The following is a 115,343-nucleotide window of genomic DNA, read 5'->3' as shown; positions in this document are numbered from 1 at the left end:
TGTGGACTGGCTGGACCTCCGGGGCGGGTTGTATGGTCATGATTGCGGTGGTGACCTCACTGGCAATGCGTACCCCCAATCCACGGATGGTGGCGATCGACTTCCTGCTGGGGGTGATTATGGCGCTGCCCATTGGGGCGCTCTATTTCATGTTTATTATCCCTGCGACCCAGCAAAGTATGCTGTTGCTGTGCATCAGTCTGGGGTTACTGGCATTTATTATTGGTATTGAAGTGCAAAAGCGCCGTCTTGGCTCGCTGGGAACATTGGCCAGTACCATCAATATTATGGTGCTGAGCAACCCGATGCAGTTTAATGTCAGTATGTTCCTCGACAGTGCGTTGGGGCAGATTGTCGGCTGTTTTGTTTCCCTGATTGTGCTGATGTTGATCCGCGATAATGCCAAGGACAGAACCGGCAGAACCTTGCTAAACCGCTTTGTTTACAGTGCGGTATCGGCTCTGACGACCAATAAAGCCCGCCGCAGCGAAAATCATCTACCGGCGTTGTATCAACAACTGAATCAATTATTGATGATGTTCCCCGGTGATATTGATAAGTATCGGCTGGCATTGACGCTGATCATCGCCCATCAGCGGCTCAATAACACCGAGATCCCAGTTAACGCCGAGTTGAGTGCCTTTCACAAACAGATCCGCTATACCGCCGATCGAGTCATTAATGCCAAAAATGACCAGAAGCGGCGCTATTACTTTGCTCGCTTACTACAAGAGTTGGATCAATATCAGCAGAAATTAGTTGATTTTCAATCACCTGACTCCGTGACTCGTCCAGTCAAACGGCTAGCGGATGTGTTGCATCGTTATCAGAGCGCGCTTACTCTTCGTCCTTGAAACCACAGGGTTGTTCGCGGCGCTCACTGGCTGCCTACCTGCAACTCCAAGTTCTTTGGGTATATACTTCATAGTGAAGCAACCTTCCTCGCCCTCCATTGATGGGGGGCATCCTTCCCTCAGGAGGTCGACAAGATGTCAGCACAAAACCCATTACATGATCCATTACGCAACCCCTTACAAAAGCAACGACACAGCGACGGTGTGTACCACATCGGCTATTTTGTTGGTGGTAAATGGCATCAGGCGCAGGACACTTTCGCCGTACATAACCCTGCTACCGGCGAGTTAGTGGCGAAAGTGGCTAAATCCGGCACCCAAGAAACTGAAGCCGCGATTAAGGCCGCCAGCGCCGCGTTTCCCGCCTGGCGAAAAACACCCGCTAAGCAGCGGGCGGAAATTCTTCAGCGTTGGTATTTGTTGATTATGGAACATCAGCAATCATTGGCTGAGATAATGGTTTCTGAGCAAGGTAAACCATTGAAAGAAGCCTTAGGCGAGGTCGCCTATGCCGCCAGCTTTATTCAATGGTTTAGTGAGCAGGCCAAACGTGCCAATGGTGAAATTATTCCGCCAGCCAAAGAGGGGGCGCGCATTCTGGCCACTCGTGAACCGGTTGGTGTGGTGGCGGCCATCACGCCGTGGAATTTCCCGCTGGCAATGTTAACCCGCAAACTGGGGCCAGCATTGGCTGCCGGTTGTACCGGATTGATTAAACCGGCCAATAACACACCGTTATCCGCTTTTGCTTTACTGGCATTGGCAGAGCAAGCCGGTGTGCCTGCTGGCGTGCTCAATGGTGTTGCGGGCGATACGCATGCCATTAGTGATGCCATCATGGCCAGCCCGGAAGTGCGTAAAATCTCCTTTACCGGCTCAACCGAAGTTGGCAAAACCTTAATGCGCAATGCCGCAGCCACCATGAAGAAAATTTCCATGGAACTGGGCGGTAACGCGCCGTATATCGTGTTTGATGATGCTGATTTGGATGCCGCAGTTGCGGGTGCGATGGCATGTAAATTCCGCAATGCCGGGCAGGTGTGCGTGTGCGTCAATCGCTTCTATATTCAGGATGGCGTGTATGACGAGTTTGTCAGCCGTTTAGCCACTGAAGTTAAAAAACTAAACGTCGGTAATGGCATGGATAAAGACGTCAATATGGGGCCATTGATTAATCTCGCCGGGCTGGAGAAAGTAGAAGATCACGTCAAAGATGCACTGGAGAAGGGCGGCCGCCTGTTGGCGGGGGGCAGCCGTCATCAACTGGGGGGCAATTTCTTCCAGCCCACGGTTATTGCCGATGCTAATGAGCAGATGAAAGTCGCCTCTGAAGAGACATTTGGCCCACTGGCTGCCTGCTTCCGCTTCAAAACCGAAGAGGAAGTTATCAAGCGGGCTAATGACACGCCGTTCGGGCTGGCAGCTTACTTCTATACTCAGAATCTGCAACGCGTATTCCGGGTTTCAGATGCGCTGGAAAGCGGTATGATTGGTGTCAATGAAAGCTCAGTTTCTACTGAGCTGGCACCTTTCGGTGGAGTTAAAGAGTCTGGCCTTGGCCGTGAAGGGTCAGTGCTGGGGTTAGATGAGTTTATGGAAGTGAAAACTTTGCATTTGGGCAATTTATAAATTGGATTGGTGAATAAAACGTGGGCGTGGGTTATCGCAATGAATAGCACAACTGTTATTGGCAGCTTGAGGGTTAAGGATAACCATGAATAAACGACTTATGGCCATTCTGGGCGCGATACTGTTGCTGGCAGTGGCGGCGTTGCAAGGGGTTGGCGGTGTCACAGCGCGTGATATCGGCCAATCGGTGGATCTGGAACGCCCACCTTTAGCGGCATCTGCATCGATTGAACAATTGACCCAGCACCATCAGGTGGTTAAATACCTACAAGTGCATCATCGCCTGCCAGATTTTTACCTGACCAAGCAGCAGGCGCGTGCGCAGGGCTGGGATCCCAAAGACGGCAATTTGTGTAAAGTGTTGCCAGGCAAAGCGATTGGCGGTGATCGTTTTTCTAACCGTGAGCGCCAACTACCTGAGGCGAAAGGCCGCAACTGGCGTGAAGCCGATGTTAATTATCGTTGTGGGCATCGAGGTAGCGATCGTTTGCTGTACTCCAATGATGGCCTGATTTATTTAACTCAGGATCACTACAAGCGTTTCATTCGGATGGAGTGATAAGATGGTAAAAGTGGTATTTGATTTTGACCATATATCTGATCTTCCTGCATTTTACCGCGTATTTTGCCAAAAATTTGCGCTGAGCGAAGATTTTGGTGCCAATCTGGATGCTTTGTGGGATGTGGTCACGGGCGAGATAGCCTTACCGGTAGAGATTGAATTTATTCATTTCAATCACCGCCGTAAACGCCGCTTTGGTGCGATTGTGCTGCTGCTTGAGGAAGCAGAAGAGGAGTTAGCAGGCAGCCTGCGTTTCAATATGGCGTGAATTAACCTTCTTGAGTCGGGAGCCGAGTCAGACCCGGCCCCGCCCGATTATTGCTGCTTTTCAGACAGTTCACGCAGATATTGGAAGATCTGACGGAATGATTTCGGCGGCTTGTTAGTGGCTTTCTCTTTCTGGGCATTACGTATCAGGCTACGCAGTTGTTGGCGATCCGCATCTGGATATAGCTCCAACACCGTAGGGATCGCGACATCACCTTCTTCAACCAAACGGTCACGCAGCATTTCCAGCTTGTGGAACAGCGAGATTTGTTGGTTATGGCGATTTTTCAGCTTATCCAATGCGGTTTGGATAGGTTCTACATCACGGGCACGTAGCATTTTACCAATTAACTGGATCTGGCGGCGGCGGCCTTCTTTCTTGATCTTCTGTGCCAGTTCAACGGCTGCCAGCAGATCTTCATCCAGTTGGATTTTCTCCAGCGCATTTTTACCCAGCTCAACCAGCTCGGTACCGAGGTCTTTCAGCGCTTCGGCATCACGTTTAATTTCACTTTTACTGACCCAGATAATTTCATCGTCATCTTCGTTTTTATCTTCTGGGACTTCATCTAGCCAATCTTCGGGCTGTTTGTTCATGGTCAAATTCCTTAAAAAGAGGCTAATCGTAGCAGGTTGTTGGCTTTCTGCGAAATAGTACCAAGATCTCTGATAGACTCGGAACTATGGCGTTCTATATTGTATCCGTGTAAGTCGTCGTGTTACGACTCTTTCCTGAACGATTATCTCATTAATTATGGCAGACTGATGAAAGTAGTCACTCAAGTTGCAGAACAGCGTAAAACGCTGGAACAAGCGGTTGCACAGGCTTTGGAATTGGCCCGTGTGGGTTCTGATGCGGCCGAAGTCGCCGTCAGTAAAACCACCGGGATCAGCGTCAGCACTCGCTTTGGTGAAGTGGAGAACGTGGAATTCAACAGCGATGGTGCGCTGGGAATTACTGTGTATCACCAGCAGCGTAAAGGCAGCGCATCCACCACTGATTTGAATCCAGATGCCGTCGCCCGCACGGTGCAGGCTGCGCTGGATATTGCTCGTTATACCTCACCTGATCCCTATGCCGGGGCGGCAGAAAAATCGCTGCTGGCTTTTGAGGCGCCAGATCTGGATCTGTTCCATCCGAGCGATCTGGATGCAGAACAAGGTATCTTGTTGGCTGCCCGTGCGGAGCAGGCTGCATTGCAGGCTGATAAGCGGATTACCAATACTGAAGGTGGCAGTTTTAACAGCCATTATGGTATCAAGGTGTTTGGCAACAGCCACGGCATGTTGCAGAGCTATTGTTCAAGTCGCCATTCGCTTTCCAGCAGCGTTATCGCTGAGCATAATGGCGATATGGAGCGAGATTATGCTTATACCATTGGCCGGCGGATGGAAGATTTAGCCAGCCCGGAATGGGTTGGTGAAGAGTGCGCTCGTCGTACTTTATCCCGTTTGTCACCACGTAAATTGCCGACCATGCAGTCACCCGTGTTGTTTGCCGCTGAAGTGGCGACCGGCTTGTTTGGTCACTTGGTTTCGGCGATTAGCGGCGGCAATATCTACCGTAAATCTACCTTCCTGCTTGATCATCTGGGTAAGCAGATTTTGCCTGAATGGCTGACGATTGAAGAGCACCCTCATCTATTACGCGGTTTGGCCTCTACACCGTTCGACAGTGAAGGTGTGCGTACCCTGCAACGGGAAATCGTGAAAGACGGGGTGCTGCAAACTTATCTACTGACCAGCTATTCAGCCCGCAAACTGGGGCTGCAAAGCACCGGTCATGCTGGTGGTATCCATAACTGGCGCATTGCCGGTCAGGGGCAGGATTTCGCCGGTATGCTGAAGCAATTGGACAAAGGTTTGGTGGTAACTGAACTGATGGGCCAAGGTGTCAGTACCGTGACTGGCGACTATTCCCGTGGCGCGGCGGGTTTCTGGGTTGAAAATGGTGAGATTCAGTATCCGGTCAGTGAGATAACCATTGCCGGTAATCTGAAAGATATGCTGCGTAATATTGTCAGTGTAGGCAGTGATATCGAAACCCGCAGTAACATTCAATGTGGCTCTGTTTTATTGCCTGCGATGAAGATTGCGGGCGAATAACATTGTATTGCTTCACATCTAAAGCTGGCATCGGTTGCCAGCTTTTTTTTGATTTTTATTCTGCCTTCCTCCCATTTCTTAACTGATTACAAAAAATCATTGCCAGTTTCAGTGTCTATTGCCTATGTTAAGTGTGAGCAATGTACTAATGATCAGTGTTTCAATAACAATAACCCTACCCAAAGCGTGACATTGCTGCGAACAATGCTGCGATGTCATGTCAGAAGGGTATAGAAGGAATGTGAGCATGGGTAAGAAAATGATGGCGTTAATGGCGGCAGTGTTACTCAGCGCCAGTACTTTAGCGATGGCGGCCAGTGTGTCGGATAATATGGAGACCATTGCCGAGAACTACGGCAAAGTGTTGAAGGCTGACTCTACTGATGTGATGAAGGAAGGCTTGCAGGCGATGCGTGCAGCGGCGCAGGATGCACAAAAGGGCATACCTACCAAGTTGATAAGTAAAGGCGAGGGCAGCGCGGAGGTGAAGGATTTCCGCCATGGTTTGGACTTATTTATCGGGCAGATTGATGGTGCGCTGGCATTGGCGAATCAAGGTAAGCTCGATGAGGCTAAGAAAGCAGCCCAAGACTTTAAACCGACCCGTGATACCTACCATAAAAAGTATCGTTAATAATTCCTTTCACCCGAATCACTGGCTTGAGTCAGTGATTCGGGACTTGTCCGTTTGCTGCCTGGCGGTAACGCCAATGGCTTTAGGAATATGTTAGCGGTGATATTCACCGGCTGCTTCTGGCTGGTACAGCAGTTCTAACACGGTAATGCGGGTTTCATCCCCACCTGGCAGCTTCCAGCTAATTTCATCATTAATGTGCATCCCCAGCAATGCCGCACCTAGCGGAGCCATCACGGAAAGTTGTTCGTTACTGTCTTTTAGCGATGCCGGATACACCAGTGTGCGGATATGCTCTTCCTGACTGTTCAGATCGCGAAAACGCACACGGCTATTCATAGTCACCACATCTGCCGGAATGGCGTTGGGTGGCAGAATTTCTGCACGATCCAGTTCTTCATTGAGCGCTTGTGCGACCACTGTACCGGCAAAGGCCGGTTGCGCCAGTAACGCATCCAAACGTTCAGCATCCAGCTCGTTAATCGTGATGGTTGGCTTGGTCATACCACTCTCCAATTCAATTTCAGCAAAACATAAAAACAACACCCCCACGCCATAGGAGAGGGGGTGCTAGAAAATAGCTTAATATTAATCTGATATTAGGCGCTTCTGGCTAGAAAAGAAAGAGATCAGGATCACGAACTTTTTTCCACTACAAACGAACCCAGTGCATTTATATAAAAGTTATTTTGTTGTTAATGATTAAGTTAGCTATTTAATAGCTGTGTTTTGCGAAAGTGATCCCCCCAGTACATTACATTTCCACTTTGAACTGGAAAAAAAGCCGCTACACAGCTATTCCGCTTGCAGGTAGGGTGAGGTTATAGCGCAGAGAGAAGATAACTGAACTTATCTTTGTAGTCAGAAAGTTGTTACATACCTTAAATAATTCGAGTTGCAGGCGGGTGGCAAGGGAGTGAGTCCTTGGGCGCTTACCGAAGTAGGCGATTGGAGCGAGAGAACACAACCAACACTCCGTAGCTTGAAGTATGGCGGGTATAGCAAAAAATAGGGGATTACCAGCGTGAATGATGTAGCCGCATTGAGTGCAGCCGAGGAACCTGGAAGAGAAGAGGAAATTATCATTACTGAGCGGGTATTAGCTGAAATTACCGCGATGTTGGATGCTGAAAATATTTTTACCAATAAAGTTCAGCAACAAATGTTGACATCACATATTCGTGCCATGGTGTTGCGTTCAATAACCGGTGAGCCATTACCTGAAGTGGATAAATCATTATTCGATGAGATTTCAGCACATTCGATGCAAATGGCCCAGCAGGTGGTCGATAAATTTGCCAATTTACCTATTGAAGAAGCCTATTTATTGTCGGTTCATTTTGAAGTAGCGAAAGACAATAACCCATAAAATAGTGAGCTGGAGAAGAGATTATGAGTCAAATTACCGTTGTGATTGGCGACCGTCTAGGTAAAGGCCAAAAAGTGGGTCAGGGTGTTGAATTGGCTGGTGGCCGCGTGGTGGTTATTCCCGGTGTCGCCGCAGATATGAAACTGGGTGATGTGATGAACAGTGAAAAAGCTGACTTCGGCATTTCATTCTGTGGCAGTGGTGGTGCGGGTGCTATTACGGCACAAAACAAATATGGTTATAAAGCAAAATATGGCATGCGTTCCGTTGACGAAGGCGTGACGGCAATAAATGAAGGTTGCAAAGTGTTGGGCTTCGGATTTATGGATAAAGAAGAATTAGGTCAGCGATTAGTGGAAGCCTATATCAAGAAATACGGTCAACCGTAATGAAAGAACAATATACCACTCAGGTGCAAGTTAAAGGTAAAGGTGATAGCAAGGAAAAAGCTTTCGCTAATGCACTCGGTAATGTCCAGAATACGGTGTTGAAATCGACACAAAATATTCTGTTACGGATTGAACCACAAGACGTAAAAGTATTAAACGCAGAATTATCAGTTAAAAATGAAAAGTTTTTATTCTTTTTCCTGCCGCGTGAAAGAAAGACATATAGCGTTGAATTAGATATCACCGTGAACGTGACAATTATTAATACAGATAAGGTCGTCTTCATATCTAAATGAAAAGGATATACTGATGTTTCTAATCATTCTTTTTAAGTCGATTATTATCGGCGGACTGGTCGGTGTGGGGGTGGGTGTTGGGGCTGCCCGTATGTTTCATGCACCGACAATACAGGGTATGGGAGCATTTCGTACCTTGGGTGAACTGAACTCATGTGAGGGAGATCCGGCATCGCACTTCTCCTTTGGATTAGGCTTCTTCTTCAACGCCTGGGCCTCTTCGGTGGCAGCCGGTGCCTTTACTCAGGACGTCGACCACCGCATCATTCCTAACTGGGGTGCTGCTGCATTGATGATTAAAAATCGTAATGTAGCGGAAACCATGCATAACCCGAAAAAGATGGCAATTGCCTGCGGGATTATCGGGGTTATTGTTGTCAGTTTCCTAAACACCACTGCTTCTGCGGTACCAGCAGCATTACAGGTCACTGCAATTAAAGTGTTGGTACCGGCAGCGAATATTCTGGTTAACACCGTGATGCCGGTTATTTTCTGGCTGGCGGCTATTGATGCCGGGCGTCGCTCTGGTTTCTGGGCCACTATTTTTGGCGGGTTGGCTCAGCTAATCATGGGTAATGCCGTACCTGGTCTGGTGTTGGGTATTTTAATTGGTAAAGGTGTTGAGGAAAGCGGCTGGAATAAAGTGACTAAGATCATGATGACAGTCATTGTGCTGTTATTTGTGCTCAGTGGTTTCTTCCGCGGGTTCGATCTGAAATTCCTGGAGTCATTTAGCCTGAGCGCGCCGGTTTGGCTCGATACCATTCATAACGCATTGAGCGGAAAATAACATAACGAGAGGAACTTGATGATGGATGAACAAACCAAGAATAATTTCTGGTATGCCGACTGGTCATTTCCGATCTTTGTAGGGTTATTATCCTCCGGCGTATTTGCGGGTACTCATATGTATTATTTATATGGTATCGGCGCATTTAACGAAGTGGCATTTGTTTCAATGCTACGTGCCGGTATGGATACTGGTGTTTATGGTGCGGTGGCTGCATTTGGTGCCAGTTTCTTATTTGCCCGTATTATTGAAGGTTCGCTTGTCGGTATTTTGGATATCGGTGGTGCGATTCAAACCGGTGTCGGTCTGGGTGTGCCAGCATTATTACTGGGAGCCGGATTTGTCTTCCCGGTGGCTAATTTTGCAGCCTCACTGGTAACCGGCCTGATTATTGGTTTAGCTATCGGCTATCTGATTATTTTGGCGCGTAAATTCACGATTAACCAAAGTAATTCAACTTATGGTGCTGACGTTATGATGGGGGCGGGTAACTCCTCTGGTCGCTTCCTCGGGCCATTGATTATTCTGTCAGCCATAACAGCATCAATTCCCATTGGGATCGGTTCTTTAGGCGGCGCTTTACTGTTTTATCTGTGGAATAAACCGATTACCGGTGGCGCAATTTTGGGTGCCATGATTTTAGGGTCTATTTTCCCGGTCGCTATTTCATGATGTCTGGGGTAAATATCCAGATTACTGGATATTTACCCTACTAACCCTGCTGCAACGTCAAGTAAGAAGGACATAATGGAGAATAAAGATAATGTATGACTTTATTATCACACGCGCACTATTAGTTGACGGCCGTCAGGTTAATATCGTAATTAATGATGGAAAAATAGTGGCCGTTGATGCGGCTATTGCCACTGACGACAATAATCAAGCCGAGCCTTCAGTTTATTCCGCTAAACAAGTGTTGGATTTGGCTGGGAAATATTACATCAGTGCTGGTTGGATTGATTCCCATGTGCATTGTTACCCCGCATCCCCTATTTATCATGACGAAGCCGATTTGGTCGGAGTTGCCAGTGGCGTGACGACGGTGGTGGATGCCGGCAGCACTGGTGCCAATGATGTGGATGATTTTTACCGCCTGACCCGTGCCGCCAAAACCCATGTTTATGCTTTTCTGAATATTGCGAAAACCGGCATCGTGACGCAAAACGAATTAGCGGATATGGCGCAGATTGATAAGCAAAGTGTCAGTCAGGCTATTGCCCGTAATCCTGGTTTTATTATCGGTATTAAAGCCCGCATGAGTAGCAGCGTGGTCGGTAAAAACGGCATTAAACCGTTGGTGCGAGCCAAAGAGATTCAACAAGAAAACAATCAGCTACCCTTGATGGTACATATTGGCAATAACCCGCCGGATTTGGATGAGATCGCCGACTTGTTAACGCAAGGCGACATTATTACTCACTGCTATAACGGCAAACCTAATCGTATTCTGACACCTGCCGGGACCTTGCGTGAGTCTATTCAACGCGCATTGAAACGCGGTGTGCTACTGGATGTTGGGCATGGCAGTGCCAGTTTCAGCTTTGATATCGCCGAACTGGCCATCAAGCAAGGTATTTACCCGCACACCATCAGCTCCGATATTTATTGTCGCAACCGTATTAACGGGCCAGTGCACAGTCTGGCGATGGTGATGTCCAAATTTTTCACCCTCGGTTTGAGCCTTAAACAGGTCATTGCTTGTGTGACAGAAAATGCCGCGCAAGCCCTGCATTTGACTCATAAAGGGATACTGGCAACGGGCTATGACGCTGACCTGACGATTTTTGAGCTGAAACAGCAACCTCAGCTATTTAGCGATTCAGAAGGTAAATCGGTTACCGGTGAGACGTATCTGGTGCCACTAGCGGCGGTCGTTGCTGGTGACGTAGTATTAACTGACGAAGGGAAGTCAAAAGATGTCTTCAGTCTATGAAAAATACCAGTTAAAACATGTGATTAATGCTTCTGGTCGCATGACGATGTTGGGCGTTTCAACGCCACGACAGGATGTGGTTGAGGCGGTAGAGCTGGGCCTAAACCATTACTTCGAAATGAAAGATTTGGTCAATAAGACCGGTGCTTACATTGCTGACTTGCTGAATGTTGAGAGCGCGGTGGTTGTCTCCTGCGCTTCTGCCGGCATTGCTCAGTCGGTCGCTGCGGTGATCGTGAAAGATGATGCCAATTTACTGGTTAATCTACATGCTGCCCCGCGCGCAGTGCCACATGAAATTGTTCTGCCGAAGGGCCATAACGTTAACTTCGGTGCGCCGGTCGATACCATGGTGACGCTGGGCGGGGGCAAAGTGGTGGAAGCTGGTTATGCCAACGAATGTTTACCGGAGCAATTGGAAGCGGCGATCACGCCAAATACTGCGGCGATCTTGTATATAAAATCCCACCATTGTGTACAAAAAAGCATTTTATCTGTTGAGCAAGCGGTTGTGATTGCCCGTAAACATCAATTGCCATTAATTGTTGATGCGGCAGCGGAAGAAGACTTGCAGTGTTATTACCAGATGGGGGCAGATTTGGTGATTTACAGTGGTGCCAAAGCCATTGAAGGGCCAACCAGCGGGCTGGTCTTAGGCAAAAAAACCTATGTTGATTGGGTGAAGTTGCAGTCAAGCGGTATTGGCCGGGCGATGAAAGTGGGTAAAGAGGGCATTCTCGGCCTGACCCGTGCCATTGAAAGCTATATGACGCTGGAAAAAGAGACTGGTCAGCAAATGGTAGAAAAAATGACACCATTTATCAGTCAGCTAAATACCATTGACGGTGTGTCGGCGAAAGTGGTTTGGGATGCTGCCGGGCGTGATATTGCCCGTACTGAAATCAGTTTTGATGAAGCCAAAATAGGGCACTCGACACCGGATTTGGTGGATGCGCTGAAACATGGTGATATCGCCATTTACTTCCGTGCCTATAAAGCCAATGAAGGCAAAATTGAAGTGGATGTGCGCAGTGTCACGCCATCACAACTTGAGATAATTTATACCTGCATTAACCGCCTGGCTAAGGGAGCCTGACTAATGAAACTGACCCCGAATTATTACCGTGACCGGGTGTGCCTGAATGTGTTGGCCGGTTCAAAAGAGAATGCACGCGAGATTTATCAAGCCGCTGAAGGCCATGTCCTGGTGGGGGTGTTATCGAAGGACTATTCTGATGTCGATAGCGCAGTCAAAGATATGCGCGAATACGCAGCTCTTATCGATAATGCCCTGTCGGTAGGGTTGGGCGCGGGGGATCCGAAGCAATCAACAATGGTCAGCCAGATTTCACAGCAGGTGCAACCGCAACATGTAAATCAGGTATTTACAGGTGTTGGCCCAAGTCGTGCTTTATTGGGGCAGCATGATACTGTGGTGAATGGCTTGATTTCACCGACTGGCAAAGTGGGTTACGTAAATATCTCCACCGGCCCGCTCAGTTCACAGCAAAAGGAAGCGATTGTTCCAGTGACCACCGCCATTGCTATGTTAAAAGATATGGGGGGCAGTTCGCTAAAGTTTTTCCCAATGAACGGGTTGGATTCTATCGATGAGTACCGTTTTGTGGCTGAGGCTTGTGCTGCTACTGGCTTCTGGTTGGAACCTACCGGCGGCATCAGTCTGGATAATTTTGAACAAATCGTACAAATCGCATTAGATGCCGGGGTAACGAAAATTATCCCGCATATCTACAGTTCGATAATTGACAGCAAAACAGGCAATACCCGCCCAGAAGATGTGCAAACATTATTGGCTATCGTGAAAAAAATAGTGCCGTAATTCTTTGATTTACCTGATGTAAACTCACTAGCGGTGAAGGCCGATGTTGCCGTGTGAGATAACGCTCCCCCTGCGGCCATGGTGGCGGGGGGTGCCCATACACCCTAAATAACGGAGTGGAGCAGTGAGATTTCCCTATCAACGTCTGGCCTACATGTTCGATGCATTGCAATCGGAAACGCTGCCTCAGGATGAGCTGGCGAAACGTTTTGCGGTTTCGACACGTACAGTGCGGGCAGATATTACGGCGTTGAATGAGATCCTTGAACATTATGGCGCGCACTTTATCCATAACCGTGGCTTTGGCTACCGATTGATGATCGATGATGCTGAGCGCTTTCGCGCTCTACAGCAGCAAAACCGTAAAACGCACCTAACCCCGCGAACCGCCAATGAGCGAGTGCATTACCTGTTAATCCGTTTTCTGACCTCTGCCTTTTCATTGAAGCTGGAAGATTTAGCCGATGAATGGTTTGTTAGCCGTGGCACATTGCAAAATGATATGGCTGAGGTGAGAGAAAGGCTAAACCGATACCATCTGACGATTGAAACCAAGCCACGCTACGGCATGAAATTGTTTGGTACTGAGTTGGCAATTCGTACGTGTTTGACCGACCTTTTGTTTCAGCTACATCTGCAAGATGCTGATAATCCACTATTAAAAAATGAGTTTCTTAACATTCAGACTATCCCCGAATTAACGGGATTGCTGCATGAGCTATTGGCGCAATATGCGGTACGGTTAACTGATGAGGGCGAGCACTACCTGATTTTCTACTGCGCGGTGGCAATCAAACGTATCACCGATGGTTATCCGTTATCAGATTTTGATGCTGAAGATGTGGATGAGGCGGTCAAGCTCGCCTCCGGCCGTTTGGCAAATGAGTTGAAACTACTATCGGGTAAAGATATTTCCGCAGCAGAAGAAGCGTATTTGCGGGTCAATATTGCCGCCCGCCGGGTGCAAGCCAGCCCGCCTGGTGCCAGTCGCCCCAGTGAAATCAATGCCGATGATGAAGAGACATTGGTGGATTACATCCTCTCTTATATCAACGCACACTATAACTACAATTTGCAGGGTGATAAGCAGCTACGAATTGATTTACTCACCCATATCAAGACCATGATTACGCGGGTGAAGTATCAGATAACTATCCCTAACCCATTGTTATCCAATATTAAACAGCACTATCCGATGGCTTATGACGTAACACTGGCGGCGGTATCCAGTTGGGGTAAATATACGCCTTATAGCTTGAGTGAAAATGAGATAGGTTATCTGGTACTGCACATCGGTGTGGGGTTGGAACGCCATTACAATATTGGTTATCAACGTCACCCACAGGTGATGCTGGTGTGTGATACCGGTAACTCTACTACCCGAATGATTCAGGCACAGATTGCTCGTAAGTATCCGCAGATCGTGATGACACAGACCATTTCCCTGCGAGATTACGAAAATCTCGACCATATCGACGAAGATTTTATTATTTCTAACTCACGCCTGGCGGAAAAGAATAAGCCGGTAGTGGTAATGTCACCGTTTCCGACTGAATATCAGTTAGAACAACTGGGTAAGTTGGTGCTGGTGGATCGCACTCGCCCTTATATGTTGGAAAAGTTTTTCGACAGTAATCATTTTATGATTATCGACCAGCCGATGACACAAGAACAATTATTTAAAAAAGTGTGCAGTCAGTTAGAAGAAGAAGGGTTCGTTGATGCAGACTTTTACCCGTCAGTGGTGGAGCGTGAGGCGATTGTCTCCACCATGCTGGGGGAGGGGATTGCACTGCCACACTCACTCGGTCTGTTAGCCAAAAAGACCGTGGTGGTTACCCTGCTAGCGCCCAATGGCATTGCCTGGGGGGATGGTGAGGTAGCCCATGTCATTTTCCTGTTAGCGATCAGTAAAACTGACTATGAAGAAGCGATGGCGATTTATGACTTGTTCGTTACTTTTGTGCGAGAGCGTTCAATGAGCCGTTTATTGAGCAGTCAGCATTTTGATAGCTTCAAGGCGATAGCGATTGATTGTTTGAGTCGAATTTGAGTTATGCCAAAGCACATTTCTAGCGATGGATCAGAAAAGGCCATCCATGAGTGGACAGCCTTTAGAAAAATAGGGGGTATTTGAGCGTATCAGTTATGCAATGATACGGGGTCCGGCTTGTACAATTTAGTTAGATTTGAAATATCGATATTCTCTTCTGCTTTCCCCAGATCGTAAGCCGCCTGGAGGCGGAGCCACATTGCCGGAGTGCTTCCCAGAACCGCCGCCAGTTTCACCGCCATTTCCGGTGACACCGCAGAGTGACAAGAGACAAGCCGCTGCACCGTGGATGGCGCAACGTTTAACGCTCTTGCTAACTCCCTAATCCCAAGATCCAAATCTTCGAGGATGCCTTCAATCATTTCTCCCGGATGCGGGGGATTATGCATTTTCATTAGTGATAGTCCTCGTAGTTAAGAATAAACGCATCTCCGTCTTTAAACTCGAAGGTGATGCGCCCGTTTCCGCTTACCGTGACTGACCAGATCCCTTCTCTGTCACCCTGTAACGAGTGGAGTTTGTACCCAGCAACATTGACATCTTCAATCGTTTCCGCCAAGTCGATAAATCGCAAACGGCCACGGAGTCGCTTAACATGCTGGGGGTTAATACCTGCGGCAGAACCCGTTTCAAAGAAGCGTTGCAGTCCCTTGTGTTTCCAACTTTTTATCATTTATCGTTCCCTGTTGCGCCACAAGAAACATTATAACGAGTGTTTCGCGTGGCGCAGCACTCACGCCGTTAATAATCAAATCACTGCCAGCCATATCTCCTCACAAACCACCCTTTAACCAACTGCGTTGTCACCATATAGCCGGTTAGGATCACTATCAGCCATGGGAAGTAAGAAAGTGGCAGCGCTTGTAATTGCAGGAACCCAGCCAGTGGAGAGAAGGTTAGCCCGATACCAATCACCACCACCGCCAGTGTCATTAGACACAGCGGCCAAGAGGCACGGCTCTGGATGAAGGGAATTTTACGGGTACGGATCATATGCACAATTAAGGTCTGGGACAGCAGTCCTTCAACAAACCAACCGGATTGGAATAATGTCTGCATTTCTGGCGTATTGGCTTTAAATACCCACCACATCAGGCAAAAAGTCAGTACGTCAAAAATAGAACTTATCGGACCAAAGAACACCATAAATCGCCCCAAATCGCCGGCGTTCCAACGTTGTGGCTTTGCCAATTGCTCTTCATCAACGTTATCGAATGGAATGGCAATCTGCGAAATATCGTACATCAAATTCTGGATTAACAGATGGAGCGGCAACATAGGCAGGAAGGGCAAAAATGCGCTGGCAATCAGCACGCTGAAGACGTTACCAAAGTTAGAGCTGGCGGTCATCTTGATGTATTTCAGCATATTGGCAAATGTGCGGCGGCCTTCAATTACCCCTTGCTCTAACACCATCAGGCTCTTTTCCAACAAGATGATATCGGCGGCTTCTTTGGCAATATCTACTGCTGAATCTACCGAGATCCCAATATCAGCAGCACGCAGTGCCGGGGCATCATTGATGCCATCTCCCATAAAACCGACCACATGACCGGCATTACGCAGGTTCTGTACGATGCGCTCTTTGTGCATTGGTGTCAGCTTGGCGAACACGGTGGTAGTGCGGGTGGCTTCAGTCAGTTGTGTCTCTGTCATCTGTTCGATATCACTGCCACGCAAGACATGCTCGACAGATAATCCAACATCTTTACATACCTTACGCGCTACTAACTCGTTGTCACCGGTAAGAATTTTGACGTTAACGCCATTGCGTTTTAGCGCCAGTAGCGCCGGCGCTGTGCTCTCTTTCGGCGGATCGAGAAAGGCGATATAACCTTCCAGGATCAGGTCATATTCATCGATAACAGCATAGTTTTGCTGATAAGCGGGCATGATACGGGTAGCAACTGCCACCACCCGCAGTCCTTGCTGGTTCTGCTCATCGGTAATGCGACGGATGCGTGCCAACAGCGCGTCGGTCAATGGGATAATTTCACTCCCTTGGCGGACATGGCGGCAAATGGACAGCATCTCTTCCAGCGCGCCTTTGCAGATAAGTTCGTGATAATCCGCTTTATCGCTGACCACTACTGACATGCGACGGCGTTCAAAATCGAATGGGATCTCATCAATTTTGCGGTAACCCGCCAACGTGTCGGCCACCTGAGATTTTGAATCTTTTGACTCAGCCATGGAAGATAACACCGCGACATCCAGCAGATTTTTCAATCCCGTTTGGTAATAACTGTTGAGCCAGGCGTAGTGCAGCACCCGCTCACAGTTGGCCCCGAACACATCGGTGTGGCTTTCCAACACAATTTTATCTTGCGTCAGGGTGCCGGTCTTATCGGTACACAGAATATCCATCGCGCCAAAGTTCTGAATGGCATCTAAGCGCTTGACGATCACTTTCTGCTTGGAGAGTTTTACCGCCCCTTTTGCCAAGGTCGATGTGACGATCATCGGCAGCATTTCCGGGGTTAAACCCACGGCAACAGAGAGCGCAAACAGCGCGGCTTCCCACCAGTCACCTTTGGTAAAACCGTTGATCAACAACACGATAGGTGTCATGACTAGCATAAAGCGAATCAGCAACCAACTGACTTTACTGATGCCACTCTGGAAGGCATTAGGTTGCTCATCCTGATGTGTCACACGCTCTGCCAGCAGACCAAAATAGGTTTGGTTACCGGTGCCCACCACGATAGCCAGTGCCGAACCGCTAACGACATTGGTGCCCATAAAGCACAGCGTGTCTCGTTCGAGTGGGTTTTGCTCCTCACACTCACGGCATTGCGCCACTTTCTCAACCGGCAGTGACTCACCGGTTAAGGCGGCCTGACTGATAAACAGATCTTTGGCCGCCAGAATACGTAAATCTGCCGGGATCATATCGCCCGCAGACAGTTTGATGATATCGCCAGGCACTAACTGAGAGATTGGTAGCTCGCGGTGTTCACTCTTTCCCGTTTGGGCATCGCTGCGCACTACGGTTGCGGTATTGCTGACCATGGCTTTCAAGGCATCCGCAGCGCGGTTAGAACGCGCTTCCTGAATAAAATGCATCAGGGTGGAAATCAGCACCATGGCACCAATCACCAATGCGGCGGTCAGGTCTTCGGTGGCGTAGGAAATCAGGGCCAGAATGGTGAGCAGTAAGTTAAAGGGGTTGCGATAGCAGTGCCATAGGTGAACCCACCAACGGGTCGCTTGCTGATTTTCAATTAGGTTGCTGCCACTTTGCAGACGAATGGCTTCTGCTTCTTGTTCCGTTAACCCTTCCGGGTGGCTTTGGAAACGCAGATAAAGTTGTTGCGGCGTTTCATTCGCGCACTGCAATCGTTGTTCAGTCAGCGCTGCGGGCAAATCTTTCGTTGCACTTCCCTGCGGCAAACCATCTAACATGGTTTCCCGGCGAATTAGGCGGCGAGGCAGGTTACGGCTCAGTACATTGAGCAACTGCCGGGTGAAATTTTTAAATTGCATGGTTCAGGCCTTACTGTCATGTCATGAACGTTCTTCATGTTGCGCCCACGGCAAACCTGCCGTAGAGATGGCAAAAAACGTAATCAGCAGAAACCAACGCGGGGAAGGTGCGCAGTAACTGCCTACCAGATCTGTTTCTGGTAAGGCAGCCACGCTAAACGGGGAACTACCTTACCGAATACACCAAAGGGTGCGGCTCGAGGGAACAGGGTCCACTGGGTAATTAACCTCCGGTAAATTAAAAGACAAGGTAGGCGCTACGCGACATCTACCCATACACTTCGTTCTTGGTGCTCTATCTCACAACAAACTTAGCAACTAAACAGGCATTAAACCGCATCACTGTGCTTGCCACGCCAAAAACTACCCTGACGGTAAGATATACCGTTAGGGCAGTAATATGCTGCGAGCCATTGGGATATCATGCGCTGAGTCTGATTCTGCGCATACTAGACTTCCCGCAACTTCGATAATATAAATAATCAGTTTATTATATGTTTCCAAACCTAAACATTAGGTAAACCATGCAAAACCGTTTGACCATAAAGGACATTGCCCGCATGAGTGGAGTTGGAAAATCCACGGTTTCACGGGTATTAAATAACGAAGGCAGTGTCAGTCCACAAACTCGTGAACGAGTTGAAGCTGTCATCCGTCAGCAGAGCTTTACCCCATCAAAATCGGCCCGGGCCATGCGGGGGCAGAGTGATAAAGTTGTGGGTATTATTGTTTCGCGCCTGGATTCGCCATCCGAAAATCAGGCCGTGCGCACGATGCTGCCACTGTTCTATCAGCAAGGTTATGACCCTATTCTGATGGAGAGCCAGTTTGATCCTGAATTGGTCAGTGAACATTTACATGTGCTGCAACAGCGCCATGTGGATGGCGTCATTTTGTTTGGTTTCACTGGGTTAACCGCAGAAATGCTCTCGCCGTGGCAGGAAAAAATGGTCGTACTGGCGCGCGAGTATGCGGGCTTTTCTTCCGTATGCTACGACGACGACGGGGCTGTGCGCCTGTTGATGGATAAGTTACGTCACGCCGGGCATCGGCATATTAGTTATATTGGCGTGCAACCGTCGGATGCCACTACCGGTATGCGCCGTCATCAATCTTATCTTGATTACAGCCAACAACACGGCCTGCTACCGACGGTTGCACTGGGTGAACTGAGTTATCAGAGTGGCTTCCAGCTTGCACCTCAGGTGATAAAACCCGATACCTCGGCGTTGGTGTGTGCCTCTGACACTATCGCTATGGGGGTGAGTAAATATTTGCAGCAGCAGAGCCTGCAACACATTCAGGTATGCGGCATTGGTAATACACCGCTGTTGCACTTTTTGTTCCCAAATACCCTGTCAGTCGAGTTGGGTTATGGCACCGCAGGGGTGAAAGCCGCGCAACAATTACTTGATCAACTTAATCATAGTCAATCAATTCAACAAATTATAATTCCAGGCCAATTGGCCTGACTCTTCTTTTCTCGACGTGATGCTATCTGAAATCCCATCCAGAGTGGTGGGAGAGCATGATGGGCGAACCTGTTGTTTACGGCTAAAAACATCACAAAAAGTTGTCAAATTGTGATCTTCAACGCAAGTTGGGAACGTTCCCATTTCATAAAAATCAATACATAGCTAATCTTTAATGGGTTGTATATTTAACAGGCTATCGGTGTGTTTTTTCTTTAAGACTGACCCTAACTGCTTTTATTAAGAAAAACGAATAAGCCGCACGCTATCCCACCTTTATGAAAGGTACGTTGAAATGAGCAAAGTAAAACAACAAGATATCGATCAATTGATCGTACTGGTGGGAGGCAGAGATAATATTGCCACCGTCAGCCACTGTATTACCCGGCTACGTTTTGTGTTGAATGACCCCTCTAAAGCCTCACCTAAAGAAATTGAAAATCTGTCGATGGTTAAAGGCTGTTTTACTAATGCCGGGCAATTTCAAGTGGTTATCGGGCCTGAGGTTGACGATTATTATCAAGCGCTGATTGCTAAAATTGGCCTGAATGAAGTGGATAAAGAGCAAACCAAACTGGCTGCACGGCAGAACATGACTTGGTTTGAGCGTGGTATTTCTCACTTTGCCGAGATTTTCTTCCCGTTGTTGCCAGCGTTAATTAGTGGAGGCTTGATCCTCGGCTTCCGTAATGTGATTGGTGATATTCCGATGTCTGATGGCAAAACGCTGGCGCAGATGTACCCAGCCTGGAAAACCATTTACGACTTTCTTTGGCTGCTGGGCGAAGCCATCTTCTTCTACCTGCCAGTGGCTATCTGCTGGTCGACAGTGAAGAAAATGGGAGGGACCCCAGTATTGGGGATTGTGTTGGGTATCACCTTGGTATCACCACAACTGATGAATTCCTACCTTCTGGGGCAACAGATCCCCGAAGTTTGGAACTTTGGCTGGTTTACCATTGAGAAAGTAGGTTATCAGGCACAGGTCATTCCATCGATTTTGGCGGGGCTGGCGCTGGGGTGGATTGAAACTAATCTGAAGAAAATCATTCCAGCCTATCTTTATCTGGTCGTGGTGCCGGTAGTTTCTTTGTTGCTGGCGGTATTCCTCGCCCATACGCTTATCGGGCCATTTGGTCGCATGATTGGCGATGGTGTGGCCTGGGGAGTGAAAGCGGTCATGACAGGCAGCTTCGCGCCGGTTGGTGCCGCACTATTTGGCTTCTTGTATGCACCGCTGGTCATTACCGGTGTGCATCAGACCACGTTAGCCATTGATATGCAGATGATTCAGAGCATGGGCGGTACACCGGTATGGCCGCTGATTGCGCTGTCTAACATCGCACAGGCATCTGCGGTACTGGGCATTATTATCATTAGCCGCAAGATCAATGAGCGCGAAATATCGGTACCTGCGGCAATTTCAGCCTATCTGGGCGTCACAGAACCGGCCATGTACGGTATCAACCTCAAATATCGCTTCCCGATGCTGTGCGCCATGATTGGTTCTGCGCTAGCGGGCCTCATTTGTGGGCTGACTGGGGTGATGGCGAACGGTATTGGTGTCGGTGGCCTGCCTGGTATTTTATCCATCAAACCACAGTTCTGGGCGATCTATGCTTTGGCAATGTTAGTGGCGATCGTGGTGCCTTTGGTGCTGACTATACTGGTTTATAAACGTAAAGAGAGTCGTGGCGAATTACCAGTCTAAATCGTATTCCTCCGCCAAAGGTTATCCTGTGGCGGAGCTGTTTCTTTAATTTTCTCTGTTTTTACAACGAATAAGAGTCTGCTATGAATAATCCTATCCCTTGGTGGCAAAACGGCGTCATTTATCAGATTTACCCGAAGAGTTTTCAGGATAGCACCGGTAATGGCTATGGTGACCTGGCTGGCGTGACGCAACGGTTGGATTATCTGCACAAACTCGGCGTTGATGCCCTCTGGCTGACACCGGTTTATGTCTCGCCACAAGTGGATAACGGCTATGACGTTGCCGACTACTGCGCCATTGACCCTGCTTACGGCAGCCTGGATGATTTCAAAACCTTGGTTGCGGCAGCTCATCAGCGGGGTATGCGTATCGTGATGGATATGGTGTTCAATCACACCTCCACCGAACATGCCTGGTTTAAAGCATCAGCGGAGCGCAACAGCCCGTACCGCCAGTTCTATATTTGGCGTGATGGTGAGGGTGATAATTTACCGAATAATTGGCGCTCGAAATTTGGCGGTAATGCCTGGCAATGGCACGCTGAAAGCGGCCAATATTATCTGCATCTGTTCGCTACCGAGCAGGCGGATCTTAATTGGGAGCACCAGCCGGTACGTGATGAACTGAAGAAAGTGTGCGAGTTTTGGGCTGATATTGGTGTGGATGGTTTGCGCCTGGATGTAATTAATCTGGTATCCAAACAGCAAGACTTCCCGGATGATTTTACGGGTGATGGCCGCCGTTTCTATACCGATGGCCCCCGTATCCACGAATTTTTACAGGAAATGAGCCGTGATGTGTTTCAGCCGCGCGGCCTGATGACGGTTGGTGAGATGTCGTCCACCCGCCTTGAGCATTGTCAGCGTTATGCCGCATTGGGTGGGGATGAGCTGTCGATGACCTTTAATTTCCATCATCTAAAAGTGGATTATCTCAATGGGGCCAAATGGTCACTAATGTCGCCGGATCGGGTGGAACTCAAACAGATATTTAACCAGTGGCAGCAGGGAATGCATAACCGTGCGTGGAATGCGTTGTTCTGGTGTAACCACGACCAGCCGCGCATTGTATCGCGCTTTGGTGACGAAGGTGCACTGCGCGTGCCAGCGGCCAAGATGCTGGCAATGGTACTGCATGGTATGCAAGGTACGCCATATATCTACCAAGGCGAAGAGATTGGCATGACCAATCCTAATTTTACTTCGATTGATCAATACCGTGATGTCGAAAGCCTGAATATGTTTGCTGAGCTGAGTGCGCAAGGTCGCGATCCTGACGAGTTATTAGCGATTCTGGCGGCTAAATCCCGTGATAATAGCCGCACCCCGATGCAATGGGATCGTAGCCGTAATGCCGGTTTCAGTCAGGGAACGCCATGGATCGAACCCTGCAGTAACTATGCTGAAATTAATGTTGATAGCGCGCTGGCTGATGCTGATTCGGTGTTTTATGCCTATCAATATCTGATAGCCCTGCGTAAACAACATGATGTGTTCACTTTTGGTGACTATCGTGATCTCTGCCCGCAGCATCCAGAGTTGTGGTGTTACTTACGCCACTGGCAGGGTAAGCAGTTGTTGGTAGTGGCTAACCTGAGCGGTGAACCGCAACAGTGGCAGCCAGAGGAGATTGCGCTGGACGGTAACTGGCAATTGTTGATGAGCAGCTACGGCGAAAGTGCTTTCCAGCCGCAGGAGATGGTATTGCGAGCATATGAGGGGATTTATTGGGTGAGGGATTGATTTAGTTCAGATCAGTGGCTTCTCTCCTTGCTCGGCAGCTCAAATGTGCTTTTAACTTCAAAGGCCAATTCAAAACAAAAGGCTATGGTTTTGATTCTGACTCTCTTTTGACGTTGAGCGCAATCAGGAATATTGCCGACGAGGATGGAGGCCGCAATGGTTAGGTGAACACTGAACGCATATCAACTGAAACCAGAGCCTAAAAGTTACCTTGCGGATAAATATGAAACAACCGCAGTCCTTCACGCTTACGCGCGATTGTTAGCTGATCGGCCGGTTGTAACCATTGCCAGTAGGCGTCGTAATGGCCTCGGTGTTGCCCCTCAGCCAGTAACATTTCATCGAAAAATCGCGATACGGAAAGGTCGATGTTCAGCATTATTAGGTGCAATTAGTGAGTGGGATGCATTATTGCTGAGCAGAAAGTTGCCATATCATGATGATCTGCGATAGCACATTGGGAAAGGCCGACAGACAATATTAGCGGGATAAGCATAAAAAAACGGCTGGTAATAACCAGCCGTAGACGCAATAACATCAGAATTAACGACGTACCGCGATAGCTTCGATTTCGATTTTCACATCTTTTGGCAGACGCGCAACTTCAACACATGAACGTGCTGGGAATGGCGCATGGTGTTCAGTAAAGAAAGCTTCGTAAGTGGCATTAACTGTACTGAAGTCATTCAGATCTTTCACGAATACCGTCGTTTTCACGATGTCAGCAACTTTCAAACCTGCCGCTTCAACGATAGCTTTTACATTCTCCAGTGACTGACGCGCTTGCGCGGATACATCATCGGCGACCAAACCTGTTTTTGGATCAACAGGGATCTGGCCTGAAGTGAGGATCATACTGCCCAGATCGACACCTTGAACATAAGGGCCGATGGCGGCAGGGGCGAGTTCAGTGCTGATAATGCGTGACATGTTGACTCCTGGTTACGTAAGGAAAGAAATATTTTAATTATCGCGACCATTATAAAGATGGGATGGATTACAGCAACCCACGCGAATCAAGTTTGCCATGTCGCGTTGCAGCGAATATTGCCACTTTTGTAAATATTTTGGGGCGGCAATATTCGTCTGAACAGAGCGTTAACCCGCTTGAGTAATCAATCTGCCTGTAAAACCACCCGATGATCGAACTCTTTCTCGCAATATTTACATTTAAGGTAGATTTCGCCTTTTAGGGCTTTCACTTTAAAGCTGGAGTCGACCGGCTCGTTGTGGCTGATGCAGTTACTGTTTGGGCAAGTAAGGACGCCATCTATCTGCTCTGGCAGACTTAGGGTCAGTTTCTTCACCACTTCGTAGTTATCGATGCGGTTAACAGTAGCATCCGGTGCATACATCGCCAGTTGGTTGGCCTGTTGCTCTGTTAGGAAGGTATTTTCTATTTTAATCAAATCCTTACGACCTGATCGTTTAGACGGTAGATTCAATCCAATAGTAATACGTTGATCAGTGGCGGTCAGTTTGAACAGCGACAACAATTTAAAGCCGATTTGTGCCGGAATATGGTCAATCACAGTGCCACATTTAATCGCTTCAACCTGTAGTTTATAATCCTGAGTCATGTTCAATCCCCCTTAAATAGCCAATTCTGCGTTTAAAACCAGAGCCAGTAGTGCCTGACGTGCGAAAATCCCGTTACCCGCTTGTTGGAAATAGTAGGCGTAAGGGGTCTTATCGACATCGGCGGTTATCTCATCAATTCTTGGCAGTGGGTGTAGCACTTTGAGATTTTCCTGTGCGCCATTTAAATCAGCAGCGCGCAAGATAAACTGCGCTTTGACATTGGCATACTCTGATGGGTCAAGGCGCTCTTTTTGTACCCGGGTCATGTAGAGAATATCCAGCTCTGGCACCACTTCTTCAATGCTTTCATGCAGGCTGTATTCGATACCTTTCTCTTCCAGCATTTCCAGAATATAAGCCGGCATTGCCAGAGCATCCGGGGCGATAAAGAAGAAACGGTTACCGGTGAATTTGGCTAGCGCTTGCGTGAGTGAGTGCACGGTGCGGCCATACTTCAGGTCGCCAACCATGGCGATATTGATGTTATCCAGCCGGCCCTGAGTTTCCTGAATGGTGAAGAGATCGAGCAGCGTTTGCGTCGGGTGCTGGTTTGCACCGTCACCGGCATTAACTACCGGTACATTCCCCGAGAACTGGGCAGCCAGGCGAGCGGCCCCTTCTTGCGGGTGACGTATGACAATGGCATCCACATAAGTACTGATGACTGACATCGTATCCGCCAGCGTCTCACCTTTTTTGCCAAGGGAAGTATTGCTGCTGTCAGAAAAACCGACCACTGAGGCACCTAAGCGGTGTATGGAGGTTTCAAATGATAAACGAGTGCGGGTCGAGGCTTCGAAAAAGCAACTGGCGATCACTTGGTGTTTTAACAACTCAGGTTGCGGCTGACTTTTCAGGCTAGCAGCGGTACGCAGCACCAGCTCCAGTTCGTCGCGACATAAATCGTTAATTGAGATGATATGCTTGTGATACAATGGGTTGGCCATTTCGCTCTCCTCTGTGACCCGTCATATTTCAAGCTGCATGTGTGTTGGCTGTTTTCGTTCACCCCGGCCACTTACTTGTCGTTGACCTTAAAATAAGTAAGCTCCTGGGGATTTACTCAATTGCCGCCTTTCTGCAACTCTAATTATTTAGGGTATATATTTTAATTGGTGATAATGCTTAATCCGGCGCCGATCAGTAGACAAAAAAAAGCCCCTCAATGAGGGGCCTTACGAGATCGGTTTAGCAACGGGAGAAAGAACGGCAGGTGACTGCCTGCTGGCAGGCCATTTTGTCGACCATCAAGAGGGTCATTTTCAACAAAACGCACTTGGCTTTCCATCATATCTCCCGGCAAATTGTGGCGAATTATACTCGCGTGTGGTTTCTCTGCAAGGGGTAAAAGCTGCATTTTTTGCAATTAGCAAACGATTACTCATCAGGATTGGCTTCAATTATCTGATGAGTAACACCAATGACCGCCCTCTGGATGGTGTTATCTCCAGAGGGAATACAACCTGATTTTGTCACCCGCTATTCAAGTAATTTGACTAGTTTGCCAGGTAAATTACCGAGGATAAAATCATTGATGATACTGTCAAAATCCTTATCACTCTTAAAGCCTAATGCTTTGGCATAATGCGCTGTGAAATCCCCAGGCCAGGAGCTTACGATTTTCTCAATTAAGGGATCTTGCTGAATCTTAATGTGATCAGCGACAGCATCACCCGCAATACGCCGCAATGCATCAATCATTTGCTGTACGGTAATTGATAGTCCAGGCAGATTAATCACCCGCCCGCCCTTAAGTTGACTGGCATCCAATTGGTGCCCATGGATAAGATTATTAATCGCCATCTTCGGCGATAGCAGCCACAACGGTGTTTGCAGACTAACAGGGCAAATCACGTCAATACCTTGCAACGGCTCACGGATAATGCCGCTGGCAAAACTGGAGGCCGCACGGTTTGGTTTCCCTGGGCGTACCACGATAGTTGGCATACGCAGGCTACGGCCATCAACAAATCCCCGGCGGCTATAATCTGCCAGCAATAAATCGTTTAATGCTTTTTGTGTACCATAGGAGCTTTGAGGCGACCATACCTGTTCATCGGGTACAACCGCCGGCAATTCACCGCCAAATACCGCCACTGAACTGGTGATAATGACTTTAGGGCAGTGTCCAAGCTGGCGAGCGCGTTCGAGTAAACTGCGGGTGGCATCAAAATTGATCCGCATACCCAAATCAAAATCTTCTTCTGCCTGACTAGAGACAATCGCTGCCAGGTGAAAAACAGTGTCAATTTGTTGATTGAAAACGCTGGCAAGCCAGTGCGAATCAGCGATATCACCGCAAAAAACCTGCACCCGCTCATCGGCAACCGCCTCTAGAGGCACCACATCACAGGCTATAATCTTACTGATATGGCGCTGTTGACCCTGTTGGTCGGTCAGATATTCCTGCGCCAGTAAATGTTCAATCAATCGACGACCAAGAAAGCCCGCCGCTCCTGTTACCATTATGTTCATCGTCTTATCCTTTATTTGTATTGTTAGCGGTTTACTGTCTTGGCCGGGACTAAAAATACGAGCGCCGCACCAATAAATAGCATGGTGGAAATAATCAGCATTCCGGTGGTGGTGCTTTGGGTCAGATCTTTCAGGTAGCCCATCATATAAGGTGCGACAAAGCCTGCCAGGTTGCCCCAGGAGTTAATCAGAGCGATGCCGGCTGCGGCTGCGGTTCCGCCGAGGAAAGCTGTTGGCAGGCTCCAGAATAGTGGCAAGGTACTCAATGCTCCCATTGCACCCAGAGTTAAGCCCATCATGGCAATAACGATGTTGTCACTGAAACTGGCCGAAATAATCATCCCGACCCCGCCCAACGTAGCCGTTAAAGCCAGATGCCAGCGCCGTTCGCGCCAACGGTCAGCACTGCGTGATACCACGATCATGGTCAGGGCGGCGGCACCGTAAGGAATGGCACTTAACAAACCAATACTCAGCACGTCTTTTACCCCACTGTCTTTGATCAGTGTCGGTAACCAGAAGCCGATAGTGTAGAAACCTGCAATCAGACAGAAATAAATGAGCGTGAGCAACCAGACGCGGGGTTGTAGGAAAATCTCTTTCAGGCTGCTGTGGACATGATGTTGTGTGTCGTTATCAATGTTGGCCTGCAAGATTTTTTTCTCTTCGTCGGTTAGCCATTTGGCATGACTGATACGGTCAGTCAGTTTAAAAATCACCAAAATACCGATTAAAACGGACGGAATACCTTCCAGAACAAACATCCATTGCCAACCCGCAAAGCCATGGAGTCCATTAAAGGCACCCATGATCCAACCCGATAACGGTGCGCCGAACACGCCGGATAATGGAACGGCGGTGGCGAATAAAGCGTACATACGGCCACGGCGGTTAGTTGGGAACCAATAAGAAAGATAAAGGATGACGCCGGGATAGAACCCAGCCTCTGCAATTCCCAGCAAGCAACGCATTACGTAAAAAGACATCGGTGTGGTGACAAAAGCCATCCCAGCCGAGATGATGCCCCAGGTGATCATAATGCGCGCAATCCACAACCGTGCCCCTACACGATGCAGCATCAGGTTACTGGGGATTTCCAGAAAGAAGTAGGCAATAAAAAAGATACCGGCGCCGAACCCATACACCGCCTCCGAAAACTGTAAGTCATCCGCCATCTGCAATTTGGCGAAGCCAACGTTAACCCGATCTAAATAAGCGACGATATAGCACAGCATCAGTAAGGGTAAAATATGCCACGCGGCCTTGCGATAGGCATGATTCTCCGCAGAGACCAGGTTAGGCATCACTAATTGTTCAGTAGGTGATTCAGACATGATGGAGCCTCTTATTTTAGTGATTTGTAGGGAACAAGGCTCAGCGAAAATCCATTTAGTTATCGCGCTGGCGTTGTACAGAAATAGAGGATGTTAATTTTAGTTATTTAATGTTTGATAAAGTTAAAAGTAAGGTTTTTTTCAGCAAGTAAATGCGATTAAACTCACAATTATTAACAGTTGGTAACGGAGGTAATGTAATTCTTTGATTTAAATTGAATTTAAAATTCAAATTTTCACAAAAATAAACATCAATCTAGATATAACGAGTTGTAAACGAGGGGACCGGGGAACAACAGGTGTAACTGGTACTGATGTAACAGGAAACCCCGTTGTATCGGCTAGCAGAGAAGAAAACCACAATTTATCGATGCGGCTGAAAGGGAGGCGTATCTGTACGGATACGGGGGTATCTCGCCGGACAGACACTGTTGGTGGTGAAAAGGGTGGGCGCTGTGTTTAATTGGCGGGGCCGGGATAGCACCCCGAAGCGATAATCACGCTAATTGGCCAGCGGGAACGATGATTCAGGGGGCGTGGTGTGAAAGCGTTGAATGGCAAAAGTGGTGTGCTTCACCCATTAGTGATTGATTTTCACCATTCACACGAACGGTGAAAATTAATCCTCATCAAACCCTGAATTAAATAACTCAATAACAGCCGCCAGCGCTTGAATCTCATCAGGACCGGTCGCTTCAACTTCAATCTGACGGCCTTTGGCTGAATCCAGCATCAGCAGTGCAATGACACTGCTGGCCTCGGCTTCGGTACCGCTGTCGTTGCGTAACATGACTTCAGCATCAAAACTCTGAACCAGCTCGAACAATTTCATTGCGGGTCTGGCGTGCATCCCCAACTTGTTTTTGATCTCAACGGTTTGTTTGATAGTCATTATTTACGCTTTTCCAGAGTACGATGGCGTGATTGAACATTCTTGCCGCGAGCGCGGAAATAATCAGCCAACTGTTCAGCAACATAAACTGAGCGATGTTTACCACCGGTACAACCAATGGCGACCGTCAAATAACTGCGGTTATTGGTTTCCAGCATCGGTAGCCACAGTTCCAGATAGCTACGGGTCTGATAAATAAAATTGTGTACTTCGGTATGGCGATCCAAGAAAGAGATTACCGGCTTATCCAAACCTGTCATTGGGCGTAGTTTTGGGTCCCAGTGTGGGTTTGGCAAGAAACGCACATCGAAAACATAATCGGCATCGATGGGAATGCCATGTTTAAAGCCAAATGACTCAAACACCATGGTTAATTCGCGCTCACGTTTACCCAACAGACGGGTACGCAGCATCTCAGCCAATTCATGCACTGACATTTCGGACGTATCAATAATCAGATCAGCCCGTGAGCGCAGAGGCTCCAACAGGTCGCTCTCTTCATCGATAGCACTTTCTAATGACAGGTTTTTGGTCGACAACGGATGCAGGCGACGGGTATCGCTATAGCGACGAATCAGGGTATTGCGGTCAGCATCTAAAAACAGCAACTGCGGTGAAAAGCTATCCGGCAGTTGAGTCATGGCATGTTCAAATACCTCAGGAGATTCAGGCATATTGCGTACGTCTATGCTTACTGCGGCAGAGATATTCCTATCGGCAAGTGTACTTGCCAATTGCGGCAGCAGAACCACAGGCAAGTTATCGACACAATAAAAGCCCATATCTTCCAATGCGCGTAAAGCAACAGACTTCCCTGAACCGGAACGGCCGCTGACAATCATCAGCACCATGTGAGTAACTCCCCTTGGTATTTATCCCCGCTATCTTTCAAGTTGTAGGCGCGTTGACCGCCTGCCTACACCTTAAAATCTATTGGGCATACATTAGAACCCTATATTCCGGCTACACGATCCGGGCATAACAGATAAAACAGTTGCTACTTTCCTGATTACGCTGTTTCTGGCGGTAATTCAGTAATAATTTGATAAAGTTCATCATCACTTTGTGCCGCTCGTAGGCGGCGACACACTGTTTTATCAGCTAATCGCTTGGCCACTAAAGACAAAGTGTGTAAATGAGTTTTACATTGATCTGCCGGAACCAACAAGGCAAATAATAGATCAACGGGTTGGTTATCAATGGCATCGAAGGCAATAGGTTGTTCCAGACGGATAAATACCCCCACTGCGCGCAGTGTGTCTTCTTCCAACTTGCCATGAGGTATCGCGATACCGCTACCAATACCGGTGCTGCCCATACGTTCACGGGTCAATACAGCATCAAAAACCACCTGTGAAGGCAGGTTAAGTTGCTTGGCAGCCAACTCGCTGATAATTTCCAAAGCTCGTTTTTTACTTGAGCAATGTACGGAGCTTTTGGTGCACTCGATATTTAATACCGAGCTTAATTGCAATGCTGGATCGTTGATCATCTCATCTTTCACTTAAGCGCTTTTTAAACCGTTTCCTGCGGGGATTCACTCCTGGCGCAGGAAACTGTTATGTAGCGAGTGTAGAACCTTTATTGGTGAATATACCCTTTGTACATAAAGCTACCGGGCTGTTCGCTACGTTTACTCACCCTGCGGGCTGGCATAAATGCTATTCAAATCGGTGTTTAACCGGTTTGTCATCCGCTTGCTGCCTACCTGCAACGCCATGCTCTCTGGGTATAACAGCCGCAAGGATTCTTAGTGTTGTTTCAATTTGTCTTTGTGTTTGTTCAACTGGCGTGCCAGCTTATCAACCAAAATATCAATTGCAGCGTACATATCCTCCTGCTCTGAGCTTGCGTGCAACTCGCCTCCATTCACATGTACCGTTGCTTCTGCAATTTGTTTTACTTTTTCAACACTTAAAACCACATATACCTGGTTAATGCGATCAAAATATTGCTCAAGTTTGGCAAATTTAGTGGTAACAAACTCGCGTAATGCTTCGGTTATTTCGACATGATGTCCGGTAATATTGAGCTGCATAGTGTCTTCCTTCTCAGTTCAGGTCAAACCAACTGTTTACGCTGATTTGACGGCGGGATGGATAACGACTCTCGGTACTTCGCAACGGTACGCCGCGCCACCATGATGCCTTGTTCACATAATAGTGTGGTCAGCTTACTGTCACTCAGTGGTTTAGCAGGGTTTTCTGCCGCAACCAATTTTTTCACCAGTGCACGAATTGCGGTGGAAGAAGCTTCACCTCCGCTATCTGTATTGACGTGACTGGAGAAGAAATATTTTAGCTCGAAAATACCCCGTGGACTGTGCAGGAACTTCTGCGTGGTCACGCGAGAGATTGTCGACTCATGCATATCCACGGCCTGGGCGATATCGGCCAGTACCATGGGTTTCATAAATTCAGGCCCATTCTCAAAAAACGCTACCTGCTGCTCTACTATACAACGCGCCACCTTCAGCAACGTTTCATTACGGCTTTCAAGGCTTTTTATCAACCATTTCGCTTCTTGCAGATTGCTACGGATAAACTGCCCGTCACTGTCATTACGCGTGTTGTTCCCCATCGCCGCATACTGCTGGTTGATTTTTAGGCGTGGAATGCTATCGGCATTAAGCTCTACCGTCCATTGATCTTTGTCTTTACGCACCAAAACATCGGGAATGACATATTCTGACTCCCCGGTATTGATGGATTGGCCCGGACGCGGGTCCAGAGACTGAATCAGGGTTATCGCTTCTTTAAGTGTATCTTCTTTTAGCCGACTCAAGCGGATCATCGTACGGAAATCATGGTTACCCAGCAAATCCAGATAATCGCTAACGACGAGGCGAGCTTCGGCAAGATAGGGGGTATCTTTGTCATACTGTGACAACTGTACTAGCAGACATTCACGCAGGTTACGCGCTGCGACACCAATAGGATCAAAGTGTTGTATCCGCTTAAGTACCGCTTCCACCTCGTCCAGTGCAACGTTTTCGTCCCCAATGCTTTCCAGAATATCTTCCAGTGGCACAGTAAGGTAGCCGGTTTCATCCACCGCATCCACGATAGAGGTCGCAATAGCAACATCGGTATCAGAGAAGGGGGTCAAATCCACTTGCCACATTAGGTAATCTTGTAATGTTTGAGTCGTTTCCCCCTGATAGACCGGCAGCTCATCATCGCTGTAGTCATTGCCCATGCCTGATGGCGTGCCTGCGGTGTAGATCTCATCCCAGGTGGCATCAAGGGGTAACTCTTCTGGCATATCTTTTTGTTCCAGGGCCTCGCGAGTATCAAGCGATTCACTGTCTACAGTCTCTTTTGTCTCTATCTCTTCATGAAGATCAGTTTGCTCAAGCAGCGGGTTACTTTCCAGCGCTAGCTGAATCTCCTGCTGGAGTTCAAGCGTAGAAAGCTGCAACAAGCGAATAGCCTGTTGAAGCTGCGGTGTCATTGCCAGTTGTTGGCTAAACTTGAGTTGCAAACCTTGCTTCATAATGCGGTATCAATTTTCCTTAATGGATGACGAAATCCCCGTCATCTTTCAAATTGCAGGTGTGTTTGCTGCCTTCCTACATCTTGAAATCTGTGGGGTGTTGGGCAAAGGTCAGAGACGGAACTCTTCACCCAGATAAACACGTTTAACTTGTTCGTCAGCCAAAATTTCCTGTGGTGTACCGTGAGCGATTAAATGGCCTTGGCTTACGATATAAGCCCGCTCACAAACGTCTAATGTCTCACGCACGTTATGGTCGGTAATCAGAACGCCGAGGCCACTGTCGCGCAGATGTTCAATGATCTTCTTGATATCGATAACGGAGATCGGGTCAACCCCGGCAAAAGGCTCATCCAACAGAATAAACTTAGGATTTGCCGCCAGCGCACGAGCTATCTCAACACGGCGGCGTTCACCACCAGAAAGAGATTGCCCCAGATTGTCACGTAAATGAGTGATATGGAATTCTTCCATTAGCTCATCAGCCCGTTCTTCACGCTGCTCAGCAGAGAGATCGTTACGGATCTCCAGCACCGCCATTAAGTTGTTAAATACACTCAGGCGGCGGAAAATAGAGGCTTCTTGCGGTAAATAACCAATACCGCGACGGGCGCGTTCATGGAGAGGCAAGAGGCTGATATCTTCGTCATCAATCACAATACGCCCGGCGTCACGCTGGACAATGCCGACGACCATATAAAAAGTAGTGGTTTTTCCTGCGCCGTTCGGCCCAAGTAGGCCCACAATCTCACCGGACTTCACATTGAGGCTTACGTCTTCGACTACTTTACGGCCTTTGTACGCCTTAGCCAGCTTTTCTGCGATTAATGTTGCCATAAATGATTACTTACTCTTCTTTTGGCCTGAAGCTGCTGGCCCTTTGTCTTGTAATTGGGACGGTAATAACACGGTGGTGACGCGATTGCCTTTATCACTGAAGGCTTCCATCTGCTGTTTTTTCACCAGATAAGTGATGCGATCACCCTTGATATTACTATCAAGTTGCTCCAAATAGGCATTGCCAGTCAACACCACGAAATCATTTGCGACTTCATAACGCAGTTTCTGCCCATGGCCTTTAACGGGTTTGCCGCTGTCTTGCATCTGATAGAACGTCACCGGATTACCATAACCCTCAATGACCATTTTGCTTTGATCACCACCGGGGCGTGTAACCACGACTTTATCAGCTTTGATCTCAATGGTACCTTGCTTGATAACCACATTGTCGGTAAATGTGACGGTATTTGCTTCCATATCTAACGCTTGCTTAACGGAGTCAACCGTGACGGGCTGATCAGTATCACCCGTTAACGCCAGAGCAGGCAGGCTTGCGGTCAAAAGTGAACTGGCAAGCAAAAAATGACGAAGTTTATTTTTGGATTTCATAAGAGGTTTTAACCTTTTCAATCAGCTCAGCGGTTTTATCCCGCAAGTTCCCACGCATTTTCATGCCGTTAGATGTAAATCCAACACCAAAGAGGGTAACTTCATCGTCTGAGGATACATCCTGAGTGATCAAATTAACCTGGGCGTTATCGGTTTTAATTTTTTGTAACTGTGCATCTGGTGTCAGGCTATCAACTTCAACATGACCATACAAATACAGCATCTTATCATTGGTCAGTTTGGCGCGGTCTGCGCGTACCGTCCAAGTGGCAACTGCATTTTCAGCAAATAGAGTCATTACCGGCTTGGTAAACCAAGTTAATTCTTGAGTGCTGAAGTTCTGTACGTCCTCAGCCACCAATTTATAATTCAATTGCCCGACCGGATTGAAAACGACGGTCACAGTATGCTGACTTTGCGAAGAGGGCTCATTATCATCAGCCACAGTTTGCGTATCTGGCTGATTGAAGCCTGACATATTCCAGCCAATCAATACCAAAGCAATCAGTGCCAGGGATATCGTTATCCATAGTCTTGTTTTACTCATATCGACAATCCTTTGGCACCTTCAAGTTTATCCTGAGCTAATAATATCAAATCACATATCTCACGTACTGCGCCGCGCCCGCCATTGATTCGCGTCACATAATGCGCCTTGGGAATAAGTAACGGATGAGCATCCGCCACGGCGACAGAGAACCCTACTTGTGCCATGACTGGCCAATCAATCAGATCATCCCCAATATAAGCAACCTGCTCAGGCTGGCATGCTAATGCTACCAACAATTCGTTATAGGCCACCAGCTTATCAGATTGCCCTTGATAAAGGTGGCGAATACCTAAGGTGTTGGCGCGGTCTTCCAGTAATTTTGCGCAGCGGCCAGTAATAATAGCCACTTCAATACCTGAGGTTATCAGGCAGCGGATACCATAACCATCACGCACGTTGAAAGCTTTTAGCTCTTCGCCTTGATTGCCCATATAAATCAGGCCATCGGACATCACACCATCGACATCACAAATCAGTAGGCGAATTTTCGCCGCACGTGACATCACGGTGTTGGCAACGGGTCCATAGCATGTGTCCTGATATACGGTGTCGCTCATTTTTCCCTTCTTACTTGACGTTGCAGCGTTGTTAGCTGCTCTCTTTCACCCGAATCACTTACTAGTGTAAGCTCATCGGGATGCACTCGTTTGCTGCCTAGCTGCAACCCCAATTAATTTGGGAAACCCTTCTTACTTGACGTTGCGGCGTTGTTAGCTGCTCTCTTTCACCTGAATCACTTACTAGTGTAAGCTCATCGGGATGCACTCGTTTGCTGCCTAGCTGCAACCCCAATTAATTTGGGAAACCCTTCTTACTTGACGTTGCGGCGTTGTTAGCTGTTTTGTTTACCAGGCAGCCGATGGTTAGACTACACCAGCTCTAAGCATGTCATGCATATGCACTACACCCAGCAACTGATCACCATCTGCGACCAACACTGCGGTAATATGGCGTGACTCCATCAGATTAAGTGCATCTACGGCTAACATGGTTGGGCGCACCCGGATACCGCCACTGGTCATCACATCTGCAATTTTCGCGTGATTCAAATCGACCCCTAGATCAAATATCCGGCGCAAATCACCATCGGTGAAGATACCTTTAATCATCATCAAATCGTCACAGATAACAGTTAAACCCAGATTCTTCCGAGTAATCTCCAGTAACGCATCGCGTAATGATGCATCGGGACTGATGTGCGGGATCTCTGCACCCGTGTGCATGATATCGCTGATTCGCAATAGCAACTTGCGCCCCAGTGCTCCGCCCGGATGGGAGAGGGCAAAATCTTCTTGAGTGAAGCCACGAGCCTGTAACAATGCCACCGCGAGCGCATCCCCCATGACCAAAGTGGCGGTGGTACTGGTGGTTGGTGCCAATCCTAATGGGCAAGCCTCTTGTGGCACTTTAATACACAAGTGAATATCGGCCGCTTTACCCATGCTACTGTCAGGATTATTGCTCATGCAGATAAGTGGGATCTTCTGGCGCTTGAGGACCGGGATCAACGCGAGTATCTCGTTGGACTCCCCTGAATTAGAGATGGCGAGCACAATATCTTGTGGTGTAACCATGCCGAGATCGCCGTGACTGGCTTCACCGGGGTGGACGAAAAAGGCGGGGGTCCCCGTGCTGGCTAAGGTGGCAGCAATTTTGCAACCAATATGACCCGATTTGCCCATCCCCATCACCACAACTTTGCCATGGCAATTAAATATTGCATTGCAGGCGTTAGCAAAATCGTCATTAATGTATTGATCGAGTTGTGCCAGCCCTTCGCGCTCAATGCGAAGCACCTGTTTACCTGCCTGCTGAAAATCTACTCTTGGCAATGGGTTAATACCCGATGGTGAATCAGTTTCTGGCTGTAAATCATAAGAAGACATACATGGTTCCCGCTGAATGAACATGGTTATGCCACATTAAAGGGCGCAAAAAACAGCACGGCTAGATAAGCGATAAACCCACATAATAACAGAGCGCCCGCCATATGGCCGATGCGATGTTTGCGCCCCAGGCAAAGAAGGGTAAATATCACGCTGACACCCAGCATCACCCAATAGTCACGTTGGAAAGCCTCTGGATTAATATCACCAGGGGAGAGCAGTGCAGGCACACCTAACACAATCACAATATTAAAAATGTTCGAACCAATAATATTGCCAACCGCCATATCATCTTCCCCTTTCAGCGCGCCGGCGATGAAAGTAGCCAATTCAGGCAAACTGGTGCCGATAGCAATAACTGTCAACCCAATAACCAGTTCACTGACACCGGCAACCCGGGCAATGACAGTGGCATTATCGATAATCATTTTGGCCGACAGGGGCAAGATAATGAAGGCCAGCACCAACCACAATAGAGCAACAGTATTGCTACTGTCTTGAGGTAATTCAGCCAGTTGCTCGCGCGTTAGAATGTCATTGCCTTCCGCATGGGCCAGACGGGCCATTTTTAGCATCAGGGTAATAAACGCCACCGCCGCGGTCAGTAAAATAATACCATCCCAACGGCTGAGATGATTATCAGCCAGCAGGAAACCACACAGCACCGTGACGACTAACATCAACGGCAATTCACGGCGCAAAATCTCTGACCTTACTGTCAATGGGCGTATCAGGGCTGCGCCACCCACAATCAGCAATAAATTGGTAATATTAGAACCAAGCACGTTCCCAACCGCCATATCGGTCTGGTTATTCATGGCCGCAGTGACCGAAACCATCAACTCAGGCAGCGATGTGCCGATACCGACGATAGTCATCCCAATAATGAGTGGTGGGATGCCGAAAGAACGGGATAACACGGCAGCGCCATAAACTAATCGATCAGCGCCATACACTAATAAAACCAAGCCGATGATTAATAGTGTTATCGCAAGAAACATGCAGAGTCCTTTATTAGGTATAATCCCGATCCGTTGGTAGAAGCTAACTGTTGGTAACCCAAGATCCGTTGAGAATAGGTCGCCTGTGCAAACAGTTAGCCCATGGGTAAAAATCACTACAAGCGTTTTACGCTCTTTTTTGAGTTAACCCTAATTTTGACTCTGAGTACTAGAAAAGTAAAACTTATGGCAACTTTGGCTACGAAAAAGTGGCAATAAGTTGCCAAAATACTTCCCATTGTGCTCGTTGTCGCCATTTGATGTAGCATTGGCGCTCGGATGAGTAACCAAAGGTCTAAAGGGACGAATGATAATGAACCAACCGTCGTCGAATTTGATAGAGATCCGTGGGATGAATTTTACCCGTGGTCAGCGTCCGATATTCGCCGATATCAACATGACGGTCCCTCGCGGCAAAGTAACTGCGATTATGGGGCCATCAGGGATTGGTAAAACCACGTTGTTGCGCCTGATCGGTGGGCAACTGGTACCGGATGCAGGTGAAATCTGGTTCGATGGTGATAATATTCCGGCGCTTTCACGTCAGCGTTTGTATGATGTGCGTAAGAAGATGAGCATGCTGTTTCAATCTGGCGCGTTATTTACCGATTTGACCGTGTTTGAGAATGTGGCTTTCCCATTACGCGAGCATAGTCGTTTGCCTGAGGAACTGCTGCACAGTACGGTGATGATGAAGCTGGAAGCGGTGGGGCTACGTGGTGCGGCTAATCTGATGCCTGCCGAATTGTCTGGCGGTATGGCGCGGCGCGCCGCGTTGGCTCGGGCCATTGCCCTTGATCCTGAATTGATTATGTTTGATGAGCCATTTGTGGGTCAGGACCCTATAACCATGGGGGTGCTGGTAAAACTGATTGATGAGCTGAATCATGCATTAGGCGTGACTTGCGTCGTGGTTTCCCACGATGTGCCTGAAGTCCTTAGTATTGCTGATTATGCTTATATTGTTGCCGATCAGCATGTTATTGCCGAAGGAACACCGGAACAGTTGCAAGCTAATGGCGATATGCGGGTGCGCCAGTTCCTCGATGGTATTGCCGACGGGCCGGTGCCTTTCCGTTTTCCGGCTGGTGATTATAAAACTGAGCTGTTATACCCCAAGTGATTGGATTTACAGGTCGGTAGAAAATTAACCCCCTGTAGCTTCAAGTACGAAGGAGATAGGCTGATGGAGTATTCATGTTAGTACAGGCGTTAGCGTCTTTGGGTCGCCGGGGCATTAATGTCTGCGCATCCTTTGGTCGCGCAGGTTTAATGTTATTCAATGCCCTTGTCGGGCGGCCTGAGCCGCGAAAGCAATGGCCATTATTGGTTAAACAGCTCTATAGCGTCGGTGTGCAATCGCTACTGATTATCGTGGTTTCCGGTCTGTTTATCGGCATGGTTCTGGGGTTACAGGGTTTTTTGATCCTCACAACATACAGTGCTGAAGCCAGCCTTGGGATGATGGTGTCGTTATCACTGTTACGTGAATTGGGGCCCGTGGTGACCGCTCTGTTGTTCGCTGGTCGCGCCGGTTCAGCTCTGACTGCTGAGATTGGCTTAATGAAAGCGACTGAGCAGATCTCCAGTTTGGAAATGATGGCAATCGACCCTCTACGTCGAGTGGTGGCCCCCCGGTTCTGGGCAGGTCTTATCAGTATGCCATTATTAACCGCTATTTTTGTCGCCGTGGGTATCTGGGGTGGCTCTGTGGTTGGTGTTGATTGGAAAGGGATCGATGGTGGTTTCTTCTGGTCCGCGATGCAAAATGCTGTTGAGTGGCGTACCGATTTACTGAATTGCCTAATTAAGAGTCTGGTATTTGCTATTACTGTGACCTGGATTGCGCTGTTCAATGGTTATGATGCGGTCCCAACGTCTGAAGGGATTAGCCGGGCAACGACCCGTACCGTAGTGCATTCATCGCTGGCGGTATTGGGATTGGATTTTGTGCTGACAGCACTGATGTTTGGGAATTGAGTCGATGCAAACGAAGAAAAGTGAAGTCTGGGTAGGTTTGTTTATACTGATTGCTATTCTGGCAGTCGTATTCCTCTGCCTGAAGGTTGCGGATATCAAATCAGTAGGCAACCAGCCGACTTATCGAATTTACGCAACGTTTGACAATGTTGGCGGTCTGAAAACCAATTCGCCAGTCAAAATTGGCGGTGTTGTGGTCGGCAGGGTAGCTGATATCACACTGGATACCAAAAACTACAGCCCGCGTGTGGCGATAGACATTCAACAACGTTATAACCATATCCCGGATACCAGCTCTTTGGCGGTACGTACTTCTGGTTTGTTGGGTGAACAGTTCCTGGCGCTAAATGTCGGTTTTGAAGACCCGGATATGGGCACCAGTATTTTGAAAGATGGCGGTATAATTCAAGACACCAAATCTGCACTGGTTTTGGAAGATCTTATCGGCCAGTTCTTGTACAAGAGTGGCGGCGATGGTAATGCTGATGCACCAGCAACTGGGTCAGCAGCGCCAACGGCTGCGGCACCCACTCCGGTAGAAAATGGCAGCTTACCTGCAACTCAACATCCTTAAGAGGGTTTCTGAATGTTTAAACGTTTACTTATGGTTGCGTTGCTGGTGGTAGCCCCACTGGCGAATGCTGTCGATCAAACAAACCCATATCGGATGATGGATGAAGCTGCGCAAAGAACATTTACACGCTTAAAAAACGAACAGCCTAAGATCAAACAGAACCCGGACTACCTGCGCACCATCGTACGCGAAGAATTGTTGCCATTTGTCCAAATCAAATATGCCGGTGCGTTGGTTCTGGGCAGCTATTATAAAGCGGCAACCCCTGCGCAACGCGAAGCGTACTTCAATGCTTTCAGTCAATATCTGGAACAAGCATACGGTCAGGCATTGGCACTGTACCACGGCCAAACTTACGATGTAGCACCAGACCAACCGCTGGGTGATGCCAATATTATTGCTATCCGCGTGACCATCCTTGATCCAAACGGCCGCCCACCGGTGCGTTTAGACTTCCAATGGCGTAAAAATAGCCAAACCGGTAACTGGCAGGCGTATGACATGATAGCCGAAGGGGTGAGCATGATTAGCACCAAGCAAAATGAGTGGGCTTCTATCCTGCGTCAGCAAGGGGTTGATGGCCTGACTAAGCAGTTGTTGATCGCCGCGAAACAGCCTATTACGTTAGATAAAAAATAATTATGGCAGATAAACTAAGCTGGCACTCTGAGCACGAAACGCTGGTACTGCAAGGTGAACTGGATCGTGAAACGCTGCTACCGCTTTGGCAGCAGCGTGAGGCGTTGTTGGCGGGTAAGACGCGTATTGATGTCAGCCAATTACAGCGTGTTGATTCATCAGGCTTGGCATTGCTGGTGCACTTTCGTGAATTGCATTTTCTTCATGAACCTCAAAGCAAGCCAGGTGTCTCACTAATGATTACCGGTGTCAGTGACCGGCTATCTACACTGATTGAGCTGTACAACCTTCAGCAGATAATTCCAGTGGAAATGGCTCGTTAGTTAAGCTGGCGGCTTTCTGTGTCGCCTATACCAAAAGCTAAAAGCCAAAGATATTCAAAGGCCCCTGTGCGTAACAACGAAACAGGGGCTTTTCTTTAGTTTCGGAGCACGCCGTATTCCACTAATATGTTTGGCTGGCTATGCTTACCTTAAAAATAACGATCCTCTTAAAATAGAATGAATCTTATGGATACTAACGAAATTAAAGACGTGCTGATGCAAGCATTAGCATTACAAGAAGCGCATGTTACCGGTGATGGTAGCCACTTTCAGGTGATTGCTGTCGGTGAGTTATTTGCCGATATGAGCCGGGTGAAAAAACAGCAGGCTGTGTATGCGCCGTTGATGGAATATATCGCTGATAACCGTATTCATGCTTTATCGATTAAGGCTTATACGCCACAAGAGTGGCAACGGGATCGCAAACTAAACGGCTTTTAATGCTGTTGGCCCGTGAGCTGTTTAACGAAGCATCAACAGTTCTAAGGCGGGCAGTAAATTCGAATTGATAACAGAGAGTGGTCACAATGGATAAATTTCGAGTGCAGGGGCGGACTCGCCTAAGCGGTGAAGTCACTATTTCCGGTGCGAAAAACGCCGCATTGCCAATAATGTTTGCCGCGTTGCTGGCTGAAGACCCGGTAGAGTTGCAAAATGTCCCAAAGCTAAAAGACATTGATACCACGATTAAGCTGCTCAGCCAATTAGGCACAAAAATTGAACGTGATAACTCTGGTTCAGTTTTTGTTGATGCCAGCGGTGTGAATGAGTTTTGTGCCCCTTATGATTTAGTCAAAACCATGCGTGCCTCTATTTGGGCGCTGGGGCCGCTGGTTGCCCGTTTTGGCAAAGGCCAGGTCTCTTTACCCGGCGGTTGCGCTATCGGCGCGCGTCCGGTTGATTTGCATATTTCCGGTTTGGAACAACTGGGTGCTGAAATCAAGCTGGAAGAGGGCTATGTTAAAGCCTCCGTCGATGGTCGCCTGAAAGGCGCGCATATCGTAATGGATAAAGTTAGCGTTGGCGCGACTGTTACCATTATGAGTGCTGCCACATTGGCTGAAGGCACCACCGTGATTGAAAATGCGGCCCGTGAGCCGGAAATTGTCGATACGGCTAATTTCCTCAATACGCTGGGTGCGAAAATCAGTGGTGCAGGTTCTGACAGGATTACCATTGAGGGCGTTGCTCGCCTGGGTGGTGGTGTTTATCGTGTGCTGCCTGACCGCATTGAAACCGGTACCTTCCTGGTTGCAGCGGCTATCTCTGGCGGTAAGGTTGTCTGCCGTCAAACTCGCCCTGATACGCTGGATGCGGTATTGGCTAAGCTGCGTGAAGCGGGTGCTGATATTGAAATAGGTGACGACTGGATAAGCCTTGATATGCACGGGAAGCGCCCAAAGGCGGTTACGTTGCGCACCGCACCGCACCCTGGTTTCCCAACAGATATGCAAGCTCAATTCAGCTTATTGAATTTGGTGGCTGAAGGGACCGGTGTTATCACCGAGACTATTTTTGAGAACCGTTTCATGCATGTGCCTGAGCTTATCCGTATGGGCGCACATGCAGAAATCGAGAGCAATACCGTGATTTGTTATGGTGTTGAGCAACTGTCAGGTGCTCAGGTGATGGCCACTGATTTGCGTGCTTCAGCCAGTTTGGTATTAGCGGGCTGTATTGCTGACGGGGTAACTATTGTTGATCGTATTTATCATATCGACCGTGGCTACGAACGTATTGAAGATAAACTGCGTGCACTGGGTGCCAAGATTGAGCGTATAAAAGGCGAATAAACCCGCTAAAACGCCAGAAAAACAGATGCCAGCCGATGATATCGTGCTGGCATTTTTTATGGCTAAACGCTTCTTCCCTGTCGGCTCAAGTGCTGTTCGCTGCCTTTCTTGCCCGAATCTCAATATGACTATTACGGTTGCGATGTTGCCTGATGGCCTAACACGGCATTTTGATCTAGCTCGCTGATGGTGATTTGTGCCGTCATTTGCTGACCGTTACGTAAAAATAAGATGGGGATGGTGGTCCCAGGGCGGATTTCTGCTACCTGATCCATAGTTTCGATAACGGATGTCGCAGGTTTATTATTAACACTAAGAATGATATCGCCAATTTGCAGACCGGCATCTACCGCCGGGCCACGGGCTGATATGTCATTAACCTTAATCCCATGTACTCGATCCGTACTATTACCGCTGGCATTGAAGGGGGGATATTCTTCACCGGTAACTCCGATATAGCCGCGTATCACTCGCCCATCACGGATAAGTTTTTCCATCACTTTGGTCGCAAGCGCTGTCGGAATTGCAAAACCAATCCCTTCCGGTGTCTCGCCATTACTGCTCTTATCGAAGGACAGGGTGTTAATCCCCATCAGCTCGCCCAAGGTATTTACCAGCGCACCGCCAGAATTGCCCTGATTGATTGAGGCATCGGTTTGAAGGAAGTTTTGCCGCCCAGAATCACTTAAACCAATACGCCCAGTGGCGCTGATAATCCCTTGGGTGACGGTCTGACCAAGGTTATAAGGATTACCAATTGCCAGCACCACATCACCGATATGGGGTGCACGATTAATATTAATTGGGATCACGGGTAGGTTTACGGCATCAATTTTGAGTACTGCTAAATCAGTTAAGCCATCGGAGCCAACCAGCAACGCCTCAGATATACGGCCATTTTGTAGCGCCACAATGATCTGTTCAGCATTATTGATAACGTGCTTGTTGGTCAGGATATATCCCTTATCACTCATGATAACGCCAGAACCCAATGTGCGAATAGCTAGCCCATCTTGGGTAGAGCTTAGGCTACGGTTATACACATTAACCACCGCAGGAGCGGCTCTGCGCACTGCCTGGTTATAACTGGCGGGAACTTCTTCACTTATGCTATCGCTCTTGCCGGAAAAGAAATGGCCTGGGCTACGGAGCATAGGCATTGCGACCAGCAATAGACCGGCAACAATTAGCCCCAAAATAATAGAACGCAATAGCTTAAGAAACATGAGGTGTAAGGCGTAAATGAATAGATGACAGGAGGATAGCATGAGTTTGGCGGACACAGCATTGTGCTGTGTCCGATTTTTCTGCAAATTAGCGTATTAACAGGTAAATATTCTCTTCACCACGCACAATATTCAGTGCAATTACCGCCGGTTTTGCGTCAAGAGCTTTACGCAACTGAGTAATATCCTGAACCCGGACACGGTTTACCGCAATAATTACATCATCTTTCTGTAAACCAGATTGCGCAGCAGGTGAGCCTTTGGTCACGCTCTCAACTTTGATCCCCTTGCTGCCACCTTTAATTTCGCCATTGCTCAGGGATGCGCCCTGCAATGAGGCTGATAAGGTTTCTGCACTGGTTGATGTCGGGCTGCTGTTTTCCAGTGTTACGGTAACTTCAAGCGGCTTCCCATCGCGCAGCAAGCCAACTTTAATGGCTTTACCTGGCCCTGTGGTACCCACTTTGGCGCGCAACTCAGCAAAACTACTGATTGGTTTACCTTCCACGGAAACCAGCACATCACCGGCTTTGATACCCGCTTTAGCAGCGGCTGATTTTGGCAACACTTCGCTGACAAAAGCACCACGCTGAGCATCAATATTAAAGGCTTTTGCCATGTCAGCGGTCATTTCGCTGCCACGAATCCCCAACAGCCCGCGTTTTACTTCGCCAAACTCAATCAACTGCTGGCTGAGGCTCTGTGCCATGTTACTTGGAATAGCAAAACCTATACCAATATTGCCGCCGCCTGGGGCCAAGATTGCGGTGTTAATCCCAATCAATTCGCCATTGAGGTTAACCAGTGCACCACCAGAGTTACCCCGGTTGATGGAGGCATCTGTCTGGATAAAGTTTTCCAATCCTTCCAGATTTAAGCCACTCCGCCCCAAGGCTGAAATAATCCCGGAGGTGGCTGTTTGCCCCAAGCCAAATGGATTACCAACAGCAACGGCAAAATCCCCCACCCGCAGGTTATCGGAGTCGGCCATTTTAATCGCAGTCAGATTTTTGGCATCGGTTAACTGCAATAACGCGATATCGGTTTGTTCATCTCGTCCAAGCAGTTTCGCATCATATTCACGGCCATCATTGAGCTGAACACGAATTTTATCCGCATTATTGATAACGTGATTATTCGTTAGTACGTAGCCTTTTTCGGCATTAATGATAACGCCAGAACCTAACCCCTCGAATGGGCGGTTGCTTTCTTTACCGGTTGGCGCATTCGGGCCAAAGAAAAATTTGAACTCTTCCGGCAAGCGTTGCTGCTGTACCTGTGTTCCTGAAACATGAACACTGACGACGGCGGGCAAAACTTTTTCCAGCATCGGTGCCAGGCTAGGGACTGCCTGCCCGGCTACTGCCGCTGGGAGAGCTGCTGCGTTCACCATTGGAACAGACGCGAGACCTAAGCCGACACTCAATGCCAGCGCACTAAGAAGTAATGACTTTTTCTTCATTGATTTAAACTCTCTCAATACCTAACGGTGAATGAATAGGATGGATGGCTGTTACAGGCCCGTTGCAAATTAAGACTCTGGCTAAGCTAAAAAATTCACTTATTTCAAAAGGCTACTGCTGTCCTAAATATAAGCATCCTAAGATATGCTTGATATAAGGTTCGCTATGAAGCAATTCAAGGAGAGGTAAGTATAGAAGTGTAAATGTGCTGACTACGGCAGTATGAGGAACACCCCACCGTAGTCAGTATGATAGCTAAGCGCGTGCTTAATCGCGGGTCTGATGCTCCGGGCGTAATAACCCCGATGCGCCTTCAGAGTAATCCCGAGGTGGCATTTTAACCGGTGCCTGATCGTTATCGGCTTCAGATTCAGTCAGACGGTAGCGGAACGGGTTATCTTGCAGTGGCAAGTCCGGTAATAAATTATTGGAGCTTTTCGCCATATGCTGATAAAGCTGGCGATAGTCGCGAGCCATATTATCCAACAACTCAGCACTGCGGGCGAAATGCCCAACCAGTTCCTGACGGTACTCTTCCAAGTCTGTTTTGCTCTTCTCCAGCTCATTTTGCAGCACTTGCTGCTGACGCAATTTGCGGTTGCCAAAGCGCATAGCTACCGCGCCAATCACGATACCAACAACCAACCCAATAAGCGCATACTCCCAGGTCATGGTGACTCCTTTTTTGACTTCATTGTTCAGCAGGACTTTTTCACTTAATAATACCCACTATAACCGTTAACCTTGTCTGAGTGGAATCCTGATGCAACTTTGCTTATGGTTATCAGGCTTTCTTCGCAGTGACAGTGTCGGTAAATGCGGCGATTGCCCGATAAATCAGCAATAAAGTACCGCAAAAAGTAGATAACTATTTTATCAGGGATTGTTGATAAACATGCAACCAACTACACCTACAGCACTTTACCAGCAGGCACTCGCTGCTGGCGACTATCAACCGGATGAGGTACAACGGCGTGCAGTAGCACGGCTGGACACACTTTATCAGGAACTAAACCAACGTCAGAGCGCACGGCCTGTGAACACCAGTCTGCGTGGGCGATTGAACCGTTTGATTGGCCGTGCAGCACCACGGGCCTCGATTCGCCCAGCCCAGGGGCTATATATGTGGGGCGGTGTTGGGCGGGGTAAAACCTGGCTGATGGATCTGTTTTTCCACAGTTTGCCGGGCGAGCGCAAGCTTCGGCTGCACTTTCATCGTTTTATGCTGCGGGTACACCAAGAACTGACCGAGTTGCAAGGCCATGAAAATCCATTGGAAATTATTGCAGACGGTTTCAAAGCACAGACTGATGTGCTGTGTTTTGATGAGTTCTTTGTCTCGGATATTACTGATGCCATGTTACTGGCGACATTGCTGGAGGCACTCTTTGCCAGAGGTATCACGCTGGTTGCCACCTCCAATATTCCGCCGGATAATTTGTATCATAATGGGTTACAGCGTGCCCGTTTCTTGCCAGCCATTGAATTGATTAAACAGTATTGCGATGTGATGAACGTCGATGCCGGCATTGACTATCGCTTGCGTACCCTGACTCAGGCAAATCTTTACCTGACGCCATTGAATCCACAAACTGAACAGGCGATGGACGATATTTTTATCAAACTGGCCGGTAAAGAGGGGGAGCGGGCGCCAATACTGGAAGTCAACCATCGGCCATTGCCTGCTATTTGCTCAGCCCAAGGCGTTTTGGCGGTGGATTTCCATACATTATGTGAAGAAGCCCGCAGCCAGTTGGATTACATTGCTCTGTCCAAGCTCTATCACACGGTGTTACTGCACAACGTCCACCGTATGGAGACGCGCGATGAGAATACTGCCAGGCGTTTTCTGGCACTGGTGGATGAATTTTATGAACGGCGGGTAAAATTGATTATTGCGGCAGAAGTATCAATGTTTGATATTTATTGCGGCGAGCGCCTTAAATTTGAGTATCAACGCTGTTTATCGCGGTTACAAGAGATGCAAAGTGAAGAGTATCTCTCTTTACCGCATCTGCCATAGGGATAATCTGCACAACCGTTATTCACTTCTGACCCGCTAAAATGCTATTCTGTGGTGGGCGATTTTCCTTCGCCCTAACTTAACATGTTTAATTTATACCTTTCTCGTCAAAAACAGTTCGATCTTTAACGTCGACTTCTCTATAATCTTGCGACCCCACGTTACAACAAAGTTTTTTTCCCAAAAACTTTGATAGTGCCGGCATTGGCTATTCGAAGGGGTAGGTTTGCTGGACTGATGGTCGTGTGAGCCTCAACTGTTTTTGAACGTTTGGGTGTTCACCAACGTGTAACTTATTAATTGGGTAAGCTTTTATAATGAAAACTTTCACAGCTAAACCAGAAACTGTAAAACGCGACTGGTATGTTGTTGACGCGAGCGGTAAGACCTTAGGTCGCCTCGCTACTGAACTGGCTAGTCGCTTACGCGGCAAGCATAAAGCGGAATACACCCCGCACGTTGATACTGGTGATTACATCATCGTTCTGAACGCAGAAAAAGTTGCCGTAACCGGTAACAAGCGTACAGACAAGATTTATTACCGTCACACCGGTCATATCGGTGGTATCAAGCAAGCGACCTTTGAAGAGATGATTGCCCGCAGTCCTGAGCGTGTGATTGAAATCGCGGTTAAAGGCATGCTGCCGAAGGGTCCGCTGGGTCGTGCAATGTATCGTAAACTGAAAGTTTACGCGGGTACTGAGCACAATCATGCGGCGCAGCAACCGCAAGTTCTGGACATTTAATCGGGATTATGGCAATGGCTGAAAATCAATACTACGGCACTGGTCGCCGCAAAAGTTCTGCTGCACGCGTTTTTCTTAAGCCGGGTAGCGGTAAAATCGTTATTAACCAACGTAGCCTTGAAGTTTACTTCGGTCGTGAAACTGCCCGCATGGTAGTTAATCAACCGTTGGAACTGGTAGACATGGTTACCAAGTTTGACATGTACATCACTGTTAAAGGTGGTGGTATTTCAGGTCAGGCTGGCGCTATCCGTCACGGTATCACCCGTGCACTGATGGAATATGACGAGTCTCTTCGTGGTGAACTGCGTAAAGCTGGCTTCGTAACGCGTGATGCGCGTGAAGTTGAGCGTAAGAAAGTGGGTCTGCGTAAAGCACGTCGTCGTCCACAGTTCTCCAAACGTTAATTTTTTGCCTTTACGGCATCAGATTGATGGTAAAAACCCGGTGTCTCACCGGGTTTTTTTATGCCTGAAAAACGCCTTTCCACCACAGCACATATTATATTTTCGTTGCTAAACCGTTGTCTGATAAACAATTAATCACGAAATCGTAGCAGCATCCCCACAAAACATGCAAAATCTGGTAAACTATCACCCACTTTTGTGCCTGTTCGGCGAACTGTTGGTGTCTGTATATCTCCCTGGCTGAATGACTATCTCGACCAAGGCTTATTACGGCAACAGATGTCGAGATGACGAACTGGCGGTAAAACGACTCAGGATAGCAACCTAACCGTGGGCTATTCGCACTGTTTTCTAGATAATCTTGGAGGTTTTCATGGCTGTCGCTGCCAACAAACGTTCGGTAATGACGCTGTTTTCCGGCCCGACCGACATTTTTAGCCATCAAGTACGTATCGTACTGGCGGAGAAAGGTGTCAGTGTTGAGATTGAGCAGGTTGAAGCTGGCAATCTGCCGCAGGACCTGATTGACCTCAATCCCTACCAGACCGTCCCTACTTTGGTTGATCGCGAGCTAACACTGTATGAATCCCGCATTATCATGGAGTATTTGGATGAGCGTTTCCCTCACCCTCCGTTGATGCCGGTATACCCTGTTGCTCGTGGTAGCAGTCGTTTGATGATGAATCGCATCGAGAAAGACTGGTATTCCCTGATGCATAAGATCGAACAAGGCAATGCACAGGAAGCTGAAGCAGCCCGCAGACAGCTACGTGAAGCTCTGTTGTCTATCGCGCCGGTATTTAATGAAATGCCTTTCTTTATGAGCGAAGAATTCAGTTTGGTCGATTGCTATTTAGCCCCGCTATTGTGGCGTTTGCCAGTATTAGGCATTGAGTTAATCGGTGCTGGCTCTAAAGAGTTGAAAGGTTATATGACTCGTGTGTTTGAGCGTGATGCATTCCTGGCTTCTCTGACTGAAGCTGAACGTGAAATGCACCTGAAAACCCGAGGTTAATTGTTATGGAGATGTCGGATATGTCTCCGCGCCGTCCCTATCTGTTGCGCGCATTTTACGAGTGGTTGATTGATAATCAACTGACTCCGCATCTGGTTGTGGATGTCACCCGGCCGGGTGTTTCAGTGCCGATGGAATTTGCTCGTGATGGGCAAATTGTATTGAATGTAGCACCACGTGCCGTGGGTAATTTGGAATTGGGTAACGACGAGGTAAGTTTCAATGCCCGTTTTGGTGGCGTTCCTCGTCAAGTTACCGTGCCGATGGCTGCAGTAATGGCTATCTATGCGCGTGAAAACGGTTCTGGCACTATGTTTGAGCCTGAAGAGGCTTACGATTCTGATGTCGATGGTAATTTTGAGGCTTTCGAAGAGGAAGGCAGCGAGACGGCATCGGCTGAGAACCTGACATTAGTCACGGGTGATACTCTGGTGTCACAAGACGACAGTCATTCACCAGATGATGAGCCACCAAAACCGCCACGTAGCGGTGGTCGCCCAGCATTGCGGGTCGTTAAGTAACAAACCACTCTGTTGTCTTGCGCAAAGCGTTACCATACCCAATAAGGGCGGCATTAGCCGCCCTTATTATTTCTGCCAAATAACCAATCATTAAGACAGTTTTTTCAACTCGGCCAGACAGCTATCTCGCTGGCTCATCATATCGCTATTTCTGATAGTCGATAAGGTATGAGCGGCGCGTTGTTGGAAGCTGGCTTTGGCAGCACTGTCTTTGACATCTGCCGGTGCGGTACAAATCTCTGATAATGTCAGTGATTTACTGTCGCTCACCGCTTTTAATACTGCAGCTGGGTTATAAATCAGCGCAGAAGAGAGTGCTGATTTCACCCCAGCAGTGAAATTTGCATTACCGGCATCGGCCAGTTTAGGGGCCATGGCAATCCAGTTGTCATCACCCAGCTTAATATTATTCTCTACCGCAGGCAGTTGCCCAGCCTTTGCCAGTTCGGCTACCACAGCGCGCGCACCACGCGCCTCAATATTGTAACCAACTTCTTGATAATTCAAAGACATAGCCAATGCACTGCTGCTGATCGCCAGCAAACCGCCAGCAATAAAAAGTAAGTGAGATTTCATAACAGATAATCCTTTATTTAAAACAAGGCGTAATAATAAGGCTGGCCATGAGGTCAGGCCAAAAAGCATAGATACAGAAAGTATAAGTACAGAAAGCATAAAACCTATTTGGACTCGGCCTTTACTATAGCGCCTCAGCTATAAAATGCTGCAAATAAGGTGGTTGAGATTGTTACAAAATCTTGAACTGAAGTGGATGTGCGTGGAAAAAAAACAGTAAAAAGGGCTGGATAACCAGCCCTTTAGCGTTACGTTTATGGCAGGAGACTTTTACAGTTAGACTTCCAGATAATTCATGATGCCATCGGCGGCTTTGCGGCCTTCAGCAATGGCAGTCACCACCAGATCAGAGCCACGGACGATATCGCCGCCGGCAAAGATTTTTGGGTTACTGGTCTGGAAGGCATTATCAGTGCTCTCAGGCGCGACTACACGGCCCTGTTTATCCAATGCCACGTCATGTGCTGCCAACCACTCCATGCTGTGTGGGCGGAAGCCAAATGCCATTATGACTGCATCTGCGGGCAGCACATGTTCAGACCCTGGGATCTGCTCAGCCACACTACGACCTTGCGCATCAGGTGCGCCCAGTTGGGTACGAACCATCTTCACACCACAGACTTTGCCGTTGCTGTTAACTTCAATGCTCAATGGTTGCAGATTGAATTTAAACTCAACGCCTTCCTCACGGGCGTTTTTCACTTCCCGCTTGGAACCTGGCATGTTGACCTCATCACGACGATAGGCGCACACCACATCGGTAGCCCCTTGGCGAATCGATGAACGCACACAGTCCATTGCGGTATCACCACCGCCTAGCACCACGACACGCTTACCTTCCATATTGATATACGGCTCATGGGCGGTTGCATCAAAGCCCATCAACTGCTTGGTATTGGCAATCAGGTATGGCAGCGCATCATAGACACCCGATGCATCTTCATTTTCCAGACCACCGCGCATCGATTGGTATGTCCCGACACCGAGGAACACCGCGTCATACTCCTGCAACAGCGCATCCATGGTGATATCTTTACCGATTTCAGTATTGAGTTGGAATTCGATACCCATCTCGGAGAAGATTTTACGGCGCTTAATCATCACTTCTTTTTCCAGCTTAAAGGCTGGAATACCGAAGGTCAGCAAGCCGCCAATTTCTGGATGGCGGTCAAATACCACGGCTTGTACGCCGTTGCGTGCTAATACGTCGGCACAGGCCAGCCCGGCAGGGCCAGCACCGATCACCGCGACACGTTTACCGGTCGGGTGAACATGCGACATATCAGGTTTCCAGCCCATCTCTATGGCTTTATCGCTGATGTAGCGCTCGATGTTACCGATAGTCACCGCGCCGAATTCGTCGTTCAGGGTACAAGAGCCTTCGCACAGACGGTCCTGCGGGCACACACGGCCACACACTTCCGGCAAGCTGTTGGTTTGGTGGGCCAGATCAGCAGCTTCCATAATGCGCCCCTCGTTGGCCAGTTTCAGCCAATTAGGAATGTAGTTATGAACCGGGCACTTCCATTCGCAATAAGGGTTACCACAAGACAGGCAGCGGTCTGCCTGTGCTTTGGCCTGGGTTTCTGAAAACGGCTCGTAAATCTCAACAAATTCAATTTTACGGATCTTCAGCGGCTTTTTCGGCGGATCTACGCGCTGTAGGTCGATAAACTGATAAACATTCTGACTCATTTCAACCCCTTACTGCGCTTGAACCCGCAGCTCGGCTGCGGAACGGCTACGGTGGCCCAACAGTGCTTTCACGTCGCTGGATTTCGGTTTAACCAAAGCAAATTTGGTCACCCACTCTGGCCAGTTAGCCAGAATTTCTTCGCCACGGCTAGAACCGGTCAACTGAACATGCTCAGTGATCAGCCCACGCAGATGCTCTTCATGGATTGCCAGTTGATCGACATCCAGGACTTCCACCAGCTCAGGGTTAACACGTTTACGGAATTCACCATCTTCATCAAGAACATAAGCAAAACCGCCGGTCATACCCGCACCGAAGTTAATCCCGGTGCGGCCCAGCACACAGACAATACCACCGGTCATATATTCACAACCGTTATCGCCGATACCTTCAACAACGGTAATAGCCCCAGAGTTACGCACGGCGAAACGCTCACCCGCACGTCCTGCGGCGAACAATTTACCGCCAGTCGCGCCATACAGACAGGTGTTGCCGACAATGCTGGCCTCATGGCTGCGGAAGTTGGAGCCGACAGGTGGGCGCACTGCAATACGGCCACCGGCCATCCCTTTACCGACATAGTCGTTGGCATCACCGGTTAGGGTTAGCTCAACACCACCGGCATTCCAGACACCAAAGCTCTGACCGGCAGTACCGGAGAAATATGCTTTGATTGGGTCGGTTGCCAGACCTTGATCACCATGTTTAGTGGCAATCGCCCCCGACAGTGCAGCACCCACGGAACGGTCAGTGTTGCGGATATCGAAGTAGAACGTCTTGCTGTGTTTCGCTTCAATATGTGGTTCAGCTTGTGACAGTAACTCTTTGTTCAGTACGCCTTTATCGAACGGAGGATTACTTTCGGTACAATACAGTGCCTTACCCGGATGTGGCGTAGCGGTTTTCAGCAACGGCGACAGATCCAGCTTGTTCTGTTTGGCTGAGATACCATCCAGTTCCAGCAACATGTCAGTACGACCAATTAAATCAACCAGTTGGCTTACACCCAACTCAGCCATGATTTCACGGGTTTCCCGCGCGATAAACTGGAAGTAGTTAACCACACGTTCAGGCAAGCCGTGATAATGGTCACGACGCAGTTTTTCATCCTGAGTTGCTACACCGGTGGCGCAGTTATTCAGGTGGCAAATACGTAAGTATTTACAACCCAGTGCCACCATAGGCCCAGTACCGAAGCCGAAGCTTTCCGCACCCAGAATCGCGGCTTTAACAATATCAACGCCGGTTTTCAAGCCACCGTCTACTTGTAGGCGGATTTTATGGCGCAGGCCGTTGGCAACCAGCGCTTGTTGTGTTTCAACTAATCCCAACTCCCACGGGCAGCCGGCATATTTCACTGAAGAGAGCGGGCTGGCACCGGTACCACCGTCGTACCCGGCAATGGTAATCAGGTCGGCATAAGCTTTCGCTACACCGGTAGCAATGGTACCCACGCCCGGCTCAGATACCAGTTTCACTGAAATCAAAGCCTTCGGATTGACCTGTTTCAAGTCGAAAATGAGCTGTGCCAAGTCTTCGATTGAGTAAATATCATGGTGCGGTGGTGGGGAGATCAATGTCACTCCCGGTACGGAATAGCGCAGTTTGGCGATATAAGGTGTGACTTTATCCCCCGGTAACTGGCCGCCTTCACCTGGTTTTGCACCTTGTGCCACTTTGATCTGGATAACATCGGCGTTTACCAAATATGCCGGTGTCACACCGAAGCGACCAGACGCCACCTGCTTGATACGAGAAACTTTATTCGTACCGTAACGGGCCGGATCTTCGCCACCTTCGCCGGAGTTAGAGAAGCCACCCAGACTGTTCATGGCGATAGCTAATGACTCATGGGCTTCCGGGCTAAGTGCGCCGATAGACATTGCCGCCGTATCAAAGCGCGTGAACAGTGATTCAGCCGGTTCCACTTGATCCACCGGGATCGGGGTACCTTGCGGTTTAATGGCTAACAGGTCACGCAGCGTGGCAACCGGGCGCTCATTAACCAGCTTGGCATAAGCCTGATAATCGCTGTATTCACCACTGTGAACCGCTTTTTGTAAGGTACTGACCACATCCGGGTTATACGCATGGTATTCACCGTTGTGAACAAACTTCAATAAACCGCCCTGATCCAACGGCTTGCGTTTCAGCCAGGCACGTTTAGACAGATTTTGCAGATCCTGTTGGAAATCACTGAAGCTGGCTCCACCGATACGACTGACCACGCCCTGGAAACAGAGATTAGACAAATCACGATGCAGGCCAACCGCTTCAAACAGCTTGGCACAGCGGTAAGAGGCCACAGTTGAAATGCCCATTTTGGACATGATTTTGTATAGGCCCTTGTTGATCCCATTACGATAGTTAAGCATCACATCGCGATACTTCTTATCAATCGCTTGGCTATCAACCAATTTAGCCAATGATTCATAAGCTAAATAAGGGTAAATCGCAGTCGCACCAAAACCGAGCAGCACGGCGAAGTGATGCGGGTCGCGGGCGCTGGCGGTTTCAACAATAATGTTGGCGTCGCAGCGCAGATTTTTCTCAACCAGGCGAGTCTGGATAGCGCCGACAGCCATTGGCGCGGGTATCGGCAGGCGATTAGGGGCGATGGCGCGGTCAGACAGTACCAGCATTACGGCACCGTCACGGACTTTGCGCTCCGCTTCTTCACATAATCTCAGAACCGCTTGTTCCAGGTCAGTTTCGGCAGGATCAAAGGTCAGATCCACACGATCAGCCCGGTAGTGTTCCCCTTCCAACGTGGTTAGCTGTTGGAAATCAGAGAACAACAGGATCGGCGATTTAAAGCTCAGCCGGTGCGCCTGACCTTCAGCTTCGCAGAACACGTTCATTTCACGACCGATACTGGTCGCCAGTGACATAACGTGTGCTTCACGCAGCGGATCGATTGGCGGGTTGGTGACCTGCGCAAATTGCTGGCGGAAGTAATCGTAAATAATACGTGGGCCGCTGGATAGCACCGCAAATGGGGTGTCATCACCCATTGAGCCGGTGGCTTCCTGACCAATTTCACCCAGCACACGGATGACTTGGTCCAGCTCTTCGCTGCTGTAACCAAATTGCTTCTGATAGGTTTCCAGCGTCGAATCATCTAACTGACGGCTACCCACCTGATCTTCTGGCAGATCTTCGAACGGCACCAGACGCTTAACGTTCTTCTCCATCCACTCTTTATACGGGTGGCGGCTTTTCAGATCGTTATCCGTTTCGGCTGAATGGAGGATCTTACCGCTGCGGGTATCGATCACCATCAGTTCACCAGGGCCGACGCGACCTTTTTCAATCACTTCATCGGGCTGATAATCCCAGATGCCCACTTCAGAGGCACAGGTGATCAGCTTATCTTTGGTGATAACGTAGCGCGCAGGGCGCAAGCCATTACGATCAAGGTTACAGGCGGCATAACGGCCATCTGACATCACAATCCCGGCAGGGCCATCCCACGGCTCCATATGCATGGAGTTGAAGTCAAAGAAGGCGCGCAGGTCGGTATCCATATCCGGGTTGTTCTGCCAGGCCGGTGGCACTAACAGACGCATGGCACGGATCAAGTCCATACCGCCACTGAGGAACAGTTCCAACATGTTATCCAGTGAACTGGAGTCAGAGCCGGTCTCATTGACGAAAGGAGCCGCATCCTGCAAATCAGGGATTAATGGCGTTTTGAATTTATAAGCACGCGCGCGCGCCCATTGGCGGTTACCGGCGATGGTATTGATTTCACCGTTGTGGGCCAGATAACGGAACGGCTGAGCCAGTGGCCAACGTGGCACGGTATTGGTTGAGAAGCGCTGGTGGAACAGGCAGATTGCCGACTCCATACGCAGATCAGCCAAATCAAGATAGAAGCGTGGCAGATCCGCAGGCATACATAAGCCTTTATAGATCGTCACCAGATTAGAAAAACTACACACGTAGAAATCTTTATCTTCTGAAATACGCTTTTCGATACGGCGACGCGCCACAAACAGGCGGCGTTCCATATCACGTGGACGCCAGCCAGCAGGGGCGTTCACAAAAATCTGTTCAATCCGAGGCAGGGAGGAGAGGGCAATTTCACCGAGAACATCCGGGTTGGTCGGCACTTCACGCCAGCCGATAATCGACAGCGTTTCGTTTTGCAATTCTTCTTCTACAATGCGGCGGCTTGCCTTGGCGAGTTCTTCGTCCTGACTGAGAAACATCATGCCGACGGCATAGTTTTTGGCCAAACGCCATCCGCGTTCTTCAGCGACCATCCGGAAAAAACGATCCGGTTTTTGTAACAACAAGCCACAACCGTCGCCGGTCTTGCCATCAGCAAGTATCGCACCACGGTGTTGCATGCGGGCCAGTGCGTGTATAGCGGTACGCACTACCTTATGGCTAGGTTCGCCTTCTATGTGGGCGATTAGGCCGAAACCACAGTTGTCCCTCTCAAGGGATTTATCGTACAACATATCAGTGAACCTCCCCAGGCTCTGCGAGACTCTCACAAACCGACTCCAGAAGGACATGGTTACATCAGACGGGGTGGGCTGAGAGCCGCGTATTTCGCGACAAATCTGCTTTTCCGCCCTCCGCCAATGGCCTCTTGTGACGGTTCTCACAAGTGGTATAAGACTTGTTTTAAGAGGGAGTCTTAAATTACTGCATAATTATGACTAGACGTTTGCCCGTCTAGAAAGCTTCCAGCGGACCTCCAACTTAGCGAGAAAGAATACTCAGGTCAAATATAGGCTTAAGATATATCTTTAAGGTAATAAATGGGTTTATCACAATGAAAAATATATATTTATTAGCACTTTTAACCCATCGGATACTCGATAAGATAGGCGCGAAATTGTGAGCTGTCTCACTATAGTGCAATCGACAAATCTCTGCACCATGCTAGTGCTGGTGGGGATGTTGGAATTAAGTTCTGCATTATTAATATTTATTGGATTATAAAACTATTTTTCACTGAATTGTAATAGAAGCGCTAACAGGTTGGTGGAAATAAGAAAATTTAATCATCGGTCAAGTGATTTTATTTGCATTTATAATGAATGGTTATGCGAAGTTGCACCCAAGGGCATGGGAGTTGATCTCTGTCATCGCGAATTGCATCGCTAGCGGGTAGCCTTAAGCTCTTTTTTGACAGGCAGTGCCAAGATTATGCAGTTGCAGAAATTAGTCAATATGTTTGGTGCGGATTTACAGCGCCGCTACGGTGAAAAAGTGCATAAACTCACGCTGCACGGCGGGTTTAGCTGCCCTAATCGTGATGGAACACTCGGCCGGGGAGGCTGTACCTTTTGTCAGGTCGCTTCATTTGCCGATGAGAACATGCAGCAACAAAGTATTGCGCAGCAGCTAGCGGCACAGGCAAAAAAAACTAATCGGGCAAAACGTTACCTGGCTTACTTCCAGGCTTATACCAGTACTTATGCAGAAGTTAATGCGTTAGCCGTGATGTATGAACAGGCTTTAGCCGAAGCTGATATTGTTGGTTTGTGTGTGGGAACCCGGCCCGATTGTGTCCCGGATGCGGTCTTGGATTTATTGAGTGGTTATCACCAGCAAGGTTATGAAGTCTGGCTTGAGTTGGGGCTACAGACCGCTAATGATAAAACGCTCAAACGTATTAACCGTGGGCATGATTTCGCCTGTTATCAGCAAACAGCCCGCCGCGCCCGTGCCCGTGGGCTGAAAGTATGTTGTCATTTGATTGTCGGCTTACCCGGCGAAGATAAGTCACAGAACATGGCAACGTTAGAACAAGTGGTGGCAACCGGTGTTGATGGGGTAAAACTGCATCCACTCCATATCGTGGAAGGTAGCACGATGGGAAAAGCATGGCGGGCAGGGCGGTTGCCGGAACTGGCGTTGGAACAATATGTTGTGACTGCGGGTGAAATGATCCGCCACACTCCAGCGCAGATTGTCTATCATCGGATCTCTGCCAGTGCGCGCAGGCCCACGCTGTTGGCCCCGTTGTGGTGCGAGAATCGCTGGACCGGTATGAATGAGCTGAATAGTTATATGCTTGTCCATGGCGGGCAGGGGACAGCCATTGGGGATGGGTATAGTCATGCTTGAAAAAAGGTTGCCTAAAAGATCGAGTTGCTCGGGGCTAGTATGTCCAGGGGCGCTCCGGCGGCACACGCTGCTACGACCCCAACGACACACTTCCCCTTGGTTTGGCTTGATGACGTTATCTGCCGTTCGCTTATGATTAGCCCGTATAAAATATTGTTCCCTCAATCTCTCATTGTGATTTGCAATCTTTTGCACACTTCTAATCAAGCCATCTTATCTCTTGCCAGTTTTGCGGTATGATCTATCAGATAAACACTGACAGGGGTTGCTATGAAGCAAATCAGGGTATTAGCCCAGTACTACGTTGATTTAATGGTTAAGTTAGGACTGGTTCGCTTCTCACTGCTACTGGCCTCTGTGCTGGTGTTGCTGGCCATGGTGGTGCAGATGGCGGTGACGTTGGTGCTGAGTGGCTCTGTTGAAACTCTCGATCTGGTACGTTCCATTTTCTTTGGTTTGTTGATTACGCCTTGGGCAGTCTATTTCTTGTCAGTGGTGGTTGAGCAATTAGAAGAGTCGCGCCAGCGCCTGTCACGTCTGGTTGAAAAACTTGAAGTGATGCGTTATCGCGATTTAGAGCTGAATAAACAACTGACCGAAAATATTGCTCAACTCAATCAGGAAATTGTTGAGCGTGAAAAAGCAGAAAAAGCACACCTGCAAGTGGTCGATAAACTAAAAGAAGAGATGGGCCACCGTGAGCAGGCGCAGGTTGAGCTGGGGCAGCAGTCGGCGTTATTGCGATCCTTTTTGGATGCGTCGCCAGATCTGGTTTACTACCGCAATGAGGATAATGAATTCTCTGGCTGCAACCGGGCGATGGAGCTGTTGACGGGCAAGAGTGAGAAACAGCTGGTTGGGCTGACGCCCAAAGATGTCTATGCGCCAGATATCGCCGAAAAAGTGATGGAAACCGACGAGAAAGTCTTCCGCCATAACGTTTCTCTTACCTATGAGCAGTGGCTGGTTTATCCCGATGGCCGTAAAGCCTGCTTTGAACTGCGTAAAGTGCCCTTTTATGATCGTGTTGGTAAACGGCACGGATTGATGGGGTTTGGGCGCGATATAACCGAGCGTAAGCGCTATCAGGACGCGCTGGAGAACGCCAGCAGGGATAAGACTACCTTTATCTCAACAATCAGCCACGAGCTGCGTACGCCGCTTAATGGCATTGTTGGCCTGAGCCGCATCCTGCTCGATACCGAATTAGACAGCGAACAGCTAAAGTATCTGAAAACCATTCATGTCAGTGCTATCACTCTTGGGAATATCTTCAACGATATTATTGAGATGGATAAATTGGAACGGCGTAAAGTCCAGCTTGATAATCAGCCAATTGATTTTACAGGTTTTATGGCGGATCTTGAGAACCTTTCGGGTCTGTTAGTGCAGCCAAAAGGGCTGAAGTTCATTATGGAACCGCAATTGCCGTTGCCGGAGAAAGTGATTACCGATGGCACCCGCTTGCGCCAGATTCTGTGGAACTTAATCGGTAATGCCGTGAAATTTAGTCAGCAAGGTAAAATTGTGGTGCGGGTACGGCGTGAGGGGAGTGACCGCCTGATTTTTGAAGTAGAAGATTCAGGCATGGGTATCCCAGAAGATGAGCAGGATAAGATTTTCGCCATGTATTATCAGGTGAAAGATCGCAATGGTGGCCGCCCGGCCACCGGTACCGGCATTGGTCTGGCGGTGTCTAAACGCTTAGCGCAAAGCATGGGTGGCGATATTACGGTGAAAAGTACCCAAGGGGAAGGTTCATGCTTTATCTTGACCATTAAAGCACCTGCGGTGCAGCAAGCCTCTAGCCTACCATCAGGTGATGACATACCTCTGCCTGCGCTGCATGTATTGCTGGTGGAAGATATTGAGCTGAACGTTATTGTCGCGCGCTCGGTATTGGAGAAATTAGGCAACAGCGTTGAGGTGGCAATGAATGGCCATGATGCACTGGCTATGTTCAAACCTGATGATTTTGATTTAGTGCTGCTGGATATCCAGTTGCCGGATATGAGCGGGTTGGATATTGCTCGCCAAATTCGGGCGGAATATGGGGCAGAGTCATTACCGCCACTGGTAGCATTGACCGCCAACGTACTTAAAGACAAAAAAGAATATTTAGATGCTGGGATGGATGACGTGCTGAGCAAGCCGTTGTCAGTTCCGGCGCTCACGGCCATGATTAAGCAATTTTGGGATCATAAGCCCTCAACCTCGGCGAAAAAACAGGAACATAAAGTGATGCAAACCCATGAATCGTTACTTGATACTGCAATGCTGGAGCAATACATCGATTTGGTTGGCCCACAATTGATTCATCAAAGCCTGGAAATGTTTGAACAGATGATGCCCGGCTATTTGGCGGTGTTGGACTCAAACATGACGGCGCGGGACCAAAAGGGTATTACCGAAGAGGCGCATAAGATTAAAGGCGCTGCCGGTTCTGTTGGTTTGCGCCATATCCAGCAGCTTGCACAGCAGATCCAAACACCGACACTGCCAGCATGGTGGGACAACGTGCAAGATTGGGTCGATGAATTAAAATTAGAATGGCGCAATGATGTACAGGTGTTACGTGAGTGGGCAGCGGAAGCTGAAAAAAAATAACCCCGACCGAGGCCGGGGTGCGCGAATACTGCGCCAACACCAGGGAAATCGTCAACCTGCGATACTCGACATACTTCAAGTTACATGTGCGTTGGCTGTTTTCACTCACCCCAGTCACTTACTTATGTAAGCCTCTGGGGATTCGCTCAGTTGCCGCCTTCCAGTAACTCGAAATACTTAGGGTATATTATTTCGATTTCGAGTGAATTCGCAGGTTGTAGGAATTCTCCATACATCATACAAGCAACAACATAGCAAATGTAAGCGCTCTTGTTACAAGATTCATTAAAATTTGTGATAGAGATTCGTCTTTGTCACTAGAACGGGTTAAGCGATTGACAGAGTAAGAAAAGGAGAGGTGTGATGAAAACGGTCGGTGTAGTGCTTAGTGGATGTGGGGTGTTTGACGGTGCTGAGATACATGAGTCTGTCTTAACAATACTGGCATTGGATCGTGCGGGCGCAAGTGTTGTCTTCTTCGCGCCCGATAAACCACAACTGCATGTTATTAATCATGTTACCGGCGAAGAAATGGCCGAGAAACGAAATGTGTTAGTGGAGTCGGCGCGTATTGCTCGCGGCCAGATCAAGCCTCTTTCTTTAGCTAATTCAGAGCAATTAGATGCCCTGATTGTTCCCGGTGGTTTTGGTGCCGCGAAGAACCTCTGCGATTTTGCAACGCAAGGCTCTGAATGTGTTATTGACCCGGATTTATATAAACTTATTCAATCAATGCATAAGTCAGGTAAACCAATCGGTTTTATGTGTATTGCGCCAGTGATGCTGCCAAAACTGTTGGGTAAACCGATACGTCTGACAATTGGTAACGATCCCGATACTATTGATGCAATTGAAGTTATGGGTGGAGAGCATGTTATTTGCCCTACCGATGACGTGGTGGTCGATGCCGAGAATAAAGTGGTCACCACACCAGCCTATATGTTGGCAGCATCAATTTCTGAGGCGGCCAAAGGAATTGATAAGTTGGTAGCCAAGGTGCTGGATTTAACCGAATGACGCTAGTTAGGCACGGATTAAACCAGCTATGGTATTGGGGAAAACGGGGCGTCATTGGTATCGTCGCGCTATGGTTGGCGGGCATTTTGATTTTTGCTTTTTTGCCAGTCCCTTTTTCTATGGTGATGATCGAAAGGCAACTGGGCGCCTGGTTGACCGGTGATTTTTCCTATGTAGCGCACTCTGACTGGGTGCCGATGGATGAGATCTCGCCTTACATGGCGCTGGCAGTGATGGCGGCTGAGGATCAAAAGTTCCCCGAACATTGGGGATTTGATGTGGGTGCTATCGAATCGGCACTTTCTCATAATCAGCGCAATCAAAATCGTATCCGAGGTGCGTCGACTTTGTCACAGCAGACAGCGAAAAATCTGTTTCTTTGGGACGGGCGTAGCTGGGTGCGAAAAGGGTTGGAAGTGGGGTTGACCGCCGGTATCGAACTGATATGGACCAAGCGCCGTATTCTGACGGTTTATCTCAATATTGCCGAATTTGGTGAGGGTATTTTTGGTGTGGAAGCGGCTGCACGCCATTTCTTCAATAAACCCGCCAGTAAATTGAGTGCCTCAGAAGCGGCTCTACTGGCAGCGGTATTGCCAAATCCGCTACGTTTCAAGGTGAATGCGCCATCAGGTTATGTTATTTCCCGCCAGCAGTGGATTTTGCGCCAGATGCGGCAATTGGGTGGGAAAGACTTCATACAGGCGAATGATTTAGATTAATAGCTTGATGTTTTTGATAGCTAAAAATGGGCCTGGATTTCTCCCGGCCCATAATAGGATTGCTCTTTCTAACTAATTGATTATTTTACAATAGTAAACGCAGTGGTCACATGCTTAACGCCACTAACCTGGCTGGCAATCTGTGCTGCTGATTGCCCTTCCTGCTGAGTCACCAGACCCAAGAGGAACACTTCGCCATTCTCAGTGGTAACTTTCACGTTCGATGATTTAACCGAGTCTGCGGTCAGTAACTGTGAGCGGACTTTAGTGGTGATCCAGGTATCCATTGAGGCGGTAGTCAGATCAACTGGCTTGCCTATGCGCATCTCGTTATACACTTCCGTTGCGCCATCGACACCTGCGGCAATTTGTTTGGCGCGGTTAGACAGCTCTGCGGTTGGCGACTGCCCGGTCAGCAAAACTTTCCCTTGATAAGCGGTCACCACAAAGCGTGTCTGGCTTTTTATCTGCTGATCTTTGCTCAGCGCATTGACGACTCTGGCCTCAAGAGTGCCATCGTCTACCTGAGTGCCAACAGAGCGTGGGTCTGTGGCAGATTTAGTTGCAACGGCTGCGCTGCCTACAACTACGGCACCTACACAGCCTTGCAATAGCAGGGCGCTGAATAGCATGGCAAAAATATAACCAACCTTCATTCGTGCTCCTTTAATCGTCCTGATGAGGAAATAGAGTGTTATCAATTAAGTCACACAAGCAATTCACTGTGAGCATGTGTAATTCTTGAACGCGTGCACTGCGGTGCGAAGGTATACGGATTTCAACATCCTGCTGACCCAACAGGCCAGCCAGCTCACCGCCATCGTAACCGGTAAGGGCAACGATGGTCATATCACGGGTTACCGCTGCTTCGACCGCTTTCACAATATCACGGCTATTGCCACGAGTGGAAATCGCGAGCAAAACATCACCAGCATGACCGAGTGCCCGCACCTGTTTGGCATAGACTTCATCATGTAAACGGTCGTTGGCAATAGCGGTCAGAACAACATTATCAGCATTTAACGCAATTGCAGGCAGACTTGGTCGTTCTGTTTCAAAACGGTTTATCATGCTGGCGGCAAAGTGCTGCGCGTTAGCCGCAGAAGTCCCATTACCGCAGCAGAGAATTTTATTGCCGTTGAGCAGTGACTGAACCAACGTCATTGCTGCACGGGATATGGCATCAGGCAAAGCCTCTGCCGCGGCAATCTGGGTTTGAATACTTTCTGTAAAGCAGCCTTTGATTCTATCCAGCACGTTGATTTAATCCACTCAGTAAAATTAATATGCCCTTGGTACTTGAGGCCGCAGGGGGTGGCTATGTTTGTTACTCGGCTCAGCCAGTGGGCCAGTGCGAGCGCCGTTCAAAATGGTTTACAACCAATTTGTCGTTCTCTTACCGCCTACCTGCAACTCCAACGTCTTAGGTCATAGCCCGGTAGTAAACCGGAGAAATTGTTAATCCGCATTGAAAGCGTTAGGCAGCCACTCTATCTGGCTACCCGTGATGGCAAAAACATCAAAACGGCACGATGTTGTGGCAAAGCTGCCGCCTCGCTGTGCCAGCCAAATGGCGGCCGCCCGGAGTAACCGTTGTTGCTTGCTGTAAGTGATACTGGCGGTGGCTCCGCCGAATAGGGCATTACGCCTAAAGCGCACCTCAACAAACACCCAGGTTTCCCCATCGCGCATGATAAGGTCAATCTCACCACTTTGATAGGTGACATTGGCCGCCTGAAAAATTAAACCAACCCGCTCCAGATAGCAGCGGGCTTGATTTTCGTAATGTGTGCCAGTATCCCGTTGGCTCATATTCCCTTCGTCCTTGAAGTTGCAGGGGTGTTAGCTACATTCGTTACTCAACCCGTCCATGGGCCTCGCCTCTGCGAGGCCGCTGCAAGCAGCGTTCAAATCTGTTCCAGACAGATTTGTCACCCGAATCACGTTACGCCGCCGGTACTACCATGCCTTGACGGTATTGCAGCCAAGGCAGCTTACGAGTGATAACACAATCGGCTGATGCCGTTAAATCACCGGTTGTACCGCTGACCTGGAAACCAGGGATTTGGCGCATTTGTGCAAAATGATTCGATAATGTCCACGCATCGATCCCCATGGCGTACAGGCGCACCAGCGAATAGTCGTTGGCATATTTAGCCGACGCCTGTTGCATCAGTGCCGGATTAGCACCGGCCATCAATGGAATATCACTAAACTGAATGCCTTCCATCTCCAAACGGTAATCCGGGCCAGCGCCGGCTTGATAGCTACGCGAACTGGCAAACAGCGCCGGTTTGCTACGCGAGCTGGTGGCCATATCAATCATCGGTTTAATCAGTGTCAGTTCAGCCGGAGTTGCAATGATATAAACTGCATCAATGTTACCACCAGCGGAAGTGGAAACGACGGGCGCATCTACTGGTGGTGCCGGGATTGTCAGACCTGCAATGGTGACAGATGCCGGTGCCGCAGCAGGCGTGCCTGAAACGGCCACTGGCTGGCCAGTTAGCCGGATACCCGCACCACTGTTGATAGCTTGTTTCAGCTCAGCCGTTGAACCGAAGTTTTGCTGCAATACTGTTTGCCCACCCTGTTTCTGCCACTCTTCAGCGAAGGCTTTGGCGATACGATCGCCAAAGGTACCGCGCGGGGTCAGCAACAATGGCATTCTTTTTTCCTGATTCCACAAATGATGCGCCGCATCGCGGGCTTCATCTTCTGGCGATAAGGCAAAGTAACAGATGTTGGGACTGTTAGTGCTGGCCTCCGGCTGATTTAACGCCAAGATATTTAAGGTGCTTGTTGTGGCTTTCAGTTGTTCAACTTCAGGTTTAAGCAGTGGGCCGACAACCAAAGTCGCGCCATCCTGCTGTGCCTGTGCCAGTAATGCCGCGATAGGCTGCGTTGTTGTGTCGTAGACCTTCACCTGTGCATTGTTGGCCGCGACAGGAGCCACCGCCGGAGCCGGTGTGGCCACCGGAGCTACCTCAGCAGGCGTTGCGGCGGTATCGGTTGGCGTGGTTGCTGCTGTATCGGGTGTTGCAGGCGCAGGCGCTGCTACCGGTAACCCATTCTGAGCGGCAGTGAAACCTTGCTGGATAGCATCGGCAAATACCTGTGCCGAGCCACTAAGTGGCAGCAAAAGTGCAATTTTCGCCGTGGATGCCTGGCTGAAGTTACTGATCTGCGTTAATGCCGTTGGCAGAGTTTTCGCTGCCGGGTTTTGAGGATAACGGTTCTGCCAGTCTTTAATACCGGCTTTCAGTAGCTCGGGATCTTGCTTGTTATCCTGATACACACGCAGTAAATCCAGCCAACCTTGCAGCACGTTTTCATCTGCATTAATCACAATATTGTTCAATTCTTGTGGTGTCAGTTGTGCCAGTGATTGCCAGGTGCCATCGATATTATCTTGATGGGCTTTATCTTTCAGTAACGGTTCCTGAGCGATAAACGCACGAATCAGTGGCAGAGTGGCTTTGCCTTGATTGGCTGCAATTTGCGCCTGATAGAAACGAACTTGTTGGTTAGCTGAGAGCTGGGTTGCATCCAACTTGCCAAGAATATCAGCCGCCGCAGGGTTATTTTTCTGTGCGATCAGCAGTTCTGCGCTCAGTAATTGTTGTTCCTGACGTTGCGCATCGCTCAGATTAGCCGGTAGTGTACCGAGCTGTTCTGCCGCCTGAGGCGTTTTCCCTTCACGTAACAGGGCACGAATGGCGAGTAATTGCCAGTCAGCCTTGTTATCATCACCACTCTGTTGCAACTGTTGCAGATAATAATCAGAGTTCGCGCTTGCTTCGTCCTGTATATTTGCGGGTGGCGGCGTCTGTGGCGCTCTGCCTGAACAGGCTGCCAGAATCAGTGCGGCCAGAACTACAGGGACAAGCCCTGCTTTGGAACGAACGAATGTTGAGGAAAGCATACTGTATCCAGTGATGTTTTTTTCAAGATGCTCAATATTAAATCGGTAATTCGGATGAAACAATGAATCAACACGATCGAGCAGTGATTTCTGCATCTACGCTTTATGTGGTACCCACCCCAATCGGTAATTTAGGGGATATTACCCACCGGGCGTTAGAGGTACTGAAAGGCGTTGATTTGATTGCGGCAGAAGATACACGCCATACAGGGTTGTTATTACAGCATTTTGCGATCAACGCCCGCCTGTTTGCACTTCATGACCATAACGAACAACAAAAAGCCGATCATTTGCTGGCGAAACTGCAAGCAGGCCAGAGTATTGCCCTGGTTTCAGATGCAGGTACGCCACTTATCAACGATCCGGGCTACCACTTAGTACGCCGTTGCCGTGAAGCGGGCATCAGAGTGGTGCCACTCCCAGGCGCTTGTGCGGCGATTACTGCACTTTCTGCCGCCGGTATTGCCTCGGATCGTTTTTGCTACGAAGGCTTCCTGCCTGCGAAAACCAAAGGACGTAAGGATACTCTGCAAGCGCTGATTGAGGAACCTCGAACACTGATCTTCTACGAATCAACGCATCGCTTGTTGGAAAGTTTACAGGACATGGTAACCGTACTTGGCCCACAACGCTATGTGGTACTCGCCAGAGAATTAACTAAAACTTGGGAGTCTATCCACGGTGCACCGGTTGGCGAGTTGTTGGCTTGGGTTCAGGAAGAAGAAACCCGCCGCAGAGGTGAAATGGTCTTGATTGTCGAAGGACATAAAGTACAAGCCGATGATGCTTTACCGGCCGTAGCATTACGCACTCTGGCATTATTGCAAAAAGAGTTACCGCTGAAAAAAGCCGCAGCGTTAGCGGCAGAGATCCACGGCGTGAAAAAGAATGCGCTCTATAAGTACGCACTTGAGCTGCAAGATGGCGCTCAAGAGCAAGCGGAAGATGACATTCACCCGTAATGTGATTATAATCCGCCGCGGAGTTGACCAGACAGTCGCCGCTTCGCTGCCGTCCCTTTCGGGGGAGACAGGTGAAGGGGAGGAAAGTCCGGGCTCCATAGGGCAGGGTGCCAGGTAACGCCTGGGAGGCGCAAGCCTACGACAAGTGCAACAGAGAGCAAACCGCCGATGGCCCACGTAAGTGGGATCAGGTAAGGGTGAAAGGGTGCGGTAAGAGCGCACCGCGCGGCTGGCAACAGTTCGTGGCAAGGTAAACTCCACCCGGAGCAAGGCCAAATAGGGGTTCACATGGTACGGCCCGTACTGAACCCGGGTAGGCTGCTTGAGCCAGTGAGCGATTGCTGGCCTAGAGGAATGACTGTCCACGACAGAACCCGGCTTACCGGTCAACTCCACTCATTCCACAAAACCCCGCTTCGGCGGGGTTTTTGTTTTGTGCGATATGGTTTGCGAGGAATGACTGTCCACGACGCTTTTCATAAAAGAAAGCGGCTTACCAGTCAACTCCACTCATTCCACAAAATCCCGCTTCGGCGGGGTTTTTGTTTTGTGCGATATGGTTTGCGAGGAATGACTGTCCACGACGCTTTTCATAAAAGAAAGCGGCTTACCAGTCAATTCCACTCATTCCGCAAAACCCCGCTTCGGCGGGGTTTTTGTTTTGTGCGATATGGTTTGCGGGATGTCTGTTTTATCTTAACGCTGATAGCGTAAGGCATCCACGAACAACGAAAATGCGGTGGTATGTTGCCGGCGGCTCGGGTAGTAAAGGTAATAACCGGGAAAAGGCTCGCACCACTCTTTCAGTACCCTGACTAAGCTGCCACTGGCAATCTCAGCTTTTACCGCATCCTCTGGTACGAATGCCAGGCCAAAACCCATGATGGCGGCATCAATGCGTTGCCGCAAACTGTTAAAGGTCAGTTGCCCATCAACGCGAACTCTTAACTCATGCCCCTCTTTTTCAAATTCCCATGCATAAAGACCCCCCCATTGTCGGCAGGCGCATATTGATGCAACGATGATTTTGCAGATCTGCCGGAGTGACGGGTATGCCATATTTAGCTAAATATGAAGGCGAGCCAACGACAGCCATACTCATATCCGGCCCAATCCGCACCGCAATCATATCTTTTGCTACCTGCTCTCCAAGGCGGATGCCAGCATCAAAACGCCCGCTAACAATGTCGGTTAAGGTGTTATCGACGTAATTTCCATATTGATGTCAGGGTAATCGGCGAGAAATGATTTCAGTACCGGCAAGAGGGTCGAGTCCACGGCATGTTCGCCTGCAGTAATGCGAATATTCCCCGCAGGCCGCTCGCGCATTTCGCTTAAGGCATCCAGCTCACTCTCAATTTCTGCAAAACGTGGCCCTAGACTATTTGCCAGTCTTTCGCCCGCTGCTGTCGGGGCAACGCTGCGAGTCGTGCGGGTCAACAAGCGAAGCTCAAGTCGTTCTTCCAACCCACGAATGGAATGACTTAAGGCCGATTGTGAAACCCCCAGTTTTGCCGCTGCTTTGGTGAAACTTCGTTCTCTGGCAACCATAAGAAATGAAATTAAATCGTTAAAATTCTCTTTTAACATCAATCTTACTTACCTGTTCAGCGGTCTGTGCGTTCCAGTATAGTTAAATTTATGAGTTAGATTCATATAGCCATGCGCATTTATCCATCTAATCCTCTGCTCTGACATTTGCTACTTTTGTGCAATCACCTTGATTCAGCAGGCCGCTCACCAAAAGGGTAGTTCGCCCGCGCAAATCGCTCTTGCCAGGTTGCTGGTGCAGAAGCCTTGGAGAAGCTCACTGGATTGTAATTCTCTCGCTAAATATCAGCGTAAAAATAGAGGCAGGATTGCTACTTTACAGGCCTATACTCTCTAGATAGCAATTTCCTTGAAACCAACTTTCCCTATACTCAAACTGTCTACTCTCGACGTTCTTTACGGTTTATCGAGCTTCACATCACAGTGTTTATGATACCGGAGATACATCATGACGATAAAAGTTCTCGGTTATGCAGCCAAATCCGCACAAGTTCCCCTCGCCCCACTTGAGTTTACCCGTCGCGATCCGCGTCCTGATGATGTGGTGATGGATGTGCTCTATTGCGGTGTTTGTCACTCAGATCTGCATCAGGCGCGTAACGACTGGGGGTTCAGCAGTTATCCGCTGGTACCTGGGCATGAAGTGGTTGGGCGTGTCACGGCTGTGGGGAAAAGTGTCACGAAATTCAAGGTGGGTGATTTTGCCGGAATTGGCTGCATGGTGGACTCCTGCCGAGTGTGCCAACCCTGTCAACAGGGTCTGGAGCAGTATTGTGCAGAGGGCAATGTGCAAACTTACAATGGTGTTGATCGCCACGACCATACACCAACCTACGGTGGCTACTCACAATCCATTGTAGCTTCTGAAGATTTTGTGCTGAAAATGCCTGCTGGTCTGGATTTGCAAGCTGCCGCGCCACTACTGTGCGCCGGTATTACTACCTGGTCGCCGCTGCGCCATTGGAAAGTGGGCAAAGGCAGCAAAGTCGCAGTCGTTGGCCTGGGTGGTTTGGGTCATATGGCATTAAAGCTGGCGAATGCATTAGGGGCTGAAGTGACGCTCTTTACCCGTTCACCGAGTAAAGAAGCTGATGCCCGCCGTTTAGGCGCACACCATATTGTGTTATCCACCGATAATGCACAAATGGACGCGACCAAAGGGCAATTCGATCTGATTATCGATACCGTGCCTTATGTCCATGATATCAACCCCTACATGCCGACACTGAATGTGGATGGCACACTGGTATTTGTTGGTTTCCTTGGTGATCTTAGCCCGATGTTAAACACCATGCCATTGATTCTGGCACGGCGTTCGGTGGCGGGTTCATGTATTGGCGGCATTGCTGAAACGCAGGAAATGCTCGATTTCTGTGCTGAACACGGCATTGCATCAGATATAGAGATGATCAATATTCAGGATATCAACGATGCCTATGAGCGGATGCTGAAAAGCGATGTGAAATACCGCTTCGTGATCGATATGGCGTCGTTAAAACCGTAATTATGCTGGCGCAACGTGGGGGAGCTGCCCGTTCTATCCATTAAATGTTGACTGGCATGCTCGCCCTTATTCACACAGGCAAATCAATGAGCAGCGCACGCAGCGGTGTTTCGGCTTTAATCACCAGGTGCTGTTCTTCTTGTACAAAAGCACCATCACCGCAGGTCAGGCGCTGAGTTTCACTGGCCTGCGGCCCAACCACAGCCACCGTTCCGTGAATGGATTGCAGATAAGCCCTTGGGCCGTGTAGGTCAATGGTGTACTGTTCACCTGCGGCTAGATCCAGATGATGAATCCATACTTGCTGACGCAGTTTCAGGCTGCCCTGCTCACCGTCAGGGGATGCCAGTAGCCGTAATGGTTGCGTGCATAATGATAACTGCTGGGCGGGATTACTTTCCTGTTCAGGGCAGGCGTTGAGCCATAACTGAATGCGCGTTAATGGCTTATCTGCACTTAGATTATGCTCGCTATAGCTGACACCCGATTGAGCAGAAAAGAGCAACACATCACCAGTTTTACCACGCACATAGTTACCCAGACTATTTCGATACTCAGCCTCACCTTGTAAAATCAGGTTTAAAATATCAACCTGAGGATAAGTTCGGGGTTGGAATGAGGCTCCCGGTGCCAGCACCTCTTGATTCAAGACGCGCAGCGAGGCATAACCCAATAGTTTCGGATCAAAATAGTGGCCGAATGAGAAAGTATAACGGGCTTGGAGCCAACCATAGTCAGCTTGCCCGCACTGTTTTGCTGTTCTGCATGTGATCATGACAATGATTGCCCTATCCTGATATTAATTGATAAAGAGATGGTAAGCGTCTGGACGACGGATTGTTAGCCAGTTAATCTGGTCGCTATATTCAAATTTCCTGATTGAGAAAATGATGGCCAAAGATCGGGCGCTAACGTTAGAAGCATTGAGAGTAATGGATGCTATTGACCGCCGTGGTAGTTTTGCCGCGGCGGCTGATGAATTGGGGCGGGTACCTTCTGCACTGAGCTATACCATGCAGAAACTTGAGGAAGAGCTTGATGTGGTGTTGTTCGACCGCTCCGGGCATCGCACCAAATTTACCAATGTTGGGCGGATGCTACTGGATCGCGGGCGGGTGCTACTAGAAGCCGCAGACAAACTGACTACTGATGCTGAAGCATTGGCGCGCGGCTGGGAAACACATATCACGATTGTCAGCGAGGCATTGTCTCCGGCATGGAAACTGTTCCCGTTGATCGACAAACTGGCGCTTAAAGCCAATACTCAAGTCTCTATTTTTACCGAAGTATTGGCCGGAGCATGGGAACGGTTGGAGCAGGGGCGGGCTGATATCGTCATTGCGCCCGATATGCATTTCCGTGCATCTTCAGAGATTAACAGCCGTAAACTGTACAAAGTGACCAGTGTCTATGTTGCCAGTCCAGACCACCCCATTCATTTGGAACCAGAGCCTTTGTCAGAACTGACGCGAGTGAAATATCGTGGTGTCGCCGTCGCGGATACCGCTCGTGAGCGGCCAGTTATTACGGTTCAGTTGCTGGATAAACAGCAACGTTTGACTGTTAGCACTATCGAAGATAAGCGGCGGGCATTATTAGCCGGTTTAGGTGTGGCGACCATGCCTTATGAAATGGTAGAAAAAGACATTGAAGCGGGCCGTTTACGGGTCGTCGGGCCAGAGTTCAGCCGTGAGGCGGATATTATTATGGCGTGGCGGCGCGACAGTATGGGAGAGGCTAAGTCGTGGTGTCTGCGAGAGATTCCTAAATTGTTCGCTAATAAGTAAACGACTACTGCGCGTCGTTATACTGAGATTGTGCAGTGTTCACAATCCTCACGTACTACGTGTACGCTCCGGTTTTTCCGCGCTGTACGCACTCAGTCTTAGCTCGCTACGCCTTAAGCTGTTATGGCTACTGCGCGTTAATCTGTTAATAAAGTGAAACGTGTATCTCGCCCATGTGGCTCCAGCAGGTCTTGCTGTGGGCCTATGGAGATAATCCCGTAAGGGTTTATGGTGCCGTGGCTGCGATAGTAGTGATTGCGGATATGGGCAAAATCGACTGTTTCAGCGACACCTTGAATTTGATAAATATCGCGTAAAAAGCCATATAAGTTGAGATAATCGCTGATACGGCGCTTATCACACTTGAAATGAGTGACATAGACCGGGTCAAACCGCACCAATGTGGTCCATAAACGTAAATCTGCTTCCGTCAGTTGGCCACCAGTCAGGTATCGTTGTTTCGCCAGAATCTGTTCCAGCTTGGTTAATGCGTCAAATAAGGTATTAACTGCCTCGTCATAGGCTTCCTGTGTAGTGGCAAATCCCGCCTTATACACCCCATTATTGACCTGATCGTAAACCCACCCGTTGATATCATCAATATTACTGCGTAACGCTGTAGGGTAATAATCCCCCGTTTTAGCCCCGACGCCATCAAACGCAGTATTGAACATACGAATGATATCGGCAGATTCATTGCTAACGACAGTCTGTTGCTGCTTATCCCATAACACCGGAACGGTCACCCGCCCGCTATAATTTGCATCGGCGCGCAGATAAAGCTGATAGAGATAGTCAAGATGATAGAGTTCGTCGCCGGTGGCGGCAGGGAAGTCATTAGCGAAGGTCCAGCCATTCTCCAGCATCAATGGATGTACCACAGAAACTGAAATCAGTGACTCTAAGCCTTTCAATGTGCGCATGAGTAAAGTGCGGTGTGCCCATGGGCAGGCAAGAGAAACATACAGATGGTAACGGTGTGCTTCGGCTTTAAAGCCGGCTTTACCTTGTGGGCCAGCCTGCCCGTCAGCAGTCACCCAATTGCGGAACTGTGAGGTACTGCGCTTGAAATGACCACCGGTAGATTTTGTGTCATACCAGATGTCTTTCCACATGCCGTCTACGAGCTGCCCCATCCAATCCCCCGTGTTCTTGAAATTGCAGCGTTGTTAGCTGCTCTTATTCACCCGAATCACTTACCTGAGTAAGTTAATCGGGATTAATGAGCCTCATCCTTGAGGCTCACCCTACGGGCTAGCATAAATGCTGTTCAAATTGGTTCCCGACCCATTTGTCATTCGCTTGCTGCCTGGCTGCAACTCCAATTACTTTTGGGATTGCATTTTATAGTATAGCCTTACCACTTCTTACCCAGCAGACGGTCAATACTGAAACCACCAGGGCCGGCAACCGCCAACACGATGAAACCACCAGCGATGGTTAGGTTTTTCATGAACATCAACTGGTTAACGCCTTCCGCAAAGTTAGTGTGGAAGATAAGTGCCGTCAGAATAGTGAAACCCGCAGTGAACAGTGCAGTGGTACGGGTCAGGAAACCAAACAGAATTGCCAAACCGCCGCCAAATTCCAGCAAAATAGTCAATGGCAGGAAGAAGCCAGGGACACCCATTGCTTGCATATACTGTTGCGTGCCAGCATAGGCATCACCCATTTTGCCGTAACCGGCCACAATAAACAGAATCGGCATCAGAATGCGTGCTACCAACAGGCCAGTATCTTGTAATTTGTTCATCGACGACTTCTCCAAAAAGTTGTTCTATTAATGCCTGGCATCTGCGGGCGTTAATGGTTAATTAAAGGTGCTTGTATGTGGTTGCTTGTCGGTGTTATCCCACAAGCTCCCTGAGTTGATGAGAGAATGTTAGTGGAGAAGTTGAGAAGTTGTTAGCAAGTAAAACTGTCTATTTTTATCAAAAAAACTGAAGTGGTAGCAGATTAATGCCGAAAAACAGTCTGTTTAGGCAACAGAAGGGGGGAGGGCGGCCAGTAACTCACTAGAGGATACCGAGGTGCTACAAAGGGAGCTAACGGCAGGTTAACGTAAGAAAAAAGTGCTACGAAACAATCGGATGGTTCCCCATATGCTGACCGCCCGGCGCGACCAACGGATTAATTTACTGGGGTGGCGAATACCGTATAGTGCGACCAGACTGGAGCCAACCATCAAATATTTTCGCATACCGACGATTTGTGCCCAACCCCGATCATAAGGTGCAGTGACTTCAATCCAGTGTGCAGCACTGTGGGCGAGATCCAGACGTTGTTGCTGGATCTCGCGTAACAATGCGGCTTTTTCTTGTGCTAATTTACGGCGGCTCAACGCTCTTTCTCCAATAACTCGCGATCCGTTTCCAATTGCTTACGGGTAGAACCCAGCAGTGTGGAGCTGCGTGCCTTGGTGATAGTCCAGATAACACCGATTATCGCCAGTGCCAATAGCACCGCAGTGGTAGTACCCAGCGCCATTAAACGATAGGCAGGATCAATAGCCCATATGACTAAGACCAGCAGACTCATCAACCCGAAAGCGGTAAGTAACAAGGTAATCCCTGCCATCATCAGCAACTGAACCAGTGTTGCTTTTTCCTCTTCCAGCTCAATGGCGGCCAGACGTACACGGGTTTCAACCATGCCCACCACAATAGTGGCGATGCGGTGAACAGTATCGAGGACCCCTTTACCGGGGCCCTGTGTGTGAGGAAGCTCAGCCATAATTAGCGGCGAGACAACAGAACGCCTAACACCACGCCAACAGCGGCACCGATGCCTACACCAGTCCAAGGATTGTCGTGAACGTAGGTATCTGCTTTGTCAGCAATTTCTTTAGTTTGCGCTGCGATTTTATCGCCGGTTTCGCTCAAACGCTCGCGAGTATCTTTCAACGCGCTTTCCGCTTTGGCTCGCAGCTTATCTAACTCAGCTTTCGGCTTATCGGTCGAAGTTTGCAGCACTTCTTCCAAAGTATCTGCCAGTGACTTAAGTTCAGCGCGTAAATGTTCAGAGGTTTTATCTTGTGGCATGTAATAGCTCCTTAACATAACTGAGGTGGATACCTAACGTAGCGAATATTTAACAAAGTTAAAAGGTGAATAAATCTTAAATAACTCTGATGATTCGCCGTTATTGTATTTAAAACCGGAGTTGCTACTTCTGCGCCTTAGCTTGTTTTAACTCGGCTTGCGCTTCCACTAACTTCTTCTGTTGCTTGGTAATTTTACTCGCATCACCTTTCTGCTGAGCCTCTTTTAACTCTTGCTGGCGCTCAGTGACCTTGTGTTGCTTTTGTCTGATTTTTTTCTGTTGTTCGGCCTTCAGGTTTTCCGCCGTGCAGTTGCTTTTTACTTCTTTTAAGGCTGTTTCCAGACCGGCCGCGCGGCGGGTATTGCCATGTTGTTTGGCATAATCTATCTGTTGTTGGATTTCTTTAGCTTTTATGTCGCATTCATTGTCTAACGCTGCTTGAGCAACATTACAAAATACGACAATAGGTAAAACCAACAGGAGAGAGCGACGTAACAACATAGTATTGCTTCCTTTTACAGCAAGAGTCAGGGACGAAAACAGGTTGCCGTGAATGTCTAAGCATAGCGCTGAATGATGTGATACCCAAGTTTACCACAGGAATTTTTATAGATTAATCAGATATCAGCGGAATAAATAGGCAAAAAATAGCAGATGACTACGGGGAGATTAGCCCCCGTAGCGAAAATTAGCCTACATTTTGTAGGGTATTTCTGAATGCGGGTAACAGACGCTGACGTTTCTTAGACTCGCTTAAGACAATGACATAACCGCTCGGCAAGATATCCTGCAACACTTCAATGGCTTCTTCCTGCTGTTCAGGGGATTCCAGGCTTACCACCAAGCTATCATTCTCTGGAGTAATGCTTTTTATCCGAATCCCACGTTGATCAAGATGTTGGTACAGATAAAACCCATCAGGCAATGACAGCCCCTGTTGGTTAGGCCGAATTTTCAACGCACTTTCTGTGCGCAAAATAATAGGCGTAAACAACAAGGCCGCCAGCAACAGCGCCATGACTGGCAAAATAAGATAGTGCCAAACCGGGCGACTAAAACGGCCCTTGAGGTTGATCACTCTGGCTTACCTTTATTTTTGTCATTGCTATCCGCAACCTGTGGGGTGCTTTTTTTGCGCCAAAGCACATATAAAGAACCAAACAAGCCAATCACCAACAGTGCCAGCGGCAATAACATCAGGAAGAACATCACTTCGTCTTCATATTTTAGGAATACCGGTGTTTTACCAAAGGCAAAGCCCATCGTTGTCAGGATCAATACCCACAGGAAGCCACTCATCCAGTTGAAGAACTGAAAACGGGTGTTGTCCAGGCCTGAAAGCCCGGCAATTGTTGGCAACAAGGTACGCACGAATGCCAGAAAACGGCCCACCAGCAGGGCAGATAACCCATGGCGATGGAACAAATTATGGGCACGCTGGTGGTAATGAGCAGGGAGATGAGACAGCCAGCCTTGTACCACTTTGGTATTCCCCAGCCATCGCCCCTGAATATAACTGACCCAGCACCCAAGACTAGCGGCAGTGGTCAATACCACGAGGGTCACAGGGAAGCTCATCGCACCTTTTGCAATCAGTACACCAACCAGAATCAGCAGACTATCACCCGGTAAGAAGGCCGCTGGCAGCAAACCATTTTCCAGGAAAAGTATTACAAATAGCAGGATATAAATGGCCCATACCAGAGACGGGTTCGCCAGTGTCTCATAGTCCTGTGCCCATAGAGCATGTAAGAGTTCTTTAATGATATCCATCTGGTATTCCTAAAACGTCATTGTTGTATACCCTTACTTACCTGACGTTGCAGTAGCGCTTTCTTACCCGAATCACTGAGATGTTCATCAATGGGCCAGGATTCGCTTGTTTTGCCTTACTGCAATACCAATTACTTTGGGTATGTTCGTTAGTTTATAAACACGACTCGCAAAAATAGCTGATGGCTTTTCGTGTTTAAGCGATGGTTTTGATAAATGTGTTCAAACAAACCAATTCGCTGATATCAATAGGTAAATATACTTCGCGCTGTAACTGTCAGGGAAGCTACGACGACTGAGAATCATGGTGGTAGGTAAGCATCCCGCTATATTGAATATTACTCTCTTTCCAGCCACCCACACGATTTTGCTGTGCCGATGTATGGAACATCCAGTTGGAGTAGTTAAGCAGTGGCAGTGATTGCCGCGGCTGTTTGTAGATTTCATCTGCCCGACTGCTGCGAGATATTGCCAGATATGCCCCAGACCAAGTGTTATTGACCAATGACGGGTTGGCTGAGCCGGTAAACTTGCTGGCCCCCAGCCGATTCTTTATGGCGGTTTTTTTGACCGGCAAACCCATCAGACGCAATTGGGAGGGGATGACTTTATTTTGCAGGTGCGGGTAAGGTGATAATGCCCTTACGGATGACGACATGTCGCGGATATAGGGGCTGCTATGATAGACAGCACTTAGCGCTGATAACGCCATGCCTGATGGAGCAGAATATGTGGGCGATAGCAGGTTGCCGGAGACCGAACCGGCCCAGCCAGACACTGCAATAAATAGAGCAAACAACCAGCGCATGTATTTGCGTTTCGCTCCCAAAGCACCCAAGTAAAAAAGTGCTGACACTTTAGCAAAATAGCGGGATATGAAACAGGGAAATATAAATGCCTATTGAGTATTTATTAAGCAATGGTTTAAAAACAGGCTTGATACTGACATTTGCTGACAGAAGTCGACATTTACTGACCTTAAATCGCCATGATCAAACCGGGAAGAGAAAGAATAGAATCAGTTTCTCTTCCCGTTGCCTGCCACTATCTGAGCAAGGTTCAGCCTTTGCTGTTCGCGACCATATTGTTATTCATCATGAGATTATCGAGATGAACAACGGGGTTTTCTGTGAATAAATAGCGATCCACATTAAATTCAAAATCATCGGTAGTGGCACGGAACAGCATCTGCTTGGTATTTTCCAGATGTTGCCACATAGCAAGTTTACTGGCGTAAGGATCTTTACGCATCAGAGCTTCAAGGATCCTGTCGTGATCTTCGCACCAGCTCTCGATCGATTTATCATCGATATGCTCATGCAGTTTTATCCAGTAAGGGTTATGTACCCGTTGGCTCCACATTTTTTCGACAATCGTTGCCATGGCGGTATTTTGGGTGGCCAGAGCAACCTGCACATGGAATTTCAGATCCCATTGTGAATCACGGAAGCGATCTTCCTGACGCGCATGTTTTTGGATCTCAATTAATTGCACGATATCTTGCGGCGTAACCTGAGTGGCGGCAAATTCAGCAATATTACTTTCGATTAACTGGCGTGCCTGTAGCAACTCAAAGGGACCTGCTGTGGCGAATTCAATGCTGTGGTTGGGCATTACGAGGTGCTTTTGCTGATTCGACATCACGTGGATGCCGGAGCCTTTACGCACTTCAACGTAACCCTCTACTTCCAGCATGATGATCGCTTCACGGACCACGGTTCGGCTGACATTCATCTCTTCTGAAATGCAGCGTTCCGCCGGCAATTTATCCCCTACAGGATAAACACCCGCTTCGATGCGCTGCTTTAACTCTGCGGCTAACTGCTGGTACAACCGTCTGGTTTCTGTTAATTCCATGATTAAGGCTCTTGGGAGCAATTGAGGCTGCAGATTCTGCGGCTCATATTGTCTGGAAGGCATGATATCCCGAAGGAGATATAATTGGATTTGTTATACCACTTATCCCTATTCGGTTCTAGTCATTGCTATCACAGTTGTGATGGAAAATACGCACTAAACCAGGGGGCTGGCAAGAAGTAAAAAGCCCGGTAAATGATTACCGGGCTTGAGTCGAACCTATGGCTCAATAATGACTACTCAGATTAGTTTTGTCCGGCAGGAGCCTGTTGTATCGGATCGATAGTCGGTTCAACCGCTGGGCGGTTTTGCAGCACCGTCCAGATAACCACCACGGCTAACACATCAAATACTGCCAATGCGGCAAACAGAGGGCTGAAGCCCATGGTGTCTGCCAACGCACCCACCACTAGAGCGAACATGGTACTGGCAGTCCAGGCCGCCATACCGGTTAACCCGTTGGCTGTGGCCACTTCGTTACGACCAAATACGTCGGAAGATAGTGTAATCAGTGCGCCAGACAATGATTGGTGAGCGAAGCCCCCAACACACAGCAGTGCGATAGCGGCATAAGGGCTAGTGAACAGGCCGATAGTCCCCGGTGCAATCATTAACAGGCCACCCATTGTTACCACCAACTTACGGGAAACAATCAGGTTAACTTTGAAATGTTTCTGGAATAACGGCGGCAGGTAGCCACCCAAAATGCAGCCCAAGTCGGCAAACAGCATTGGCATCCAGGCGAACATGGCGATTTCTTTCAGGTTAAAGCCGTAGGCTTTAAACATAAACAGTGGGATCCAAGCGTTAAATGTCCCCCAGGCTGGTTCTGCCAAGAAACGCGGGATAGCAATGCCCCAGAACTGACGGTTACGGATAATCTGCAATGCAGACATCTTTTTAGCGTTAGCGGTGGAGTGCTGAGCTTCCTGACCACTGAGGATGTATTCACGTTCTTCATCGGTCAGTTTTTTCTGGTCTTTCGGGTGTTTGTAAAGGATTAACCAGGCAATAGCCCAAATCAGGCTGAGCACACCGGTGATGATAAATGCCATCTGCCAACTGTGCATCACGATAGCCCACACCACCAATGGTGGTGCAATCATGCCGCCGATAGAAGAGCCGACGTTAAAGTAACCTACAGCAATGGAGCGTTCTTTTGCAGGGAACCATTCGCTACTGGCCTTCAGGCCCGCAGGGATCATAGCAGCCTCTGCCATACCTACCGCACCACGAGCGATAGCTAAACCGCCCCAACTGCTGGCCAACGCGGTGCTCATACAGAAGATGGCCCACATAATGGCAAACATGGCATAGCCCACTTTGGTGCCCATAACATCCAGAACATAACCGGCTACCGGTTGCATCAAGGTGTAAGCAGCAGAATAAGCAGCGATGATGTAAGAATATTGCTGTGTCGTGATATGTAACTGCTCTTGCAACGTCGGTGCGGCCACCGCAATAGCGTTACGTGTTAGGTAACCCAATATGGTGCCGACGGTGACCAGAGCGATCATGTACCAGCGTAAGCCTTTAATTTTACGCATCATTTATAACTTTCTCCCAGTCTAAGATTACTGCTATGAAGCGCGACCTGTAGCGGCGTTTCATGGCGCAATTTGGCCCAACCTACATCGTTGTACATGCGGTGGTACCCGACCCTGTTTAATTGGGTCATACCTTCTTATTTGAGTTGAGGCTGAAGTGTTATCGGTAGCTTCAACTGCTTTGGGTATCCCTTCCTGTTGAGAGCAACGGTGCTGTCGCTGCTTTCATTCTTGCCTGTGTCTTCCCGTGTGGGTCAAATCAGCGCGTTTGAGTGAACAATGCGGATGAGATGATTGAGGGCGACGCAACAATAACTTGTCATACAGATTTAAAAGTTGAGTGACATCACAAAAACCACTTTTCAATTAGGGAATAATAGAACCCGACAGACTTAGTGCCGCAAGGGGCTAAATAGACTATAAATGTTGAGTATTTGTTCTTTTTGTTAGGTTTTTGCGATCGCTATCGATAAAAAAATGCTGGACGATAGATGGAATTGGTGTGATAACTTCGCGATAACAGAGAGCAGTGCTCTAAGATGTACTCAAGTGAGGAACCTAATATGTCGCAGTTTTTGACCGAAGACTTTTTGCTGGACACCGAATTCGCCCGTCGTCTGTATCATGACTACGCAAAAGATCAGCCGATCTTTGATTATCACTGCCATTTACCCCCTGAACAGATCGCAGAAAACTACCGCTTTAAGAATCTGTATGACATCTGGTTGAAAGGTGATCACTATAAATGGCGTGCTATGCGGACTAATGGTGTAGCAGAACGTCTGTGTACCGGCGATGCCAGTGATCGTGAGAAATTCGACGCATGGGCTGCAACGGTTCCTCATACTATCGGTAACCCGCTGTATCACTGGACTCATCTTGAATTGCGCCGTCCATTTGGTATTACAGGTAAGTTATTATCCCCTGCAACGTCAGAAGAGATCTGGCAACGCGGTAACGAATTACTGGCTCAGGACAGTTTCTCTGCGCGCGGCATTATGCAGCAGATGAATGTAAAAATGGTCGGTACCACTGATGACCCGATTGATGACCTGCGCCACCATAAAGCTATTGCCGCTGATGGTAGCTTCAACATCAAAGTGTTACCAAGCTGGCGTCCAGATAAAGCCTTCAACATTGAAGCCGCAGGTTTTAACGACTACATGCAGCGTTTGGAAGCTGCCGCTGATACCTCTATCAGCCGCTTTGCCGATCTGTGTACTGCCTTGAACAAACGGATGGACCACTTTGCCGCCCACGGTTGTAAAGTTTCGGATCATGCTTTGGATGTTGTGGTTTACGGTGAGGCAGATGAAGCCACACTGGATGCGATTCTGGCGCGTCGTCTGGCCGGTAATCAGCCAAGTACCGAAGAAGTTGCACAGTTCAAAACGGCAGTATTGCTATTCCTGTCTGGCGAATATCACCGCCGTGAATGGGTGCAGCAGTACCACATCGGCGCTCTGCGTAACAATAACAGCCGCATGTTTAATCTGGTGGGGCCGGATATCGGTTTTGACTCCATCAATGACCAACCACTGGCACAGCCACTGTCCCGTCTGTTGGATGCTCAGGGCCTGCGTAATGCATTACCAAAAACCATCCTTTACTGCCTAAACCCGCGTGATAACGAAGTTATCGGCACGATGGTTGGCAACTTCCAGGGTGAAGGCGCTGCCGGGAAAATGCAGTTCGGTTCCGGCTGGTGGTTTAACGACCAGAAAGATGGCATGCAACGCCAAATGACCCAACTGGCACAACTTGGTTTGCTAAGCCGCTTCGTTGGCATGCTGACGGATAGCCGCAGCTTCTTGTCTTATACGCGCCATGAATACTTCCGCCGCATCTTGTGCCAGATGATTGGCCGTTGGGTGGCTGATGGCGAAGCTCCGGCAGATATTGAACTGCTGGGTTCAATGGTGAAAAACATCTGCTTCGATAACGCGAAGCAATATTTTGCCATCGAGCTGTAATCGCCCCGTTGATTTGAATAACCAATAACAGGGCCGGTTAGCGGCTCTGTATAACTCTAACTCATTATTTATTTAACGCCCGGCTGCACTGCGGTAAAGACCTTCTCTGCAAAGAAAGGATTGCCTGCAAAGCACGGACTGTCAGTAATGCCGGTCCATAGCTGTATGCGTTATGAGGTGAACCCTGATGCAAACTCTAAACCGTCGTGACTTTCCCGGCCGTAGCCACCCTGACAAGATCATTCAATTTGGTGAAGGTAACTTCCTGCGTGCATTTGTCGACTGGCAGATTGATTTACTTAATGAACATACTGATCTGAATGCTGGGATCGTAGTGATCCGCCCGATCGATACTGATTTCCCACCGTCACTCAGTACCCAGGATGGTCTGTACACTGCGGTGATCCGTGGTTTGAATGAGCAGGGCGAAGCGGTGCGTGAATCCCGCCTGATCCGCTCGGTTAACCGTGAGATCAATATTTACCGTCAGTTTGATGAATATTTGGCACTGGCCCGCGATGCCAATATTCGCTTTATGTTCTCAAACACCACTGAAGCGGGTATTGCCTGGAATGAAGCGGACCAATTCAGCGACGCACCACCAAGCTCTTTCCCGGCTAAATTGACCCGCTTGCTGTTTGAACGTTTTGAACATTTTGCCGGTGCTGCAGATAAAGGTTGGGTATTACTGCCTTGTGAGCTGATTGATTACAATGGTGAAGCGCTGCGCGAACTGGTGTTGCGTTATGCCAGTCATTGGCAATTACCTGCCGCTTTCACCCAGTGGTTAACTGAGCACAATACCTTCTGTTCAACGCTGGTTGACCGCATCGTTACAGGCTATCCGCGTGATGAAGTGGCCGCCTTACAAACCGAACTGGGTTATCAGGATAGCTTCCTGGATACCGCAGAATACTTCTATCTATTTGTTATTCAAGGGCCAAAAGAACTGGCTCAAGAACTGCGCCTGGATCAACTCGATCTGAACGTGCGCATCGTTGATGACATCAAACCCTATAAAGAACGCAAAGTTGCCATTCTGAACGGCGCACACACCGCGCTGGTACCTGTGGCATACCTCTCTGGACTGGACACCGTCGGCCAGACGATGGATGACGCACAAATCAGCAGCTTTGTAGAGAAAACCATTACCGAAGAGATTGTACCGGTATTGGATTTACCAGAAGACGAATTATTGTCGTTCTCACAAGCGGTATTGAGCCGGTTCCGCAACCCGTTCATTCAGCATCAACTGCTGTCTATTGCCTTGAATGGTATGACTAAATTCCGTACTCGTATTTTGCCGCAGTTGCTGACCTACCAGCAACAGCAAGGCAAGTTACCACCGCGCCTGACTTTTGCTCTGGCAGCACTTATCGCTTTTTACCGTGGTGAGCGTGATGGTCAAACTTACCCGTTGCAGGATGATGCCCACTGGCTGGAACGCTTTTCCACCTTGTGGAGTGGTGTAAAACACAGTGATATCACGCTGGCTGAGTTAGTTAACAGCGTACTGTCTGATGCGACCCATTGGGGACAGGATTTGACCGCCGTTCCACAACTGGCCAATCAGGTAACAGAACAACTGCAAACTATCATTGATCGCGGCATGAGAGCTGCGGTAGCGACCTATAGCTAAAGGTTTAACTATGCAAAGTATTATAAAAATTCACCCGCTAGATAATGTTGCTGTCGCACTGCAAGACCTGGCCGCAGATGAAGTCATTGAAACCGGTGAGTTCAGCGTCAAGCTGGCTCAGCCGGTGGCCCGTGGCCATAAGTTTGCTTTAACGGCGATCGAACCGGGCCAGATGATCGTTAAGTATGGTTTGCCTATCGGCCATGCATTAATTCTCATCCAGCCGGGCGAACATATTCACTCGCAAAATGCCAAAACTAACCTCAGTGATCTCGATGAGTATCAATATCAGCCTGAGTTCAGTGACCTGCCACCACAAATGGCCGATCGTGAGGTACAAATCTACCGTCGCGCCAACGGCAATGTGGGGATCCGCAATGAACTGTGGATAGTACCGACGGTCGGTTGCGTGAATGGCATTGCCCGTCAAATCCAGCAGCGTTTTCTGAAAGAGACTCAGGATGCTGAAGGGATTGACGGTGTTTATCTGTTCAGCCATCCATTCGGTTGTTCGCAACTGGGTCAGGATCATGAAAATACCCGTACCATGCTGCAAAACATGGTGCGTCACCCTAACGCGGGTGCGGTGCTGGTGATTGGTTTAGGTTGTGAAAACAATCAGGTAGATGTTTTCCAAACTACGCTGGGCAAGGTTGATGAAGACCGTGTGCACTTTATGGTCTGCCAGCAGCAGGATGATGAAGTTGAAGCCGGTTTGGCGCATTTACATGCGCTCTATCAGGTGATGCGTAATGACCAACGGGTGCCGGGCAAACTGAGTGAACTGAAGTTTGGTCTGGAATGTGGCGGCTCTGATGGTTTGTCCGGTATTACGGCCAACCCTCTGCTGGGGCGCTTCTCTGACTATGTCATTGCGAATGGCGGAACCTCCGTACTGACCGAAGTCCCAGAGATGTTCGGCGCAGAACGTATTCTGATGAGCCGTTGCCGCGATGAAGCGACTTTTGAAAAGACGGTCAGTATGGTCAATGACTTCAAACAGTACTTTATCGCTCACAACCAACCGATTTATGAAAACCCATCACCGGGTAATAAAGCGGGCGGTATTACCACACTGGAAGAGAAATCCCTTGGCTGCACCCAGAAAGCGGGTCAGAGCAAAGTGGTCGATGTACTGAAATATGGCGAGCGTTTGCAGCGCCCAGGTTTGAACCTACTCAGCGCTCCGGGCAATGATGCGGTGGCAACCAGTGCGTTGGCGGGTGCTGGCTGCCATATGGTGCTGTTCAGTACTGGTCGTGGCACACCTTACGGTGGTTTTGTACCGACGGTGAAACTGGCAACCAACAGTGAATTGGCCGCGAAGAAGCCACATTGGATTGATTTTGATGCTGGTAAGTTGATTCACGGCACCTCCATGGACACCCTGTTGACTGAGTTTGTCGAGTTGATTGTTGACATTGCCAACGGTAAACCGGCGCGCAATGAAGTGAATGATTTCCGCGAACTGGCAATCTTTAAAAGTGGCGTAACCTTGTAAACAGTATGTCTTTCTAATAATATGAAACGGTGTTTTATTTTTTATGAATAAGACCCGATACCCAAAGTAATTGGAGTCACAGGTAGGCAGCAAGCGAATAAACCCCGATGAGCTTACTCCGGTAAATGAGTCGGGTGACAAATCTGCCGAGCTGATTTGAACGCTGTTTGCCGCGGCCTCAACGAGGTGAGGCCCATGGATGGGCCGAATAAAGGGCGCAGCTAACAATCCTGTGGCTTCAAGAACGAAGGGGGTTCATTATTAACAGTCAGACTCAGTGCAGGTAGCTGCACACCAGGACTCCCCACCATGACCTTCTATTGGTTTGCTCAAGCCATTGGCGTACTGGCATTTTTTGTCGGTATCACCATGTTTTTCAACCGCGATGAACGGCGTTTCAAACTTCAACTTTCTGCATACAGTGCCATTATCGGCTGCCACTTCTTCCTGATGGGAGCCAGTGCTGCTGGTAGTAGTGCCATGCTTAACGCGTTACGTAATCTGGTGGCCGCTAAAACCCGCAGTAATATCGCGATGATGGTATTTATCATCCTGACGCTGACTTTTGGTATTTGGCGCATGCAACACGCGGTGGAGATATTGCCCATTTTTGGCACGGTAATCAGCACTTGGGCACTGTTCCGTACCCGTGGATTGACCACCCGTTGTGTGATGTGGATATCCACTGTTTGCTGGGTTATCCATAATGTCTGGTTGGGTTCTATTGGTGGCTCATTAATTGAAGGCAGTTTCTTACTGCTAAATGGCTTTAATATTATCCGCTTCCGCCGCCTGCAACTTAAAGGAATTGACCCTTTCCGGGATGAGAAGAAAGCGGTAAAAGAAGAAGTGACCCAATAAAAATGGGGGCTGTAATCGCCCCCACAGGTTATGACACTATCCTGATTCAGATACTCTTACGGTTCGCCAGTGGATCAGGGTTAGCCAATCTGGCATCGTCTGCCTGGCAGGCCGCCGCAGTGAACAGCACATCGGTGGAAGAGTTCAGTGCGGTTTCGGCTGAATCCTGTAACACACCGATAATGAAACCAACTGCGACCACTTGCATTGCTATCTCGTTCGGGATGCCAAACATGCCGCAAGCCAATGGGATCAGCAACAGCGAGCCACCGGCAACACCGGATGCACCACAGGCACAGACCGCAGCCACTACACTCAGCAACAGCGCTGTGGGTAAATCAACCGGAATACCCAGAGTATGGACTGCCGCCAGTGTCAGCACGGTGATAGTAATTGCCGCGCCGGCCATGTTAATAGTGGCACCCAATGGAATGGAGACCGAGTAAGTGTCTTCATTCAGGTTCATCTTCTTACACATTTCCATATTTACGGGAATGTTGGCAGCGGAACTGCGGGTAAAGAAGGCGGTTACACCACTTTCACGTAAGCAGGCAAAGACCAGTGGGTATGGGTTACGGCGAATTTTCCAATACACAATCAGCGGATTTATTACTAATGCCACCAGTAACATACAGCCAATCAATACGATTAATAGCTGTGCATAACCCAGTAACACGCCAAAACCCGTTTCTGCCATGGTGGATGAAACTAAGCCAAAAATACCCAGCGGAGCAAAACGGATAACCACTCGCACCACTTTGGTCACCGCATCAGACATATCATTAATTAAGGCTTTAGTGGTATCCGCTGCATGCCGCAAGGCAATACCCAAGCCCACGGCCCAGGCCAGAATACCGATATAGTTGGCATTGAGCAGCGCATGAATCGGGTTAGCGATTATGCTGCTCAGTAAACCTTTCAGTACTTCGACAATTCCACCGGGAGGGGTGATTTCAGCAGTATTGGTCGCCAGAATAAGGGTGGATGGGAACATAAAGCTAACGACTACGGCAACCAGTGCGGCTGAAAAGGTGCCCAATAGATACAAAAACAGAATAGGGCGGATACTGGTTTTTTGCCCTTGCTTATGGTTGGCAATGGAGGCCATGACCAGCATCAATACCAATACCGGGGCGACAGCTTTCAATGCGCCAACGAATAATGTACCAAGTAGACCCACTGCTGCAGCGGCAGGGGTAGAGACCACTGCCAAAATGATACCCGCCACCAAACCGACCAGTATTTGTTTAACTAAACTACCACGGGCGATAAACCCGATAAATCCAGATGGTGTCTTTTCCATAGTTTTCCAGTGATGCCTCTTCCCAAGTTAAACTTGTTTTATTTTTTTACCCATTTAGCACTCAAACCGGAACGGGACTGAGCACTTATGTTCACACCTGTAACTTAGTATTATTTGTAACTGGGTGTGTTTGCTTTAACAGTATAAGGGAATCTATTGGCGAGGAAAAAGACAATCAGCAAAATCCAATGCGGATCAATATTGCATAACATTTTGTTTACATTTATGTGATCGTAATAACATTTGGCTAGTGACGGAATATACGGGATAAATGCGGGGTTATTGCCACCCCGCATAATAGATTGTAGCGTCAGAGGACTTACTTGTGAGCAGTCTTATCTGCTGCTGAACGGCGGTCTGCGCGATGATTTACCCAGACATTAATTAACAATGTCAGTGCCAAAATACCGGCTACCACACCTAATGAAATGCCTATAGGGATATGGAACAGATCGATAATCATCATTTTGGTACCGATAAACACCAAAATGACCGATAGACCATACTTCAACATTGAGAAGCGCTCGGCCACATTTGCGAGTAAGAAATACATGGCACGCAGGCCTAAAATAGCAAACAGGTTAGAGGTCAACACAATAAAGGGATCGGTGGTCACAGCGAAGATAGCTGGAATACTGTCAACGGCAAAAATCACATCGCTTAACTCAACCAGAATCAGCACCAACACCAGTGGGGTAGCGTAGAGCAGGCCGTTTTTACGCACAGTAAATCGGTCGCCATGTAACTCATCCGTCATGCGTAAGTGGTTACGAATCCAGCGCACCAGCGGTTTTTCACCAATGGGTGTATCGTCCTCTTTTGCCAATGCCATTTTGATACCGGTAAACAACAGGAAGGCGCCAAACAGATACAGAATCCAACTGAATTGTGAGACCAGCCAACTACCGGCGAAGATCATAATAGTACGCAGTACAATTGCGCCCAGCACACCGTAAATCAGTACCCGACGCTGCAAGTTGGCAGGAACAGCAAAATAGCTAAACAGCATTAGCCAAACGAAGACGTTATCTACGGCGAGTGCTTTCTCGATCAGATAGCCGGTCAGGAAGGCAAGTGCTTGCTTGTCGGCAACTTCGCGCCCAACCGTTTCGGCCAGATACCACCAGAAACCAGCATTAAACAGCAAGGATAAGCTAACCCACACCAGCGACCAGCAGGCTGCCTGACGCAGTGTCATGGTTTGTGCGCCACGACGCCCCTGTAAGAGTAAATCGATGGCAAGCATGATCGTCACGACAACAGCAAAACTACCCCACAATAAGGGAGTACCCACGGTATTCATCATTCATAAACCTCTTAAAAACAAAAACGGCCAACGTCGGAAGACGCTAGCCGCTATGTCTGAGCTGCAAGCAAACCTCGCCTTCCGGCAAGGTCTCACTTACAACACTGATAATGTAACAACACCCATAGGTGCTAGTACAGAATGAGGTTGCCCGGTAACCGGGTGCTTTCGCACCGTAATGACGGCAGACCGGCAATGAAGTTACTCCCCTTTGCCGCGCAAAAATAATCGAAAACGGGTTGTTGGTCAATCATTGAAACAAAAAATTAACTTACAGCCGGTGGCTGGGTATCTGCCGGGAAAATAACCCCAGTCTGGCGGCGAATATCCGTTTGAATACGCGAGGTGAGCAATGACAACGACAAACCAGCGTGCTCCACCTGTGTATTCTCTACCAAATCAGCAAAAACCTCAGCTTCATACAGCATAGTATTAATATGCTGTGGCAGCGTCAGATCAACTGAGTGACCCCCTCTCGGGGTAAAGGCGATGGACAAACATTCAGAGATGCTTTCGATAATCAGCGAACCATCTTCACCCTGAATCTCACTGGGGATATCCGATTGGCTGACTTTCGAATGAATAAGGACTACATCAAAATCGCCATAGTTCATACAGACAGTGCCGTGGGCATCGACCCCACTGGGGAGCAAACTGGCGCTCGCCAGTACTGACTTCGGCTCGCCCCATAATGCCAGTGCGCTAGCCAAACAGTAGTAACCAATATCCATGATCGAGCCATTAGAAAAGGCCGGGTTAAAGGTGTTGGGGTTTTCGCCGTTCAGGTAGCGCTGGTAACGTGATGAATATTGGCAGAAGTTAATGGTGACTTTACGTAATTTCCCCACCTTGGGCAGAGCTTGCTTTAATTGAATAAAATTAGGTAAATAGGCAGTTTTAAAGGCTTCAAATAGCACGACCTGATGTTCGCGAGCACAGGCAACCAGTGCTTCGACCTCAGCCAAATTTGATGCCAGTGATTTTTCGCAAATAACGTGTTTTTTATGGCTGAGAAACAATTTTGCCTGGGGGTAATGTAAGGAATTCGGGCTGGCGATATACACTGCATCAATTTGATCGCTCGCTGCCAGCGCTTCCAGATTATCAAAGCAGTCCGTAACGTTATAATCATCGCCAAATTCTTGGGCCTGTTCCAGCTTACGGGAATAAACTGCAACCAGTTTCATTTTACCACTTTCGTGGGCGGCATCAACAAAGCGTGCGGTGATCCAATTAGTGCCAATAACAGCGAAGCGAATCATAGTGAACTCCATTACTACAGAAGAAAAACACGTTGAACCGCCAGATGGTTACACCCACAGGGGGATTTTCTCGGCGAATTCCCTTCGTACTTGAAGTGATATTGTAGTTACATTGTAATTACAGGGTGTTAGCTATGCTCACTCACCTACAACTTGAAATCTATTAGCTATGGCTTTGTAAATCAAATACTAATAAATTGCACCAAACAGATCCAAATGAGTCAGGTAGAGGCGAGTGTCAAACTCTAACTGATGATATTGCGGCTCCATATGGCAGCACAAACTATAGAATGCTTTGTTGTGATCTTTCTCTTTCAAATGCGCCAATTCATGAACCACGATCATTTTTAGGAAGGCTTCTGGCGCGTTTTTAAACACAGTGGCGACCCGAATCTCTGCTTTGGCTTTCAATTTGCCACCCTGCACCCTGGAAATCGCGGTATGCAGACCGAGCGCATGCTTCATCACCTGAATTTTACTGTCGTAAGCCACTTTACTTAACGGCTGCGCGTTGCGTAGATACTGGTTTTTTAAATCAACCGTGTATTGATACAGCATCTTATCCGTATTGTAATCATGAGATTGCGGATAACGCTGACGTAATACATTCCCCAGCCGCTGCTCTGTAATGAGTTGGCGTACCTGAGACTGTAAGTTTTCGGGATAACCTTGCAGATAGGTCAGTTCCTGCATATGCTGTTGTTCTGCCTAATTTGATGAAGCTATTGACGGTAGTAATTGAGTGATAATAACGGTTTCCTGCTGTTTAGACAAAATCCTATTGTTCAGTTGAGTCAAATCTAATGACTCGAATAAAAAGTACCAATACCAGCATCACGTTACACTTTGCTGGTACTGGTTTTTAGTTAGTAAATTAGTATCTAACTAATTTAAAATTGGTAATTGATACCCAAAGCCGCTTGGGTATCTGAGTAATTGTGCTTACCTAACTGCTGACCAAGATGGCTCCATAGCTTAAGGTTGTTATTGAACTTGCCCTCAACACCCAGTTTCAATTCAGCAATGTTGTTAATTCCTTGCGGTGCAATATGGGCATTATCTAGTAATAACCCTTTATCCCCGTTGCTATTTATCCAATTAGCTTCAATGAACGGTTTGATTTTTAAGGTGTTAGTAGTAGATAAAGTATCAATGCCGAGTTCTAGCGCTGTAAGTAATCCTAATTTGGTCGTAACCGTATTGTGCTCTTCTATCTTTATCTGTGGCCCGGTGAGCTCTTTATGTTGCAGCCCACTGCTACGTTGCAACAATACTTTCGCCTGCGGTTGTACAAATAACTTAGCCTTATCTTTTTCGATCAATTGAATTTTGTAACCTGTTTCTAATGCCGAGGTGAATATATAAGACTTATAATTAGCACCGGTGACGACTTCTGATGCCTTAATCTGATTATTAAACATTCCGTATTGTGCAAGTAAACCAATATAAGGCCCAAGTTGACTGATGTTGTTGGCATGCCAGATGCTATATAACCCTAAGTTATAGCCAACTACAGAACCATTAGCGTGATGCTGAGATGTGGTGGAATTGCTACGACTGTTGGCTTTACCGATACCGGCAGTTATTCCCAGAATTCCCAGGTCATGTTCGCCGATATGCCATTGACTTATTTCTCCCCCAAACTGGGTCGCATAACGAGTGCCTTTGGTATGTAGTTGGTCCTGAGCGGAATTAAAACGGGTTATCGCCCCATTGGTGTTTAACCACATGCTGGTAACTTTTTGCTCGCCCGTCATTGGGTCAGTGTAGGGAACTTCTCCTTGGTGATGCTGTACGTCGCCAATGATAAACATCTGTTGTGCGGCCATTCGATTGGCAAGATAACTACCGGCTTGCAGATTGTGGCCAATGACAAGTGTTGATTTAGCTATATTGTCTACGATATCCGCTCGTGGGATATTGATGCCTGCTTTCGGTTTTTTTTTCTCTTGTAGCTGCTGTTGTTTTTGAGCAATAGGCTCTGGGGAGAGCACTTTAGCAGCAACGGGTTTTATCACCTGGAAGAGATCGCTGGCTTCAGTAAATACAGCACCTACTTCATCGAATAAACTATCTTTACTATCAGCCCAGGCAGCTGTGCTACCCAATACTAATAACAAAGCACCAATAGCTTTAGCACAAGGCGTTATACGATAAGGTGATAAATGGGCGTCAGTAGGTTGCAGTGTTTTTTCGCCACTATCTGGCTGAATAATATTTGACATATACATTATTTATTTACCTTCCTGGTAATTAATATTAAGAATTTATCAATGACGAGCTATATTATTTTTCAATGAAAAATATTATTTTCCTTTCAATGTCTTGCATTTAAATTTGGTCAAAATGAATATAATTTTAGATGTGATTTAATTAAATATTAATATGTTAATTATTTAATTTGTTGTGTGAGTGAATAATAATATATAATTAGCAAACTGTTTGAATTCGTCTGGTTGGGTATTTTATATTGAGCCAAAAGAATTAGAGTCATTTGATAATGATTTAACATGAAAGTAAGCTTTGGTAATGATTGGTGTCGGGGTAAAATACGCCATTGATTAAGCTATGTTGAGCTATAGGTCCGATTGCTTATCAGGTCATGCCGCTGGCATTTCTCCCTTTTAGCTAGCTTTGGCCTTGCTAAAACGTCATTTAAGCAAAAAAACATTTTACTGATCGCCCGTTTTAGGGGATAAACAGCCCAAATTTATTATTCAGGAGCGGTGATGAGCCAACTCTTACTGGGAACGCAAAGCCTTGAGCTTGAGCGTTTTCCACCACAAGAAAATTCCAATACCCTACAGGCGTGGGAAGCGGCAGATGAATATCTGCTACAAAACATTGACTTAAGTCAGATTGATGGCCGCCCGGTGCTGGTGTTTAATGATCAGTTTGGAACGCTGGCCTGTGCTTTACATGCTCATCGTCCATTTAGTGTCAGTGACTCTTATATGAGCCAGTTGGCAACGACGCATAACGTGCAGTTAAACCAGTTAGATGAAAATGCCGTTACCCTGTTGAGCAGTATGGATGCGTTACCCGCAGCCCCTAAGCTGGTGGTGATTAAGATCCCTAAAGCTTTGGCGCTGCTGGAACAGCAATTACGCGCATTGCGCCTGGTCGTTGCCCCAGACACGGTGATTATTGCTGGGGCAAAATCCCGCGATGTGCATAATTCAACTTTGCAATTGTTCGAAAAAATTCTTGGCCCAACCAAAACTACGCTGGCGTGGAAGAAATCCCGCCTGATTCACTGCGAAGTGGCGGATATTCCACTGGCAGATGCGCTGGAAACCACTGATTGGCCGTTGGCGAATACCGAATATGTTATCCATAACCATGCTAACGTTTTCTCTCGTAATAATTTGGATATCGGTGCGCGCTTCTTTATGGAGATTCTGCCCTATGATGTGACGGGCAAAATCGCGGATTTGGGTTGTGGTAATGGTGTTGTTGGCTTAATCGCGCTGGAACAAAACCCATTGGCAGAAATGCTGTTTGTCGATGAGTCCTATATGGCCGTTGCATCCAGTGAACTGAATATCACCTATAACCGCCCACAAGACTTACCACGCTGTGAATTCATGGTAAGCCATGGGTTGGCCGGTGTTGAGCGTGAGAGCCTGCAATTGGTGCTATGTAACCCTCCGTTCCACCAACAGCATGCAGTCAGTGACCATGTGGCCTGGCAGATGTTCTGTGATGCTAAACGCTGTTTGAAGGTGGGCGGCGAACTGATGATTGTGGGTAATCGCCATCTGGATTATTTCCACAAACTTAAACGTTTGTTCGGTAACTGCGAAACATTGGATTCAAACCAGAAGTTTATGGTGCTGAAAGCAGTGAAAACGGCATCATCCCGTTCCGAGGGGGGGGGGAGCGGTAGTCTTGATATGTCGTATAGCGATTTCTAAATACCCTTCGTACTTGAAGCCGCAGGGGTGTTAGCTACGTTCACTCACCCGAATCACTTACTTATGTAAGCTCATCGGGATTAATGAGCCTCATCCTTGAGGCTCACCCTGCGGGCTAGCATAACTGCTGTTCAAATCGGTTCCCGACCAATTTGTTGTTCACTTGCTGCCTACCTGCGACTCCAATTACTTTGGGTATTCCCTGCTTGAAGCCGCAGGGGTGTTAGCTGCGACTCCAATTACTTTGGGTATTCCCTACTTGAAGCCGCAGGGTGTGGTTCATGCCACCCCCTGTTTTGCTTATTCCTGCTTATATAGCCAGCGCCAAACGCGTCCCTTGATCAATTGCCCGGCGTGCATCCAGCTCTGCGGCGATATCCGCGCCACCAATCAAATGCACGGTTTTTCCCATATCTAGCAAGGGCTGATGTAATTCCCTACGCGGTTCCTGACCCGCACAGATAATGATGGTATCGACGGGTAAACAGCTCGCCTGTTCTGCACGGGTGATATGCAAACCTTCATCATCAATGCTGTCGTAACTCACACTGTTAAGCATTTTCACCCCACGCATTGCCAAACTAGTGCGGTGGATCCAACCGGTAGTTTTACCCAAACCTTCACCGACCTTGCTGGTTTTCCGCTGCAACAGGAAAATCTGCCGTGGTGATGGGTGCACTTTGGCCCCCGCTGGGGATAATCCACCACGATGTACTAAATGTTGATCGATACCCCATTCACGACTGAATGCAGCGCTGTCCAGACTGCTGGAATCACCGGATTGGCTGAGATACTCGGCGGTATCAAAACCAATTCCCCCCGCACCAATAATGGCTACGCGCTCACCGACCGGTTTTTTATCGCGCAATACATCCAGATAAGTAAGGACTTTCGGGTGCTCGATCCCCTTGATAGCCGGCAGGCGTGGCTGGATACCACAGGCGAGGATAATTTCATCAAAATCAGCCAACTGCTGTGGTTGTACCGAGGTATTTAGCTGCTGAATAACACCATGGAGCACTAACTGGCGGCGAAAATAGCGCAGCGTTTCATAAAATTCTTCTTTGCCTGGGATCTGCTTGGCAATATTGAATTGGCCGCCGACATCAGTTGCCGCATCAAATAGCGTCACTTGATGACCACGGCTGGCGGCGGTAACGGCGAAAGCCAATCCGGCTGGGCCGGAACCGACTACTGCTAACCGTTTCGGTGTTTCTGTGGGAACTATGGGCATTTCGCTTTCACGGCACGCGCGAGGGTTGACCAGGCATGAGGTGAGTTTGCCTTCGAAAATTTGGTCCAGACAGGCCTGATTGCAGCCGATACAGGTGTTAATTTCGTCGGCCCGATGCTGTGCGGCTTTTTGGACAAAATCAGCATCAGCCAGGAACGGGCGCGCCATTGACACCATATCGGCGCAACCATCAACCAGTACCTGCTCAGCGACGGCAGGGTCATTAATGCGGTTAGTGGTGATCAGCGGAATAGCCACTGCCCCCATCAATTTGCGCGTTACCCAACTGAATCCAGCCCGTGGCACCATGGTAGCGATAGTGGGAATGCGTGCTTCATGCCAACCAATGCCAGTATTAATCAGGGTGGCTCCGGCCTGTTCAACCGCTTGCGCCAATTGTTCAATCTCTTGCCAGCTGGAACCTTCTTCTACCAGGTCAAGCATCGAAAGGCGGTAAATCAGTATAAAATCAGTTCCGGTTGCTTCACGGACTGCCCGCACAATTTCTACGGCAAAACGCATCCTGCGGGTAAAGTCCCCGCCCCAATCATCATCGCGCTGATTAGTTCTGGCGGTGAGGAACTGGTTAATCAAATAGCCCTCAGAACCCATCACCTCGACACCATCGTAACCCGCTTGTTTGGCAAGCTGTGCGCAGTTGGCAAAGTCGGCAATAGTTTGCCGCACTTCATCACTACTCAATGCTTGTGGGGTAAAGGGGTTAATCGGCGCTTGCAATGCGGAGGGGGCCACGGGGTGTTTTTGATAGCTATAACGGCCGGCATGCAGGATTTGCAACGCGATTTTACCGCCTGCCTGATGCACTGCATCGGTCACGATTTGGTGATGGGGAACTTGTGCCGCATCATTTAATACTGAGGCACCCTGATACACCACGCCTTGCTTATTGGGGGCGATACCGCCAGTAACAATCAGGCCGACGCCACCGGCGGCCCGCTCGGCATAGAATGCGGCCAAACGTTGTGGTCCATCGGGTAATTCCTCTAGCCCGGTATGCATCGAACCCATTAATACGCGATTCTTCAGGGTGGTAAAGCCAAGATCAAGGGGTGCGAGCAGGTGAGGGTAAGCTAACATTGCAGTCTCCATCGGGTGCATTCTGGTTATATTGCAGCAACGTAAATCGGCGCAATATCACCAAACCGTTATTGTTATGTCTCTGCCGCTCTGGCCGAATTCAGCAAGTGGTCGGATGAGATTTTTTATTCAAATTTAGACGGTGCTGTGCAGCTTGGGAAATCGCAGTGTGCTGATTGTGATAGCCGTCATGAATATGACATCAGGGAAGGGGCAGTAACGTGAAGTATTAAACGAAGGAATTATACCTATAAAGTATATTTCCTTCGTCTCTAGCGATGGCTATTTATAACTATAACTATGACTATTAATCAGTCACCAAACACTCGCAAACGATGACCATCAGGGTCTAAAGCCACAAAGGTATAGCCGAAATCCATCTGTAATGGTTGTTGCAAAATAGGTAAGCCGCGTTGTTGCCAGTCATTATATAACGATTGCACCGCCGCTTTATCGGCTAGGGCAAAAGCCACTTCACCGCCGCCGCCCGTGGCTGTCGCAGCCGGTTCAACCGTATGTTTTGACCATAAGCCCAGCATCATCCCTGAATCCAGTGCAAACATGGCAAAAGTTGGGTGAAGCTCTACCGGTGCCTTTGCCAGCAAGTCACCGTAAAACGTCGCGCTGTTGGCCGGGCTATCAACATAAAGAATAATGAAATTCGGATCTGCCATGGTTTTTCCCCTTATCCCTTTAGTACTTGAAATTACAGCGCTTAAATCGGTGCTCGACCGGCCTTGCCTGAAATTCCAAATACTTTAGGTATGTCATCAAATGGATAGTTATTTGTTAACCGAATATCGCTTAACTGGGGGCTATCCTAGCGGGGTCTACTGACAGTTTCTGTCAGTAGTGATTATTGATTTGCAGTGACAATAAAAAGCTACAGTTTTGGTGGTGTAGACAGCAGCGACTGATCATTGATGCCTTCCGCTTCCCGCCACTGTTTTAGCAACAGATGTCGGCGCTGAGGATAACGTTGATCCGTAAGCGAAATAGCACTTATTCGATCCGCGCGAAAGTTACGAATGGTTTGGCGCAGCTCACACCAGGCAACCACTACACGCACCTGTTCAAAAAAACCGATAGCAAAAGGCCAGATACGGCGACATGACTCAGCCCCTTTCAAGTCTTGATAGGTAATATCCACTTTGCGTTCGGCACGGATTGCGCGGCGCAACACTGGCAGCGCCAGTTCACAGTCAGGCATATGGCCGACAGGGCCGATTAGCAGTGTTGAGGCATCTAACTCGTCACGTAAATCCGCAGGTAAAACCGCCGCGATTTTCGCCAGCGCATTACGTGCCGCGGCACTCAAATGAGTATCTCCACGATGGCTGACCCAGCGCGATCCTAATACCAGTGCTTCTATCTCCTCTTCGGAGAACATCAAAGGCGGTAGCATAAACCCTGGGCGTAGCACATAGCCCAGACCGGGTTCGCCCGCAATATCAGCGCCTTGCTGTTGCAGGGTGGCAATATCGCGATAAAGTGTTCGCACACTGATAGCCAGTTCCTCCGCCAGCGCGGCCCCTGTTACCGGATAGCGATGGCGGCGTAATATCTGAATCAAATCAAGCAGACGCTGGCTGCGGGACATAATAGCTCTCGTCGGAGTATAAAAGCTGACTATAACACCTTCAGTCAGGCCATTTTACTGGGCGGCAGCAAAACTAGGGAGCCACTGAGGATTTCCTCTGTAGCAAGCCGATAAGCCGTTTACCGTAGAGGCCGATAACCAACCCACTGATAATCAGTATCATCGCGACAATTTTCGCGGTGGGAATGCTTTCACTAAAAATCATCACGGAACCTAGCAGGCCAAAAATCGGGACTAGCAGCGATAATGGCGCGACAACGGAAACCGGGTATTTGGTCAGTAATGAATTCCAAATCCAATAGGCAAACAGCGTATTGGGATAGACCTGAAATAGAATAGAGAACAGCGTGGTTACATCGAACTGGGCGGCTAATTCAGTAAAGCCGCGGGAGCCATTAAATAGATAGCTCAGTAGAAATAGCGGGATAGGGGAAAATAAGCTCGACCAAACTAGAAAGGCAAAAACCTGTTTGGTATTGGATTTTTTAATTATAATACTCACCAGCCCCCATACCACTGCACCGCACAATACCAATATCAGGCCAGTAGGCGTGACAGAACCATCACTGATGAAAATAATACTGGTTAGCCCTGAGAGCGCGACGGCGATACCAATACATTGATATCTTGAGAGCTTTTCGCGAAACAGCAACGCGCCAAGGATCATGGTAAAGAACGCGCCGAATTGCAACACTAACGAAGCAATTCCTGCTGAGACACCGGCTTTAATGCCCAGATTGACGATACCCCATAAACCGATACCAAACAGTAGGCCGTAACCTATTATGTATCGCCATGAAGTGTCAGGTTTTTTGATAAAAAGGACTGCAGGTAGGGCGCAGAGTGTGAAGCGAATCCCGGCTAAAATAAGCGGGTCTGCGGTAATCAGGCCAAGTTTTATTACCGAAAAATTAACCCCCCAAATAGCGGTAATACATAGAGCAATTAAAAAATCAGTTAGTTTCACGCAGCCTACCTAGGGTGAGAGAATTAATCGGTTGCCGTTATTTCACTGTGGCAGTTCACAAACTGAGTAGCAATATCAGTAGCGAACATGAGCGTATTTCCAGGACAGCGGTATCGCAATTCAGGATACCGCTGCGAATAATGTGTTATTAATTCTGTTTATATAAACCAGCGACCATAAAGCAGCTAAATGAACTAAATAGCATCTCAATCCCGACCAGAGTCGTAACCATGGTGATCGACATCAGTGGGCCGGCACTCACCAATAGATAGGTAATAATCAGATCCAAGACGCCGAGCAAGATTTGTAGCCATGCCCCCGGCATTCCCCATGTTCTAAAACCGGTTATCAACCGCATCACCCCACCAAAGGCAAACAGCACCGCCAGCACCACGGCCAGACTTATCATCCCTATTGCTGGATTGGTAATAAATACATAACCCATCACAATATATGCAATGCCAAGTAAAATACCGGTCACCATTGGCCAAAGATTATGGGAACGGTTGGTTACCATACCCACTATCATTGCAATCCCACTGAGTAACAGTAGGACACCAATAATTTTGCTGAGAACAACACTGGAGGCCAGTGGGTTAATAAGACAAAAGATCCCACCCAGTAATAGCAGGATTGCGATGACCCGCATGATAATCCGCTGTTTTTTTTAAGGTACTTTCATCAAGGCTCATCAGGTATTTCCGATCTATATTTAGCATGACGATGACTCCTGTATAGTCTGAACTGGGTTATCGATAACTACCATGAGTATAGGTCGAACAATAGATGTATAAATAAAATCAATGATATTCAACTAATTATACTGTGGAATATTTCCTGTACGCCATATGTGCAAATTGCATTGCAATGGCACTTATCATCCCCCCAAGAATACAAACACCTGACCATCCCGCATTTGCATATACAATTGTTGCACTGATAGCTCCGATGGCGCTACCGATGGAGTAGAACAACATATAGCCAGCAACCAGGCGGCTTTGGGCATCAGGACGTAACGCCAATATGATGCTCTGATTGGTCACATGCACCGCCTGAACGGCAAAATCTAATATCACGACACCGATAACCAGCCACCAGAGTGAATAAGGCAAAAATGCAATCGGCAACCAGGAAAGCAGTAGCAATGCCAAGGCGATTTGCGTTGTTTTCACTCCCAGCCCTCGATCCGCCCACTGCCCTGCGCGGGCTGCGGCGAATGCGCCAGCGATACCTGCCAGCCCAAATAAACCTACCTGACTAGGTGATAATAGGTATGGCGGGCCACTGAGTGGTAACACCATCGCGGTCCATAGCACGCTAAAAGCCATAAATATCAGTAAGGCCAGAGTGGATCGTATGCGTAACTCCCGCTCACGGGTAAATAACCCCCATAGCGACAGTAGTAGCTGCCGATATGACGATACAGCCGGTTTGGCAACGGGTGGGATGACGCGATAAAGCACAATCACCATTAATAACATCACTGCTGCGGAGCAAAAATAGACGGAACGCCAACCGGCAAAGTCGGTCATCGTACCTGAGATAAAGCGCGCGAGTAGAATTCCCAATACGATACCGCTGGTGATCTTACCCACTATTTTGCCTCTTTGTTGCTCTGGAGCCAGTGCTGCAGCAAAAGCCACAATCACCTGCACCACGACAGCCATCAGGCCGATAATCAGCATCGCCATCAAAAGCAGCGAAAAAGTGGGGGCAAGGCTAACCGAAATCAATGCCACAGCAGATAACAATAACTGCCCGATAATTAATTTTCGGCGATCCCACAGATCACCCAAAGGCACAATGAATATCAGCCCCAAGGCATACCCTGCCTGCGTCAGAGTAACCACCAGACCGATCGCCGACGGACTAACGTTAAGATCCGTTGCCATAGTATCGAGTAGGGGCTGAGCAAAATAGACATTGGCAACCGCCATGGCGGATACCATCGCTAAGAGTGGCACCATTATTGATGTGAGGTGCGGTGCCAGAGCCGTTTGTGGTAATCGACGAGTGCGACTCTTTGCTGATTCTTTTCTGATGGACATAAAAATACCTGATGCCTTTCTGGTTTTTATTTGAAACCACTTAATTGATTTTTAACAGAGGTGGTTTTAATATGCAACCAGTTTCTCCAGCAATTAATCGGAGTAAAAGAATGACTAAAACGAGTGAAGGCCGGATAGAAGCAGAAGAATGTCCAGTTGCCAGAACGCTTGAGGTCTTGGGGGATCGCTGGTCACTCATGATAATTCGTGATGCTTTTGATGGGATCAGCCGTTTTGGCGAATTTCGCAATAACCTTGGATTGGCGAAAAATATCTTGGCGAGTCGCCTGCGTGATTTGGTTGAACACGGCATTCTGATGATAGTCCCAGCCTCTGATGGCAGTGCTTACCATGAATATGTGTTGACGGATAAAGGCCGCCAATTATTCCCAATTGTGGTCAGCTTGCGTCAATGGGGTGAAGATCACTTGTTTGCTGTTGGCGAAAAGCACTCTATTTTAGTTGAGAATCAGAGTGGGCATCCCATCAGTAAGCTGACAGTATCTTCACAGCAAGGTAAGGTATTGGATGCCAGCGAATGCCATCGGGAAAAAGTGATTAAGCGGTAAGCAAGGTATCAGCGGTGGGAAACATAATCTCAATGGATATTAATGACAGGAAAGGCAAATGGATTCTCGGATACTGGAAATACTGCAATACACATTGAAGCCAGGTAGTGGTGCGGAATTCCACCGAATTATGCAAGAGATCAGCATTCCCTTGCACGCCAGGGAGGGGATGGACGTCGTCGCTTATGGTCAATCGCTGCACGACCCAGATGCTTATTACCTGATGCGTGCCTTTGACAGTCAAGAGGCATTAGCGGGCGCTGAGGCACGTTTTTACAGCAGTGACGGCTGGCTTTCTGGCCCACGAATGGCCATTATTGAACGTATTGAAAATAGTCTCAAATCCGTAATATCGATGCCAATTGCCGCCATTGATGCTCTCAGAACGCAATCGGTCAATTCATAGCATTCTTATACTGAATACGTTATCAACTGATAACGTATTTAATCGCCTCTGGGATTGATTATTGCTCTGCCTGATAAGTATCGCGTAAGAAAAGGGTTAGCACATCTTTTGGCGGTGTCACCTCACATTCAGACAGCAGCCACCCCACGGCACCTCGGTGATAAGCACCATGATGCTCAACATGGGAAAACATCTCTTTTCTACTCATTGCCCCTTTTCCCCCATCGACAAATTTGAAGTTAATCATTTCATCCAATTGCTGTTCAACCAGAGAGTGAAGGTACTCGAGATAGTGATTATCACTGATAGCAAAGGCGTCACTCAGCACCTCTAGAGGCGGTGTCTCAACTGTATTCAGCGCAGTATAACGGTGGGGAATCCCCTGAATATTGGCGATAAAGATTTGATCAACCACATAAATATGATTCATCAGGCGAATCATAAGATGACGTTTATCTTTATAAGCAGCAGTATCAACATTGGCGATAGCGGAGAGGATCTCTTTATCAGCCCAGGCCTTGTATTGAAAAAGCATATCAAAGTGAGTAAGCACAGACATTTTCAGGTCTCATCGGAGAGTTAGATGGCTATTTTATAGTACGAGAATTATTGTAGGTCGTTAAGCAGCTTTGAATTTTAGCGGGCTAAAACATCTCACCAACGAAGGTGCTGGCTATTGAATGTTCGGCAAGCAATGGGCTGGGAGGTTGCGTAACGCTAATCTGGCGAAGGGCGGTTTCCAGTTTGCCGCAGCCGACAGGATCCCGCTTCTTCTTGATGGTTTTGAGAGGCAGTTTCTTTCTCGGTCTGGTGAGCTGAAATCCCTGGATCGTCCGGAGCTGGTAAGTTATCTGGCTGAATGCCATGTGGAGTTTATTTTGATCCACCCATTCAGAGAAGGTAACGGGCGTCTGTCGCGGCTACTTTGCGATGTGCTGTCGGTTCTGGCAGGGAAGGGCTTACTTGATTACAGCCTGTGGGATGAGCACAAGGCGTTTTACTTCAAGGCAATACAGGCAGTCGTATCAGGGAACTATAGCCCTATGATGCAATTGGTGAGTGATATCTTGCCAGATTAACGGGCGAGGCCGACGGCTTTCGCCTGTGCCTGATTTTGTTTAAGTTGCTGCTCAATTTTTTGCACAGAAGCACCGGTTTCGATCGCGGTTGAGCTGGCAACGGCGCGATAGATTTGAGTTTTAGTGATCTGGGCGTGTACTGTTTTTTTTGTCATGTGGAAAGCCTCGTTTTGCTGCATTGATTCTAGTTCGGATAGGGGGGCTAGCAAGGCTGATATCTGTTGGTCGTTTACCAAGGGGAACTTGGGAAAAGGAGATAATGCGATGATAGAATCAGAAATGGAAAATAAACTGTTGAATAAAGGCTTTACGGCTAAGAATATTGCGCACATGCGAAAAATAATTTCGCGTGATGACACACAAAAAGAAACTTATTCAAGCTTACTCATAGATTTAAAGAAGCGTTTTTTTTTGCGGGATGTTTGATTTGTGCGATTTTATTTACCCCTCTTATTTTTATGATGTTCAATGATTATACATCGGATGAAATATTCAGTTATCTTGTCGCTCTGATTTTTGGCTTGTTTATGACTTATTATATAACGCCAATGGACCTGGCATGGAAATTATATAGATATCTTTCCAATAAGGAGGAATGATCCTCCTTGCTGTTTATTTTCTTTCATACTCTGAATTATCATCCAGATAGGTGCTACCGATAACTCTTATTTTATTTGTAGCCTTAACACCCTGTATGGCAAGGGCTAGCTTACCCATACTACTTATTTTACGGTAGTAATCGGATGGGATATATTTATACAATCGCTACTGGCAACAGCTGATTTGAGTTTGGCACTCTCCGCGTAAAGCCAAGTGATGCGACAACTGTGACACACCGCGTCGCAACGCCGCCTTTCTGCTATCATGACAGGCATCTTTATTTCGTCGGGAATGACTATGCTTCACTGGCTTAACACATACATCGGGACTGATTGGGCAACCTATCAGGGGTTAGGTGTTTCTATTATTGGATTGGGTATTACCGTATTAGCCGCCCCCAAAATAATCAAAAAATATAAACTCAGGCAAACAAATAAAAATAACAATGGCAATATCAATCAGGCCGGTCGTGACCTGAACATCACCACGATAAATAATATTTCCCATTAAAAAACAGAATCAGGTATTGAAGAAAAAAAAGAAAGCGCATGATTTAAAAATCATTGAAGAAATACTGACGCTTCTGCCTTATGAAGCCACCTTTTATGAAGCAGAGCAAAGTTATATTGTCGGCATGACATATCAATTTCCCCGTAACTTAGATGGTGCAGGAAAATACAGGGATGCAAAATATAGGTTATATAATTCCGCTGTTAATGAAGTGAAAGATAACTTTATTATCGCAATCACTGCTTTCTATAACAGTCTTACGCCATTTTTGACGGTAGACAATCCAGAAAGAGAACCCTTAAGACTTGATCTGCCTTATGACTGGAGAAATAACCCTAAAAGTGAAAAGACATATAGAAAGTACCAGAGTGAAATGCGTGAAACATCGGCGGTTATGATAGAGAACTACCAACTGTTTATTAAAGCCATTAAAGAAAATGACTTTATAACAGGCTCAATATAGGGAGTGAGAAATGAGTAATACCGTCGGATAAGCACAGCCAGTTGCCTGACTGTGCTTATCCGACTCTATGGGCAAGGAAATGTTAAGAACGGTGAACCCTCACAGTTCATTGGCAGAAATGGCGCGAATGCTATACCCATCATTTGGTAACGCCCATGATAGGTAAAGTCGCTTAGCGAGTCTAAATAGCTGATCCTAATATCGCTACACTTTGGCCAGTCAATGCTGGCCGTCCCGGAATAGGGCAACCATACTCATACAATTCCTCATCTTTTTAAGAAGTTACCACATTGAACGGCATTGATGATTATGGGTGTAGTGTAATGCCACCACTGTTAAACATGATTTATAAACTTTGGGTTGAAATGAATGCCAATTATATAGATTCCAATGTCCGCTTCACGCCCTGAGACATTCGACAAGCTTTTTATGGCTTCAGTAAGGGCGAGTGTCGCTCAATGCTGCCCGTCATGCCTGCTTAAAAAACAGGCTTAACGTAGGATGTTTTCCGTTTTCAAAGCGGACCCCTCCATGGAAAGGGTTCATGCGCTGTGTCTTCCGCTAAAATAGAGAAGACCAGCTTACCACCATCGGCTATTTGCAACAGTGCCAAGGACAGTGCCATTATCCCGCTGGTGGCGGATTGTCCCCAGCAGAACAATTTTATTTGTTGGTCGCCTATACAATAGGCACCTCCTGTTTTTCGTCTTCTCTTCGTTAATGCGACAGAGCCAAATTCCAGCATTTTGGCATACTGAAATTAACGTCAGTTATATTTTCAATTCAACCATTTTAACCGACTGATTCAGATCTTTATTTATATATTTTAGGAAATGGACTACATGCTTTGGTATGTGATCCCATATTAAATATATTTCTTATCGCATATATTGCTAATAGGATAGGTTATTTATTTTCTTTAAATAAAACCTGACGGATAAATATAAACATTACAAATAAAACAAGACCAAATAAATAAAGTTAAAAACTTTCTATATTTGAATTTGTTATAAAACCAGGTTGTCAACATGAATGTACATAATATAGCGCACTTACCCTGTTTTCGTAAAACGTTGCTGGCCAGTTTACTGGTGCCGCTGCTAACTCCACTTTATAGTTGGGCGGCACAGACAGTCAGTGTCACTGATGGTAATTCTGTTGCAATTTTAGGTGAATATGGCACCGATGGTGACAACCTATCTCCGGTCATCGTGCAAGGTTTTATCAGCGAGGTAACTGGCGGCTCAGATGTCGCTATCACTACCACGGGGCGTGGTGCAAATGGTGCCAATGTGACGAATGGTGGCACTCTGACACTGAATGGATCGGTTATCAAGACTGGTGGTGTCGTGGCATTTGGTATCAGCAATAATAAAGGCACCGTGAATTTACAGGGCGGGACGGTGACGACGACTGGCTCCACCGCTTATGGTGTTTCTTCGACGGGGCTGGGGAGCAGTGCAGATATTAATGGTACCGTGATCTCTACCAGTGGCTCATCGGCTTACGGTATTTCGGGGTCTGGTGGTGCCAAATTAACAGTCAATAATACGACTCTCAATGCCAGTGGTGGTGGTAGTTACGGTATTTATCTGAGTGATATTGGCAGTGCGTTAAGTGGGGCGAATAACACCATAAATAACAGCAGCAGTGCCAGTGGCACTGGGGTTTATATTGGGAATGGCGGTATAAATGCCACCTTAGATAACACCACAATTAATATGACCAACGGCTACGCCGGGGTGAGTGTTGGCCGGGATTCGACTATTACCATGGATGGCTTGACGGCCACGGGTAATATGAATCAGGTTTTTGATATTACCGGTTCGGCTACAGTCAGCAATGCCAATATTGATTTGGCTTCTGGCGCGGTGTTACGCGCTATGGGTAACAGTTCGACCAATAAAGCAGTCATTATATTAAATAATATCAATGCGATATCTCATAGCGGCAACGCGACGATGGTTGACGTTAACATGAATGCTGACGTCACGATAAATGGCGGTTCCTACCATTCCAAAGGCGCTTATGCCATGGGAATTAGGGTACCGGATACGACGACATCGGTGAAGGTAAATAATGCCGAGTTCATTACCGAAGGGGATGGTGCTACCGCTATAGAGAACCGGGGCACAGCAACTGTCGACAGTACAGTCGTGAGAACAAGCGGCAATAGTTCTCACGGCATTTACTCAGAATCAATTTTTGATGCCAGCAATATGAGCATCTCCACAGCCGGTGTTGGCAGTATTGGTGCTACTGCTGCGCGTGGTGGAAATCTGAATCTGACCGGGGCGACGATTAACACCACCGGTGCTTCAGGCATGGTGCTCGGCACCTTTATCGGTTCGTCGATCAATGCTAAAAATATCACCGCGACTTCAACCGGTGCGAGTGCTTATGCTTTGTGGACTCAAACCAGCAGTTCTATTGCGCTAAAAGATAGCCAAATTACTACCAGTGGTGTGAATGCGGGTGGAATTTATGCCGCAGGTTCGAATGCGGTTTATAGTAAGGTTATATTGGATAACTCTCAAGTTATCAGCGAGAACGGTGTTGGCGTTCGAGCATATGGTGCAAATATTAATATGGATGTGAATAATGGTTCACAGTTAATCGGCGGTAATGGGGTGCTGGTCAACGCCGGTACTAACGTCGGAACGGTAGCTTCTCCGCTCAATATTATCAGTAACGTCAATCTTAATGCTGAAAACTATTCGGTACTGGTGGGTGACCTGCAGGCGGAAGATCATAATAATGTTAGCTTAACACTGAATAAAAATTCGGTCTGGACTGGTGCGGCATATAACGCCAAAAGTGTTGATGTTGATAGCAGCAGTGTGTGGAATTTGACCGGTGATGCCGATGTTGATTCGATGCGCATTTTGGGTCAGATGAATTTTATCCCAAGCGGCAGTAACCCAAATGCACGCACGTTGGGTTACAGTTTTAGTACCTTAACCATTAATAGCGATCTGACTGGCAATGGCAGTTTTGTTTTCAATGCGCAATTAGGCGATGACAGTTCACCGGCAAACAAATTGCATGTGATAGGGAATGTTACTGGTGACCATTATGTTCAGGTGATTAACCAAGGTGGGCTGGGGGCATTAACTACCGGCGCCGGAATCAACCTTATTACCGTTGATGGTGATACCCACTCCGGGCAATTCACCATGAGCAACTCGGTTGTTGCTGGGGCATATCAGTATTTCTTATATAAGATAGATGAGAATAGCTGGAATTTGCAGTCCAATCTGGCGTCTGTTGGCCCGACAGATCCGGGGATAGGTATTGGTGTTGACCCTGTGCCTGAAACGGCTTATCGCAGTGAAGTGCCGGGATATATTGCCGCGCCGTGGTTAAATGCATTCTATGGTTTTACCACTTTAGGTAGTCTGCACGAACGCCGTGGTTCAGCTGAAGGTGCGGCCAATGGTTTTAATCAGGATTCCTGGGGCAGGATTAGCGGGCAGCATAATAAGTTTGATGCAGGTCGTTTTAGCTATGACTCAGATATCTGGTTCGCTCAATTGGGTCATGATTTCTATCAAACTGAAAACTCCGCAGGAACACAGGCGACAGCGGGCGTGATGATAACGCTGGGTAAACAGGAAACTGACACGCAAGATAAGGCACGGGCTGTGCGTCCGGAGCTATCTGTAAATACGGGTAAGATTAATACTGATGCTTATGGTCTGGGCGGTTATTACACCTTAATTACGTCACAAGGTGGCTATATTGACCTCGTTGGTCAAGGGACGTTATACCGCAATAATTATCAAAGCCAACATGATACCAAACAGAATGGTTATGGTGTGGCGGTATCTGCTGAAGTAGGTCAGGCGTACCCTATTGCAGGAAGTTGGAAGGTTGAGCCTCAGGGGCAACTGAAATACCAATATCTGAATCTGAACAGTTTCAGTGACGAGATCTCAGGAGTGAACGGTACTTCTTACTCTGTCGGGCAGGCCCGCGCTGGGATGCGTGTCTTTAGTGAGGCAACCAAACAGCAAACCATCAAAGCTTATTTATCTGCTGATGTGGTACATCAGTTAGGTAAAAACCCGCAGGTCACTATTGATACGGCGAGCCTGCGCCCTGAATTCAGTAAAACCTATTGGCAGGGCGGTGCTGGCGTGACTGCTAAAGTGAATAGTAATGTTGATATTTATGCAGATGCTAAATACCAGCGCGCTTTTAACGGTAAAATGGACGGTTATGCGGGTAATGTCGGTGTGAAAATTAGCTTCTAGTTCATCATGTTACAATATGACTTTCAGGTCAGGGCTTAGCTCTGGCCTGATTTTTTGGCTCTGTCGCATTAGCGAAGTTAGAAAAAGTAGAGCTGCGGGCTATTTAGGGGCTTGTTGCAAAAAATGGCGTAGTCATGAAAATTGAAGCTATTCATCCCTTCTTCAGTGAACCCACATGACCCCTAGCGATTTCAAATGGAAACATTTTGCACCCGAGATCATCCTGTGGTGCTTACGGTAGTACGGTTCAACCCCGATGAGTTATGCCAACGTCAGTGATATGCTCGCAGAGCGTGGGATTTCCGTTCATCGCTCTACCATTTACCGGTGGTTTATTGAATATGCACCCATACTTCGTCAGAAATTGAGACGATATCAATTTATGCATGCCGACTCATCATAGCAACTCGATGAAACCTATATCAAAGTCAACAGAAAATGGTTTTATCTCTATCGCGCCATCAATAAGCACGACACCACATTAGATTTTTACTTTTCGGCTAAACGAAATAAAAATGCTGCCTATCAATTCCTTAAACGGGTGTTAAAACCTTATCCTGTTGAAAGACAACCTAAAATACTCAATACCGATAAACATTCGTCATACGGTTACGCTATCACTCGTTTAATGAAAGAGGGAAAGCTACGGGATGATGCAAAGCAGCGGCAAGTCAAATACCTGAATAATCGTATCGAGTCTGACCATGCACCCATCAAAAAATTGGTGAAAGCGGCCGGGGGTTTCAAGCGGCCAAACCGAGCCTGGTCAACGCTTCAGGGATTTGAGACGATGCGACGACTGAATAAAGGTCAATTTGATATTTGGCTACGCCGTGACGAACCTGAATATCGAGTGCGGGAAAGATCCGCCTTTATGAATCGGCTCTTTAATATTGAGACGGTTTTAGCCTAATTATTCCCCCCATCAATGAGTAAAATCACCGCCTCTCATTATTTTCAACAAGCCCCCTTTTCTCGATGCTACCTTAATGTCTACCTTTTGGGATTTTCCTTACTTGAGGTGGGTATGAAGTCCTATATAACTACTCTATTTTTTTTGTTGTATATTAGTTATCTAGATATATTAAATATTACCACCTCAAAAGGAGGTATATTAAAAATAAGTAACTGGTGTTGCTTTATAATTTTCCTTTATTATTTCTTAAATAGAAAACACCGCTAAGATTAGCGAGGAAAAGCATGTCTGTTATTTTAATCTGATTTTTATAGACAAACATATCTAATCTTAACTTCATACTTTGTGTTACCACACTCGGGGAAAATCGAGTTGGTAATACTGCAAAAATAACTATATACAATGAATTCTTGCTCTTTGCTTTCTTCATTCAGAGTGAAATTCGCTATTTATGAGCGTAATTATATGATTAAGTGTTTTTCTTTTTTCAAGAAACCGCTGCCTGCAGCGTGTGTCTCATCGAAAAGGCATGTTTCTCATCTCCCGCGCCCCCATATTAGACGGGTTGCCTGGGGGATGTTACTATTACAAATCTTTATCCCGCTGAGTGCCCCTTTTTCTCCGGCTATTGCCGCAATGAAAGCTTCAAAGGCGGCAACAACATTATCTTATTCATCCTCTGAACCCTATGTGCTTAGTTTGGGAGAGACTGTCGATATTGTTGCGAAAAAATACGGTATTAGCGTTGACGAACTAAAAAAAATTAATATCTACCGTACTTTTTCTCGACCCTTCGCTGCGCTGACTACGGGCGATGAAATTGATGTCCCCCGTAAAGTATCTCCCTTCTCGATAGATAACAATAAAGGCAATACGTTTTCAGTAGAAAATAAATTAGCCGGCCATGCGGTGGCGGGTGCTACCGCCTTAGCCAACGGTGATTCAGCTAAATCTGGTGAGCTCCTGCTTCGTTCTGCAGCTAGCAATGAGCTCAAGAGCTCAGCACAACAGTGGCTGAGCCAGTTCGGTACTGCCCGCGTACAGTTAAATGTTAATAATGACTTCCATTTGGACGGCAGCGCGGCTGATGTTTTGATCCCATTGTATGACAATGAAAAGTCAATTCTCTTTACCCAACTCGGTGCCCGTAATAAAGATAGCCGTAATACAGTTAACATGGGCGCAGGGGTACGTACATTCCAAGGGAGCTGGATGTATGGTGCTAATACCTTCTTTGATAATGACCTTACTGGTAAAAACCGGCGTATCGGTGTGGGGGCAGAAGCCTGGACTGATTATCTGAAATTGTCCGCCAACAACTATTTTGGTATCACGGACTGGCACCAATCACGGGACTTTATCGATTATAACGAACGCCCTGCCAATGGTTATGACCTGCGTGCTGAAGCTTATCTACCGTCGTATCCCCAATTGGGCGGTAAGGTGATGTATGAAAAATATCGTGGTGATGAAGTCGCGCTGTTTGGCAAAGATAACCGCCAGAAAAACCCTCATGCTATTACTGCTGGGATAAATTATACCCCAATTCCATTAGTCACTATTGGCGCTGAACATCGCGCAGGTAAAAGTGGGCAAAACGACAGCAGTATCAATATCCAGTTGAACTATCGCTTGGGTGAAACGTGGCAATCCCATATTGACCCCTCAGCCGTTGCAACAAGCCGTGCCCTGGCTGGGAGTCGCTATGATTTGGTTGAACGTAATAATAATATTGTTCTGGACTACCAGAAACAGAATCTGGTGCGCTTGTCATTGCCAGAAAGTTTGGTAGGCGCTCCTCTCTCACTGCACACCATAACCGCGCAAGTGACAGCAACGCACGGTCTTAAACACATTGACTGGCAAAGCGCAGAATTGATAGCTGCGGGCGGCGTGTTAAAACAAACCAGCAAGGATGGGCTGGAGATAACGCTACCGGTATATCAGGTTAACCAAGCTAGCGCTAACAGTTACATTTTGAATGCTATTGCCTATGACAACCAAGGTAACGCCTCCCATCAGGCGAGCATGTTAATAACTGTGAATGCACCAACGATAAATAATGCTAACTCGACCTTGGTGGCCGCTCCCATCAATATTGAAGCCAATGGTAGCGATACGTCACTCGTAACGCTGACGCTAAGAGACGACAACAGCATCCCCGTTACCGGCCAAGATGTGACCTTTAACAGTCCCCTAGGAAGCTTGAGTACTGTGACTGATGGCGGTAATGGTGTTTATACTGTCACACTGACAGCGGGAATGACATCAGGCATCACTACAGTCAGCGCGAGTGTCAACGGTACCGCTTTGGGCATAGTGCCAGTCTCGATCATCTTGAACGGGAGCAGCAGTGACCTGAGCAGCACGAACTCGACGTTGGTGGCGGCCCCGGTCAATATCCAAGCCAATGGCAGCGACACCTCGCAGGTCACCTTGACACTGCGTGACAGCAACAATAACCCGGTGACCGGTCAGGCGGTGGCCTTGGCCAGCACGTTGGGCACCCTGGGGACGGTGAGCGAGCAGGCGAATGGTGTCTACACCGCGACCCTGACCGCGGGCACGTTGGCCGGAACGGCCAGCCTGACGGTCACGGTGGGCGGCAATGCACTGGGCGTGGCCCCGGCCACGGTGATCCTGAACGGCGACAGCAGTGACCTGAGCAGCACGAACTCGACGTTGGTGGCGGCCCCGGTCAATATCGAAGCCAATGGCAGCGACACCTCGCAGGTCACCTTGACACTGCGTGACAGCAACAATAACCCGGTGACCGGTCAGGCGGTGGCCTTGGCCAGCACGCTGGGCACCCTGGGGACGGTGAGCGAGCAGGCGAATGGTGTCTACACCGCGACCCTGACCGCGGGCACGTTGGCCGGAACGGCCAGCCTGACGGTCACGGTGGGCGGCAATGCGCTGGGCGTGGCCCCGGCCACGGTACTGATTGCTCCGGCAAGTAGTGCAATAACATCACTCTCTGTAAATGGGGCAAGTTTTGCCGCTAATGCTGGTTTTCCTGCAAATGGTTTTGCAAATGCAAAATTCAGAATTGTTATCAACAATTATACAGAAGCTGAAGTTGCTCCATTCTATACATGGACAAGTGATAATCCTGCAGTAACGGTTGATAACCGAGGAAATGTTAATATCAACTCAAACTCTGGGAACAGTCGCGTCACGATTAAGGCGGTGAATAACACTAACAATGATGCGGTTCAGTATAGCTTTACCATTAAAAAATGGTGGAATAACAATGTGCCTTCAGCGACTTATAATGTTAACCATTGCGTAACATCTCTGGGCGCAGGTTATAGGCTTCCAACTATGGGAGAATTGACTAATTCTACCTCAAGCTCCGGTGCAACCCGAGTAGCGAATAGCTCTCTGTGGAGTGAGTGGGGTAGTATGGATGCTTATGGCTGGATCGTGGATGCTGGCGCGAATCGTTATTATTCTTCTACTCTACAAGCCAGCGGTGCTCAGTATGGGACCAATTTAGCAATTGGTAATTATGATTACTTGTATATTGTTAATCCCTACCGTTATACCTGTATAAGCCAAAATTGATATTTTAGGCGCAAAAATGGTTATACCGCTGTTGTAGTAGTACGGAGAATGGTACTGGCGTATATATAGGGTAAGGTGATAATTTCCCTTACCCACCTTAATTGGCACTGCTGTAAATCTGGTGATAGTAAGCAGTGCCACCCTCACCAAGCAAACAGCGCGCAACACTATTAAATTCTGAAACTGAAAAATTCGTTGTAAAATAAATGGCACTGTTGCAAATAGCCAATGGTGATAAACTAAGATCTCTATTAAATCATGGTGGGTTATGAGTGTTCATCGTAATGCCATTTTTTGCAACAAGCCCGTTTTACTGATTGCTGCATCGCCATTCTATCGCCATCGCCATTTTAACTAATAAAAAAGCCAACTCGAAAGTTGGCTTAATGTACTGATTTAACAGCTAAAATTTGGTGGCCCCTACTGGACTTGAACCAGTGACCAAGCGATTATGAGTCATAAAATTGGCATGTTTTTAATTGTTCGTCATTGTCTCTGTTTGTATTTTTAATTGTCAATAATCAATTGGTTATGAAGTTATTTTTGTTTCTGATTGGTTCTCTTATTTCCCCATTGTACTATCCTTACCTGACCCGTTACCTGACCCGAAATGGGCATCGGGTCAGGTAACGCTTATTCTCATAAAGGTAACCTCATGGCCGCTAATCTCACCGAGACTGCTATACGTGGATTGAAGACTAAAAGCACGGCGTACTACGTGTGGAGCAACAGTGCTCAACGTGGTACCGGCAGGCTTGGCGTTAAGGTTCAGCCTTCAGGCAGCAAAGTTTTTTATTTCCGTTACTACGTTGAGAAAGGGAAGAAAGAGAAATTCATCCAGTTGGGCATCTGGCCTGAGATGAAACTGGTGACGGCCAATGAGCTGGCGAAAAAGTACGGAGCCTGGCTTATTGAAGGAAAAGAGCCCCAGCAAGAGCTTGAGCAACAGCGCCTGGCCGAACAGCGCATCATGCAGCTCCATCGTTCTCAGGGGTCGTTTGAAGAGCTGGTGCATGGCTACGTTAACAAAATGAAGCTCGACAACAAGCGGACCTGGGCTGATGTATTGAAGCGTATGGAGAGAGAGTGCTACATCGTTATTCCTCGTGATACCAAAGCGAAGGATGTGACACCTCTGCAGATCAAAACCATCCTCTCAGGCA

Annotated in this window: 105 protein-coding genes, 1 other RNA gene and 6 pseudogenes (2 of these 112 running past the window's edge); 53 read left to right on the top strand and 59 right to left on the bottom strand. The window is 48.0% G+C overall.

The genetic code is table 11. The annotated features are described in order from the left end of the window. The 4 genes from aaeB to A6J67_RS01085 form a co-directional block, all read left to right on the top strand. Positions 1 to 854 carry the 3' portion of a p-hydroxybenzoic acid efflux pump subunit AaeB gene (gene aaeB, locus A6J67_RS01100; RefSeq protein ID WP_080608022.1) on the top strand. It extends 1,111 nt beyond the left edge of the window, so the window shows 854 of its 1,965 coding nt (coding positions 1,112-1,965); its start codon lies beyond the left edge, outside the window; it ends in the stop codon at positions 852 to 854. Positions 855 to 989: 135 nt separating this feature from the next. Next, positions 990 to 2,483 carry an NAD-dependent succinate-semialdehyde dehydrogenase gene (locus tag A6J67_RS01095; protein WP_050288510.1) on the top strand — a complete coding sequence of 498 codons (1,494 nt, stop codon included), beginning with the start codon at positions 990 to 992 and terminating at the stop codon, positions 2,481 to 2,483. Positions 2,484 to 2,568: 85 nt separating this feature from the next. Beyond that, complete coding sequence (locus A6J67_RS01090; protein WP_032906977.1) at positions 2,569 to 3,042, top strand: ribonuclease; 474 nt, start codon at positions 2,569 to 2,571, stop codon at positions 3,040 to 3,042. Positions 3,043 to 3,046: 4 nt separating this feature from the next. Then, a complete protein-coding gene (locus tag A6J67_RS01085) occupies positions 3,047 to 3,313 on the top strand; it encodes a barstar family protein (protein ID WP_050073832.1) in 267 nt (88 codons plus the stop codon). 47 nt (positions 3,314 to 3,360) lie between these two features. Here the strand turns inward: A6J67_RS01085 and yjgA are convergent, their stop codons facing one another. Next, positions 3,361 to 3,909: a ribosome biogenesis factor YjgA gene (gene yjgA / locus A6J67_RS01080; protein ID WP_005188531.1), complete on the bottom strand. Its 549-nt coding sequence runs from the start codon at positions 3,907 to 3,909 to the stop codon at positions 3,361 to 3,363. A gap of 168 nt (positions 3,910 to 4,077) precedes the next feature. Between yjgA and pmbA the strand changes: the two genes are divergently transcribed. Together pmbA and cybC are read left to right on the top strand one after the other, a co-directional pair. After that, positions 4,078 to 5,418, top strand: coding sequence for a metalloprotease PmbA (gene pmbA / locus A6J67_RS01075; RefSeq protein WP_042569001.1), 1,341 nt, complete (start codon positions 4,078 to 4,080; stop codon positions 5,416 to 5,418). A 247-nt stretch (positions 5,419 to 5,665) separates the two neighbouring features. Then, on the top strand, positions 5,666 to 6,052 hold the full coding sequence (gene cybC, locus A6J67_RS01070) for a cytochrome b562 (RefSeq protein WP_005188526.1): 387 nt from the start codon (positions 5,666 to 5,668) through the stop codon (positions 6,050 to 6,052). Between the two features lie 93 nt (positions 6,053 to 6,145). On the opposite strand, the gene rnk is transcribed toward cybC, so the two are convergent. Continuing rightward, positions 6,146 to 6,556, bottom strand: a complete 411-nt coding sequence (gene rnk, locus A6J67_RS01065; protein ID WP_042570073.1) for a nucleoside diphosphate kinase regulator — start codon at positions 6,554 to 6,556, stop codon at positions 6,146 to 6,148. Positions 6,557 to 7,169: 613 nt separating this feature from the next. On the opposite strand from rnk, the gene A6J67_RS01060 reads away from it, so the two are divergent. From A6J67_RS01060 to A6J67_RS01020, 9 genes are all read left to right on the top strand, one after another. Further along, positions 7,170 to 7,421, top strand: coding sequence for a glycine dehydrogenase (locus A6J67_RS01060; protein WP_408068443.1), 252 nt, complete (start codon positions 7,170 to 7,172; stop codon positions 7,419 to 7,421). A gap of 23 nt (positions 7,422 to 7,444) precedes the next feature. Then, positions 7,445 to 7,810, top strand: coding sequence for a glycine-rich SFCGS family protein (locus tag A6J67_RS01055; RefSeq protein ID WP_005188517.1), 366 nt, complete (start codon positions 7,445 to 7,447; stop codon positions 7,808 to 7,810). Further along, a complete protein-coding gene (locus A6J67_RS01050) occupies positions 7,810 to 8,106 on the top strand; it encodes a DUF4312 family protein (RefSeq protein ID WP_032906976.1) in 297 nt (98 codons plus the stop codon). Before A6J67_RS01055 ends, A6J67_RS01050 begins: the two co-directional genes overlap by 1 nt. Before the next feature lie 13 nt (positions 8,107 to 8,119). After that, positions 8,120 to 8,896 carry a DUF4311 domain-containing protein gene (locus tag A6J67_RS01045; protein ID WP_004392358.1) on the top strand — a complete coding sequence of 259 codons (777 nt, stop codon included), beginning with the start codon at positions 8,120 to 8,122 and terminating at the stop codon, positions 8,894 to 8,896. Between the two features lie 21 nt (positions 8,897 to 8,917). Then, entirely contained in the window at positions 8,918 to 9,568 is a 651-nt protein-coding gene (locus A6J67_RS01040; protein WP_032896643.1) for a DUF4310 family protein, read from the top strand. Positions 9,569 to 9,659: 91 nt separating this feature from the next. Beyond that, positions 9,660 to 10,829 carry an amidohydrolase/deacetylase family metallohydrolase gene (locus tag A6J67_RS01035; RefSeq protein WP_080608021.1) on the top strand — a complete coding sequence of 390 codons (1,170 nt, stop codon included), beginning with the start codon at positions 9,660 to 9,662 and terminating at the stop codon, positions 10,827 to 10,829. Further along, the gene (locus A6J67_RS01030) at positions 10,813 to 11,925 is read left to right on the top strand and encodes a DgaE family pyridoxal phosphate-dependent ammonia lyase (protein WP_032906975.1); all 1,113 of its coding nucleotides are present in this window, start codon (positions 10,813 to 10,815) and stop codon (positions 11,923 to 11,925) included. Before A6J67_RS01035 ends, A6J67_RS01030 begins: the two co-directional genes overlap by 17 nt. Before the next feature lie 3 nt (positions 11,926 to 11,928). Continuing rightward, entirely contained in the window at positions 11,929 to 12,669 is a 741-nt protein-coding gene (dagF, locus tag A6J67_RS01025) for a 2-dehydro-3-deoxy-phosphogluconate aldolase (RefSeq protein ID WP_050088578.1), read from the top strand. 124 nt (positions 12,670 to 12,793) lie between these two features. Continuing rightward, a complete protein-coding gene (locus A6J67_RS01020) occupies positions 12,794 to 14,722 on the top strand; it encodes a BglG family transcription antiterminator (RefSeq protein WP_072103864.1) in 1,929 nt (642 codons plus the stop codon). An 89-nt stretch (positions 14,723 to 14,811) separates the two neighbouring features. Here A6J67_RS01020 and A6J67_RS01015 read toward each other — a convergent pair whose 3' ends face one another. The 3 genes from A6J67_RS01015 to mgtA form a co-directional block, all read right to left on the bottom strand. Then, positions 14,812 to 15,117, bottom strand: coding sequence for a HigA family addiction module antitoxin (locus A6J67_RS01015; RefSeq protein WP_032906974.1), 306 nt, complete (start codon positions 15,115 to 15,117; stop codon positions 14,812 to 14,814). Next, positions 15,117 to 15,395 carry a type II toxin-antitoxin system RelE/ParE family toxin gene (locus A6J67_RS01010; protein ID WP_050073837.1) on the bottom strand — a complete coding sequence of 93 codons (279 nt, stop codon included), beginning with the start codon at positions 15,393 to 15,395 and terminating at the stop codon, positions 15,117 to 15,119. Before A6J67_RS01010 ends, A6J67_RS01015 begins: the two co-directional genes overlap by 1 nt. 80 nt (positions 15,396 to 15,475) lie before the next feature. Beyond that, positions 15,476 to 18,208 (bottom strand): magnesium-translocating P-type ATPase, encoded by a 2,733-nt coding sequence (gene mgtA / locus A6J67_RS01005; protein ID WP_050296881.1) that lies wholly within the window; start codon positions 18,206 to 18,208, stop codon positions 15,476 to 15,478. Between the two features lie 524 nt (positions 18,209 to 18,732). Here mgtA and treR point away from each other — a divergent pair. The 3 genes from treR (at position 18,733) to treC (ending at position 23,136) form a co-directional block, all read left to right on the top strand. Next, positions 18,733 to 19,680, top strand: coding sequence for a trehalose operon repressor TreR (gene treR, locus A6J67_RS01000; RefSeq protein WP_005188487.1), 948 nt, complete (start codon positions 18,733 to 18,735; stop codon positions 19,678 to 19,680). Positions 19,681 to 19,975: 295 nt separating this feature from the next. Continuing rightward, positions 19,976 to 21,391 (top strand): PTS trehalose transporter subunit IIBC, encoded by a 1,416-nt coding sequence (gene treB / locus A6J67_RS00995; RefSeq protein ID WP_005188485.1) that lies wholly within the window; start codon positions 19,976 to 19,978, stop codon positions 21,389 to 21,391. 83 nt (positions 21,392 to 21,474) lie between these two features. Then, entirely contained in the window at positions 21,475 to 23,136 is a 1,662-nt protein-coding gene (gene treC, locus A6J67_RS00990; RefSeq protein ID WP_042569007.1) for an alpha,alpha-phosphotrehalase, read from the top strand. Positions 23,137 to 23,359: 223 nt separating this feature from the next. Here treC and A6J67_RS00985 read toward each other — a convergent pair. From A6J67_RS00985 to A6J67_RS00905, 18 genes and pseudogenes are all read right to left on the bottom strand, one after another. Beyond that, positions 23,360 to 23,515: pseudogene (locus A6J67_RS00985) on the bottom strand (circularly permuted type 2 ATP-grasp protein); the annotation flags it as partial. A 164-nt stretch (positions 23,516 to 23,679) separates the two neighbouring features. Further along, a complete protein-coding gene (gene ridA, locus A6J67_RS00980; protein ID WP_005188477.1) occupies positions 23,680 to 24,066 on the bottom strand; it encodes a 2-iminobutanoate/2-iminopropanoate deaminase in 387 nt (128 codons plus the stop codon). Positions 24,067 to 24,251: 185 nt separating this feature from the next. Next, positions 24,252 to 24,716 carry an aspartate carbamoyltransferase regulatory subunit gene (pyrI, locus tag A6J67_RS00975; RefSeq protein ID WP_005188467.1) on the bottom strand — a complete coding sequence of 155 codons (465 nt, stop codon included), beginning with the start codon at positions 24,714 to 24,716 and terminating at the stop codon, positions 24,252 to 24,254. A gap of 12 nt (positions 24,717 to 24,728) precedes the next feature. Further along, positions 24,729 to 25,664, bottom strand: a complete 936-nt coding sequence (pyrB, locus tag A6J67_RS00970; RefSeq protein WP_005188464.1) for an aspartate carbamoyltransferase — start codon at positions 25,662 to 25,664, stop codon at positions 24,729 to 24,731. Between the two features lie 215 nt (positions 25,665 to 25,879). Beyond that, positions 25,880 to 26,008 carry a hypothetical protein gene (locus A6J67_RS23785; RefSeq protein ID WP_005188461.1) on the bottom strand — a complete coding sequence of 43 codons (129 nt, stop codon included), beginning with the start codon at positions 26,006 to 26,008 and terminating at the stop codon, positions 25,880 to 25,882. A gap of 188 nt (positions 26,009 to 26,196) precedes the next feature. Continuing rightward, on the bottom strand, positions 26,197 to 27,192 hold the full coding sequence (gene denD, locus A6J67_RS00965) for a D-erythronate dehydrogenase (protein ID WP_032906972.1): 996 nt from the start codon (positions 27,190 to 27,192) through the stop codon (positions 26,197 to 26,199). Positions 27,193 to 27,215: 23 nt separating this feature from the next. After that, positions 27,216 to 28,526 (bottom strand): MFS transporter, encoded by a 1,311-nt coding sequence (locus A6J67_RS00960; RefSeq protein ID WP_005188453.1) that lies wholly within the window; start codon positions 28,524 to 28,526, stop codon positions 27,216 to 27,218. A 619-nt stretch (positions 28,527 to 29,145) separates the two neighbouring features. Further along, positions 29,146 to 29,418 (bottom strand): PTS phosphocarrier protein NPr, encoded by a 273-nt coding sequence (npr, locus tag A6J67_RS00955; protein WP_019212424.1) that lies wholly within the window; start codon positions 29,416 to 29,418, stop codon positions 29,146 to 29,148. Further along, positions 29,418 to 30,269, bottom strand: a complete 852-nt coding sequence (gene rapZ / locus A6J67_RS00950; protein WP_005162486.1) for an RNase adapter RapZ — start codon at positions 30,267 to 30,269, stop codon at positions 29,418 to 29,420. Before rapZ ends, npr begins: the two co-directional genes overlap by 1 nt. Positions 30,270 to 30,427: 158 nt before the next feature. After that, a complete protein-coding gene (gene ptsN, locus A6J67_RS00945) occupies positions 30,428 to 30,910 on the bottom strand; it encodes a PTS IIA-like nitrogen regulatory protein PtsN (RefSeq protein WP_032906970.1) in 483 nt (160 codons plus the stop codon). 258 nt (positions 30,911 to 31,168) lie between these two features. Next, positions 31,169 to 31,456, bottom strand: a complete 288-nt coding sequence (gene hpf / locus A6J67_RS00940; protein ID WP_004392031.1) for a ribosome hibernation promoting factor — start codon at positions 31,454 to 31,456, stop codon at positions 31,169 to 31,171. A 23-nt stretch (positions 31,457 to 31,479) separates the two neighbouring features. Then, entirely contained in the window at positions 31,480 to 32,913 is a 1,434-nt protein-coding gene (rpoN, locus tag A6J67_RS00935; RefSeq protein WP_050296882.1) for an RNA polymerase factor sigma-54, read from the bottom strand. 111 nt (positions 32,914 to 33,024) lie between these two features. After that, on the bottom strand, positions 33,025 to 33,750 hold the full coding sequence (gene lptB / locus A6J67_RS00930; protein ID WP_005188448.1) for an LPS export ABC transporter ATP-binding protein: 726 nt from the start codon (positions 33,748 to 33,750) through the stop codon (positions 33,025 to 33,027). A gap of 6 nt (positions 33,751 to 33,756) precedes the next feature. Further along, entirely contained in the window at positions 33,757 to 34,302 is a 546-nt protein-coding gene (lptA, locus tag A6J67_RS00925; protein WP_032906968.1) for a lipopolysaccharide ABC transporter substrate-binding protein LptA, read from the bottom strand. Further along, a complete protein-coding gene (lptC, locus tag A6J67_RS00920) occupies positions 34,286 to 34,849 on the bottom strand; it encodes an LPS export ABC transporter periplasmic protein LptC (protein ID WP_032906967.1) in 564 nt (187 codons plus the stop codon). Before lptC ends, lptA begins: the two co-directional genes overlap by 17 nt. After that, entirely contained in the window at positions 34,846 to 35,409 is a 564-nt protein-coding gene (kdsC, locus tag A6J67_RS00915; RefSeq protein WP_032906963.1) for a 3-deoxy-manno-octulosonate-8-phosphatase KdsC, read from the bottom strand. The genes lptC and kdsC overlap by 4 nt, the downstream gene beginning before the upstream one ends. Positions 35,410 to 35,715: 306 nt before the next feature. Continuing rightward, complete coding sequence (gene kdsD, locus A6J67_RS00910) at positions 35,716 to 36,738, bottom strand: arabinose-5-phosphate isomerase KdsD (protein WP_005188442.1); 1,023 nt, start codon at positions 36,736 to 36,738, stop codon at positions 35,716 to 35,718. Positions 36,739 to 36,764: 26 nt separating this feature from the next. Then, positions 36,765 to 37,739, bottom strand: a complete 975-nt coding sequence (locus tag A6J67_RS00905; RefSeq protein WP_005188440.1) for a calcium/sodium antiporter — start codon at positions 37,737 to 37,739, stop codon at positions 36,765 to 36,767. 313 nt (positions 37,740 to 38,052) lie between these two features. On the opposite strand from A6J67_RS00905, the gene mlaF reads away from it, so the two are divergent. From mlaF to murA, 7 genes are all read left to right on the top strand, one after another. Continuing rightward, complete coding sequence (mlaF, locus tag A6J67_RS00900; RefSeq protein WP_050296883.1) at positions 38,053 to 38,862, top strand: phospholipid ABC transporter ATP-binding protein MlaF; 810 nt, start codon at positions 38,053 to 38,055, stop codon at positions 38,860 to 38,862. A gap of 74 nt (positions 38,863 to 38,936) precedes the next feature. Continuing rightward, positions 38,937 to 39,719 carry a lipid asymmetry maintenance ABC transporter permease subunit MlaE gene (mlaE, locus tag A6J67_RS00895; RefSeq protein ID WP_005188437.1) on the top strand — a complete coding sequence of 261 codons (783 nt, stop codon included), beginning with the start codon at positions 38,937 to 38,939 and terminating at the stop codon, positions 39,717 to 39,719. Between the two features lie 4 nt (positions 39,720 to 39,723). Continuing rightward, complete coding sequence (mlaD, locus tag A6J67_RS00890) at positions 39,724 to 40,293, top strand: outer membrane lipid asymmetry maintenance protein MlaD (RefSeq protein ID WP_050296884.1); 570 nt, start codon at positions 39,724 to 39,726, stop codon at positions 40,291 to 40,293. 12 nt (positions 40,294 to 40,305) lie between these two features. Beyond that, the gene (mlaC, locus tag A6J67_RS00885; RefSeq protein ID WP_005188427.1) at positions 40,306 to 40,932 is read left to right on the top strand and encodes a phospholipid-binding protein MlaC; all 627 of its coding nucleotides are present in this window, start codon (positions 40,306 to 40,308) and stop codon (positions 40,930 to 40,932) included. Between the two features lie 2 nt (positions 40,933 to 40,934). Beyond that, entirely contained in the window at positions 40,935 to 41,255 is a 321-nt protein-coding gene (gene mlaB, locus A6J67_RS00880; RefSeq protein WP_005188424.1) for a lipid asymmetry maintenance protein MlaB, read from the top strand. Positions 41,256 to 41,441: 186 nt separating this feature from the next. Then, the gene (gene ibaG, locus A6J67_RS00875; protein ID WP_004710915.1) at positions 41,442 to 41,696 is read left to right on the top strand and encodes a BolA family iron metabolism protein IbaG; all 255 of its coding nucleotides are present in this window, start codon (positions 41,442 to 41,444) and stop codon (positions 41,694 to 41,696) included. An 86-nt stretch (positions 41,697 to 41,782) separates the two neighbouring features. Beyond that, entirely contained in the window at positions 41,783 to 43,048 is a 1,266-nt protein-coding gene (gene murA, locus A6J67_RS00870) for a UDP-N-acetylglucosamine 1-carboxyvinyltransferase (protein WP_050296885.1), read from the top strand. A gap of 131 nt (positions 43,049 to 43,179) precedes the next feature. On the opposite strand, the gene degS is transcribed toward murA, so the two are convergent. The 3 genes from degS to zapG form a co-directional block, all read right to left on the bottom strand. After that, a complete protein-coding gene (degS, locus tag A6J67_RS00865) occupies positions 43,180 to 44,274 on the bottom strand; it encodes an outer membrane-stress sensor serine endopeptidase DegS (RefSeq protein WP_042569011.1) in 1,095 nt (364 codons plus the stop codon). An 88-nt stretch (positions 44,275 to 44,362) separates the two neighbouring features. Further along, positions 44,363 to 45,736 carry a serine endoprotease DegQ gene (gene degQ / locus A6J67_RS00860; RefSeq protein ID WP_005188415.1) on the bottom strand — a complete coding sequence of 458 codons (1,374 nt, stop codon included), beginning with the start codon at positions 45,734 to 45,736 and terminating at the stop codon, positions 44,363 to 44,365. A gap of 268 nt (positions 45,737 to 46,004) precedes the next feature. Then, positions 46,005 to 46,409, bottom strand: coding sequence for a Z-ring associated protein ZapG (gene zapG, locus A6J67_RS00855; RefSeq protein WP_004714934.1), 405 nt, complete (start codon positions 46,407 to 46,409; stop codon positions 46,005 to 46,007). 223 nt (positions 46,410 to 46,632) lie between these two features. On the opposite strand from zapG, the gene zapE reads away from it, so the two are divergent. The 5 genes from zapE to sspB all read left to right on the top strand — a co-directional run bounded on the left by zapE (position 46,633) and on the right by sspB (position 50,449). Next, positions 46,633 to 47,760, top strand: coding sequence for a cell division protein ZapE (gene zapE, locus A6J67_RS00850; RefSeq protein WP_050296886.1), 1,128 nt, complete (start codon positions 46,633 to 46,635; stop codon positions 47,758 to 47,760). Between the two features lie 317 nt (positions 47,761 to 48,077). Continuing rightward, positions 48,078 to 48,506: a 50S ribosomal protein L13 gene (gene rplM / locus A6J67_RS00845; RefSeq protein WP_005188409.1), complete on the top strand. Its 429-nt coding sequence runs from the start codon at positions 48,078 to 48,080 to the stop codon at positions 48,504 to 48,506. A 14-nt stretch (positions 48,507 to 48,520) separates the two neighbouring features. Next, complete coding sequence (rpsI, locus tag A6J67_RS00840) at positions 48,521 to 48,913, top strand: 30S ribosomal protein S9 (protein WP_005162424.1); 393 nt, start codon at positions 48,521 to 48,523, stop codon at positions 48,911 to 48,913. Positions 48,914 to 49,286: 373 nt separating this feature from the next. Beyond that, positions 49,287 to 49,928: a stringent starvation protein SspA gene (gene sspA, locus A6J67_RS00830; RefSeq protein WP_005188407.1), complete on the top strand. Its 642-nt coding sequence runs from the start codon at positions 49,287 to 49,289 to the stop codon at positions 49,926 to 49,928. 5 nt (positions 49,929 to 49,933) lie between these two features. Then, complete coding sequence (gene sspB, locus A6J67_RS00825) at positions 49,934 to 50,449, top strand: ClpXP protease specificity-enhancing factor (protein ID WP_005188405.1); 516 nt, start codon at positions 49,934 to 49,936, stop codon at positions 50,447 to 50,449. Between the two features lie 90 nt (positions 50,450 to 50,539). On the opposite strand, the gene A6J67_RS00820 is transcribed toward sspB, so the two are convergent. The 3 genes from A6J67_RS00820 to gltB all read right to left on the bottom strand — a co-directional run bounded on the left by A6J67_RS00820 (position 50,540) and on the right by gltB (position 57,190). Continuing rightward, positions 50,540 to 51,025, bottom strand: coding sequence for a hypothetical protein (locus A6J67_RS00820; RefSeq protein WP_050073848.1), 486 nt, complete (start codon positions 51,023 to 51,025; stop codon positions 50,540 to 50,542). 276 nt (positions 51,026 to 51,301) lie between these two features. Further along, the gene (locus A6J67_RS00815) at positions 51,302 to 52,720 is read right to left on the bottom strand and encodes a glutamate synthase small subunit (RefSeq protein WP_005188401.1); all 1,419 of its coding nucleotides are present in this window, start codon (positions 52,718 to 52,720) and stop codon (positions 51,302 to 51,304) included. Between the two features lie 9 nt (positions 52,721 to 52,729). After that, the gene (gene gltB, locus A6J67_RS00810) at positions 52,730 to 57,190 is read right to left on the bottom strand and encodes a glutamate synthase large subunit (protein WP_032906960.1); all 4,461 of its coding nucleotides are present in this window, start codon (positions 57,188 to 57,190) and stop codon (positions 52,730 to 52,732) included. A gap of 697 nt (positions 57,191 to 57,887) precedes the next feature. On the opposite strand from gltB, the gene A6J67_RS00805 reads away from it, so the two are divergent. The 4 genes from A6J67_RS00805 to mtgA all read left to right on the top strand — a co-directional run bounded on the left by A6J67_RS00805 (position 57,888) and on the right by mtgA (position 63,157). Continuing rightward, on the top strand, positions 57,888 to 58,811 hold the full coding sequence (locus tag A6J67_RS00805) for a TIGR01212 family radical SAM protein (RefSeq protein WP_042569017.1): 924 nt from the start codon (positions 57,888 to 57,890) through the stop codon (positions 58,809 to 58,811). 270 nt (positions 58,812 to 59,081) lie between these two features. After that, positions 59,082 to 61,418: an aerobic respiration two-component sensor histidine kinase ArcB gene (arcB, locus tag A6J67_RS00800; protein WP_005188395.1), complete on the top strand. Its 2,337-nt coding sequence runs from the start codon at positions 59,082 to 59,084 to the stop codon at positions 61,416 to 61,418. Positions 61,419 to 61,781: 363 nt separating this feature from the next. Beyond that, positions 61,782 to 62,435, top strand: a complete 654-nt coding sequence (gene elbB / locus A6J67_RS00790) for an isoprenoid biosynthesis glyoxalase ElbB (RefSeq protein ID WP_005188393.1) — start codon at positions 61,782 to 61,784, stop codon at positions 62,433 to 62,435. Beyond that, positions 62,432 to 63,157, top strand: a complete 726-nt coding sequence (mtgA, locus tag A6J67_RS00785) for a monofunctional biosynthetic peptidoglycan transglycosylase (RefSeq protein WP_032906959.1) — start codon at positions 62,432 to 62,434, stop codon at positions 63,155 to 63,157. The genes elbB and mtgA overlap by 4 nt, the downstream gene beginning before the upstream one ends. An 80-nt stretch (positions 63,158 to 63,237) precedes the next feature. On the opposite strand, the gene dolP is transcribed toward mtgA, so the two are convergent. From dolP to A6J67_RS00760, 4 genes are all read right to left on the bottom strand, one after another. Then, positions 63,238 to 63,813, bottom strand: a complete 576-nt coding sequence (gene dolP, locus A6J67_RS00780) for a division/outer membrane stress-associated lipid-binding lipoprotein (protein WP_042569019.1) — start codon at positions 63,811 to 63,813, stop codon at positions 63,238 to 63,240. 10 nt (positions 63,814 to 63,823) lie between these two features. Continuing rightward, entirely contained in the window at positions 63,824 to 64,414 is a 591-nt protein-coding gene (gene diaA, locus A6J67_RS00775) for a DnaA initiator-associating protein DiaA (protein WP_004710884.1), read from the bottom strand. Positions 64,415 to 64,615: 201 nt separating this feature from the next. Beyond that, a complete protein-coding gene (locus A6J67_RS00770) occupies positions 64,616 to 64,969 on the bottom strand; it encodes a YraN family protein (RefSeq protein ID WP_005188387.1) in 354 nt (117 codons plus the stop codon). Between the two features lie 133 nt (positions 64,970 to 65,102). After that, positions 65,103 to 67,082: a penicillin-binding protein activator gene (locus A6J67_RS00760; protein ID WP_050296887.1), complete on the bottom strand. Its 1,980-nt coding sequence runs from the start codon at positions 67,080 to 67,082 to the stop codon at positions 65,103 to 65,105. A 62-nt stretch (positions 67,083 to 67,144) separates the two neighbouring features. Here A6J67_RS00760 and rsmI point away from each other — a divergent pair, with 62 nt between their 5' ends. Continuing rightward, positions 67,145 to 68,044 carry a 16S rRNA (cytidine(1402)-2'-O)-methyltransferase gene (gene rsmI / locus A6J67_RS00755; protein WP_042569021.1) on the top strand — a complete coding sequence of 300 codons (900 nt, stop codon included), beginning with the start codon at positions 67,145 to 67,147 and terminating at the stop codon, positions 68,042 to 68,044. 19 nt (positions 68,045 to 68,063) lie between these two features. Next, positions 68,064 to 68,442: RNase P RNA component class A (gene rnpB / locus A6J67_RS00750), an RNA gene on the top strand. A 298-nt stretch (positions 68,443 to 68,740) separates the two neighbouring features. Here rnpB and A6J67_RS00745 read toward each other — a convergent pair. After that, positions 68,741 to 69,634 (bottom strand): annotated as a pseudogene (locus A6J67_RS00745) (LysR family transcriptional regulator). A gap of 409 nt (positions 69,635 to 70,043) precedes the next feature. Between A6J67_RS00745 and A6J67_RS00740 the strand changes: the two are divergent. Beyond that, positions 70,044 to 71,099 carry an NAD(P)-dependent alcohol dehydrogenase gene (locus tag A6J67_RS00740; protein ID WP_005188374.1) on the top strand — a complete coding sequence of 352 codons (1,056 nt, stop codon included), beginning with the start codon at positions 70,044 to 70,046 and terminating at the stop codon, positions 71,097 to 71,099. 70 nt (positions 71,100 to 71,169) lie between these two features. On the opposite strand, the gene A6J67_RS00735 is transcribed toward A6J67_RS00740, so the two are convergent. Next, positions 71,170 to 71,874 carry a pirin family protein gene (locus tag A6J67_RS00735; protein WP_005188370.1) on the bottom strand — a complete coding sequence of 235 codons (705 nt, stop codon included), beginning with the start codon at positions 71,872 to 71,874 and terminating at the stop codon, positions 71,170 to 71,172. Positions 71,875 to 71,989: 115 nt separating this feature from the next. Here A6J67_RS00735 and A6J67_RS00730 point away from each other — a divergent pair, with 115 nt between their 5' ends. Further along, complete coding sequence (locus A6J67_RS00730; protein ID WP_005188368.1) at positions 71,990 to 72,886, top strand: LysR family transcriptional regulator; 897 nt, start codon at positions 71,990 to 71,992, stop codon at positions 72,884 to 72,886. A gap of 137 nt (positions 72,887 to 73,023) precedes the next feature. Here A6J67_RS00730 and A6J67_RS00725 read toward each other — a convergent pair whose 3' ends face one another. The 11 genes from A6J67_RS00725 to A6J67_RS00675 form a co-directional block, all read right to left on the bottom strand. Continuing rightward, entirely contained in the window at positions 73,024 to 74,022 is a 999-nt protein-coding gene (locus A6J67_RS00725; RefSeq protein WP_032906957.1) for a glutathione S-transferase family protein, read from the bottom strand. 221 nt (positions 74,023 to 74,243) lie between these two features. Continuing rightward, positions 74,244 to 74,639, bottom strand: coding sequence for a DoxX family protein (locus A6J67_RS00720; protein WP_004714887.1), 396 nt, complete (start codon positions 74,637 to 74,639; stop codon positions 74,244 to 74,246). A 303-nt stretch (positions 74,640 to 74,942) separates the two neighbouring features. Then, positions 74,943 to 75,227 (bottom strand): YqjK-like family protein, encoded by a 285-nt coding sequence (locus tag A6J67_RS00715; RefSeq protein WP_032907985.1) that lies wholly within the window; start codon positions 75,225 to 75,227, stop codon positions 74,943 to 74,945. After that, on the bottom strand, positions 75,224 to 75,619 hold the full coding sequence (locus tag A6J67_RS00710; RefSeq protein ID WP_005192942.1) for a phage holin family protein: 396 nt from the start codon (positions 75,617 to 75,619) through the stop codon (positions 75,224 to 75,226). The genes A6J67_RS00715 and A6J67_RS00710 overlap by 4 nt, the downstream gene beginning before the upstream one ends. Before the next feature lie 2 nt (positions 75,620 to 75,621). Then, positions 75,622 to 75,927 carry a DUF883 family protein gene (locus tag A6J67_RS00705; RefSeq protein WP_005192939.1) on the bottom strand — a complete coding sequence of 102 codons (306 nt, stop codon included), beginning with the start codon at positions 75,925 to 75,927 and terminating at the stop codon, positions 75,622 to 75,624. Positions 75,928 to 76,051: 124 nt separating this feature from the next. Continuing rightward, entirely contained in the window at positions 76,052 to 76,429 is a 378-nt protein-coding gene (locus tag A6J67_RS00700) for a DUF1090 domain-containing protein (RefSeq protein ID WP_042569026.1), read from the bottom strand. A 187-nt stretch (positions 76,430 to 76,616) separates the two neighbouring features. Beyond that, positions 76,617 to 77,006 carry an EnvZ/OmpR regulon moderator MzrA gene (gene mzrA / locus A6J67_RS00695; RefSeq protein WP_032907983.1) on the bottom strand — a complete coding sequence of 130 codons (390 nt, stop codon included), beginning with the start codon at positions 77,004 to 77,006 and terminating at the stop codon, positions 76,617 to 76,619. Then, positions 77,003 to 77,701: a DedA family protein gene (locus A6J67_RS00690; protein WP_005192932.1), complete on the bottom strand. Its 699-nt coding sequence runs from the start codon at positions 77,699 to 77,701 to the stop codon at positions 77,003 to 77,005. The genes mzrA and A6J67_RS00690 overlap by 4 nt, the downstream gene beginning before the upstream one ends. Positions 77,702 to 77,987: 286 nt before the next feature. Continuing rightward, entirely contained in the window at positions 77,988 to 78,509 is a 522-nt protein-coding gene (locus A6J67_RS00685) for a hypothetical protein (protein WP_050296888.1), read from the bottom strand. 251 nt (positions 78,510 to 78,760) lie between these two features. Beyond that, on the bottom strand, positions 78,761 to 79,558 hold the full coding sequence (gene exuR / locus A6J67_RS00680) for a transcriptional regulator ExuR (protein WP_005192922.1): 798 nt from the start codon (positions 79,556 to 79,558) through the stop codon (positions 78,761 to 78,763). Positions 79,559 to 79,803: 245 nt separating this feature from the next. Next, positions 79,804 to 81,108: an MFS transporter gene (locus A6J67_RS00675; RefSeq protein ID WP_005192916.1), complete on the bottom strand. Its 1,305-nt coding sequence runs from the start codon at positions 81,106 to 81,108 to the stop codon at positions 79,804 to 79,806. 560 nt (positions 81,109 to 81,668) lie between these two features. Here A6J67_RS00675 and uxaC point away from each other — a divergent pair. From uxaC to A6J67_RS00655, 4 genes are all read left to right on the top strand, one after another. Beyond that, a complete protein-coding gene (gene uxaC / locus A6J67_RS00670; protein WP_042569028.1) occupies positions 81,669 to 83,078 on the top strand; it encodes a glucuronate isomerase in 1,410 nt (469 codons plus the stop codon). 187 nt (positions 83,079 to 83,265) lie between these two features. After that, on the top strand, positions 83,266 to 84,717 hold the full coding sequence (locus A6J67_RS00665) for a tagaturonate reductase (RefSeq protein ID WP_050072619.1): 1,452 nt from the start codon (positions 83,266 to 83,268) through the stop codon (positions 84,715 to 84,717). 10 nt (positions 84,718 to 84,727) lie between these two features. Then, positions 84,728 to 86,218: a UxaA family hydrolase gene (locus A6J67_RS00660; protein ID WP_005192907.1), complete on the top strand. Its 1,491-nt coding sequence runs from the start codon at positions 84,728 to 84,730 to the stop codon at positions 86,216 to 86,218. Positions 86,219 to 86,527: 309 nt separating this feature from the next. Continuing rightward, the gene (locus A6J67_RS00655; RefSeq protein ID WP_005192905.1) at positions 86,528 to 87,079 is read left to right on the top strand and encodes a YgjV family protein; all 552 of its coding nucleotides are present in this window, start codon (positions 86,528 to 86,530) and stop codon (positions 87,077 to 87,079) included. Between the two features lie 46 nt (positions 87,080 to 87,125). Here the strand turns inward: A6J67_RS00655 and sstT are convergent, their stop codons facing one another. The 5 genes from sstT to A6J67_RS00630 all read right to left on the bottom strand — a co-directional run bounded on the left by sstT (position 87,126) and on the right by A6J67_RS00630 (position 93,181). Further along, a complete protein-coding gene (gene sstT, locus A6J67_RS00650; RefSeq protein ID WP_005192902.1) occupies positions 87,126 to 88,382 on the bottom strand; it encodes a serine/threonine transporter SstT in 1,257 nt (418 codons plus the stop codon). Between the two features lie 319 nt (positions 88,383 to 88,701). After that, positions 88,702 to 89,688, bottom strand: coding sequence for a TerC family protein (locus A6J67_RS00645; RefSeq protein ID WP_005192898.1), 987 nt, complete (start codon positions 89,686 to 89,688; stop codon positions 88,702 to 88,704). Between the two features lie 266 nt (positions 89,689 to 89,954). Continuing rightward, entirely contained in the window at positions 89,955 to 90,950 is a 996-nt protein-coding gene (locus tag A6J67_RS00640) for a Gfo/Idh/MocA family protein (RefSeq protein WP_050296889.1), read from the bottom strand. A 189-nt stretch (positions 90,951 to 91,139) separates the two neighbouring features. Next, positions 91,140 to 91,643 carry a M48 family metallopeptidase gene (locus A6J67_RS00635; protein ID WP_005192896.1) on the bottom strand — a complete coding sequence of 168 codons (504 nt, stop codon included), beginning with the start codon at positions 91,641 to 91,643 and terminating at the stop codon, positions 91,140 to 91,142. Positions 91,644 to 91,840: 197 nt separating this feature from the next. Continuing rightward, the gene (locus tag A6J67_RS00630) at positions 91,841 to 93,181 is read right to left on the bottom strand and encodes an autotransporter outer membrane beta-barrel domain-containing protein (protein WP_080608020.1); all 1,341 of its coding nucleotides are present in this window, start codon (positions 93,179 to 93,181) and stop codon (positions 91,841 to 91,843) included. Between the two features lie 498 nt (positions 93,182 to 93,679). On the opposite strand from A6J67_RS00630, the gene rlmG reads away from it, so the two are divergent. After that, positions 93,680 to 94,867, top strand: a complete 1,188-nt coding sequence (rlmG, locus tag A6J67_RS00625; protein WP_032907981.1) for a 23S rRNA (guanine(1835)-N(2))-methyltransferase RlmG — start codon at positions 93,680 to 93,682, stop codon at positions 94,865 to 94,867. A gap of 310 nt (positions 94,868 to 95,177) precedes the next feature. On the opposite strand, the gene A6J67_RS00620 is transcribed toward rlmG, so the two are convergent. The 6 genes and pseudogenes from A6J67_RS00620 to A6J67_RS00595 form a co-directional block, all read right to left on the bottom strand. Next, the gene (locus A6J67_RS00620) at positions 95,178 to 97,199 is read right to left on the bottom strand and encodes an FAD-dependent oxidoreductase (protein ID WP_050288495.1); all 2,022 of its coding nucleotides are present in this window, start codon (positions 97,197 to 97,199) and stop codon (positions 95,178 to 95,180) included. A 311-nt stretch (positions 97,200 to 97,510) separates the two neighbouring features. Then, a complete protein-coding gene (locus A6J67_RS00615) occupies positions 97,511 to 97,873 on the bottom strand; it encodes a VOC family protein (RefSeq protein WP_050296890.1) in 363 nt (120 codons plus the stop codon). A 209-nt stretch (positions 97,874 to 98,082) separates the two neighbouring features. Then, entirely contained in the window at positions 98,083 to 98,799 is a 717-nt protein-coding gene (locus A6J67_RS00610) for a helix-turn-helix transcriptional regulator (RefSeq protein WP_050072615.1), read from the bottom strand. A gap of 73 nt (positions 98,800 to 98,872) precedes the next feature. Then, complete coding sequence (locus A6J67_RS00605; RefSeq protein ID WP_050072613.1) at positions 98,873 to 99,766, bottom strand: EamA family transporter; 894 nt, start codon at positions 99,764 to 99,766, stop codon at positions 98,873 to 98,875. 148 nt (positions 99,767 to 99,914) lie between these two features. Continuing rightward, positions 99,915 to 100,485 (bottom strand): annotated as a pseudogene (locus A6J67_RS00600) (HdeD family acid-resistance protein). 99 nt (positions 100,486 to 100,584) lie between these two features. Further along, a complete protein-coding gene (locus A6J67_RS00595) occupies positions 100,585 to 101,814 on the bottom strand; it encodes an MFS transporter (RefSeq protein ID WP_050296891.1) in 1,230 nt (409 codons plus the stop codon). A 110-nt stretch (positions 101,815 to 101,924) separates the two neighbouring features. On the opposite strand from A6J67_RS00595, the gene A6J67_RS00590 reads away from it, so the two are divergent. Together A6J67_RS00590 and A6J67_RS00585 are read left to right on the top strand one after the other, a co-directional pair. Continuing rightward, entirely contained in the window at positions 101,925 to 102,383 is a 459-nt protein-coding gene (locus A6J67_RS00590) for a winged helix-turn-helix transcriptional regulator (protein ID WP_050088560.1), read from the top strand. Positions 102,384 to 102,441: 58 nt separating this feature from the next. Next, a complete protein-coding gene (locus A6J67_RS00585; protein ID WP_050296892.1) occupies positions 102,442 to 102,789 on the top strand; it encodes a putative quinol monooxygenase in 348 nt (115 codons plus the stop codon). A gap of 58 nt (positions 102,790 to 102,847) precedes the next feature. Here A6J67_RS00585 and A6J67_RS00580 read toward each other — a convergent pair whose 3' ends face one another. Further along, positions 102,848 to 103,348 carry a DinB family protein gene (locus A6J67_RS00580; protein WP_032907479.1) on the bottom strand — a complete coding sequence of 167 codons (501 nt, stop codon included), beginning with the start codon at positions 103,346 to 103,348 and terminating at the stop codon, positions 102,848 to 102,850. A 136-nt stretch (positions 103,349 to 103,484) separates the two neighbouring features. Here A6J67_RS00580 and A6J67_RS00575 point away from each other — a divergent pair. Continuing rightward, positions 103,485 to 103,868: pseudogene (locus A6J67_RS00575) on the top strand (Fic/DOC family protein); the annotation flags it as partial. Here the strand turns inward: A6J67_RS00575 and A6J67_RS00570 are convergent. Next, positions 103,865 to 104,023, bottom strand: a complete 159-nt coding sequence (locus A6J67_RS00570) for a hypothetical protein (protein ID WP_105165803.1) — start codon at positions 104,021 to 104,023, stop codon at positions 103,865 to 103,867. The pseudogene A6J67_RS00575 and the gene A6J67_RS00570 overlap by 4 nt on opposite strands. Positions 104,024 to 104,132: 109 nt before the next feature. Between A6J67_RS00570 and A6J67_RS23385 the strand changes: the two are divergent. The 7 genes and pseudogenes from A6J67_RS23385 to A6J67_RS00540 form a co-directional block, all read left to right on the top strand. Beyond that, positions 104,133 to 104,467 (top strand): annotated as a pseudogene (locus tag A6J67_RS23385) (hypothetical protein). Positions 104,468 to 104,765: 298 nt separating this feature from the next. After that, positions 104,766 to 104,978: a hypothetical protein gene (locus tag A6J67_RS23210; protein WP_050288489.1), complete on the top strand. Its 213-nt coding sequence runs from the start codon at positions 104,766 to 104,768 to the stop codon at positions 104,976 to 104,978. 16 nt (positions 104,979 to 104,994) lie between these two features. Continuing rightward, on the top strand, positions 104,995 to 105,441 hold the full coding sequence (locus tag A6J67_RS00565; protein WP_050072608.1) for a hypothetical protein: 447 nt from the start codon (positions 104,995 to 104,997) through the stop codon (positions 105,439 to 105,441). 1,028 nt (positions 105,442 to 106,469) lie between these two features. Next, on the top strand, positions 106,470 to 109,697 hold the full coding sequence (gene yapE / locus A6J67_RS00555) for an autotransporter adhesin YapE (protein ID WP_080608018.1): 3,228 nt from the start codon (positions 106,470 to 106,472) through the stop codon (positions 109,695 to 109,697). A 175-nt stretch (positions 109,698 to 109,872) separates the two neighbouring features. After that, positions 109,873 to 110,610, top strand: a pseudogene (locus A6J67_RS00550) (IS6 family transposase). Positions 110,611 to 111,189: 579 nt separating this feature from the next. After that, positions 111,190 to 114,180 (top strand): YrIlm family inverse autotransporter adhesin, encoded by a 2,991-nt coding sequence (gene yrIlm, locus A6J67_RS00545; protein ID WP_105165801.1) that lies wholly within the window; start codon positions 111,190 to 111,192, stop codon positions 114,178 to 114,180. Between the two features lie 655 nt (positions 114,181 to 114,835). Next, a protein-coding gene (locus A6J67_RS00540; protein WP_080608016.1) for a tyrosine-type recombinase/integrase crosses the window boundary here: on the top strand, positions 114,836 to 115,343 show its 5' end (the start). The gene runs 809 nt beyond the window's last position; 508 of the gene's 1,317 nt are visible here — the first part of the coding sequence; it begins with the start codon at positions 114,836 to 114,838; the stop codon falls past the right edge of the window.

It is taken from the genome of Yersinia sp. FDAARGOS_228 (genome assembly GCF_002073315.2).
GTDB lineage: Bacteria > Pseudomonadota > Gammaproteobacteria > Enterobacterales > Enterobacteriaceae > Yersinia > Yersinia intermedia.
Note: the sequence above shows the minus strand (reverse complement) of the source record. Positions and strands in the feature narration are given on the sequence as shown.

Bases quoted from the DNA above. Each gene is read 5' to 3' on its own strand.
- A6J67_RS01095 (WP_050288510.1), top strand. From the start codon at position 990: ATGTCAGCACAAAACCCATTACATGATCCATTACGCAACCCCTTACAA.
- A6J67_RS01090 (WP_032906977.1), top strand. From the start codon at position 2,569: ATGAATAAACGACTTATGGCCATTCTGGGCGCGATACTGTTGCTGGCA.
- A6J67_RS01085 (WP_050073832.1), top strand. From the start codon at position 3,047: ATGGTAAAAGTGGTATTTGATTTTGACCATATATCTGATCTTCCTGCA.
- yjgA (WP_005188531.1), bottom strand. From the start codon at position 3,909: ATGAACAAACAGCCCGAAGATTGGCTAGATGAAGTCCCAGAAGATAAA.
- pmbA (WP_042569001.1), top strand. From the start codon at position 4,078: ATGAAAGTAGTCACTCAAGTTGCAGAACAGCGTAAAACGCTGGAACAA.
- cybC (WP_005188526.1), top strand. From the start codon at position 5,666: ATGGGTAAGAAAATGATGGCGTTAATGGCGGCAGTGTTACTCAGCGCC.
- rnk (WP_042570073.1), bottom strand. From the start codon at position 6,556: ATGACCAAGCCAACCATCACGATTAACGAGCTGGATGCTGAACGTTTG.
- A6J67_RS01060 (WP_408068443.1), top strand. From the start codon at position 7,170: ATGTTGGATGCTGAAAATATTTTTACCAATAAAGTTCAGCAACAAATG.
- A6J67_RS01055 (WP_005188517.1), top strand. From the start codon at position 7,445: ATGAGTCAAATTACCGTTGTGATTGGCGACCGTCTAGGTAAAGGCCAA.
- A6J67_RS01050 (WP_032906976.1), top strand. From the start codon at position 7,810: ATGAAAGAACAATATACCACTCAGGTGCAAGTTAAAGGTAAAGGTGAT.
- A6J67_RS01045 (WP_004392358.1), top strand. From the start codon at position 8,120: ATGTTTCTAATCATTCTTTTTAAGTCGATTATTATCGGCGGACTGGTC.
- A6J67_RS01040 (WP_032896643.1), top strand. From the start codon at position 8,918: ATGGATGAACAAACCAAGAATAATTTCTGGTATGCCGACTGGTCATTT.
- A6J67_RS01035 (WP_080608021.1), top strand. From the start codon at position 9,660: ATGTATGACTTTATTATCACACGCGCACTATTAGTTGACGGCCGTCAG.
- A6J67_RS01030 (WP_032906975.1), top strand. From the start codon at position 10,813: ATGTCTTCAGTCTATGAAAAATACCAGTTAAAACATGTGATTAATGCT.
- dagF (WP_050088578.1), top strand. From the start codon at position 11,929: ATGAAACTGACCCCGAATTATTACCGTGACCGGGTGTGCCTGAATGTG.
- A6J67_RS01015 (WP_032906974.1), bottom strand. From the start codon at position 15,117: ATGAAAATGCATAATCCCCCGCATCCGGGAGAAATGATTGAAGGCATC.
- A6J67_RS01010 (WP_050073837.1), bottom strand. From the start codon at position 15,395: ATGATAAAAAGTTGGAAACACAAGGGACTGCAACGCTTCTTTGAAACG.
- mgtA (WP_050296881.1), bottom strand. From the start codon at position 18,208: ATGCAATTTAAAAATTTCACCCGGCAGTTGCTCAATGTACTGAGCCGT.
- treR (WP_005188487.1), top strand. From the start codon at position 18,733: ATGCAAAACCGTTTGACCATAAAGGACATTGCCCGCATGAGTGGAGTT.
- treB (WP_005188485.1), top strand. From the start codon at position 19,976: ATGAGCAAAGTAAAACAACAAGATATCGATCAATTGATCGTACTGGTG.
- treC (WP_042569007.1), top strand. From the start codon at position 21,475: ATGAATAATCCTATCCCTTGGTGGCAAAACGGCGTCATTTATCAGATT.
- ridA (WP_005188477.1), bottom strand. From the start codon at position 24,066: ATGTCACGCATTATCAGCACTGAACTCGCCCCTGCCGCCATCGGCCCT.
- pyrI (WP_005188467.1), bottom strand. From the start codon at position 24,716: ATGACTCAGGATTATAAACTACAGGTTGAAGCGATTAAATGTGGCACT.
- pyrB (WP_005188464.1), bottom strand. From the start codon at position 25,664: ATGGCCAACCCATTGTATCACAAGCATATCATCTCAATTAACGATTTA.
- A6J67_RS23785 (WP_005188461.1), bottom strand. From the start codon at position 26,008: ATGATGGAAAGCCAAGTGCGTTTTGTTGAAAATGACCCTCTTGATGGT.
- denD (WP_032906972.1), bottom strand. From the start codon at position 27,192: ATGAACATAATGGTAACAGGAGCGGCGGGCTTTCTTGGTCGTCGATTG.
- A6J67_RS00960 (WP_005188453.1), bottom strand. From the start codon at position 28,526: ATGTCTGAATCACCTACTGAACAATTAGTGATGCCTAACCTGGTCTCT.
- npr (WP_019212424.1), bottom strand. From the start codon at position 29,418: ATGACTATCAAACAAACCGTTGAGATCAAAAACAAGTTGGGGATGCAC.
- rapZ (WP_005162486.1), bottom strand. From the start codon at position 30,269: ATGGTGCTGATGATTGTCAGCGGCCGTTCCGGTTCAGGGAAGTCTGTT.
- ptsN (WP_032906970.1), bottom strand. From the start codon at position 30,910: ATGATCAACGATCCAGCATTGCAATTAAGCTCGGTATTAAATATCGAG.
- hpf (WP_004392031.1), bottom strand. From the start codon at position 31,456: ATGCAGCTCAATATTACCGGACATCATGTCGAAATAACCGAAGCATTA.
- rpoN (WP_050296882.1), bottom strand. From the start codon at position 32,913: ATGAAGCAAGGTTTGCAACTCAAGTTTAGCCAACAACTGGCAATGACA.
- lptB (WP_005188448.1), bottom strand. From the start codon at position 33,750: ATGGCAACATTAATCGCAGAAAAGCTGGCTAAGGCGTACAAAGGCCGT.
- lptA (WP_032906968.1), bottom strand. From the start codon at position 34,302: ATGAAATCCAAAAATAAACTTCGTCATTTTTTGCTTGCCAGTTCACTT.
- lptC (WP_032906967.1), bottom strand. From the start codon at position 34,849: ATGAGTAAAACAAGACTATGGATAACGATATCCCTGGCACTGATTGCT.
- kdsC (WP_032906963.1), bottom strand. From the start codon at position 35,409: ATGAGCGACACCGTATATCAGGACACATGCTATGGACCCGTTGCCAAC.
- kdsD (WP_005188442.1), bottom strand. From the start codon at position 36,738: ATGTCTTCTTATGATTTACAGCCAGAAACTGATTCACCATCGGGTATT.
- A6J67_RS00905 (WP_005188440.1), bottom strand. From the start codon at position 37,739: ATGTTTCTTGCGATAACACTATTAATCATCGGCTTGGTTTTATTAGTG.
- mlaF (WP_050296883.1), top strand. From the start codon at position 38,053: ATGAACCAACCGTCGTCGAATTTGATAGAGATCCGTGGGATGAATTTT.
- mlaE (WP_005188437.1), top strand. From the start codon at position 38,937: ATGTTAGTACAGGCGTTAGCGTCTTTGGGTCGCCGGGGCATTAATGTC.
- mlaD (WP_050296884.1), top strand. From the start codon at position 39,724: ATGCAAACGAAGAAAAGTGAAGTCTGGGTAGGTTTGTTTATACTGATT.
- mlaC (WP_005188427.1), top strand. From the start codon at position 40,306: ATGTTTAAACGTTTACTTATGGTTGCGTTGCTGGTGGTAGCCCCACTG.
- mlaB (WP_005188424.1), top strand. From the start codon at position 40,935: ATGGCAGATAAACTAAGCTGGCACTCTGAGCACGAAACGCTGGTACTG.
- ibaG (WP_004710915.1), top strand. From the start codon at position 41,442: ATGGATACTAACGAAATTAAAGACGTGCTGATGCAAGCATTAGCATTA.
- murA (WP_050296885.1), top strand. From the start codon at position 41,783: ATGGATAAATTTCGAGTGCAGGGGCGGACTCGCCTAAGCGGTGAAGTC.
- degS (WP_042569011.1), bottom strand. From the start codon at position 44,274: ATGTTTCTTAAGCTATTGCGTTCTATTATTTTGGGGCTAATTGTTGCC.
- degQ (WP_005188415.1), bottom strand. From the start codon at position 45,736: ATGAAGAAAAAGTCATTACTTCTTAGTGCGCTGGCATTGAGTGTCGGC.
- zapG (WP_004714934.1), bottom strand. From the start codon at position 46,409: ATGACCTGGGAGTATGCGCTTATTGGGTTGGTTGTTGGTATCGTGATT.
- zapE (WP_050296886.1), top strand. From the start codon at position 46,633: ATGCAACCAACTACACCTACAGCACTTTACCAGCAGGCACTCGCTGCT.
- rplM (WP_005188409.1), top strand. From the start codon at position 48,078: ATGAAAACTTTCACAGCTAAACCAGAAACTGTAAAACGCGACTGGTAT.
- rpsI (WP_005162424.1), top strand. From the start codon at position 48,521: ATGGCTGAAAATCAATACTACGGCACTGGTCGCCGCAAAAGTTCTGCT.
- sspA (WP_005188407.1), top strand. From the start codon at position 49,287: ATGGCTGTCGCTGCCAACAAACGTTCGGTAATGACGCTGTTTTCCGGC.
- sspB (WP_005188405.1), top strand. From the start codon at position 49,934: ATGGAGATGTCGGATATGTCTCCGCGCCGTCCCTATCTGTTGCGCGCA.
- A6J67_RS00820 (WP_050073848.1), bottom strand. From the start codon at position 51,025: ATGAAATCTCACTTACTTTTTATTGCTGGCGGTTTGCTGGCGATCAGC.
- A6J67_RS00815 (WP_005188401.1), bottom strand. From the start codon at position 52,720: ATGAGTCAGAATGTTTATCAGTTTATCGACCTACAGCGCGTAGATCCG.
- gltB (WP_032906960.1), bottom strand. From the start codon at position 57,190: ATGTTGTACGATAAATCCCTTGAGAGGGACAACTGTGGTTTCGGCCTA.
- A6J67_RS00805 (WP_042569017.1), top strand. From the start codon at position 57,888: ATGCAGTTGCAGAAATTAGTCAATATGTTTGGTGCGGATTTACAGCGC.
- arcB (WP_005188395.1), top strand. From the start codon at position 59,082: ATGAAGCAAATCAGGGTATTAGCCCAGTACTACGTTGATTTAATGGTT.
- elbB (WP_005188393.1), top strand. From the start codon at position 61,782: ATGAAAACGGTCGGTGTAGTGCTTAGTGGATGTGGGGTGTTTGACGGT.
- mtgA (WP_032906959.1), top strand. From the start codon at position 62,432: ATGACGCTAGTTAGGCACGGATTAAACCAGCTATGGTATTGGGGAAAA.
- dolP (WP_042569019.1), bottom strand. From the start codon at position 63,813: ATGAAGGTTGGTTATATTTTTGCCATGCTATTCAGCGCCCTGCTATTG.
- A6J67_RS00770 (WP_005188387.1), bottom strand. From the start codon at position 64,969: ATGAGCCAACGGGATACTGGCACACATTACGAAAATCAAGCCCGCTGC.
- A6J67_RS00760 (WP_050296887.1), bottom strand. From the start codon at position 67,082: ATGCTTTCCTCAACATTCGTTCGTTCCAAAGCAGGGCTTGTCCCTGTA.
- rsmI (WP_042569021.1), top strand. From the start codon at position 67,145: ATGAATCAACACGATCGAGCAGTGATTTCTGCATCTACGCTTTATGTG.
- A6J67_RS00740 (WP_005188374.1), top strand. From the start codon at position 70,044: ATGACGATAAAAGTTCTCGGTTATGCAGCCAAATCCGCACAAGTTCCC.
- A6J67_RS00735 (WP_005188370.1), bottom strand. From the start codon at position 71,874: ATGATCACATGCAGAACAGCAAAACAGTGCGGGCAAGCTGACTATGGT.
- A6J67_RS00730 (WP_005188368.1), top strand. From the start codon at position 71,990: ATGGCCAAAGATCGGGCGCTAACGTTAGAAGCATTGAGAGTAATGGAT.
- A6J67_RS00725 (WP_032906957.1), bottom strand. From the start codon at position 74,022: ATGGGGCAGCTCGTAGACGGCATGTGGAAAGACATCTGGTATGACACA.
- A6J67_RS00720 (WP_004714887.1), bottom strand. From the start codon at position 74,639: ATGAACAAATTACAAGATACTGGCCTGTTGGTAGCACGCATTCTGATG.
- A6J67_RS00710 (WP_005192942.1), bottom strand. From the start codon at position 75,619: ATGGCTGAGCTTCCTCACACACAGGGCCCCGGTAAAGGGGTCCTCGAT.
- A6J67_RS00705 (WP_005192939.1), bottom strand. From the start codon at position 75,927: ATGCCACAAGATAAAACCTCTGAACATTTACGCGCTGAACTTAAGTCA.
- A6J67_RS00700 (WP_042569026.1), bottom strand. From the start codon at position 76,429: ATGTTGTTACGTCGCTCTCTCCTGTTGGTTTTACCTATTGTCGTATTT.
- A6J67_RS00690 (WP_005192932.1), bottom strand. From the start codon at position 77,701: ATGGATATCATTAAAGAACTCTTACATGCTCTATGGGCACAGGACTAT.
- A6J67_RS00685 (WP_050296888.1), bottom strand. From the start codon at position 78,509: ATGCGCTGGTTGTTTGCTCTATTTATTGCAGTGTCTGGCTGGGCCGGT.
- exuR (WP_005192922.1), bottom strand. From the start codon at position 79,558: ATGGAATTAACAGAAACCAGACGGTTGTACCAGCAGTTAGCCGCAGAG.
- A6J67_RS00675 (WP_005192916.1), bottom strand. From the start codon at position 81,108: ATGATGCGTAAAATTAAAGGCTTACGCTGGTACATGATCGCTCTGGTC.
- uxaC (WP_042569028.1), top strand. From the start codon at position 81,669: ATGTCGCAGTTTTTGACCGAAGACTTTTTGCTGGACACCGAATTCGCC.
- A6J67_RS00665 (WP_050072619.1), top strand. From the start codon at position 83,266: ATGCAAACTCTAAACCGTCGTGACTTTCCCGGCCGTAGCCACCCTGAC.
- A6J67_RS00660 (WP_005192907.1), top strand. From the start codon at position 84,728: ATGCAAAGTATTATAAAAATTCACCCGCTAGATAATGTTGCTGTCGCA.
- A6J67_RS00655 (WP_005192905.1), top strand. From the start codon at position 86,528: ATGACCTTCTATTGGTTTGCTCAAGCCATTGGCGTACTGGCATTTTTT.
- sstT (WP_005192902.1), bottom strand. From the start codon at position 88,382: ATGGAAAAGACACCATCTGGATTTATCGGGTTTATCGCCCGTGGTAGT.
- A6J67_RS00645 (WP_005192898.1), bottom strand. From the start codon at position 89,688: ATGATGAATACCGTGGGTACTCCCTTATTGTGGGGTAGTTTTGCTGTT.
- A6J67_RS00640 (WP_050296889.1), bottom strand. From the start codon at position 90,950: ATGATTCGCTTCGCTGTTATTGGCACTAATTGGATCACCGCACGCTTT.
- A6J67_RS00635 (WP_005192896.1), bottom strand. From the start codon at position 91,643: ATGCAGGAACTGACCTATCTGCAAGGTTATCCCGAAAACTTACAGTCT.
- A6J67_RS00630 (WP_080608020.1), bottom strand. From the start codon at position 93,181: ATGTATATGTCAAATATTATTCAGCCAGATAGTGGCGAAAAAACACTG.
- rlmG (WP_032907981.1), top strand. From the start codon at position 93,680: ATGAGCCAACTCTTACTGGGAACGCAAAGCCTTGAGCTTGAGCGTTTT.
- A6J67_RS00620 (WP_050288495.1), bottom strand. From the start codon at position 97,199: ATGTTAGCTTACCCTCACCTGCTCGCACCCCTTGATCTTGGCTTTACC.
- A6J67_RS00615 (WP_050296890.1), bottom strand. From the start codon at position 97,873: ATGGCAGATCCGAATTTCATTATTCTTTATGTTGATAGCCCGGCCAAC.
- A6J67_RS00610 (WP_050072615.1), bottom strand. From the start codon at position 98,799: ATGTCCCGCAGCCAGCGTCTGCTTGATTTGATTCAGATATTACGCCGC.
- A6J67_RS00595 (WP_050296891.1), bottom strand. From the start codon at position 101,814: ATGTCCATCAGAAAAGAATCAGCAAAGAGTCGCACTCGTCGATTACCA.
- A6J67_RS00590 (WP_050088560.1), top strand. From the start codon at position 101,925: ATGACTAAAACGAGTGAAGGCCGGATAGAAGCAGAAGAATGTCCAGTT.
- A6J67_RS00585 (WP_050296892.1), top strand. From the start codon at position 102,442: ATGGATTCTCGGATACTGGAAATACTGCAATACACATTGAAGCCAGGT.
- A6J67_RS00580 (WP_032907479.1), bottom strand. From the start codon at position 103,348: ATGTCTGTGCTTACTCACTTTGATATGCTTTTTCAATACAAGGCCTGG.
- A6J67_RS00570 (WP_105165803.1), bottom strand. From the start codon at position 104,023: ATGACAAAAAAAACAGTACACGCCCAGATCACTAAAACTCAAATCTAT.
- A6J67_RS23210 (WP_050288489.1), top strand. From the start codon at position 104,766: ATGCTTCACTGGCTTAACACATACATCGGGACTGATTGGGCAACCTAT.
- yapE (WP_080608018.1), top strand. From the start codon at position 106,470: ATGAATGTACATAATATAGCGCACTTACCCTGTTTTCGTAAAACGTTG.
- yrIlm (WP_105165801.1), top strand. From the start codon at position 111,190: ATGTTACTATTACAAATCTTTATCCCGCTGAGTGCCCCTTTTTCTCCG.